The 115,343-nt window shown below is 72.3% G+C and carries 98 protein-coding genes, 1 tRNA gene, 2 rRNA genes, 9 pseudogenes and 1 riboswitch (1 of these 111 running past the window's edge); of the genes and pseudogenes, 25 read left to right on the top strand and 85 right to left on the bottom strand.

All coding sequences use genetic code 11. The features are described 5' to 3' along the window. Positions 1 to 944: the 5' portion of a GHMP family kinase ATP-binding protein gene (locus tag B277_RS11485; protein ID WP_007928402.1), read on the bottom strand. Its footprint begins 100 nt before the window's first position; 944 of the gene's 1,044 nt are visible here — the first part of the coding sequence; the start codon lies at positions 942 to 944; its stop codon lies off the left edge, out of view. A gap of 41 nt (positions 945 to 985) precedes the next feature. Here B277_RS11485 and B277_RS20355 point away from each other — a divergent pair, with 41 nt between their 5' ends. Then, positions 986 to 2,878, top strand: a complete 1,893-nt coding sequence (locus B277_RS20355; protein ID WP_420795272.1) for an acyltransferase family protein — start codon at positions 986 to 988, stop codon at positions 2,876 to 2,878. A 1,303-nt stretch (positions 2,879 to 4,181) separates the two neighbouring features. On the opposite strand, the pseudogene B277_RS20350 reads toward B277_RS20355, so the two are convergent. The 3 genes and pseudogenes from B277_RS20350 to B277_RS11465 form a co-directional block, all read right to left on the bottom strand. After that, positions 4,182 to 6,128, bottom strand: a pseudogene (locus B277_RS20350) (alpha-(1->3)-arabinofuranosyltransferase domain-containing protein); the annotation flags it as partial. Beyond that, complete coding sequence (locus B277_RS11470; protein WP_040881396.1) at positions 6,125 to 6,847, bottom strand: class I SAM-dependent methyltransferase; 723 nt, start codon at positions 6,845 to 6,847, stop codon at positions 6,125 to 6,127. The pseudogene B277_RS20350 and the gene B277_RS11470, both read right to left, overlap by 4 nt. Positions 6,848 to 6,861: 14 nt before the next feature. Then, positions 6,862 to 7,689: a class I SAM-dependent methyltransferase gene (locus tag B277_RS11465; protein ID WP_007928380.1), complete on the bottom strand. Its 828-nt coding sequence runs from the start codon at positions 7,687 to 7,689 to the stop codon at positions 6,862 to 6,864. A gap of 100 nt (positions 7,690 to 7,789) precedes the next feature. Between B277_RS11465 and B277_RS11460 the strand changes: the two genes are divergently transcribed. Beyond that, positions 7,790 to 9,028, top strand: coding sequence for a glycosyltransferase family 4 protein (locus tag B277_RS11460; protein ID WP_007928378.1), 1,239 nt, complete (start codon positions 7,790 to 7,792; stop codon positions 9,026 to 9,028). A gap of 74 nt (positions 9,029 to 9,102) precedes the next feature. Here B277_RS11460 and B277_RS17555 read toward each other — a convergent pair whose 3' ends face one another. The 5 genes from B277_RS17555 to B277_RS11440 form a co-directional block, all read right to left on the bottom strand. Further along, a complete protein-coding gene (locus B277_RS17555) occupies positions 9,103 to 9,255 on the bottom strand; it encodes a DUF2613 family protein (protein ID WP_157986938.1) in 153 nt (50 codons plus the stop codon). Positions 9,256 to 9,344: 89 nt separating this feature from the next. Then, entirely contained in the window at positions 9,345 to 11,024 is a 1,680-nt protein-coding gene (locus B277_RS11455; RefSeq protein ID WP_007928376.1) for an MmpA family trehalose lipid delivery protein, read from the bottom strand. Between the two features lies 1 nt (position 11,025). Further along, complete coding sequence (locus tag B277_RS11450; protein WP_007928374.1) at positions 11,026 to 12,135, bottom strand: glycosyltransferase family 4 protein; 1,110 nt, start codon at positions 12,133 to 12,135, stop codon at positions 11,026 to 11,028. After that, positions 12,132 to 12,959, bottom strand: coding sequence for a glycosyltransferase family 2 protein (locus B277_RS11445; RefSeq protein WP_007928372.1), 828 nt, complete (start codon positions 12,957 to 12,959; stop codon positions 12,132 to 12,134). The genes B277_RS11450 and B277_RS11445 overlap by 4 nt, the downstream gene beginning before the upstream one ends. After that, positions 12,946 to 17,205 carry an alpha-(1->3)-arabinofuranosyltransferase domain-containing protein gene (locus tag B277_RS11440; protein ID WP_007928370.1) on the bottom strand — a complete coding sequence of 1,420 codons (4,260 nt, stop codon included), beginning with the start codon at positions 17,203 to 17,205 and terminating at the stop codon, positions 12,946 to 12,948. The genes B277_RS11445 and B277_RS11440 overlap by 14 nt, the downstream gene beginning before the upstream one ends. A gap of 125 nt (positions 17,206 to 17,330) precedes the next feature. Here B277_RS11440 and B277_RS11435 point away from each other — a divergent pair, with 125 nt between their 5' ends. Then, positions 17,331 to 18,551, top strand: a complete 1,221-nt coding sequence (locus B277_RS11435; protein WP_128277477.1) for an MATE family efflux transporter — start codon at positions 17,331 to 17,333, stop codon at positions 18,549 to 18,551. Between the two features lie 27 nt (positions 18,552 to 18,578). Here B277_RS11435 and B277_RS11430 read toward each other — a convergent pair whose 3' ends face one another. After that, the gene (locus tag B277_RS11430) at positions 18,579 to 19,244 is read right to left on the bottom strand and encodes a hypothetical protein (protein ID WP_007928366.1); all 666 of its coding nucleotides are present in this window, start codon (positions 19,242 to 19,244) and stop codon (positions 18,579 to 18,581) included. A gap of 64 nt (positions 19,245 to 19,308) precedes the next feature. Here B277_RS11430 and B277_RS16110 point away from each other — a divergent pair, with 64 nt between their 5' ends. The 3 genes from B277_RS16110 to B277_RS16105 are packed head-to-tail and all read left to right on the top strand — an operon-like array spanning position 19,309 to position 23,233. Continuing rightward, positions 19,309 to 21,333, top strand: a complete 2,025-nt coding sequence (locus B277_RS16110) for an acyltransferase family protein (RefSeq protein ID WP_083853752.1) — start codon at positions 19,309 to 19,311, stop codon at positions 21,331 to 21,333. After that, a complete protein-coding gene (locus B277_RS11420) occupies positions 21,330 to 22,358 on the top strand; it encodes a nucleotidyltransferase family protein (RefSeq protein WP_007928362.1) in 1,029 nt (342 codons plus the stop codon). Before B277_RS16110 ends, B277_RS11420 begins: the two co-directional genes overlap by 4 nt. Next, positions 22,355 to 23,233, top strand: coding sequence for an FkbM family methyltransferase (locus B277_RS16105; RefSeq protein ID WP_007928360.1), 879 nt, complete (start codon positions 22,355 to 22,357; stop codon positions 23,231 to 23,233). Before B277_RS11420 ends, B277_RS16105 begins: the two co-directional genes overlap by 4 nt. A 36-nt stretch (positions 23,234 to 23,269) precedes the next feature. Here the strand turns inward: B277_RS16105 and polA are convergent, their stop codons facing one another. After that, entirely contained in the window at positions 23,270 to 25,936 is a 2,667-nt protein-coding gene (gene polA, locus B277_RS11410; RefSeq protein WP_007928358.1) for a DNA polymerase I, read from the bottom strand. 83 nt (positions 25,937 to 26,019) lie between these two features. Here polA and B277_RS11405 point away from each other — a divergent pair, with 83 nt between their 5' ends. Genes B277_RS11405 through B277_RS11395 form a run of 3 tightly spaced genes read left to right on the top strand, consistent with a single transcriptional unit; the run spans position 26,020 to position 28,914 of the window. Beyond that, positions 26,020 to 26,445, top strand: coding sequence for a PaaI family thioesterase (locus B277_RS11405; RefSeq protein ID WP_007928356.1), 426 nt, complete (start codon positions 26,020 to 26,022; stop codon positions 26,443 to 26,445). Beyond that, positions 26,446 to 28,146, top strand: a complete 1,701-nt coding sequence (locus tag B277_RS11400) for a hypothetical protein (RefSeq protein WP_007928354.1) — start codon at positions 26,446 to 26,448, stop codon at positions 28,144 to 28,146. It begins immediately after the preceding gene. A gap of 15 nt (positions 28,147 to 28,161) precedes the next feature. Further along, the gene (locus tag B277_RS11395; protein ID WP_007928352.1) at positions 28,162 to 28,914 is read left to right on the top strand and encodes a DUF554 domain-containing protein; all 753 of its coding nucleotides are present in this window, start codon (positions 28,162 to 28,164) and stop codon (positions 28,912 to 28,914) included. A gap of 9 nt (positions 28,915 to 28,923) precedes the next feature. Here B277_RS11395 and B277_RS11390 read toward each other — a convergent pair whose 3' ends face one another. The 15 genes and pseudogenes from B277_RS11390 to hisI form a co-directional block, all read right to left on the bottom strand. Beyond that, positions 28,924 to 29,523 (bottom strand): ANTAR domain-containing response regulator, encoded by a 600-nt coding sequence (locus tag B277_RS11390; protein ID WP_007928351.1) that lies wholly within the window; start codon positions 29,521 to 29,523, stop codon positions 28,924 to 28,926. A gap of 29 nt (positions 29,524 to 29,552) precedes the next feature. Continuing rightward, a tRNA-Leu gene (locus tag B277_RS11385) sits at positions 29,553 to 29,638 on the bottom strand. A gap of 45 nt (positions 29,639 to 29,683) precedes the next feature. After that, a pseudogene (pyk, locus tag B277_RS11380) lies at positions 29,684 to 31,181 on the bottom strand (pyruvate kinase). Between the two features lie 86 nt (positions 31,182 to 31,267). Next, entirely contained in the window at positions 31,268 to 32,725 is a 1,458-nt protein-coding gene (locus B277_RS11375) for a glutamate synthase subunit beta (protein WP_007928347.1), read from the bottom strand. Next, positions 32,718 to 37,283 carry a glutamate synthase large subunit gene (gene gltB / locus B277_RS11370; protein WP_007928345.1) on the bottom strand — a complete coding sequence of 1,522 codons (4,566 nt, stop codon included), beginning with the start codon at positions 37,281 to 37,283 and terminating at the stop codon, positions 32,718 to 32,720. Before gltB ends, B277_RS11375 begins: the two co-directional genes overlap by 8 nt. A gap of 124 nt (positions 37,284 to 37,407) precedes the next feature. Next, positions 37,408 to 38,283 (bottom strand): prolipoprotein diacylglyceryl transferase, encoded by an 876-nt coding sequence (gene lgt, locus B277_RS11365; protein WP_007928343.1) that lies wholly within the window; start codon positions 38,281 to 38,283, stop codon positions 37,408 to 37,410. Further along, the gene (locus B277_RS11360) at positions 38,280 to 38,798 is read right to left on the bottom strand and encodes a DsbA family protein (protein ID WP_007928341.1); all 519 of its coding nucleotides are present in this window, start codon (positions 38,796 to 38,798) and stop codon (positions 38,280 to 38,282) included. The genes lgt and B277_RS11360 overlap by 4 nt, the downstream gene beginning before the upstream one ends. Then, positions 38,683 to 39,078 carry a hypothetical protein gene (locus B277_RS17550; protein WP_156811782.1) on the bottom strand — a complete coding sequence of 132 codons (396 nt, stop codon included), beginning with the start codon at positions 39,076 to 39,078 and terminating at the stop codon, positions 38,683 to 38,685. Before B277_RS17550 ends, B277_RS11360 begins: the two co-directional genes overlap by 116 nt. After that, a complete protein-coding gene (locus B277_RS11355) occupies positions 39,075 to 39,554 on the bottom strand; it encodes a MauE/DoxX family redox-associated membrane protein (RefSeq protein ID WP_040881362.1) in 480 nt (159 codons plus the stop codon). Before B277_RS11355 ends, B277_RS17550 begins: the two co-directional genes overlap by 4 nt. Then, a pseudogene (gene trpA, locus B277_RS11350) lies at positions 39,551 to 40,361 on the bottom strand (tryptophan synthase subunit alpha). The gene B277_RS11355 and the pseudogene trpA overlap by 4 nt, the downstream one beginning before the upstream one ends. Continuing rightward, the gene (gene trpB, locus B277_RS11345; protein WP_007928337.1) at positions 40,358 to 41,581 is read right to left on the bottom strand and encodes a tryptophan synthase subunit beta; all 1,224 of its coding nucleotides are present in this window, start codon (positions 41,579 to 41,581) and stop codon (positions 40,358 to 40,360) included. Before trpB ends, trpA begins: the two are co-directional and overlap by 4 nt. A gap of 11 nt (positions 41,582 to 41,592) precedes the next feature. Beyond that, the gene (gene trpC, locus B277_RS11340; protein WP_040881383.1) at positions 41,593 to 42,384 is read right to left on the bottom strand and encodes an indole-3-glycerol phosphate synthase TrpC; all 792 of its coding nucleotides are present in this window, start codon (positions 42,382 to 42,384) and stop codon (positions 41,593 to 41,595) included. 9 nt (positions 42,385 to 42,393) lie between these two features. Then, positions 42,394 to 42,984: a Trp biosynthesis-associated membrane protein gene (locus B277_RS11335; protein WP_007928333.1), complete on the bottom strand. Its 591-nt coding sequence runs from the start codon at positions 42,982 to 42,984 to the stop codon at positions 42,394 to 42,396. Further along, positions 42,981 to 44,552 carry an anthranilate synthase component I gene (locus B277_RS11330; RefSeq protein WP_007928331.1) on the bottom strand — a complete coding sequence of 524 codons (1,572 nt, stop codon included), beginning with the start codon at positions 44,550 to 44,552 and terminating at the stop codon, positions 42,981 to 42,983. The genes B277_RS11335 and B277_RS11330 overlap by 4 nt, the downstream gene beginning before the upstream one ends. Beyond that, entirely contained in the window at positions 44,549 to 44,932 is a 384-nt protein-coding gene (gene hisI / locus B277_RS11325) for a phosphoribosyl-AMP cyclohydrolase (RefSeq protein ID WP_007928329.1), read from the bottom strand. Before hisI ends, B277_RS11330 begins: the two co-directional genes overlap by 4 nt. Positions 44,933 to 45,019: 87 nt before the next feature. Here hisI and B277_RS11320 point away from each other — a divergent pair, with 87 nt between their 5' ends. Then, positions 45,020 to 45,658, top strand: coding sequence for a TIGR03085 family metal-binding protein (locus B277_RS11320; protein ID WP_007928327.1), 639 nt, complete (start codon positions 45,020 to 45,022; stop codon positions 45,656 to 45,658). Here B277_RS11320 and hisF read toward each other — a convergent pair whose 3' ends face one another. Then, the gene (hisF, locus tag B277_RS11315; protein WP_007928326.1) at positions 45,659 to 46,447 is read right to left on the bottom strand and encodes an imidazole glycerol phosphate synthase subunit HisF; all 789 of its coding nucleotides are present in this window, start codon (positions 46,445 to 46,447) and stop codon (positions 45,659 to 45,661) included. A gap of 82 nt (positions 46,448 to 46,529) precedes the next feature. On the opposite strand from hisF, the gene B277_RS11310 reads away from it, so the two are divergent. Continuing rightward, positions 46,530 to 47,096 carry a nucleoside/nucleotide kinase family protein gene (locus B277_RS11310; protein WP_083853751.1) on the top strand — a complete coding sequence of 189 codons (567 nt, stop codon included), beginning with the start codon at positions 46,530 to 46,532 and terminating at the stop codon, positions 47,094 to 47,096. Here the strand turns inward: B277_RS11310 and B277_RS11305 are convergent. The 4 genes and pseudogenes from B277_RS11305 to B277_RS20505 all read right to left on the bottom strand — a co-directional run bounded on the left by B277_RS11305 (position 47,083) and on the right by B277_RS20505 (position 49,235). Next, positions 47,083 to 47,517, bottom strand: coding sequence for a PH domain-containing protein (locus B277_RS11305; protein WP_051988021.1), 435 nt, complete (start codon positions 47,515 to 47,517; stop codon positions 47,083 to 47,085). The genes B277_RS11310 and B277_RS11305 overlap by 14 nt on opposite strands. Then, the gene (hisG, locus tag B277_RS11300) at positions 47,505 to 48,344 is read right to left on the bottom strand and encodes an ATP phosphoribosyltransferase (RefSeq protein WP_007928315.1); all 840 of its coding nucleotides are present in this window, start codon (positions 48,342 to 48,344) and stop codon (positions 47,505 to 47,507) included. Before hisG ends, B277_RS11305 begins: the two co-directional genes overlap by 13 nt. Before the next feature lie 10 nt (positions 48,345 to 48,354). Continuing rightward, on the bottom strand, positions 48,355 to 48,618 hold the full coding sequence (locus B277_RS11295; protein ID WP_007928313.1) for a phosphoribosyl-ATP diphosphatase: 264 nt from the start codon (positions 48,616 to 48,618) through the stop codon (positions 48,355 to 48,357). Positions 48,619 to 48,650: 32 nt separating this feature from the next. After that, positions 48,651 to 49,235 (bottom strand): annotated as a pseudogene (locus B277_RS20505) (nicotinamide mononucleotide transporter family protein). Between the two features lie 126 nt (positions 49,236 to 49,361). Then, a riboswitch (FMN riboswitch) is annotated at positions 49,362 to 49,492 on the bottom strand. On the opposite strand from B277_RS20505, the gene B277_RS11285 reads away from it, so the two are divergent. Then, positions 49,490 to 49,753 (top strand): hypothetical protein, encoded by a 264-nt coding sequence (locus tag B277_RS11285; RefSeq protein ID WP_007928310.1) that lies wholly within the window; start codon positions 49,490 to 49,492, stop codon positions 49,751 to 49,753. Its footprint overlaps the riboswitch before it by 3 nt. A 250-nt stretch (positions 49,754 to 50,003) precedes the next feature. Here B277_RS11285 and rpe read toward each other — a convergent pair whose 3' ends face one another. The 18 genes and pseudogenes from rpe to pyrR form a co-directional block, all read right to left on the bottom strand. After that, positions 50,004 to 50,660, bottom strand: a complete 657-nt coding sequence (gene rpe / locus B277_RS11280; protein ID WP_007928309.1) for a ribulose-phosphate 3-epimerase — start codon at positions 50,658 to 50,660, stop codon at positions 50,004 to 50,006. Positions 50,661 to 50,681: 21 nt separating this feature from the next. Continuing rightward, positions 50,682 to 51,065, bottom strand: a complete 384-nt coding sequence (locus tag B277_RS11275) for a VOC family protein (RefSeq protein ID WP_007928308.1) — start codon at positions 51,063 to 51,065, stop codon at positions 50,682 to 50,684. A gap of 1 nt (position 51,066) precedes the next feature. After that, complete coding sequence (locus tag B277_RS11270; RefSeq protein WP_007928307.1) at positions 51,067 to 52,581, bottom strand: RsmB/NOP family class I SAM-dependent RNA methyltransferase; 1,515 nt, start codon at positions 52,579 to 52,581, stop codon at positions 51,067 to 51,069. Next, a pseudogene (gene fmt / locus B277_RS11265) lies at positions 52,578 to 53,511 on the bottom strand (methionyl-tRNA formyltransferase). Before fmt ends, B277_RS11270 begins: the two are co-directional and overlap by 4 nt. Before the next feature lie 46 nt (positions 53,512 to 53,557). Then, complete coding sequence (locus tag B277_RS11260; protein WP_007928304.1) at positions 53,558 to 55,531, bottom strand: primosomal protein N'; 1,974 nt, start codon at positions 55,529 to 55,531, stop codon at positions 53,558 to 53,560. 59 nt (positions 55,532 to 55,590) lie between these two features. Then, positions 55,591 to 56,814: a methionine adenosyltransferase gene (metK, locus tag B277_RS11255; RefSeq protein ID WP_007928302.1), complete on the bottom strand. Its 1,224-nt coding sequence runs from the start codon at positions 56,812 to 56,814 to the stop codon at positions 55,591 to 55,593. 74 nt (positions 56,815 to 56,888) lie between these two features. Further along, a complete protein-coding gene (gene coaBC, locus B277_RS11250; RefSeq protein WP_007928300.1) occupies positions 56,889 to 58,142 on the bottom strand; it encodes a bifunctional phosphopantothenoylcysteine decarboxylase/phosphopantothenate--cysteine ligase CoaBC in 1,254 nt (417 codons plus the stop codon). A gap of 12 nt (positions 58,143 to 58,154) precedes the next feature. After that, on the bottom strand, positions 58,155 to 58,466 hold the full coding sequence (gene rpoZ / locus B277_RS11245) for a DNA-directed RNA polymerase subunit omega (protein WP_007928298.1): 312 nt from the start codon (positions 58,464 to 58,466) through the stop codon (positions 58,155 to 58,157). 25 nt (positions 58,467 to 58,491) lie between these two features. Then, the gene (gene gmk, locus B277_RS11240; protein WP_007928297.1) at positions 58,492 to 59,052 is read right to left on the bottom strand and encodes a guanylate kinase; all 561 of its coding nucleotides are present in this window, start codon (positions 59,050 to 59,052) and stop codon (positions 58,492 to 58,494) included. Next, positions 59,049 to 59,366: an integration host factor, actinobacterial type gene (mihF, locus tag B277_RS11235; RefSeq protein WP_007928295.1), complete on the bottom strand. Its 318-nt coding sequence runs from the start codon at positions 59,364 to 59,366 to the stop codon at positions 59,049 to 59,051. Before mihF ends, gmk begins: the two co-directional genes overlap by 4 nt. A gap of 43 nt (positions 59,367 to 59,409) precedes the next feature. Then, a pseudogene (gene pyrF, locus B277_RS11230) lies at positions 59,410 to 60,271 on the bottom strand (orotidine-5'-phosphate decarboxylase). Further along, complete coding sequence (locus B277_RS11225; protein WP_007928292.1) at positions 60,268 to 61,224, bottom strand: dihydroorotate dehydrogenase; 957 nt, start codon at positions 61,222 to 61,224, stop codon at positions 60,268 to 60,270. The pseudogene pyrF and the gene B277_RS11225 overlap by 4 nt, the downstream one beginning before the upstream one ends. Then, positions 61,221 to 62,123 (bottom strand): dihydroorotate dehydrogenase electron transfer subunit, encoded by a 903-nt coding sequence (locus tag B277_RS11220; protein ID WP_007928291.1) that lies wholly within the window; start codon positions 62,121 to 62,123, stop codon positions 61,221 to 61,223. Before B277_RS11220 ends, B277_RS11225 begins: the two co-directional genes overlap by 4 nt. Next, positions 62,120 to 65,422, bottom strand: coding sequence for a carbamoyl-phosphate synthase large subunit (gene carB, locus B277_RS11215; RefSeq protein WP_007928290.1), 3,303 nt, complete (start codon positions 65,420 to 65,422; stop codon positions 62,120 to 62,122). Before carB ends, B277_RS11220 begins: the two co-directional genes overlap by 4 nt. Then, positions 65,422 to 66,588: a glutamine-hydrolyzing carbamoyl-phosphate synthase small subunit gene (gene carA, locus B277_RS11210; protein WP_007928289.1), complete on the bottom strand. Its 1,167-nt coding sequence runs from the start codon at positions 66,586 to 66,588 to the stop codon at positions 65,422 to 65,424. The genes carB and carA overlap by 1 nt, the downstream gene beginning before the upstream one ends. Next, on the bottom strand, positions 66,585 to 67,880 hold the full coding sequence (locus tag B277_RS11205) for a dihydroorotase (RefSeq protein ID WP_007928288.1): 1,296 nt from the start codon (positions 67,878 to 67,880) through the stop codon (positions 66,585 to 66,587). The genes carA and B277_RS11205 overlap by 4 nt, the downstream gene beginning before the upstream one ends. Continuing rightward, positions 67,877 to 68,851 (bottom strand): aspartate carbamoyltransferase catalytic subunit, encoded by a 975-nt coding sequence (locus B277_RS11200; RefSeq protein ID WP_007928286.1) that lies wholly within the window; start codon positions 68,849 to 68,851, stop codon positions 67,877 to 67,879. Before B277_RS11200 ends, B277_RS11205 begins: the two co-directional genes overlap by 4 nt. Continuing rightward, positions 68,848 to 69,423, bottom strand: a complete 576-nt coding sequence (gene pyrR, locus B277_RS11195) for a bifunctional pyr operon transcriptional regulator/uracil phosphoribosyltransferase PyrR (protein WP_051988019.1) — start codon at positions 69,421 to 69,423, stop codon at positions 68,848 to 68,850. The genes B277_RS11200 and pyrR overlap by 4 nt, the downstream gene beginning before the upstream one ends. Positions 69,424 to 69,587: 164 nt before the next feature. Here pyrR and B277_RS11190 point away from each other — a divergent pair, with 164 nt between their 5' ends. The 3 genes from B277_RS11190 (at position 69,588) to B277_RS11180 (ending at position 72,200) form a co-directional block, all read left to right on the top strand. Continuing rightward, on the top strand, positions 69,588 to 70,598 hold the full coding sequence (locus B277_RS11190) for a methionine ABC transporter ATP-binding protein (RefSeq protein ID WP_007928283.1): 1,011 nt from the start codon (positions 69,588 to 69,590) through the stop codon (positions 70,596 to 70,598). Next, positions 70,595 to 71,290 carry a methionine ABC transporter permease gene (locus B277_RS11185; RefSeq protein ID WP_007928282.1) on the top strand — a complete coding sequence of 232 codons (696 nt, stop codon included), beginning with the start codon at positions 70,595 to 70,597 and terminating at the stop codon, positions 71,288 to 71,290. The genes B277_RS11190 and B277_RS11185 overlap by 4 nt, the downstream gene beginning before the upstream one ends. Positions 71,291 to 71,351: 61 nt before the next feature. Beyond that, positions 71,352 to 72,200, top strand: a complete 849-nt coding sequence (locus B277_RS11180) for a MetQ/NlpA family ABC transporter substrate-binding protein (RefSeq protein ID WP_007928281.1) — start codon at positions 71,352 to 71,354, stop codon at positions 72,198 to 72,200. A gap of 76 nt (positions 72,201 to 72,276) precedes the next feature. On the opposite strand, the gene B277_RS11175 is transcribed toward B277_RS11180, so the two are convergent. From B277_RS11175 to B277_RS11155, 5 genes are all read right to left on the bottom strand, one after another. Beyond that, positions 72,277 to 72,927 carry an NUDIX hydrolase gene (locus B277_RS11175; RefSeq protein ID WP_007928280.1) on the bottom strand — a complete coding sequence of 217 codons (651 nt, stop codon included), beginning with the start codon at positions 72,925 to 72,927 and terminating at the stop codon, positions 72,277 to 72,279. After that, positions 72,924 to 74,126: an AI-2E family transporter gene (locus tag B277_RS11170; RefSeq protein WP_007928279.1), complete on the bottom strand. Its 1,203-nt coding sequence runs from the start codon at positions 74,124 to 74,126 to the stop codon at positions 72,924 to 72,926. Before B277_RS11170 ends, B277_RS11175 begins: the two co-directional genes overlap by 4 nt. A gap of 8 nt (positions 74,127 to 74,134) precedes the next feature. Continuing rightward, positions 74,135 to 74,548 carry a transcription antitermination factor NusB gene (nusB, locus tag B277_RS11165; RefSeq protein WP_007928278.1) on the bottom strand — a complete coding sequence of 138 codons (414 nt, stop codon included), beginning with the start codon at positions 74,546 to 74,548 and terminating at the stop codon, positions 74,135 to 74,137. Then, positions 74,549 to 75,109, bottom strand: a complete 561-nt coding sequence (efp, locus tag B277_RS11160; protein WP_007928277.1) for an elongation factor P — start codon at positions 75,107 to 75,109, stop codon at positions 74,549 to 74,551. Between the two features lie 76 nt (positions 75,110 to 75,185). Beyond that, positions 75,186 to 76,436, bottom strand: coding sequence for a secretory lipase (locus B277_RS11155; RefSeq protein ID WP_007928276.1), 1,251 nt, complete (start codon positions 76,434 to 76,436; stop codon positions 75,186 to 75,188). 38 nt (positions 76,437 to 76,474) lie between these two features. Here B277_RS11155 and B277_RS19970 point away from each other — a divergent pair. Both B277_RS19970 and B277_RS19120 read left to right on the top strand, forming a co-directional pair. Next, positions 76,475 to 77,410: pseudogene (locus B277_RS19970) on the top strand (glutamate synthase-related protein); the annotation flags it as partial. Continuing rightward, the gene (locus tag B277_RS19120) at positions 77,340 to 78,059 is read left to right on the top strand and encodes a glutamate synthase-related protein (protein ID WP_338009765.1); all 720 of its coding nucleotides are present in this window, start codon (positions 77,340 to 77,342) and stop codon (positions 78,057 to 78,059) included. The pseudogene B277_RS19970 and the gene B277_RS19120, both read left to right, overlap by 71 nt. On the opposite strand, the gene B277_RS11145 is transcribed toward B277_RS19120, so the two are convergent. Both B277_RS11145 and B277_RS11140 read right to left on the bottom strand, forming a co-directional pair. Next, entirely contained in the window at positions 78,040 to 78,831 is a 792-nt protein-coding gene (locus B277_RS11145; protein ID WP_007928275.1) for an ABC transporter permease, read from the bottom strand. The two genes, B277_RS19120 and B277_RS11145, sit on opposite strands and share 20 nt — an antisense overlap. Next, positions 78,828 to 79,724 carry an ABC transporter ATP-binding protein gene (locus B277_RS11140; RefSeq protein ID WP_007928267.1) on the bottom strand — a complete coding sequence of 299 codons (897 nt, stop codon included), beginning with the start codon at positions 79,722 to 79,724 and terminating at the stop codon, positions 78,828 to 78,830. The genes B277_RS11145 and B277_RS11140 overlap by 4 nt, the downstream gene beginning before the upstream one ends. Positions 79,725 to 79,867: 143 nt before the next feature. Between B277_RS11140 and B277_RS11135 the strand changes: the two genes are divergently transcribed. Together B277_RS11135 and B277_RS11130 are read left to right on the top strand one after the other, a co-directional pair. Beyond that, positions 79,868 to 81,073 (top strand): sensor histidine kinase, encoded by a 1,206-nt coding sequence (locus B277_RS11135; protein ID WP_169330612.1) that lies wholly within the window; start codon positions 79,868 to 79,870, stop codon positions 81,071 to 81,073. Then, a complete protein-coding gene (locus tag B277_RS11130; protein ID WP_040881374.1) occupies positions 81,070 to 81,747 on the top strand; it encodes a response regulator in 678 nt (225 codons plus the stop codon). The genes B277_RS11135 and B277_RS11130 overlap by 4 nt, the downstream gene beginning before the upstream one ends. Positions 81,748 to 81,855: 108 nt before the next feature. Here B277_RS11130 and aroB read toward each other — a convergent pair whose 3' ends face one another. The 9 genes and pseudogenes from aroB to B277_RS17545 all read right to left on the bottom strand — a co-directional run bounded on the left by aroB (position 81,856) and on the right by B277_RS17545 (position 91,595). After that, positions 81,856 to 82,926 (bottom strand): 3-dehydroquinate synthase, encoded by a 1,071-nt coding sequence (gene aroB, locus B277_RS11125; RefSeq protein ID WP_007928262.1) that lies wholly within the window; start codon positions 82,924 to 82,926, stop codon positions 81,856 to 81,858. Then, entirely contained in the window at positions 82,923 to 83,438 is a 516-nt protein-coding gene (locus tag B277_RS11120; protein WP_007928260.1) for a shikimate kinase, read from the bottom strand. The genes aroB and B277_RS11120 overlap by 4 nt, the downstream gene beginning before the upstream one ends. Further along, positions 83,435 to 84,664 carry a chorismate synthase gene (gene aroC / locus B277_RS11115; RefSeq protein ID WP_007928258.1) on the bottom strand — a complete coding sequence of 410 codons (1,230 nt, stop codon included), beginning with the start codon at positions 84,662 to 84,664 and terminating at the stop codon, positions 83,435 to 83,437. The genes B277_RS11120 and aroC overlap by 4 nt, the downstream gene beginning before the upstream one ends. 35 nt (positions 84,665 to 84,699) lie before the next feature. Continuing rightward, positions 84,700 to 85,536: a shikimate dehydrogenase gene (locus B277_RS11110; protein WP_007928256.1), complete on the bottom strand. Its 837-nt coding sequence runs from the start codon at positions 85,534 to 85,536 to the stop codon at positions 84,700 to 84,702. Beyond that, on the bottom strand, positions 85,530 to 86,681 hold the full coding sequence (gene mltG, locus B277_RS11105; protein WP_007928254.1) for an endolytic transglycosylase MltG: 1,152 nt from the start codon (positions 86,679 to 86,681) through the stop codon (positions 85,530 to 85,532). The genes B277_RS11110 and mltG overlap by 7 nt, the downstream gene beginning before the upstream one ends. Next, positions 86,678 to 87,190 carry a Holliday junction resolvase RuvX gene (gene ruvX / locus B277_RS11100; RefSeq protein WP_007928253.1) on the bottom strand — a complete coding sequence of 171 codons (513 nt, stop codon included), beginning with the start codon at positions 87,188 to 87,190 and terminating at the stop codon, positions 86,678 to 86,680. Before ruvX ends, mltG begins: the two co-directional genes overlap by 4 nt. Positions 87,191 to 87,197: 7 nt before the next feature. Next, a pseudogene (gene alaS / locus B277_RS11095) lies at positions 87,198 to 89,880 on the bottom strand (alanine--tRNA ligase). 239 nt (positions 89,881 to 90,119) lie between these two features. Beyond that, positions 90,120 to 91,355 carry an HNH endonuclease signature motif containing protein gene (locus B277_RS11090; protein WP_007928251.1) on the bottom strand — a complete coding sequence of 412 codons (1,236 nt, stop codon included), beginning with the start codon at positions 91,353 to 91,355 and terminating at the stop codon, positions 90,120 to 90,122. A 12-nt stretch (positions 91,356 to 91,367) separates the two neighbouring features. Next, complete coding sequence (locus B277_RS17545) at positions 91,368 to 91,595, bottom strand: hypothetical protein (protein WP_007928250.1); 228 nt, start codon at positions 91,593 to 91,595, stop codon at positions 91,368 to 91,370. 46 nt (positions 91,596 to 91,641) lie between these two features. On the opposite strand from B277_RS17545, the gene B277_RS11085 reads away from it, so the two are divergent. Next, the gene (locus B277_RS11085; RefSeq protein WP_007928249.1) at positions 91,642 to 91,881 is read left to right on the top strand and encodes a nuclear transport factor 2 family protein; all 240 of its coding nucleotides are present in this window, start codon (positions 91,642 to 91,644) and stop codon (positions 91,879 to 91,881) included. Positions 91,882 to 91,928: 47 nt separating this feature from the next. Continuing rightward, positions 91,929 to 92,963: an LLM class flavin-dependent oxidoreductase gene (locus B277_RS11080; protein ID WP_007928248.1), complete on the top strand. Its 1,035-nt coding sequence runs from the start codon at positions 91,929 to 91,931 to the stop codon at positions 92,961 to 92,963. A 4-nt stretch (positions 92,964 to 92,967) separates the two neighbouring features. Here the strand turns inward: B277_RS11080 and B277_RS11075 are convergent, their stop codons facing one another. After that, entirely contained in the window at positions 92,968 to 94,386 is a 1,419-nt protein-coding gene (locus tag B277_RS11075; protein WP_007928246.1) for a replication-associated recombination protein A, read from the bottom strand. 18 nt (positions 94,387 to 94,404) lie between these two features. On the opposite strand from B277_RS11075, the gene B277_RS17990 reads away from it, so the two are divergent. From B277_RS17990 to B277_RS11060, 4 genes are read left to right on the top strand one after another with little or no spacing between them, the layout of a single operon-like run. Next, positions 94,405 to 94,830 carry a hypothetical protein gene (locus B277_RS17990; RefSeq protein WP_169330611.1) on the top strand — a complete coding sequence of 142 codons (426 nt, stop codon included), beginning with the start codon at positions 94,405 to 94,407 and terminating at the stop codon, positions 94,828 to 94,830. A gap of 4 nt (positions 94,831 to 94,834) precedes the next feature. Then, the gene (locus B277_RS17985; protein WP_007928242.1) at positions 94,835 to 95,182 is read left to right on the top strand and encodes a GNAT family N-acetyltransferase; all 348 of its coding nucleotides are present in this window, start codon (positions 94,835 to 94,837) and stop codon (positions 95,180 to 95,182) included. Next, positions 95,182 to 96,894: an FUSC family protein gene (locus tag B277_RS11065; RefSeq protein WP_007928241.1), complete on the top strand. Its 1,713-nt coding sequence runs from the start codon at positions 95,182 to 95,184 to the stop codon at positions 96,892 to 96,894. Before B277_RS17985 ends, B277_RS11065 begins: the two co-directional genes overlap by 1 nt. A gap of 52 nt (positions 96,895 to 96,946) precedes the next feature. Next, entirely contained in the window at positions 96,947 to 97,360 is a 414-nt protein-coding gene (locus B277_RS11060) for an NUDIX domain-containing protein (RefSeq protein ID WP_274517181.1), read from the top strand. Here the strand turns inward: B277_RS11060 and B277_RS11055 are convergent. The 19 genes and pseudogenes from B277_RS11055 to B277_RS18165 all read right to left on the bottom strand — a co-directional run. After that, a complete protein-coding gene (locus B277_RS11055) occupies positions 97,357 to 97,995 on the bottom strand; it encodes an HAD family hydrolase (protein WP_007928239.1) in 639 nt (212 codons plus the stop codon). The two genes, B277_RS11060 and B277_RS11055, sit on opposite strands and share 4 nt — an antisense overlap. Before the next feature lie 4 nt (positions 97,996 to 97,999). Further along, positions 98,000 to 99,820: an aspartate--tRNA ligase gene (gene aspS / locus B277_RS11050; protein ID WP_007928238.1), complete on the bottom strand. Its 1,821-nt coding sequence runs from the start codon at positions 99,818 to 99,820 to the stop codon at positions 98,000 to 98,002. A 79-nt stretch (positions 99,821 to 99,899) separates the two neighbouring features. Continuing rightward, a complete protein-coding gene (locus B277_RS11045) occupies positions 99,900 to 100,556 on the bottom strand; it encodes an NUDIX domain-containing protein (RefSeq protein WP_007928237.1) in 657 nt (218 codons plus the stop codon). Beyond that, on the bottom strand, positions 100,556 to 102,301 hold the full coding sequence (locus B277_RS18430) for a CTP synthase (RefSeq protein WP_051988017.1): 1,746 nt from the start codon (positions 102,299 to 102,301) through the stop codon (positions 100,556 to 100,558). The genes B277_RS11045 and B277_RS18430 overlap by 1 nt, the downstream gene beginning before the upstream one ends. A gap of 11 nt (positions 102,302 to 102,312) precedes the next feature. After that, entirely contained in the window at positions 102,313 to 102,765 is a 453-nt protein-coding gene (locus B277_RS18425) for a glycosyltransferase family 4 protein (protein ID WP_007928234.1), read from the bottom strand. A gap of 208 nt (positions 102,766 to 102,973) precedes the next feature. Next, positions 102,974 to 103,351: pseudogene (locus tag B277_RS20345) on the bottom strand (glycosyltransferase); the annotation flags it as partial. Further along, positions 103,348 to 104,535 (bottom strand): lipid II flippase MurJ, encoded by a 1,188-nt coding sequence (locus B277_RS16085; protein ID WP_083853746.1) that lies wholly within the window; start codon positions 104,533 to 104,535, stop codon positions 103,348 to 103,350. The pseudogene B277_RS20345 and the gene B277_RS16085, both read right to left, overlap by 4 nt. 424 nt (positions 104,536 to 104,959) lie before the next feature. Then, positions 104,960 to 105,757 carry a hypothetical protein gene (locus B277_RS11025; protein ID WP_007928227.1) on the bottom strand — a complete coding sequence of 266 codons (798 nt, stop codon included), beginning with the start codon at positions 105,755 to 105,757 and terminating at the stop codon, positions 104,960 to 104,962. After that, complete coding sequence (locus B277_RS11020) at positions 105,754 to 106,731, bottom strand: copper transporter (RefSeq protein WP_007928226.1); 978 nt, start codon at positions 106,729 to 106,731, stop codon at positions 105,754 to 105,756. Before B277_RS11020 ends, B277_RS11025 begins: the two co-directional genes overlap by 4 nt. Then, on the bottom strand, positions 106,728 to 107,912 hold the full coding sequence (steA, locus tag B277_RS11015) for a putative cytokinetic ring protein SteA (protein ID WP_007928224.1): 1,185 nt from the start codon (positions 107,910 to 107,912) through the stop codon (positions 106,728 to 106,730). The genes B277_RS11020 and steA overlap by 4 nt, the downstream gene beginning before the upstream one ends. A gap of 31 nt (positions 107,913 to 107,943) precedes the next feature. Continuing rightward, on the bottom strand, positions 107,944 to 109,674 hold the full coding sequence (recN, locus tag B277_RS11010) for a DNA repair protein RecN (protein WP_007928222.1): 1,731 nt from the start codon (positions 109,672 to 109,674) through the stop codon (positions 107,944 to 107,946). Position 109,675: 1 nt separating this feature from the next. Further along, on the bottom strand, positions 109,676 to 110,590 hold the full coding sequence (locus B277_RS11005; protein WP_007928220.1) for an NAD kinase: 915 nt from the start codon (positions 110,588 to 110,590) through the stop codon (positions 109,676 to 109,678). Continuing rightward, on the bottom strand, positions 110,587 to 111,393 hold the full coding sequence (locus tag B277_RS11000; RefSeq protein ID WP_007928218.1) for a TlyA family RNA methyltransferase: 807 nt from the start codon (positions 111,391 to 111,393) through the stop codon (positions 110,587 to 110,589). Before B277_RS11000 ends, B277_RS11005 begins: the two co-directional genes overlap by 4 nt. 4 nt (positions 111,394 to 111,397) lie before the next feature. After that, complete coding sequence (locus B277_RS10995) at positions 111,398 to 111,583, bottom strand: hypothetical protein (RefSeq protein WP_007928216.1); 186 nt, start codon at positions 111,581 to 111,583, stop codon at positions 111,398 to 111,400. Next, the gene (locus B277_RS18170) at positions 111,576 to 112,022 is read right to left on the bottom strand and encodes a hypothetical protein (RefSeq protein ID WP_007928214.1); all 447 of its coding nucleotides are present in this window, start codon (positions 112,020 to 112,022) and stop codon (positions 111,576 to 111,578) included. Before B277_RS18170 ends, B277_RS10995 begins: the two co-directional genes overlap by 8 nt. A 29-nt stretch (positions 112,023 to 112,051) precedes the next feature. Further along, positions 112,052 to 113,035 (bottom strand): HAD-IIA family hydrolase, encoded by a 984-nt coding sequence (locus tag B277_RS10985; RefSeq protein WP_007928213.1) that lies wholly within the window; start codon positions 113,033 to 113,035, stop codon positions 112,052 to 112,054. After that, positions 113,032 to 113,772, bottom strand: coding sequence for a tetratricopeptide repeat protein (locus B277_RS17535; RefSeq protein ID WP_007928212.1), 741 nt, complete (start codon positions 113,770 to 113,772; stop codon positions 113,032 to 113,034). Before B277_RS17535 ends, B277_RS10985 begins: the two co-directional genes overlap by 4 nt. Positions 113,773 to 114,145: 373 nt before the next feature. Next, positions 114,146 to 114,262 (bottom strand): 5S ribosomal RNA (rrf, locus tag B277_RS10975). Positions 114,263 to 114,358: 96 nt separating this feature from the next. Continuing rightward, positions 114,359 to 115,343: ribosomal RNA gene (locus B277_RS18165) — 23S ribosomal RNA — on the bottom strand; the annotation flags it as partial.

Here is a 115,343-nt window from a genome sequence, read left to right as displayed (position 1 = left end):
TTCTCGAACTCGCAGATGAAGATCATGTGACCGCCGCCGCCGGCACCGGTCACCTTGCCCCCCAAAGCGCCCCGGGCGAGGGCCCGCTCGACGGCCTCGGAGATCAGAGGGGTCGTGATGCGCGAGGACATCCGCTGCTTCTCCTGCCAGGCCTGCCCGAGCAGGTGGCCGATCTCGTCGACCCGGCCGCGCAGCAGCGCGACGCGCATGGCATCGGCGAGGTCACGCTGGGCGCGCAGGCCCGCTACGGCGTCCTCGTTGCCCGTCTCGTAGCGGGAGACCTGGTCCTCGATGATGTGGTCGCTCACCCGGGTGCGCCCCGTGTACGCGAGCAGCATGTTGTGCTCGAGCTCGTGCACGGTGTCCTGGCGCACGCGCAGCGGGTTGACGACGACGTCGCCGTCCTGGCGGAACTCCATGAAGTTGAAGCCGCCGAAGGCCGCGGCGTACTGGTCCTGGTAACCACCGGGGATCTGCAGGTCCTCCCGCTCCAGGCGGTAGGCGAGCTCGGCGATCTCGTGCGGACCGAGGTCGAGCCCGCAGTGCCGGGCGACGAGGTCGATGACGGCCACCATGACCGCGCTCGAGCTGCCGAGGCCGGACCCAGGCGGTGCGTTGGTGTGCAGGAAGAGGTCGAAGCCGTCGGAGCGGATCGCGCCCTCGAGGGTCATGATGCGCGCGATCGCGGCCTTGGGCAGGTCGAGCGTGCCGTCGAGGACGAAGGGGGTCCCCACGTCGTACCCGATGGAGGTCCCGTAGTCGTGGGACTCGACGGTGATGTGCCCGTCGGTGCGCGGCCGGAGGGTGGCGTAGGCGTAGCTGCCGATGGTGGCACTGAGCACGGCCCCGCCCTCCCGCTGGGGGAAGGGGGCGACGTCGGTGCCGCCACCTGCGAAGCTCACCCGCAGGGGCGCGCGAGCACGCAAGACGGGACGCGCGGTCATGGAAGTCCTCTCCCCGAGTGGATCTCAGCAATTATTACTGCATGGTAGGTGACGAGATGGATGGCGCGAAGGCCCGACCGGGACGGATCCTCGGGCTCGACGCGCTGCGCGCCGTCGCGGCCTGGCTGGTGCTGCTCTCGCACGTCGCCTTCTGGACCGGCGCCGGCGCCGAGGGCATCATCGGTGGGCTGGCGGTGCGGGGCGAGCTCGGCGTCGCGATCTTCTTCGCCCTGTCCGCGTACCTGCTGTCGACCCCCTTCGTCCGGCGGGCACTGGGCGGCCACGTCGAGTGGTCGCTCCCCCGCTACCTCGTGCGGCGGGCGGCGCGGATCCTGCCCGGGTACCTGCTGGCCCTGGCCTTCGTCGTCGCGGTGGCTGCCCTGCTCGGCGGCGCCGCAGCGAGTGCGCTCGACGTGCCCACCGTCCTCGCGCACCTCGTCATCGGCCAGGGCCTGACCGGTGAGACCTTCCAGGCCTTCACCCAGACGTGGAGCCTCACGTCCGAGGTGACCTTCTACCTGCTGCTCCCCCTCGCGGCCCTCGTGGCCGCACCACTGGTCCGCGGGGTGCAGGCGGCCCCGAGCGCGCGCCGACTCCTCGGGCTGTGCGCGGTGGTGGCGCTCGTCGGGATCGGCCAGCAGGGGGTCGCGGCGCTCGTGCCGGACGCACGGTGGGGCGGTCTGCTCGCGACGAGCGCTGCGGGTCATGCCGCGTGGTTCGCCGTCGGTGTCGCCGTCGCCGTCCTCGTCGAGTCCGAGCGGGCCGGCTGCCGCCCCCGGTCGCCCCTCGTGGAGGTGCTGCGCACGAGCCCGGGGACGGCTGGCCCTGCTCGCCCTCGTGCTCTGGGTGGTGGCGTCCACCCCCGTGGCAGGACCACGTGGCCTGGAGGCCACGACCGGGTCCGAGGCCGTCGCCGCAGAGGTCCTCTACGGACTCGTCGCCGCGTGCCTGCTCCTGGCGGGCACCTCGCGCGGTCTGACGGAGTCGCTCGCCGCCTCCCCCGTCGCGGGGGTGCTGCGCTGGGCCGGGGACATCTCCTATGCCGTCTTCCTGTGGCACGTCCTTGTGCTCCAGGTCGTCTTCGCGGCCCTCGACCTGCGGCTCTTCTCCGCCCCCTTTGCCTCGGTGCTGCTGCTCGTCACGGTCGTCAGCGTGGGTCTGGGTCACCTGTCGTGGACGCTGCTGGAGCGTCCGGTCCTCGATCGGGCACACCGGACCACGGCCGCACGAGAGCAGCAGCCAGCACCCCGAGCGTGAGTGCGCCCAGGAGCTGGGAGGCGTGCGCGCCGGCCGACTGCCGCTCCGCGACCCCGAGGACGGTGAGCGCCACGCCGGCGCCGACGAGCACGACCGAGACGACCAGGGCGCGGCCGCGCACGGGCACGAGCGCGCCGACGGCTCCCGCCAGGCGCCCGCCACCCCCGCGACGAGCAGCCCGACGACGGCACCGCAGGCGACCCCGAGCACCCGGACCACCCAGACCGGCGAGGCGGACGCGCTCACGGTCTCGCCCGACCCGGGCTGGGCCACCACGGGCTCCGGCGCGCCCCCCGACACCTCGGGTGGCTCCTCGTCGGTGCCACGACGACGCAGCAGCAGCTCGACGAACCCCCAGAGGAGCAGGAAAACCACGAGTGCGGCGCCCACCGCCAGCGCGGCCCGGTGCTGCGCGTTGGGCACGAAGTCGACCTCGACCCGGGTCGCGGCCCCCTCGGGGAGGACGAAGCCCTGCCGCCAGCCGTCGACCGTCACCGGCTCGAGCTCACGACCGTCCGGGTCGGTGGCGCGCCAGCCGTCGTTGGCCCCCTGATGCAGCACGAGCACCGACTCGTCCCCCGCCCCGACGTCGAGCGTCCACGACCCCGTGTGCGCGCGCTGCGCGGAGACCGTGCGAGAGGGTGCTACCTCGGTCCGGGTCCACCCGACCGGGGTGAGGGTGACGCGCTCGGGCACGAGACCGCCGGCCGCCGCCGCGGTGATCGAGCCGTCACCGTCGGGCAGCTCGCCGCACGGCGTTGCAGGGACCGGCTCGCCCCGCACCAGCGAGCGCCGGGCCGCAGTGAGGGAGAGCCCGATCCGGCCGTCGTCACGCCCGACCTGGCCGGCCTCGTTGCACGCGAGCGTGACCTGCTCCGACAGGGCCGGCCCGCCCGCGAGCGACACCTCGGGCGCGGTCCAGTCCGCCCGACCTGGAGGTCGGCTGAAGGTCAACGACAGCGTCCGGGTCCGCTGCGTCGGGATCGTCAGGGTCCGGCCGGTGGGCAGGACGTACCGCCCGCCGTCGGTGGCCACGGTCACGGGGCCGGCCTCGCGGTCCAGCGTGATCGTCGAGATCTCGGCGGCGGCTCCCAGGTCGAGGGCGAGCACCGGTGCAGCGGCTCCCGCCGAAGGGCGCCAGCGTGTGGCGGGGTCACCGTCGAGCGCGGCGACCGGCCAGCTGGTGAGCCCCGCCGAGGACTCGCTCTCGTCGGGAGGGGTGCTGCCCGTGAGCGACCACGGTGCGGCGGCGGTCTCCTGACCGGAGGCATCGGGACGCACCCGCACCGATGCCGAGACGGTCGTCCGGGGCAGCGGACCGACGCGCCGGACGAGGTCCGCCGGGTCCTCACCGAGGGCGAGGTCGCTGCCTCCTCTGGGGTCGCGCGTCAGGAGGACCGGCCCCGGCCCCGACGGGACCTCCAGACCCGAGCCGGCCCGGGAGGCCCCTTCGAGCTCGACCTCGCGCACACCCACCGGGGACTGCGTCGTGGTCGCGGGGTCATGCGTCCCGGTGAGCTCGATGGTGATGCTGCGTCGCTCCCGCCCGTCGAGCGGGACCCGCCAGGTCATCGTGCCCTCGGGCTTGATGCCGTCACTGCCGTCGACCTCGACGGACGTGAGTGTCGCGAGGTCACCGCCCCATGCCTCGTGGACGACGACCGCATCGGGTCGGGACCCGGCTGGCAGGTCGAGCGTGATCGTCTGCGAGAGCTCGCCGTCGCCGCTGACCCAGGCGGTCCGCGGGTCGCCGTCGACCATCGCCGCCGGCCCGCTGCCGGCACTGCGCCACGCGGACGCGAAGGGGTCGGCAGCGCTCGACCCGACCGAGATCCCGTCGACGCCGCTCCAGAACCGCACCGTGCGGCCGGTCGTGGCACCGCCGGGCTCCAGGTCGCGGGTGCCCACGACGGAGGGCGACGGGTCGTCCCCCGCCACGGTGGGCCCGTGACCCCGGGCCGGGGGCCGGCCCGAGTTGAGCGGCTGCCAACGCAGGGTGTCGGTGCGCACCTCGGCGTCCGCGCCGTCGGCGAGCGTGGTGACGGCGTCGGGGTCGAGGAGCCCGGAGTCGACGAGCGCGAACCACGCCTCCGGTGAGGCGGCGACCGGGACGACCCCGGAGGTCGGAACGGTCGTCGCCGGCACCGCCGACTCGTCCAGCCGCCAGACGCTGATCCGGTCGGGTCCGTCACCCACCGAGGAGACGAGCGTGATGCCGGGGCTGGCTGCCAGGGTCTCGGCCACCTGCTCGGAGTCCACGGCGCCGACATCTGGGTCGAGGCCGCCGCGGACGACCACCCGGCTCACCCCCATGCGGCGCAGGCCGGCGGCGAGCTCGGGTTGACTGCGCCCCGTCGCCGTCATCTCGTCGAGGTGGTCGAGCACCCGGGTGGCGGCGGGGTGCCCCAGCGGGGCGGCCGCTCGGGAGAGCACGGGCGACTCGGCCAGTGCGGAGAGCGGCTCATCGGTGACCCGCCCCCAGGTGAAGTCCGCGGTGCGGGCACCCGGCAGCACGAGCGTCGTCCCGCCGTCGGCGGAGGCGAGGTCGTCGACCTCGGTCGCCACGTCCCGCCAGGCACGCGGCACCCCGTCGGTCGCCCAGGCATCGCCGACCCGGGAGGCCCAGAGCGGCGCCAGCGACCCGACGAGGGCCAGGACCGTCGTCGTCACGACGACCTGTCGGACCACGGGGCCGGCGCCGCGCTCCACACGCGTCGCCCAGTGCGCGACCAGCCCCACCCCGAGCGCGACCGGCAGGCGGACGAGCAGGTCCGCCTTGTGCACGTTGCGGAAGGGGGCCAGCGGCCCGTCAAGCAGGTCCTGCACGAGCGGCGCGAAGGGGCCCGACGAGGCCCCGCTGCGGCCGATCGCCATGGCGACGACCCCGAGGAGGACGAGGGTGATGCCCCAGCGGGTCAGGTGTCGGCCCTCGCCGTCCTCCTCCGCGCTGCCGGCAGCGCGACGCCGCACGAGCCCCGCGAGCCCGAGCCCCGCGATGGTCGTCGTCGCGAGGATGCCGGTGACGGACTGGGCCAGCAGCCACCCGCTCTGCCACGTCGGGTGGTCTCCCGAGGTGAGGATGTAGGCGATCCAGTGGTTGGCCCCGCGCAGGACGTTGGTCACCGAGGCGACCGCGGTGGTGGTCGAGGCCAGCTCGATGTGGTCGAGGAAGGGGTAGGCGTAGCGGCCGAGGACGACGAGCGGCCCGAGCCACCATGCCGACCCGAGTGCGGCCCCCGCGCACCACCACAGGAGGGCTCGTCCCTTGGCCCGACCGCGCGGCGCGAGCACGAGCCAGGCAGCGGCAGGCACCAGGGCGACGAGCGAGACCGTCGCGTTGACCCCACCGAGGCTCGCCGCGAGCAGACCGGTGACGACCGCGGCACGACGTCGGTGCGCTGGCCCGGCACCCGGTGCCACGGCGCGGGCTGCGGCGAGCAGCAGCCACGGCGCGAGGGCCTGCGGCCACACCTCGACCGAGATCTCCGACAGGACGGTGAGCACGCGCGGCGACAGCGCGAAGACCATGCCGACGAGCAGCGCAGGAACTGTCGTCAGCCCGGCCAGCCGCCGCGCCACCCGCTCGGCGCCGACGAAGGAGACGACGAGCAGGAGCATCCACCACACCCGCTGCGTCACCCACGCCGGCATGCCGACGGCGTCCCCGGCGAGGAAGAGCGAGCCCATCGGCCAGAGGTAGCCGTAGGCCTGGTTCTGCAGCTCACCGATCCCGGTGTGGTCGTTCCACGCCCACAGGGCCCGCCCGAGATAGCGCCCGGGCGAGATGATGAGGTCGCTCTTGGTGTCCGGCTGGATCATGCCCGGGGCGATGAGCCACGGCAGGACCGCGACGAGCAGGGTCGCCGTCCACCGCTGCACGCGCTCCCGGACCGCATCGACCCGTACCGGGTCCGGCGCCTGCGTCATCGGCGCCGCAGGATGAGCAGCAGGTTCCAGGTGACGACCTCGCGCAGGCCCGGCACGCGCAGGATGTGGGCCGCGGCGTCCGGCAGGTACCGCGGGCGGGCCGCGAGGACGTCGGCGTCCGCTCCCTTCGCCCACTCCAGCCCCTGGCGCACGCTGACGCGGTAGAGGGTCTCACCGACGCGGTTCTTGGGCGGGTGCCCGTGCTTGCGCTCGTAGCGCGCGATCGCCCGCTCGCCGCCGAGCCAGTGCCACGGCGAGGTCTCGTGACCGCCCCAGGGCGAGAGCCAGTTGGTGTACGACAGGAAGACCAGGCCGCCGGGCCGGGTCACCCGCAGCAGCTCGTCGGCGACCGCCTCCGGGTCGGGCACGTGCTCCCACATGTTGCTCGAGAAGACGACGTCGACGCTGCCGTCGGCCAGGGGCAGGCGAAGGGCGTCGCCCACCACTCCCCCGTCCCGCACCGACGGCACGCTGGCATCGTGGTCGACCGGCACGTACCGCGCGCCCGCCGCACGGAAGGCGTGGGCGAACTCGCTCGGGCCCGCACCGACGTCCAGGACCGTGCGCCCCCGGAGCTCGGTGTGCTCGCGCAGCAGCGCGATCGAGTCCTCCGCGAGCTCCGAGTAGAAGCGCTCGGGATCGCTCTGCTCGACGAGGAAGGCGGAGAAGAGCCGCGCCGACCGGCGCAGGCCACGGCGGGTCGGCAGGTCGGAGGTCATCGGCACGCCCCCCATCATGGACGACGGGCCAGCAGCTGCAGCGTCGGGCGGGAGCGCGGGCTCACCAGACGCTGGGCCACGACGAGCGGGAGGCTCGCGACGGCGCCGGCGAGGACGGGCCGCGCACCGAGCACCCCTCGGGGTCGCGAGCCCGGGCGCAGCGCCCGCGCGATGCTCGCGGCGTCCACGCTCAGGCTGTCGAGGAGCAGGCGACGGACCTCGACGTCGACGAAGCCCGCCTCCCGCGCCGCCCGGGCGAGGGAGGCGGCCGTGAAGAAGCGGATGTGGGTCGGGTCCTCGAGCATCCACCAGGCCGCGCCGTACCGCTCCACGCCGGAGCTGTCGCCCGCAGGCGTGATGAAGCTCGCCCGGCCGCCCGGCCGCAGCAGGTCGTACGAGGCCCGCAGCGCGATGTGCGGGTCCACGACGTGCTCGAGCACGTGGATGCCGTAGACGAGGTCCTGGTCGCCGGGCAGGCGGGAGACGTCCTCGATGCCGCCGGTGCGCAGGTCCCCCTCGGCCCGGACCCGCTCGTCGACGTCGATGCCGAGCTGATCGGGGTCGACGCCGGCCACGCTGGCCCCGTCGTCGAGGAAGCGCCGCAGCATCGAGCCGGCGCCGAAGCCCACCTCGAAGACGCGGTCGGGCACGCCGTCGCGCACGAGCTCGCGGTAGGTGAGGTCCAGCCTGATGCGGTCGAGCGTCGGCTCGCCGCCGTAGGCAAGGTCCCGGTGGTCCGCAGGGCAGCGCTCGAGGTCGCGCAGGAGGTGCCCGCAGGTCTGGCACTTCTCGAGCACGCACCCCCCGCGGATCGCCTGGCCGCGCACGTCGCTGCCGCACACCTCACACACGTTCCGGGGGCCGGCACCTACCGTTGGGTAACTCACAGCGTTAGCCTATCCGTCGGTGCCGCGGGTTCCACGCGGCCGACGAGGAGAGACGATGACGCGCAGCGTGGCCACCCCGAAGGACCGTCTTCGGGTGCTCTACCTGTCTTGGCGTGACCGGGAGAACCCGGAGGCCGGCGGGGCAGAGACCTTCACCGAGCGGACGTCCGAGGTCCTCACCGACCTCGGTCACCAGGTGACCATCTTCACAGCGTCCTTCCCGGGGGCCAGCCCCCGCACCCGGCACGGCGACGTCGACGTCGTGCGCCGCGGCTCGAAGTTCAGCGTCTACCTCCACGGCATGTGGCACGTCCTGCGACACGGCCGTGACTACGACGTCATCCTCGACGTGCAAAACGGCGTGCCCTTCTGGGCCCCCCTCGTCACCAGGGTGCCGGTCGTCAACATCGTCCACCACGTCCACCGCGACCAGTGGGACGCCGTCTTCGGTGCCAAGGTCGCGCGCCTCGGCTGGTTCCTCGAGTCGCGGGTGGCCCCCTTCGTCTACCGGCGCAGCCGCTACGTCACGGTCTCGAAGTCGACCCGCGACGAGCTCGCCACCCTCGGCGTGGACCCCGCGCGCGTCGACCTCGTCTACTCCGGCAACGACCGGCCACGCGACCTCGACACCTACGCGCGCCTCGAGCGCACCGAGGTGCCGACGATGCTCTTCCTCGGCCGGCTCGTGCCGCACAAGCACGTCGAGCAGGCCGTCGACATCCTCGCCTCCCGGGCCGAGACGCACCCCGACCTCGAGCTGCACGTCGTCGGCGGCGGCTACTGGGAGGCCGAGATCGCCGAGCACGCCCGCGCCCGCGGGGTGAGCGACCGCGTCCACCTGCACGGCTTCGTCGAGGAGTCGCGCAAGCACGAGCTCCTCGCCCGCGCTTGGGTCGTCGTCATGCCCTCGCACAAGGAGGGGTGGGGCCTGACGATCGTCGAGGCCGGCCTGCACGCGACACCGGCCGTGGCCTACAGCTTCGCCGGGGGCCCGAGCGAGTCGATCGTCCACGGTCGCACCGGGTTGCTCGCCGACTCCGTCGAGGACTTCGAGGAGCACGTCATCACCCTCGTCGACGACGCCCGGCTGCGGCGCACCCTGGGTCGCACGGCACGCCTGTACGCGAGCTCCTTCGACTGGGTCCGCGCCGGCCACCGGCTCGAGTCCGTCGTGCGCTCCGTGCTCGGTCTGACCGACCGCTACCGGGACGACGTCATCGACCTCGACGCCCTCATCGCCTCGCGCCCGGTCGACGAGCAGGCCACGCCCGAGCTGGAGGCCGTCGCGTCCTGACAGGCCCTGCCCGGGCACGACGAAGGGGGGCCCGCACCGGATCGGTGCGGGCCCCCCTTCGTGCGAGCGCTGGCTCAGCTGTTGTAGTTGATGACCTGCTGGTTTTCCTGCGGCATCGAGGCGCTGCTCTGGACCTGGACGATGCCAAAGATGGCAAGAGCCGCAAGGAGCGCGCCGAGGACGGTCCCGCCGACGTTGTAGGCGATCTTCTTCGAGCCGTTGTTCACTGGGTAGCCCTCCGTGAGCAGATGTCTTTCGCACCACTGTATACCGGCCGGTCACTTGAGGCGAGTCCGTGCGGGGTGTCGTCCACGTCTCACGTGCGGCGGTGGCGCACGACGAGGCCGAGAGCGAGCACGACGGCCAGACCGGTCCCGACGAGACCGAGGCCCCTCAGGCGATCCGGCTCGACGTCGACCTGCTGGGGCGCCCCCAGGTCGGCGACCCGCAGATCACCCACCCGCTGCACGGGGACACCGTCGAGGTCGGGCACGCTCCCGGCAGGGCTGGGCTGATCGGTCTGCACGACGACCCACCGCACCCCGAGGGCCCGGAGCACCGGCACGACGTCGGCCGGGTCCTGCGCAAGTGCCCGGGTGACCTCGTCGCTCGCCCGGTCCTCCCCCGCCACCGTGCGGTCGCGCAGCGGCAGCCGGTCGTCGGAGACGACGGTCTGCGGCAGCAGCCGGTTCCACGGGTCGAGGACCACGCGATCGTCGTTCCACGCGTACCGCCGGTAGGTGGACCACGGGAAGACCGCCACCGGCTCGCCGCTCGCGGCCAGACGTGTGCTCACGTCGCGCAGCTCGGCCGGGTACTCGACGCTCCCCCACGCCCCCGAGTGCCCCCAGGCGAGCGTAGGGAGCGTGGCCACCGGCCACGCGATCGCGACGAGGAGCAGGGGCACGGGCAACGAGACGCTGGCCATCCGGTCGACGAGGTGGGTGAGGGCCACGACGAGGAGCAGAGCCCACAGCGCGGCGAACTTCTGCCCGTCGCGCAGCAGGCCGCCACCGGGCACCCCGGTGACGACCGCCTCGAGCAGGGACCTCCCTCCGGGCAGCGCGGCGAGCGCGGCGAGCACGAGGCCGACCACCCCGGCGACGGTCGCGGCCCGCGTGCGAGGGTCCCGCCACCACTCGCGCCGGGACCACGAGAGCCCGAGGACCACGACAACGGCCACGAGCGCCGCTGCTGACGCGGGCCATGCCGAGCGCTCGACGAACCACGTCCGGTCGTTCCACAGGCCCCCGCCGAGCACGAGCGACCCCAGGATGCCGAAGGGGGTGTCCGCCGCTGCGGCGAAGGCGGTCGCCCCGCCGGGATCGGCGGCTCTGGACGCGGTGCGCAGGAAGGGCCACCACCAGGCTGCGTTGGCCAGCAGCGCGACCCCGACGACGAGGGCCAGGCTGTGCGCGCGCTCGCGGAGCGAGCCGTCGGCGACGAGCACCGCGACGGCGGCGAGCAGCGTGGCGATGACCCCGGGTGTCGAGCCACCGAGCGCGGCCACGGTCAGCGCGGCGACGAGCAGTGCTCGACGACGCGGAGATCTAGGGCCCGTGGCGGCGACGAGGACCCACGGCAGCACCGCGTAGCCGATGAGGTAACCCCAGTGCCCGATCCCCAGGCGCTCCCCCACCCACGGGTTCCAGGTGAGCAGCACCGCACCGGCGGCAGCGCCCGGCAGCGTCCGCGCGAGGGCACCCGCGCCGGCTCCGCCGACGACGAAGCACCCGAGCAGGACGAGCTTGTGCACGAGCCACCCCGGCAGCACCGTGCCGAGGAGGGCGACGACGAGGTCATTGGGGACCGCACGCGGCACGCTGCCGTCGGTCCCGAGGGTGCGGGCGGACAGCGGCAGATCCGGCACGAAGACGAGGTCGTAGTGGAGCGTGTAGCCGGGCGCGAGCGCCGGGCCGAGGACGACGAGGCCGACGAGGGTGCCCACGAGCGACCCGACGACGACCGTACGGCGGGCCCCCTTCGTCGCCGTCACGTCAGGCCCGGTGGAGGGACTCGACCTCGGCGAAGGCCTGCCCCATCGCGACGCACTGCGTCGGCAGGTCGTGGTGGGTCAGGGCGTGCTGCCGGTTGGCCCGGCCGACGTCGGCCCGCAACCCCGGGTCCCGCAGGAAGTGCAGGAGGGAGTCGGCCAGGGCCTCGGCCGAGTCCTCGACGAGCCGGTTGGGCGGCTGGACGGCCTCGTCGTTGGTCCCGCAGCGCGTCGTGACGACGGGCAGGCCGCAGGCGAGGGCCTCGAGGTAGGCCAGGCCGAGCTGCTCGGTCCACTTCCACGTGGGCCGCGGAGCCGTGGTGAAGACCGCTGCGCTGCGCATGAGGTCGGCGACGCCCGCCGTGTCGAGCGAGCCGACGAGCTCGACGCCCCGGGCCGGGTCGTGGGCGGCGGCGCGGACCATGGGCTCGAGCGGGCCACGCCCCGCCACCCGCAGGCGGGCCTCGGGGATCTCGCGGCGCACGAGGGTCATCGCCTCGAGGACCCGGTCGATCCCCTTGTTGTCGGCCAGCGGTGAGGCGAAGACGACGACGGGGTCGGTGACCGGCTCGGCGGCGGGGTGGAAGAGCTCGGTGTCGACGCCCGGCTTGACGACCCGGATCAGCTCGTCGTCGAAGCCATTGGCCAGCAGGTGGTCCCGCGCGGCGTCGACCATGCACAGCAGCAGGTCGGCGTCACGGCAGGAGTTCAGGGCCTGCCGGTAGGGCGGCACCTTGTACAAGGGCTGGTCCGGCAGGTTTTCCCAGGTGATGACCGCCTGCAGCGGCCGACGGGCACCGCCGGCCCGGGCGGCCCGCCGCCACCGCGAGGCCTGCCCCGTGACGAGGGAGCACAGCTCGAGCGAGGTCACCCAGTCGTACTCCGCCGGGTCCTGCTCGTCGAGGCCGCGGACCCACGCCAAGGCACCGGCCTCGATGAAGCGCTTGATCGGTCGCGCGTAGGTGCTCGGGATCCAGTCGAGGTCCCCCACCGGCTCCTGCTGGGCCATGGCGCGCACCCGGGTCCCGGGCATCCGGGACATCCAGTACAGCTCGCGCCGGGCCCGCTGGTCCGGGAGTGAGACCCACAGCATGCGGCGCAGGTCGTCGGTCACGACTGCGCCCGGTCCTTGCGTCCGCGACGAGCACCCAGGGCATATCCGCCGGCCTCGAGGGCGCGCAGGGCCACCATGCCGACGGCGTGGGCCGGGTCCTTGAGCAGGCGGCGGTGGTTGCGCGCGTAGGAGCGCAGGACCGCCTTGCCCTGGGCCCCGACGGCACCGTCGTGCTCGGCGGCGAAGGCGGGGATGCTGCGGCCGTAGTAGTAGCGCTTGCTCAGCACGTCACGGACGGTGAGCCGGCCCTCGTCGTGGTCGATGATGATCGGCGCCAGCTCGATGCCGGCGCCGGAGGCGCGCATCTTCATCCGCAGGTCCGCGTCCTCCGGGCCGGACATGTCGGTGTGGAAGGCCCCGTCACCGAGGAGGTAGTCGCGACGGACCAGACGCGGGTTGTGCAGCCACGGGTCGTCGAGGTAGCACTCGCGCTCGAGCGCCCGGCAGGCCGTCCAGAAGCCCTCACCGATCGTGCGCTCCGGCAGGGCGATCCCCGTGGCGCCGGTGGCCCGGGCCGTGTCGAGCGCCAGGGCCACGGCGCGGGGCGGCAGGATCATGTCGCTGTCGAGCCACAGCACCCACGTGCTCGTCGCCGCGTCGATGCCGGTGTTGCGCTGGGCCGAGCGCTCGGGACCTGCGGTGATCACCCGGTCGGCGAGCCGACGGGCCACGTCCGGGGTGCCGTCGGTGCTGTGGTTGTCCACGACGATGAGCTCGACCGGGTGGGTCTGCTCGGTCACCGAGCGCAGGCAGGCCTCGATCGTGCGGATGTTGTTGCGGGTCGGGACGACGACGGTCACCGAGTCGGGCTCAGGCTGGGCCATGACGCTCCTTGGTCGTGAGGGACTGCAGCTGCTGCTCGGACCTGAGCAGGCCACCGAGGACGGCGAGGACGAGCCCACCCCCGGCAAGTCGGTGCGGCCACATGCTCGCGGAGATGGCGTCGGCGCTGACCTCGCCGCCCGTGTTGCCGGGGCCGACGACGAACCATAGGGCCGCGGCGATGACGAGGACCACGCCGGCGTCGATGAGGCGCTCGGCCCGCACCCCGCGCAGCCGCACGAGGGCCACGGCGATCGCCGCGACGAGCAGGCCCGGCCAGCCGACGAGCAGGCCCGAGCCAAGGACGACGAGCGTCTCGACGAGGGCACGGCGGCGGGGGCGGCCGTGCCGGCCCCCGGTCGCGCTCCGGGCCAGCGGGTCGTTGACCGGGTCCTCCTCGGGCGCGACGACCTCCGTGGTCGTCGTCGCGCGGCGCGCCTCGAGGCCGTCGTCGTGACCGTCGGCGAAGTCCGTGCCCGCGCCCGTCTCGGGGGTCGGGGCCGCGGCCGCCTCCTCGCGACGTCGCTGCCGCAGGGACCACAGGTGGGCACCGACGAGGTAGAAGGCGAGGACGAGCACAGTCGTCGACACGAGCAGGGCGATGGTCGCCGAGCGCTGCGGGGCGAAGGAGATCTCGATCTCGTGCGCCTGCGACGGGTCGTCGATGATCCAGCCGACCGAGTAGCCGTCGAGCTGCACCGGCGTGCCGAGGTCCGTGCCGTCCATCGTCGCCGTCCACCGCGAGTCGTACCCCTGGCCGAGGACGACCGCATAGGACCCCTTGCCGGCACCCGTGCGCACCGTGGCTCCACCACCGGCGTGCTGGTCGATCTGGGAGGTCGGCGCGGATGCGGCAGCCGTGGTCTTCAGCCCGGACGTGTCGCGCATGGTGAGGCTGTCGAGGGTCACGTCGTCGACGGGACGCAGCCGGTGCTCGCCCCAGCTAAGGTCGAGTCGCTCGCAGCCGACCCATGCGGCACCGACCGAGTCGGAGACCGCGACGGCGGAGGCATCCGCGGGCCGCATGCGCACCGGCTTGCCGTCGAGGGTGGCCACCGTGAGGCACCCGCGGGCTGTGCCGGTACGCGCTGCCTGGCCGAGACCGGCGTCGATGGTCGTGAAGCGCGCGTTGGTCGCCTCGTCACCACCACGGGTGTCGGTGACCTCGACGCGGATGCGCTTGCCACGGACCGGACGGTCGAGGGCGACGGTGGAGGTGCCACGGCGCACCGTGCCGGTGCCGGCTGGCTTGCCGTCCACCGTCACCTCGACCTCGCTCGCGAAGCGGGTGTCGTCGGCCGTCGCGCCGAAGCCGTCCGCCTGCGTGATGCGCACCTCGTCGAAGGTCGTCGTGTCGGGGGCGGTGGCCTCCCACCACTCACCCTCCATCCCGCCCCCGGGGACCCACGCCGTCTCCGCGTCGTCGTCGGCAGCACGGGAGGCGCGCAGGTCGGCGTTGTTGAAGAAGACGCTGGCCGAGCGGAAGGTGGGCCCCGTGCTCACGCCACCCAGACGGTCGTAGACCTCCTCCCAGTCGTCGCCGAGGCGCACCTTGGCCGACAGCTGCATCAGCCGGTCGTCGGGGACGGTGAAGTCCCGACGCAGGTCCGACTCGCTGTCGTCGCGGCCGGTGGGGGTGTTGATCACCCGGTTGAGGTAGATGTCGAGGGGCACCTCGCCGAAGGACTGGCGCTCCCGCGGCGTGAGGCGGCTGTACTTCTGGTCGAGGCTGCGCGGCAGCCGGGCCGTGCGCTCGGCGACCTCGTCCGTGCCGAGGTCGATCTCCGAGATGCCGACGAGGTTGAAGCCATCGCCCTTGAGACTCTTGACCTCCAGCCGGGCGGTTCGGGCGTCAACGCCGTCGAGGTCGAGCTGCAGGTCCCCCTTCGCCGGGAAGCGACCCGTCACGGTCCGGCCGCCGGCCGTGAGCTCCACCTCGTCGATGCCCACCGGGCCGAGGTCGGCCTGGCTGATGGTCACGGTGTCGAGACGCTCGGACTGCGGCAGCGTCAGATCCAAGGACATGCCGGGGGCCCGGCGGAAGTCACCGAAGATCCACGACGTGCTCGGATTGCCGTCCACCGCGTTTTCGGCGACGGCACTGGGCATCTCGAAGAAGGTGGCACCCTCCTCGCTGGCCTTCGCGAGGATCCCCGAGCGTCGGAGGACCGTCTGGTCGTCCGGCGTGCCGAGGGCCCGGGTCAGCTCCGGTGTCTCGTCCTCGGTGAGGAGCGGTCCGTTGCCCGACGTCAGGCGGTTGGTGATGGATGCCCTGCGCCGGTTGGTGTCGGTGAGCACGATCCGCCCCGCGTCCTCCACCGCGGTGGCGAAGTCGTCGTCGTCGACATCACTCGTGTAGCGGAAGAGCGGGGTGTCGCGCAGCAGGCCCTCGTCGGTGAGCGGCGGGAGGGCCCATGCGTCCCCGGCGACGAGGAGCGAGCCCTTGGTGGGCGAGACCCGGACCGTCGACACCGGCTCGTCGACGTCGTAGAGCTGCACGGGGTGCAGCAGGCTCTCGCGGTAGTCCTCCGGCGCGATGCTCGGGGGCAGGATGTTGCGCCCTGACTCGCCGAAGTTGGCCTGGCCGAAGAGGCCGGGGTCACCGGCGAGGACCCGGGCCGTCGACCCGGGGCGGGCACCGCCGGCGTCCTCCCACACGATGTCGTGCCGCAGCAGGATCTGGTCGACACCCAGGTAGCGCGCGTAGGTCGACACCGCCGAGTTGACGCTGGTCTCCGACTGGACCGTGTCGTCGAGCGCGTTGAGGAAGTTGGCACCCCCTGCCGAGGTGCTCGACGTCGTCTCGGGGATGACGGTGTCGCGCGTGATGAGCGAGTTGCTCACGTCGTCGGGCCGCTCCTGGCTCCAGCGGTAGTAGGGACGCACCTGCCCCGGCAGCAGGAGCACCCGGTGGTCGCTCGAGGACTCGTTGACCCGGTCCGCCGCCTGGTGCCAGTAGTCCGGGACGTCGAACTCGGAGATGTAGAGGTTGCCGGTGAAGGCAGGGGCCGCCCAGGCGATGACGAGGACGAAGGCTCCCCCGACGGACAGCTGCCGCAGTCCAGGCACCGCGCGGACCCGGGAGGCGATGTGGTGGGCCCCCAGACCGATCGTCAGCGCGAAGGCGAGCGCGAGGACGGCACCGATCTTGTTGGACGTCCGAAAGGCGACTGCGCCCGGGACGTGCTCGAAGGCCCACTCCATGACGGCCCCAGCGGGCGCCGACGGGTCGCCGGGGAAGAGCCCGACCATGATGACCGCGGCGATCGCGACGCTCACGGCCGCGATGCGCGTCACGGTCGGCGGAGTCCACCTCAGCGACCAGAGGGCCAGCGCCGGCCACAGGACCGTGAGCACCACGACGAAGGCCGCGGTGATGTAGATCGCGTACTGGGGCACCCACGGCCCGGCGTCCGAGCGCCCGTAGAGGGTCCACATGCCCAGGCCGCGCAGGACCTCGAGGTAGGAGCTGACGCGGGCGATGCCGTCGAGGGTCTCCGAGCCCCGCACGACCTGGGCCCCGGTGCCCTGCGCGGCGAAGGAGGGGACGAGCCAGTAGAGCGACAGACCGAGGACGAAGGCACCGCACTTCGCCACGACGGAGGCGACCGCCGACCAACGCAGTGACCACGCCCGCCGCAGGACGAGGACCACCGGGATGGCCATGAGGAGCTGGTAGATCGGGACGACAGCGACGTTCATGCCGCTCATCGCGAAGAAGAGCAGGCCGACGCACGCCGGCCAGACCCATGACGTCGGGTCGCGCAGTGCCTTGATGAGCGCCACGAGCATCCACGGCAGGAGGCACATCGGCAGCGCGATCGCCAGGGTCGACCCCCCGGTCACCGCGTAGGGGTTGGCGAGGAAGACGACGCTCGTGACGAAGACCGACCACGGGGAGACCTTGGGCACGAGCTCGCGCAGCAGACGCCCGGCACCCCGGGCGCCGATGACCCAGAGCACGAAGTGGAAGATCTTGAAGGTCAGCTCGGGCGAGAAGCCGACGAGCCGCAGCAGGGCCGTCCACACGAGGACGGGGACGAGACCGACGTTGAAGTTGGCCGCGCCGAGGTAGGGGGTCGTGCTCCAGGAGGAGAGGTACTGCTGGAGCATCCGCCCGGGCGAGACGTAGACCTCGGGCTTGATGTCGGTGTGAAAGTGCCCATAGGCATTGCCGAAGACGACGAGTGCCAACACCGCCAGGGCTGCCAGATGGGCCGCGCGGAGCGCGGTCGATCGAGCGGGCACGGACTCTCCATCGGCAGGGGACATCGGCGGGACCCGGTGGTCCCGTGGCGAGCAGCGTAACGCGAGAGGGCCCCGACCGTACCCACAGGTAGGGTTGCCGCGTCCGCGGAGGAGAGGGGACGGATGTGAGCGCCTCGGCGGAGCCGAGGACGAAGACGGTGGGCTCGAGCGGCTGGCTGCTCGGGGTCTGCATGGGCCTGAGCAATGTCCTCGGCTATGCCTTCGTCCTCCTGGTGTCCCGATCCCTCGGGCCCGCCGACTTCGGCGCCTTCTCGGCGGTGAACAACACGGCGATCTTCCTCTCCCTGCCGGCGAGCGCCTTCCAGGTCGTCGTGGCCGCCCACCAGGCTCGTGGGCACGCCCACCGCTCCGGCATCGGGCTCTCGCTCGTCGTCGGCGGCACCCTCGCCCTCCTCACCGTGGCTCTGGCTCCCTTCGTCGCCCATGCCTTCCACCTCGGCTCCCCCGCCGCGATGGTGCTCGTCGCGCTGATGATGCCGGCGTACACCCTCACGGGGGCCGCCCAGGGGCTGCTCCTCGGGCACCGCCGGTTCGCCGCCCTCGCAGCGGTCTACGTGGCCATCTCGAGCGCGCGCGTGCTCTCGGCCATCGCCGCCGCGGCCACGGGCGCCGGCGTCGTCGGGGTCTTCGGGTGGCTCGTCCTCGCGGCATGGGCACCGGCCCTCATGTCGCTGTGGCTCGCCCGTCGACACGTGCAGCGATGGCGTCGTCTCGAGATGGGCCTCGTGCGCGAGCTGCTCACCTCGAACGGCACCCTTGCGGTCCTCCTCGCCATGACGAGCACCGACGTGCTGCTGGCCCGGCACCTGCTCACCGCGCACGATGCGGGGGCGTACGCCTTCGCCGGCCTCTTCGGCAAGGTCGTCTTCTGGGGCACCCAGTTCGTGGCGCTCACGCTCGTGCCGGTGGCCAGCCGCGGGGCCGGGCGCCGGCCGGTCTTCGCCGCCCTCGGCCTGGTCCTCGGGCTGGGCGCCGTCGGGATCCTGGTCGTCGGGGTCGTGCCCGAGCAGCTCGTCCGCGTCCTCGGCGGCACCGAGTACCTCGATGCGGCCGGGTTGCTGCCCGCCTTCACCGCCCTCGGGACGCTCTGGGCCCTGTGCCAGGTCCTGCTCTTCGCCGAGATGGCCCGCGGTCACCGCGGGTTGACCGTCGTGGCTCTCGCAGGGACCCTCGTGGGCGCCGGCGCCCTGCTGCTCGGCGACGTCACCACGGTCTCCCCGGTCGTCGGCACGTACGCCGGCGTCGCGGCACTCGTCGCCCTCATGGGCAGCGCCCGGCTCGTCCTTCGTGGAGGCGAGCCGGGCGCCGAGGTGGACCGCCCCTGAGAGGCCGGCGAACCCCGAAGGTGTCGGTCAGAAGTCGTCGTCCCGGCGACGGCGGGCGCGTCGCGGCGCCTCGTCCTGGATCTCGTCGTCGAGGAAGTCGTCCCCACGCCGCGTCGACCGCGAGGGCGCAGCCTCGCTGACCTGCTCCTCCCAGTCGTCCGTCGCGCTCGTCCGCGGCTCGTCGCGGGCGCTCGTCCGCGGCTCGTCGTCGACCTCGGCCGCACGGGGCCGGTCCTCGCGCCGGGCGCCTCGCAGCTCGCGCGACTCGGCGCGCTCGGAACGCTCGCTCCGCTCGGAGCGGGCAGCGCGCAGGTCACGTGCACCTCGGTCGCCCCGACGGGAGTCACCGTCGCGACCGAGGTTGATGTCGTCGTCCTCCCAGTCCGACCGGGGCGACCGGAAGACAAGGAAGGCCGCGAGAGCGGTCGCCGCGGCCCCGGCGAGGAGGGCGTAGGTGCGGAACTGGTTGATCACCGCAGTCTTCTGGCAGGCGCCGAACTGGAACCCGTCCTTGTCCGCGCTCGGCGGGTTGGAGGCGCTCCCGCACCCGAAGACGCCCTCCTTCGAGGCCACCTGCACCGGGACGAAGTAGTAGTAGATGGCTGCGATGAGCAGCAGCGCCGCGAGCAGGAGGACGAGACCTCGAGCGACCCGGAGCGGCGAGGGTCCCTGGGGGGTAGTGTCAGTCACCATGCGCCCATGCTACTCACGAGTTGTGTTGTGATTCGTCGAGTGCAGCAGAACGAGACCACCACCCATGAGACTCCCTGACCCCAGAGCGCTGCGGCGCCGGACCTCTCGTGCGCCCGCGCGCCTGCGGCCGACGACCCGGCAGGCGGAAGGACATCTCCGTCTGGCCTACCGACCCGCCATCGACGGCCTGCGGGCCATCGCCGTGGTCGCCGTCGTCGTGGGTCACGTCAACGAGAAGTGGCTGCCGGGCGGGTGGCTCGGCGTCGACATCTTCTTCGTCATCTCGGGCTTCCTCATCACGAGCCTGCTCCTGCGCGAGCGCACGAGCACCGGGCGGGTCGACCTGCTCGGCTTCTGGCTCGCCCGGGCTCGTCGCCTGCTGCCCGCGCTCTTCGTCGTCCTCGCCGCCGTCCTCCTGGCCGCCCGGTTCATCGGTCTGCCGGCGCGCCGTGATGCCGTCGCCGACGACGTGCTCAGCACGATCTTCTACGTGGCCAACTGGCGCATGTACGCCAGCGACGAGGCCTATTTCGCGACCCTCGCGACGCCCTCGCCCCTGCGCCATGCCTGGTCGCTGTCGGTGGAGGAGCAGTTCTACATCCTCTACCCGCTCCTGCTGCTGCTCCTGCTGCGTCTCGTCGGCAAGCGCACCCGGGTGGCGATGGTGCTCGGCGGGCTCGCCCTGGTGTCCGCGGCCCTCATGGCCCTGCTCTACACCCCCGGGCTGGAGCCGTCGCGCGTCTACTACGGCACCGACACCCGCGCCTTCGAGCTGCTCGTCGGAGCGGTCGCCGGCGTGCTCGCGCTCCGCAGCGGCACGGCACGCGCCCCGTCGGCCGTGACGGCCCGCACCGACCGCATCGCGCGCCTGCTCGCTCCCGCCGCGCTGGCGCTCGTGGTCGTCGCCCTCGTCGCCCGCACCCAGGCACCCGCCGTGCTCTTCCGCGGCGGCCTGCTCGTGCTGTGCGTGCTCGTCGCCGTCGTCGTCGTCGCCGCGGCCAGCTGGGAGACCAACCCCGTCCAGAAGCTGCTGTCCTGGGAGCCCCTGCGCCGGGTCGGTCTCATCAGCTACGGCCTCTACCTGTGGCACTGGCCGATCCTCGTCTACTCCAACCAGCTGCTCGTCGACGTCGACCCCCTCGTGCGGGCCTACGTGCAGATCGTGCTCTCCTTCGTCGTCGCCACGCTGTCCTACCTGCTCGTCGAGCAGCCGATCCGCCGGCACGGCCTCAAGGTCCTCGTGCCGCGCTTCCCACGCGTCGGTGCGGCAGCGGGCGCGACAGCTGCGGTGGCGGTCGTCGCAGGCGCCGTGGCGCTGCCGGTCGGCGCCAGCCAGGCGGTCGTCTCGGGCGACGTGACGTCCAACATCGCCTACACCGCTCCCCCGTACATCGCGGGCGACACCACCCAGCGAGCCCTGCTCATCGGCAACTCCATCCCGGCGAGCTACGCGAAGTTCTACCCCAAGGGGACCTACCCGGACCTCACCGTCGGGGACTACACCAACCCCGGCTGCGACCTCTTCCCCGAGGCCCGCTACCGCGGTGACGCCCCCGACCCGATCAACCCCGACTGCGCGGACTGGCGCGAGCAGCTCACCCAGGCCGTCACCGACGACGACCCCGACGTCGTCGTGATCTTCGTCAGCCAGAGCCTGGTCGCGGACCGGGACATCGACGGCTCCCGCCTCGACTTCCGCTCCAGCGCCTACGAGGACTACGTCGAGCGCGGGTACGACCGGCTCCTGCAGGCCATCGACAAGGCCCCGGGCGACCGCCGCGTCGTCATGGTCAACCTCGCCTGCCACCGGGTCCCGGACTTCGGCGTCGACGCGGAGGTCACGCGCTTCAACGACGACATCGCCGTCGAGCGGGTCAACGACCTCTCCCGGGCGTGGGCCGACGACAACGACATCCAGACGATCGACCAGAACTCCTTCCTCTGCGGTGACGGCTACCACGACGGCATCAACGGCACCCCCCTCTACGAGGACTACCTCCACGTCACGCGCGAGTCCGGGCCCCAGGTCTGGTCCTGGCTCGCCCCCCGGGTGCGGGACGCCGCCAACGGCGACCCGCTACCCGAATGACCCCGCCGCGGGCCGCCGTCCTCCTCGTCGGAGGCCTCGGCACCCGCATGCACCCGCTGACCCTGACCCGCCCCAAGCACCTGCTGCCCGTCGCAGGCGTCCCCGTCATCGACCTCCAGCTCCGGCGGCTCGCCGACGCGGGCGTCCGGCACGTCGTCCTCGCGACGGCCACCCACGCCGACCTCGTCCGGGACCACGTCGTGAGCCACCCGGTGGACGGGCTCGACGTGCACACGCACGACGAGGGCACCCCCCTCGGCACCGGCGGCGCCCTGCTCGCCGCCCTCGAGGCGCTCGCCCCCGACCGGGACGAGCAGGTCGTCGTCGCCAACGGCGACCTCCTCACCGGCCACGACCTGGCGCTCCAGTGCGCTGCGGGGCACGACGGAACCGACGTGGTGCTCCACGTGCGCGCGGCCGACGACCCCGCTCCCTTCGGCACGGTCGACGTCGCTGACGACGGCCGGCGGGTCGTCGGCTTCCGCGAAAAGGTCCCGGGACCGCCCGGGACCCTGGTCAACGCCGGGACCTACGTCGTGCGGCCGCGGGTGCTCGAAGGACTCGCCACCGGGGGCGTGCAGTCGTGGGAGCGCGACCTGCTCCCCGCGCTCATCGGGGACGGTGCCCTGGTCGTCGCCCACCGGGCCGAGGCGTGGTTCGCCGACATCGGCTCCCCCACGGCGCTGCTCGGCGCCCACCTCGCCCTGCTCGACGGGACCGCGGCCGGCGTGGTGCCCTCCGGGACGAGCATCGACCCGGTCTCACCCGGGACGCTGATCGCCGACGGCGCCGAGGTCGTCCGGTCGTCGACCGGAGCCGGCGTGCGGGTGGGAGCCGGGGCCAGGGTCGTCGACAGCATCCTTCTCGACGACGTCGTGGTCGGGGACGGAGCGCTGGTGCGCGACAGCGTCGTCGGCGCCGGGGTCGTCGTGGCTGACCGGAGGAGCCTGCGGGGCCGTGCCGTCGCCGACGGCACCCATGTCACCACCGACGACACACCTGATGACGAAGGGAGCGCCCTATGACCGCGTCCACCCCCCGGACACGCTGGGGCAAGGCGGCCCTGTGGGTCCGCTTCTACGTGGGCCGCTCCGTCGCCCTCGACCGCGAGACCCTGCATCTCCACCGGTGGGGGGCGCGAGAGCGGGCGGCCTTCCTCGCGAGCAAGGCCGCAGCGCTGCCCGCACTCCAGGCCGGGCGCACCGCGACGGTCCGGGCCGGCGACGTGCACTTCCGCGCGACGAGTCCTCTCGACCTCGGCACCTTCCAGACCTGCCTGCTCGACGTCCACGATGTCGTCGTCGTGCCGGCCGTCCTCGACGGGACCCCTGCCCCCGTCGTCGTCGACGTGGGAGCCAACGTCGGGCAGTTCGCCGCGGCGACCCGCGCCTTCGTCCCCGACGCGCAGATCGTCTCCGTCGAGCCGGACCCGGACACGCACGCCAAGCTCCGGCACAACCTTGCCGGTTTCCCCGTCGCGCGCTCCCACCAGGTGGCCGTCGGGGAGGAGCGGGCGGTGATGACCCTGCACCGCCACCACGTCAGCGTCATGGCGACCCTGCGACCCGGTGAGGTGGAGGACTACGACCCGGAGCTGACCGTCGATGTGGACGTCCTGACGCTCGACGAGATCACCGCCGACCTCCCCCGCATCGACCTGCTCAAGATCGACGTGGAGGGCTTCGAGGTCGAGGCCCTGCGCGGCGCCCGCGAGACGCTCGCGCGCAGCCGGTACCTGCTCCTCGAGGTCGGGCTCGGCCGCGAGTCCTCGGGCGCCAACCTCGAGGCCCTCGCGCTCGTCCGCTCGATCGTGCCGGGCGCCCGCATCGTGCGCTTCGGCCGCCCGCTCGGTGGAGCCGATGCCCCCATCTGCCAGGACGTGCTCATCGCCCTCGGCTGAGCGGACGGCGACCACGACGGCCGCACCGGGGTCAGGTCAGTGGGCGGCGTCGTGCCAGCTGCGTCCCCGACCGACCGACACGTCCAGCGGGACGTCCATGTCGACGGCGCGCCCCATCTCCTCGCGCACGAGTGCCTCGACCGCCGCGTCCTCGCCGGCGGCCACCTCGATGACGAGCTCGTCGTGCACCTGCAGGAGCACGCGTGAGCTGAGCTCTCCCTCGCCGAGGGCCCGGTCGACCCGGAGCATCGCCAGCTTCATGATGTCGGCCGCCGAGCCCTGGATCGGTGCGTTGAGCGCCATCCGCTCGGCCATCTGACGTCGCTGCCGGTTGTCGCTGGTCAGGTCGGGCAGGTAGCGGCGACGACCGAGCATCGTCTCGGTGTAGCCGGTCGCCCGAGCCCGGTCGACGACCTCCTCGAGGTAGTCGCGCACGCCTCCGAAGCGCTCGAAGTACTCGTCCATGAGGTCGGTCGCCTCGCCCGTGGAGATGCCCAGCTGCTTGGACAGGCCGAAGGCGCTCAGCCCGTAGGCCAGGCCGTAGGACATGGCCTTGACCTTGCTGCGCATCTCGGCCGTCACGCCATCGGGCTCCACGCCGAAGACCCGCGCGCCGACGAAGCGGTGGAGGTCCTCACCGGTGCGGAAGGCCTCGATGAGCCCCTCGTCGCCGGACAGGTGGGCCATGACCCGCATCTCGATCTGGCTGTAGTCGGCCGACATCAGCGACTCGTGGCCGGGTCCGACGACGAAGACCTCGCGGATGCGCCGGCCCTCCTCGGTCCGGATCGGGATGTTTTGCAGGTTGGGGTCGGTCGACGACAGCCGGCCGGTCGCGGCGATCGTCTGCTGGTACGTCGTGTGGATGCGCCCGTCGTCGGCGACCGACTTGATGAGCCCCTCGACGGTCACCCGCAGCCGCGTCGCATCGCGGTGGCGCAGGAGCGCCTCGAGGAAGGGGTGCTCGGTCTTGGCGTGGAGATCTGCCAGCGCGTCCGCGTCGGTCGTGTACCCCGTCTTGGTCTTGCGGGTCTTGGGCAGGCCGAGGGTGTCGAAGAGGACGGCCTGCAGCTGCTTGGGCGAGCCGAGGTTGATCTGCTCGTCCCCGATGGCCGCCCACGCGTCCGCCTGGGCCGTCGCGACCTTGTCGGCGAACTGCGCCTCGAGGTCGGTCAGCGCCTCGGAGTCGACCGCGATGCCCGCCGTCTCCATGGCGGCGAGCACCCCCACGACGGGCAGCTCCACCTCGCGCATGAGCCGGCTGCCGCCGGTCTCCTCCACCTGGGCCTCGAGGAGCGGCGCGAGCTCGACCGCGGCCGCCGCGCGCACCATGGCCTCACGACCGGCCGAGGAGTCGTCGGTCGCGAAGTCGAGCATCCCCTGGTCGACCTCCGCGTCGTCTCCCCCGAGATCGCGACCGAGGTGTCGCACCGCGAGGTCGGCGAGGTCGTAGGAGCGCTGGTCCGGCCGGACGAGGTAGGCCGCGATCGCGGTGTCGACCGCGAGGCCCGCCAGCGGCAGACCGGCCGTGGCCAGTGCGAGCATCGGGCCCTTGGCGTCGTGCAGGACCTTGGGCCGGTCGGCGTCGGCGAGCCAGTCGCGCAGCGCAGCCTCGTCCTGGCCGCTGATCTCGACGACGTCGACGTAGGCGGCCTCCCCTTCGGCCGTGGCCAGGGCCAGACCGCGGACGTCACCCCGGCCGCGCCCCCAGTCACCGACGACGTCGAGCCCGAGCCGCTCACCCGCGTGCTCGTCGAGCCACGTGCGCACCTCGCCGGCAGCGAGCGCCCGCCCGTCGACCTCGACGCCGCCACTGACCTCGGACTCGGCGGTGTCGAAGGTCGTGAAGAGCCGGTCGCGCAGCACCCGGAACTCGAGGCTGTCGAAGAGCGTGTGGACCTGCTCGCGGTCCCACCCGCGTCGGACGACGTCGTCCACGCCGACCGGCAGGTCGACGTCGCGCAGCAGGGCGTTGAGCCGGCGGTTGCGCAGGACCTGGTCGAGGTGGTCGCGCAGCGACTGGCCGGCCTTGCCGCCGATCTGGTCGACCGAGGCGACGATGCCCTGCAGGTCGCCGTGGGCGTTGATCCACTTTGCCGCCGTCTTGGGGCCGACGCCGGGGACACCGGGCAGGTTGTCGCTCGTCTCGCCGACGAGCGCGGCGAGATCGCTGTAGCGATCGGGGCCGACCCCGTACTTGTCGGTGACCGCCTCGGGCGTCATCCGCACGAGGTCGGAGACACCCTTGCGCGGGTAGAGGACCGTCGTGCGCTCGTCGACGAGCTGGAGCGTGTCGCGGTCACCGGAGCAGATGAGCACGTCCATGCCGGCCTCGCGCCCCTGGGTGGCCAGCGTCGCGATGATGTCGTCCGCCTCGAAGCCCTCGAGCTCGACGTACGTGATGTTGAGCGCGTCGAGCACCTCCTTGAGCAGCGGGATCTGCCCGGAGAAGGCGTCGGGGGTCGCGCTGCGGCCGGCCTTGTACTCCGCGTACTCCTCGCTGCGGAAGGTCGCCCGGGAGACGTCGAAGGCCACCGCGACGTGGGTGGGGTCCTCGTCCCGCAGCACATTGATGAGCATCGCGACGAAGCCGTACACACCGTTGGTGTGCTGCCCCGTGCTCGTCGAGAAGTTTTCGGCAGGGAGCGCGAAGAAGGCGCGGTAGGCCAGGGAGTGTCCGTCTAGCAGCAGTAGTCGACTCACGCGCCCAGACTAGGTGCTTGGCCCGACACCCCGTCGCCGTGGCAGGCTGGGCCGACACCCCTTCGACATCTGCAGGAGAGTTGATGACCGACCGACAGTCCCCCTCTGCCGAGGAGCTCAACGCCCACCGGGGAGCGCTGGCCGAGCGCATGGGGATCGAGATCCTCGAGGCGACGACGGACCGGATCGTGGCCCGGATGCCCGTCGAGGGCAACACCCAGCCCTACGGGCTCCTCCACGGCGGCGCGAGCGTCGTCCTCGCCGAGACCCTCGGCTCGATCGGTTCCGCCGTGCACGCGCACTCCCTCGGCAAGATCGCCGTCGGCCTCGACATCAACGCCACGCACCACCGGGCGGCCCGATCCGGCTGGGTGACCGGCACCGCCATACCGGTCACCCTCGGTGGCAGCGTCGCCTGCTACGAGGTGACGATCACCGACGACGAGGGCCGGCGCACCTGCACCTCGCGCATCACCTGCATCCTGCGCGACCTGCCGCCCGGCGCCTGAGTGGCCCCCCGCTCCTCCGGTCGGCGCGGTCCCGCCCTGCGCGCACGCGTCCGCCGCATCGACCCCCACCGGCTCGACCCCCGCCGCTGGACGACGACCGACCGCCTCGTCGCCCTGGCCGTCGTCGCCGTGCTGCTCGCGCCCACCTTCGCCGTCGTCGAGGCGCTGACCCACGGCTGGCAGCCCAACGGAGACGACGCGACGATCGCGCTGCGCACGGCCGGCATCCTCGACGGGCAGCTGCCGGTCACCGGCATGCGCAGCACGTCCGGTGACGGGATCGACGTCAACCTGTCGACGCACCACCTCGGACCGCTGCAGTTCTACCTCCTGGCCCTCCCGCTGGCCCTCGCCGGCGGCTCCGCGGCCGGCATCGCCGTGGGTGGTGGGCTCATCGCCGCCACGGCATCGGTCCTCACCGTCACCTGGGCCCGTCGACTCGGCGGCGCGCTCGGTGTGGCCGTCTTCACCTGCGGGGTCCTGCTCACCCAGTGGGCCATCGGCACGGACGCCCTCTTCCGGCCCTTCAACCCCTTCGCCCCTCTCCTGCCGACCTTCCTCGCCCTGGTCCTCCTGTGGGCACTGGCTCGCGACGACCGGCGGGCCCTGCCTCCCTTCGTCGTGGCGGTCTCGCTCATCGCCCAGTCCAACCTCGCCTTCCTGCCCCTCGCCGGCGTGCTCGCCGTCGTCGCGGCGGCGCTGCTGCTGTGGCCCCGACTCACCCACACCCGCCGCGTCCGCGCGGCCACCGACGGCCGCAACCACCGGTGGGCGCTCGGCCTGGGCGTCGTCGTGTGGCTGCCGAGCATCGCCGAGCTCTTCGTGCACCACCCCAACAACCTCACCCAGATCGTGCGCTGGGCCACCTCGGGCACCGGTGATCCGATCGGCTTCACCGAGGGCGCGACATACCTCAACCTCATCGCCCCGGCACCCGGAGGCTTCCGGCGGTCGACGGAGGACCTCCTCGTCGACGGCACCGGGCCGGCCACCGTGCTCGGCATCGGCCTGGTCCTGCTGCTCGCGGTCATCGCCACCGGCTACCGCGTGCCCAAGGGGCGCGCGAGCAGCGCCTGGCCCGCCCGCGTGGCGCTCGCTGCCAACATCGGGATGCTCCTCACCGCGTCCCGGCTGCCTGAGTGGCCGCTCGCGCCCTACTGGGTCATCACCTGGCTGCCCGTGGCCGCCTTCACGTGGTGCGCACTCGTCTGGCGTGGCCTGGCCTACCTCGACAACGCGACACCGCACCTGCGCCCCCGGGTCGCCCTCCCCCTCGGAGGTGGGCTGGTCGCCGGCGGCGTCGCGGCAACCGCCCTGGCCCTGCCGCCCGCCTGGGCGGAGATCGACTCGATGACCGCCGTGGCGCAGGCGGCCGGGGACGACCTCGGTGACGGGCAGGGGCGGCACGTGCAGATCAACGGGCTGGGTTTCACGCCCACGCTCGGGGCGTCACCCGCGATCGCCTGGCAGGTCCACCGGCAGGGCTGGCAGCCGCACTTCCTCACGTCGTGGCCCTTCCCGGAGGACGCGGACCACCTGTGGATCGAGAGCGCGCCCGAGGGGTCCGACCGGCTCTACGTCACCGACAGCACGCAGCCTGAGCTCATCAAGGACATCTCCGCCTCGGCACAGCGCGTCGCGATGGTCCCGATGCAGCACCGCGAGGGCGAACTGGGCATCTACCGCGACCGCGGCGACTGACGGGAGCCCGCACCCATGGACTTCATCGGGGCCGGGACGGCGCTCAACGTCCTGACCGTCGTGGCCGGGGCCCTCCTCGGCATGGCCGTGGGCGGCCGCCTCCCGGAGCACACACGTGACGTCGTCACCGACTGCCTGGGGCTCGTCACGCTGCTCATGGCCGGCCTGTCGGCGATCGACGTGACCTCCCCGGCCCTCGCCGACGCCCTCGGCTCCGGCGCGCCGGTGCTCATCGTCCTCGGCTCACTGCTCATCGGCAGCGTGGCCGGCTCACTCCTGGGGATCGAGCGTCGGCTCGGGACCCTCGCCGGCCGCGTCCAGTCCCTCGCCGGCCGCCGCCGCGCCGACGCCGCCGGCCGGCAGCGCTTCGTCGAAGGCTGGCTGACGGCCAGCCTGCTCTTCTGCGTGGGGCCGCTCACCATCCTCGGGTCACTCGACGACGGGCTCGGGCGCGGCATCGACAAGCTGGCGCTCAAGTCCGTGCTCGACGGCTTCGCCGCGCTGGCCTTCGCCTCGACCTTCGGCGTCGGGGTGCTCTTCTCTGCCGTGAGCGTCGCCGTCGTCCAGGGCTCGCTGACCCTCGTCGGCATGGCGCTCGGAGCGATCCTGCCGGAGGCCCCCATCGCAGCACTCACCGCCACGGGTGGTCTGATCCTCGTCGGGATCTCGCTGCGGCTGCTGCAGATCCGTCAGGTGCCCGTCGGCGACATGCTGCCGGCGCTCGTCGTGGCGCCGCTGCTCACCCAGCTCGTCGTCGCCCTGAGCTGAGCCCGGGGCTTAGGCCTTGTCCATCCCGGCGACGACGGCGTCGGCGACCTCGCGCATGCCGAGGCGACGGTCCATAGCCGTCTTCTGGATCCAGCGGAAGGCCTCCGCCTCGCTGATCTTCAGCTTCTTCATCAGCACGCCCTTGGCCTTCTCGACGGCCTTGCGGGTCTCCAGCCGCTCGCCGAGGTCCGCGACCTCCGACTCGAGCGCCTTGAGCTCGGCCCAGCGCGACGTCGCGACCTCGATCGCCGGGGTGACGTCGGAGACGGTGAAGGGCTTGACGATGTAGGCCATGACCCCCGCGTCGCGGGCCCGCTCGACGAGCTCCTTCTGCGAAAAGGCGGTGAGCATGATGACGGGGCAGATCCGCTTCTCACCGATCGTCTCGGCCGCCGTCAAGCCGTCCATGACGGGCATCTTGACGTCCATGATGATCAGGTCCGGCTGGAGCGAGTCCGCGAGCGAGACGGCCTCCTCGCCGTTGCTCGCCTGTCCGACGACCTCGTAGCCGGCATCGGTGAGCATCTCGGCCAGGTCGAGCCGGATGAGCGCCTCGTCCTCCGCGAGCAGTACCCGCAGGCCCTGCTGGCTCTCGGTGTCCACCGTCATGGTTGATCCTCCGTGGGTTGGTCTCGAACTGGTGCCGAGGGCGGGACTTGAACCCGCACGCCCTTGCGGGCAAAGCATTTTGAGTGCTCCGTGTCTGCCATTCCACCACCCCGGCCGGAGTGCGCCGCAAGCATACCGACCGCAGGGGGTCCCTCCCGACTCAGCCCATCCCGCCGGGGAGTGCGCCGGCGCTCCCTTCGGGCACGCCGTCCTCGCCGGCCCGGTAGGCCACCGTCGTCTTGTTGCGGGCGTCGCCGATGCGGTGCACCCGCAGCGCATTGGTCGAGCCCGGCACCCCGGGCGGCGAGCCGGCCACGATGACGACCCGGTCGCCCTCCTCGACCCAGCCGAGGTCGAGCAGCTGCTCGTCGACCATCAGCGCGTACTGGTCGGTGTGCGTGACCGGAGGGGTGAGGAAGGTCTGCATGCCCCACACGAGCGAGAGCTGCGAGCGGGTGTCCTGCACCGGGGAGAAGGCCAACATGGGCAGACCCGAGCGCACCTGTGCCAGGCGTCGCGCCGACCCGCCGAGCTGGGTGAAGGCGATGAGGTACTTCACCCCCAGGGCCTCCCCCGTCTCGGCTGCTGCGGCGGCGATGACGCCCCCCCTGGGAGGTCGGCGGCGCCATGAGGTCCCGCATGCGGCTCAGGCCCTGCTCCTCCGTCGTCTCGATGATCTTGGACATCGTCTTGACGACCTCGATGGGGAACTTCCCGACGGCGGTCTCCCCCGAGAGCATCAGGGCGTCGGCGCCGTCGAGGACCGCGTTGGCGGCATCGGAGGCCTCCGCCCGGGTCGGGCGCGAGTTGTCGATCATCGACTCGAGGACCTGGGTGGCGACGATGACCGGCTTGGCCTTCTGCCGGCACAGCTCGACGGCCCGCTTCTGCACGAGGGGCACCTGCTCCAGAGGCAGCTCGACGCCGAGGTCACCGCGGGCGACCATGATCCCGTCGAAGGCGTCGATGATCTCCTCGAGAGCCTCGACCGCCTGCGGCTTCTCGATCTTCGCGATGACGGGCAGCCGCACGCCCACCTCGTCCATGATCTCGTGGACGCGGGTGATGTCCGCCGACGAGCGGACGAAGCTCAGCGCGATGTAGTCGGCGCGCAGCCCCAGGGCCCAGCGCAGGTCGTCCTCGTCCTTGTCCGACAGGGCCGGAGCGCTCACCGCGGCGCCGGGCAGATTGATCCCCTTGTTGTCCGACAGCGGGCCCCCGTAGACGACGACGCAGCGCACGTCGGTCTCGTCGACGTCGTGGACGGCGAGGGTGATCTTGCCGTCGTCGACGAGGATCGTGTCACCCGCGCGCACGTCCCCGGCCAGACCGGGATAGGTCGTGCCGACGACCTGCTGGTCGCCCGGCACGTCTCGCGTGGTGATGGTGAAGTGGTCGCCGGCCGCGAGGACGATCGGGCCGTCGGCGAAGCGCCCGGTGCGGATCTTGGGGCCCTGCAGGTCGACGAGCACACCGACGGCGCGACCGACGTCGTCGCTCGCCTCGCGCACGCTGCGGTAGTTGGCCTCGTGGACGGCGTGCTCACCGTGCGAGAGGTTGAGCCGGGCGACGTCCATGCCAGCCGAGACCAGCTCACGGATGCGCTCGGGGGTGGATGTCGAGGGACCGAGGGTGGACACGATCTTGGCGCGACGCATGTCACCACCCTATGACCGTGACGCCACCACGGACGAAGGGGGATGACCGCCGACACGGTCATCCCCCTTCGTCGGGCCGTGCCGGCTCAGACGACGAGCGGACGGTCCGTGGGGTTGATCGGGCGCGGCAGCTGCGAGCGGCCCATGAGATAGGTGTCCACACCGTTGGCCGCGGCGCGGCCCTCGGCGATCGCCCACACGATGAGCGACTGCCCGCGGCCGGCGTCACCGGCGACGAAGACGCCCGGGACACCGGTCTGGTAGTCCTTGCCGCGCACGATGTTGGAGCGCTCGTCGGTCTCGAGCCCGAGCTGCGCCACCACACCCTCGGGGTCCGGGCCGAGGAAGCCCATGGCGAGCAGGACGAGCTGGGCCGGCAGGACCCGCTCGGTGCCCTCGACCGGCTCGAAGCCCTGGTCCGTGCGCTCGACCTCGGTCAGGCGCAGGCCGGAGACCTTGCCCTCGTCGTCGCCGATGATCTCCGTCGTCGAGACGGCGTACACGCGGTCGCCACCCTCCTCGTGCGCCGAGGCGACGCGGAAGAGCATCGGGTAGGTCGGCCAGGGCTGGTTGGCGGGACGGTCCTCGCCGGGCTGCGGCATGATCTCGAGGCTCGTCACGGACCTGGCGCCCTGACGGATCGAGGTGCCGATGCAGTCGGCGCCGGTGTCGCCGCCGCCGATGATGATGACGTCCTTGCCCTCGGCCGTCACCTGGCCCTCGACCTCCTCGCCGACCGCGACGCGGTTGGCGGGGGGCAGGAAGTCCATGGCCTGCATGACGCCGTCGAGTTCGCTACCGGGGACCGGCAGGGCGCGCGGGACCGTGGCGCCGATCGCGAGGACGACCGCGTCGTAGCGGTCACGCAGCTGCTGGCCGGTGATCTCGTCACCGATGGCGACACCGGAGCGGAAGCGCGTGCCCTCGGACTTCATCTGCTGGATGCGGCGGTCAAGGATCCGCTTCTCCATCTTGAACTCCGGGATGCCGTAGCGCAGGAGCCCGCCCGGTGCGTCGGCGCGCTCGTAGACGGCGACGGTGTGCCCGGCGCGGGTCAGCTGCTGCGCAGCGGCCAGGCCCGCCGGGCCGGATCCGACGACGGCGACGGTCTTGCCGGTGAGCCGGTCCGGGATCTGCGGCGGGACGTCACCACGACCGAAGGCCTCCTCGATCGTCGTCACCTCGATCTGCTTGATCGTCACGGCCGGCTGGTTGATGCCGAGGACGCAGGCGGTCTCGCAGGGGGCCGGGCAGAGCCGACCGGTGAACTCCGGGAAGTTGTTCGTCGCGTGCAGCCGCTCGATGGCGTCGTGCCAGTCGCCGCGCCACGCGAGGTCGTTCCACTCGGGGATGAGGTTGCCGAGCGGGCAGCCGGAGTGGCAGAAGGGGATGCCGCAGTCCATGCAGCGTCCGGCCTGCCGCTGGAGCTGACCGGCCTGCTGCTCCTCGTAGACCTCCTTCCAGTCACGGATGCGCACGTCTACCGGTCGGCGGACGGGCAGCTCGCGCTCGCGGGTGTTCAGGAATCCATGCGGGTCAGCCACGGGAAGCCTCCATGATCCGGTCCCAGACCTCGGCACCGTCGACGTCGAGGCCCTCGGCCTCGGCCTCGGCGCGGACGTCCAGGACACGCTGGTAGTCGCGGGGCAGGACGAGCGAGAAGCGGTCGAGACCGGCCTCCCCCTCGTCGAGCAGTCGTTGGGCCACGGCCGAGCCGGTGTGCTCGAGGTGCTCGGCGAGCAGTCGGCTCACCACCTCGCGGTCCCCGTGGCGAAGGGGGGTGATGTCGACGAGCTCGGGGTTGACGAGCGACTCGTCGAGATCGAGCACGAAGGCATTGCCCCCGGACATGCCGGCCGCGAAGTTGCGGCCGGTCGGCCCGAGGACGAGGACCGTGCCACCGGTCATGTACTCGCAGCCGTGGTCGCCGACGCCCTCGACGACGGCGGTGGCGCCGGAGTTGCGGACGCAGAAGCGCTCGCCGACGACACCACGCAGGAAGATCTCACCCGAGGTGGCGCCGTAGCCGATGACGTTGCCGGCGATGACGTTGTCCTCGGCGACGTACTTCGCGTCCTCCGGGGGCCGCACGATGATGCGACCACCGGACAGGCCCTTGCCGACGTAGTCGTTGGCATCGCCGACCATCGTCACGGTGATGCCTGCGGGCAGGAAGGCGCCGAGGCTCTGACCGGCCGAGCCGGTGAGGGTCAGCTCGATCGTGCCGTTGGGCAGGCCCTCCGGGTGCCGCTTGGTCACCTCGTGGCCGAGCATCGTCCCGAGCGTGCGGTTGACGTTGCGCACCGCGAACTCCGCCGCGACGTGCTCGCCACCCTCGAGTGCCGGCTGCGCCACCGCGATGAACCGGTGGTCCAGGGCGGCCTCGAGTCCGTGCTCCTGCGCCTTGGCGTGCCGGACACCCGAACCGTCGAAGGAGCTGACCTTGGCGAAGATCGGACCGAGGTCCAGGCCAGAGGCCTTCCAGTGGTCGACCGCCTTGCGCGTGTCGAGCAGGTCGACGCGACCGATCGCCTCGTCGAGGGTGCGGAAGCCGAGCTCGGCGAGCAGCTCGCGCACCTCCTCGGCGATGTACTCGAAGAAGGTCTCGACGAACTCCGGCTGGCCGGAGTAGCGCGAACGCAGCTCGGGGTTCTGGGTCGCGATGCCCACCGGGCAGGTGTCGAGGTGGCACACCCTCATGAGGATGCAGCCACTGACGACGAGCGGGGCGGTGGCGAAGCCGAACTCCTCCGCGCCGAGCAGGGCACCGATGATGACATCGCGGCCGGTCTTGATCTGGCCGTCGACCTGGACGACGATCCGGTCTCGCAGACCGTTGAGCACGAGAGTCTGCTGGGTAGAGGCCAGACCGAGCTCCCAGGGGCCACCCGCGTGCTTGAGCGAGGTGAGCGGGGAGGCACCCGTTCCGCCGTCGTGGCCGGAGATCAGCACGACATCGGCGTGCGCCTTGCTGACGCCGGCCGCCACGGTGCCGACGCCGATCTCGCTCACGAGCTTGACGTGCACCCGCGCCGAGGGGTTGGCGTTCTTCAGGTCGTGGATCAGCTGCGCCAGGTCCTCGATCGAGTAGATGTCGTGGTGCGGCGGCGGGCTGATCAGGCCGACGCCGGGCGTCGAGTGACGGGTGCTCGCGACCCACGGGTAGACCTTGTGGCCCGGGAGCTGCCCCCCTTCGCCGGGCTTGGCTCCCTGCGCCATCTTGATCTGGATGTCGTCGCTGTTGGTCAGGTAGGTCGACGTGACGCCGAAGCGTCCCGAGGCGACCTGCTTGATCGAGCTGCGGCGCTCGGGGTCCATCAGGCGGTCGAGGTCCTCGCCGCCCTCCCCCGTGTTGGAGCGGGCGCCGAGACGGTTCATCGCGATGGCGAGCGTCTCGTGCGCCTCCTTGCTGATCGAGCCATAGCTCATGGCACCCGTGGAGAAGCGCTTGACGATCTCGCTCACCGGCTCGACCTCGTCGATCGGGATCGACGCCCGGTCCTCGTCGAGGGCGAAGAGGCCACGCAGGGTCATCAGCCGCTCGGACTGCTCGTTGACCCGGTCGGTGTACTGCTTGAAGATGTCGTAGCGCCGCGCCCGCGTCGAGTGCTGGAGACGGAAGACGGTCTCCGGGTCGAAGAGGTGCGGCTCGCCCTCACGACGCCACTTGTACTCGCCACCGACCTCGAGGACCCGGTGCGGCGGGCGCATGCCCTCCGGCGGGTAGGCCCGCGCGTGCCGGGCCGCGGTCTCGGCTGCGATGACGTCGAGGCCGATGCCGCCGAGCTGGCTCACCGTGCCGGTGAAGTACTCGTCGACGAGCTCCTGGCTCAGGCCGAGCGCCTCGAAGACCTGTGCGCCGCGGTAGGAGGCCACGGTGGAGATGCCCATCTTCGACATCACCTTCAGCACGCCCTTGCCGAGCGCCTTGATGAGGTTGCCGACCGCGGTCTCCTCGTCGACCGCGGTGATGACCCCGCGACGGACCATGTCCTCGACGGACTCCATGGCCAGGTAGGGGTTGACCGCGGCGGCGCCGTAGCCGATGAGCAGCGCGACGTGGTGCACCTCGCGGACGTCACCCGTCTCGACGATCAGACCGACCTGGGTGCGCGTGCGCTCCCGGATGAGGTGGTGGTGCACGGCCGAGGTGAGCAGCAGCGACGGGATCGGCGCGAGGTCACGACCGGAGTCGCGGTCGGACAGCACGATGAACCGGGCGCCCTCGGCGATCGCGTCGGAGACCTCGGTGCAGATGCGGGTCAGGGTGGCGCGCAGCGCCTCCTCTCCCCCGGTCACGTCGTAGAGACCGCGCACGACGTGCGTCACCTTGCCGGGCAGCTCGCCGTCGGCGTCGATGTGGACGATCTTGGCCAGCTCGTCGTTGTCGATGACGGGGAAGGGCAGGACGAGCTGGCGGGCGTGGTCGGGGTCGGCGTCCAGGACATTGCCCTCCGGGCCGATCGCCGTGCCGAGCGCCGTGACGAGCTCCTCGCGGATCGCGTCGAGCGGCGGGTTGGTCACCTGGGCGAACATCTGGGTGAAGTAGTCGAAGATCAGCCGTGGCCTCTCCGACAGGACCGCCACCGGGGTGTCGGTGCCCATCGAGCCGAGCGCCTCCATGGCCTTCTCCGCCATGGGCATGAGCAGGATCTTCAGCTCCTCCTGCGTGTAGCCGAAGGTCTGCTGGCGGCGGGCGACGGACGCCGGCGTGTGCATGATGTGCTCGCGCGGCGGCAGGTCGCCGAGCATGATCCGGCCCTCGTCCAGCCACTGCCCGTAGGGGCGCTCGGCGGCGAGCTGGCCCTTGATCTCCTCGTCCTCGATGATCCGCCCGGCGGCGGTGTCGACGAGGAACATGCGGCCCGGCGTCAGGCGCCCCTTCTGCACGACGTGCTCGGGCTCGAGGTCGAGCACTCCCGACTCGGAGGCGAGGACGACCAGGCCGTCGTCGGTGACCCAGTAACGACCGGGACGCAGGCCGTTGCGGTCGAGGACGGCACCGACGAGCGTGCCGTCGGTGAAGGTCACGCAGGCGGGGCCGTCCCACGGCTCCATGAACATCGAGTGGAACTCGTAGAAGTCCTTGAGCTCCTGCGGCATGGTCGCGTGGTTCTCCCACGCCTCGGGGATCATCATCAGCACGGCGTGCGGCAGCGAGCGGCCACCGAGATGGAGCAGCTCGAGCACCTCGTCGAAGGACGCCGAGTCCGACGCCTCCGGAGCGCAGATCGGCATGATCCGCTGCAGGTCACCGGGGATGATGTCGCTGCTCAGCAGGGACTCGCGCGCCCGCATCCAGTTGCGGTTGCCCTTGACCGTGTTGATCTCGCCGTTGTGCGCGATGAACCGGAAGGGGTGGCTGAGCGGCCAGCTGGGGAAGGTGTTGGTCGAGAAGCGCTGGTGGACGAGCGCGAGCTCGCTCTCGAAACGCTCGTCGGACAGGTCGGGGTAGAAGGGCTCGAGCTGCGCAGTGGTCAGCATCCCCTTGTAGGCGATCGTGCGGGCCGACAGCGAGGAGAAGTAGACGCCGGTCTCGCGCTCGGCGCGCTTGCGGGCGACGAAGGCCAGTCGCTCGAGGGTCAGGCCGGAGACCTCGCCGCCGGGTGCGGCGACGAAGAGCTGCCAGAAGTCGGGCATGCAGTCGCGAGCCATCTGGCCGACGATGTCGCGCTGGACGGGCACATGGCGCCAGCCGAGGACCGTCAGGCCCTCCTCGCGGACGATCTCGTCGATGCGCTGGGTCATCGTCTCGCGCTCGCTCGCGTCCGTCGGGACGTAGGCGATGCCGACGGCGTAGTGGCCGGCCTCTGGCAGCTCGAAGTCGACGACCTCACGGAGGAACCGGTCGGGGACCTGGCTGAGGATGCCGGCGCCGTCCCCGACGAGCGGGTCGGCACCGGTGGCGCCGCGGTGGTCGAGGTTGGCCAGGGCGAGCAGGGCGTGGTCGATGATGTCGTGACCGGCGTGACCACGCATCGTGGCGACCATGGCGACGCCGCAGGCGTCCTTCTCCAGGTCGCGGCGGTAGAGACCGTCGTCAGGAGGGAGTGCCGACCAGCGCTCGTAAGGGGAGAAGGACACAGGGGTCACGTCGGTCACCGTCCTCGGTGGTGGTCGGGGACGTCCCCGGCGCTCGCTCGGGCGCAGCGTCGGGCACGTCTGGGATCAGGGGGCGTGCGGACGTCGGCGGCCGCGGTGAGTTGAAGTGTAACAGCGGATTGTCTTACCTAGTGAGAGATGATTTCTCACTATCTGAGACCTTGGTCTCGCTGCCAGGGTCGTCGCGTCGACCGCAGACGACGTAGATGACCACACCCAGGACGAAGACGACGATGCTCGTCCAGATGTTGACCCGCAGCCCGAGGATCGTGTTGGCCGCGTCGGTGCGCATCATCTCGATGATGATGCGGCCCACGGGGTACCCGGCCACGTAGAGGCCGAGCACCTGACCGGGGGCGAGACGCCGCCGACGGTCCACGACGAGCAGGAGGATCGCCAGGGCGAGGAGGAAGAGCGACTCGTAGAGGAAGGTCGGGTGGAAGGTCCCGAGGACGACCGGCTCCCCCGCCGCATCGACGACGGCCCGACCCGCCGAGCTGTCCCAGCGGTGGATCTCCAGCGCCCACGGCAGGTCGGTCTCCTGGCCGTGGATCTCGTTGTTGAACCAGTTGCCCCATCGGCCGATGGCCTGCGCGACGACGACACCCGGCGCGACGGCGTCGGCGAAGGTGAGGAACCCCACGCCCTCCTTGCGCAGCCCGAGCCAGGCGCCGAGCGCACCGAGGGCGATCGCGCCCCAGATCCCGAGACCCCCCTGCCAGATCTTCAGCGCGTCGACGGGGTGGCCCCCGTCGCCGAAGTACGGCTGGGGCGTGGTGATGACGTGGTAGAGGCGGCCACCGACGATGCCGAAGGGGACGGCCCACATGGCGACGTCGAGGACGAGACCGGGCTCGCCGCCGCGGTCACGCATGCGACGGTCACCGATCCAGATCGCCGCGGCGATCCCGGCGAGGATGCACAGGGCGTAGGCGTGCAGGGTGAGCGGGCCGAGCTCGATGACCCCGACCGTCGGCGAAGGGAGTGTCGCCGGGATCACGGGGTCTCCTCCAGCTCGGACGGGACCTCGCCGCTGGTGAGGATCTCCTCGAGCCGCGCGGTGTCCATCCGCCCGGTGGCCTCGTCGACCAGGCCGCCCCACTGCAGACGGGTGCCGTCGACGGTGAGCGCCGGGGTGCCCTTGAAGCCGGCCTTGAACGAGGCCTCGTCGACGCTGCGCACGTAGTCGACATAGGTCCCGTCGTCGGTGCACTGCTGCCACGCGTCGAGGGCGTCCCCCTCGAGCCCGGCCTCCTTGGCTGCCTCGGTGTAGGCGTCGGTCGGGAAGCCCTCGGCGGTCTCCTGCTGCGGCTGCCGGGCGAAGAGCGCCTCGTGGTAGGGCTCCCAGGCGCCCTCGTCGGCGGCGCACACCGCGCTCGACCCGGCGACCGCGGACGAGTCACCACCCGTGTTGCTGTCGATGACCGTCTTGAGGTGCACGCGCAGCCGGATCTTGCCGTCCTTGGCCAGGTCGGTGATCGTCGCGCCCGCAGCCTGCTCGAAGACCGCGCACACCGGGCAGCGGAAGTCCTCGTAGAGGTCGACGACGGGGGGCGTCCTTCGGCGGCTTGGCGGCGGCGAAGGGCTCGATGGGCTCCCCCTTCGTCACGCCGTCGGGCAGCTGGCTCGTGCCGGTGGTCGACGCACCGTCGTCACGGCTGGCCCAGATCACGCCGCCGACGACGAGGGCCATCGCGAGGACGATGACGATCCCCGCCACGACGATGACATTGGCCCCGCGACCGGTGGTGCCGGCGGCCGCCTGGGCCTTGGCCTTGCGGTCCTGGGTGCTCATGCGTGCTCCTTGGTGGGCCCGAAGAGAGCCCGGTCGAGGCTGAGGGTCGAGGCCGGTCGCAGGACGAGCCAGACGCCGCACAGGGCGAGGGCGAGGTCGCGGGCGATCTCGCGGCCGTACCGCGTCTCGTCGGTCGCGACCTGACCGCCACCGCCGAAGCAACCGCAGTCGATGGTCAGGCCCCGTGCCCACGCCTGGCCGATCCCGATGACGAAGGCGAGCATGAGCACCGCGCCGAGGACGGCACTCACGCGGGTGAAGAGGCCCAGGACGAGCAGCAGCCCGACGACGACCTCGACCCAGGGCAGGGCGTAGCCGACCCAACGGGCCAGCTCGAAGGGGAGGACCTCGTAGGCCTGCACGGCGCGGGCCGCGCCGAGCGGGTTGCCGACCTTGAGGCCGCCGGCGAGGAGCAGGACCGCCCCGAGCACGAGGCGGAGGAGCAGACCGAGGTGGTCGCGCAGGCGGGCCGTCACGCCCGGCCCCGCACGCCCTCGGCGAGCTCGGCCGTGAGGGTGCGCAGCGCGTCGAGGCCGGCCTCGCGCTCGCGGTCGAGGAGGGTCGCGACGAGGGCCGACCCGACGATGACGCCGTCGGCGAAGGAGGCCACCTCGGCGGCCTGGGCACCGTTGCTCACGCCCAGGCCCACGCACAGGGGCAGGTCCGTGGCCTGGCGAACCCGGGCCACGAGCTCGGGGGGCGCTGCTGCCGACGCTGCCGCGGGTGCCGGTGACGCCCATGGTCGAGGCGGTGTAGACGAAGCCGGAGCAGGCCGCGGTCACGGTCGCGATGCGCTCGGGCGTCGAGCTGGGGGCGACGAGGAAGATCCGGTCGAGGCCGTGGCGCTCGCTGGCCTCCCGCCACTCCCCCGCTTCGTCGGGGATGAGGTCGGGGGTGATCATGCCGGCGCCACCGGCGGCGGCGAGGTCGGCCGCGTAGCGGTCGACACCGCGACGGAGCACGAGGTTCCAGTAGGACATGACGACCGGGACCGCACCCGCGTCACGTGCGGCGGCCGTCGCCCGGAAGACGTCGTCGACGTGCACCCCTCCCGCGAGGGCCTCGGTCGCGGCCCGCTGGATCACGGGGCCGTCCATCACCGGGTCGCTGTAGGGCATGCCGACCTCGATGATGTCGGCACCGGCCTCGGCGAGGGCCGTGACGGCGGCCAGCGAGCCCTCGACGTCCGGGTAGCCGACGGGCAGGTAGCCGATGAGCGCTGCCCGGCCCTCGGCCCGGCAACGGGCGAAGACGTCGGTCAGTGCACTCGTCGCGCCGCTCATGACTGGGTCCCTTCGTCGACCAGGCCGAACCACTGGGCGGCGGTGTGCATGTCCTTGTCGCCCCGGCCGGAAAGGTTGACGAGGATCAACGCGTCCGGCCCGAGCTCCCGGCCGACCTCGAGGGTCGTCGCGAGCGCATGCGCGGACTCGAGCGCGGGGATGATGCCCTCGGTGCGGCAGAGGAGCTGGAAGGCGTGCATGACCTGCTCGTCCGTGGCGTAGCGGTACTCGGCCCGCCCGGTATCACGCAGGTGCGAGTGCTCGGGTCCGACGCTCGGGTAGTCCAGCCCCGCCGAGACGGAGTGGGTCTCGAGCGTCTGCCCCTCGTCGTCCTGCATGAGGTAGCTCATCGCCCCGTGGAGGACCCCTGGCTCGGCGGTCGCGAAGCGGGCCGCGTGACGGCCGCTCTCGATGCCCTCGCCGCCGGCCTCGACGCCGATGAGCCGGACCCCGTCGTCGGTGACGAAGCGGTGGAAGATGCCCATGGCGTTGGACCCGCCGCCGACGCAGGCGATGACGGCGTCGGGCAGGCGCCCGGTGAGCTCGAGCACCTGCTCGCGGGCCTCCTCGCCGATGATCCTGTGGAAGTCGCGGACCATCTCCGGGAAGGGGTGGGGGCCGGTCACGGTGCCGAGGACGTAGTGGGTGTGGTCGACGTGGGTCACCCAGTCGCGCATGGCCTCGTTGATGGCGTCCTTGAGAGTCGCGCTGCCGTGCTCGACCGCGACGACGGTGGCACCGAGGATCTTCATCCGGGCGACGTTGAGCGCCTGGCGCTCGGTGTCGACCTTGCCCATGTAGATCGTGCACTCGAGCCCCATGAGGGCGGCCGCGGTCGCGGTCGCGACGCCGTGCTGGCCCGCGCCGGTCTCAGCGATGACCCGCCGCTTGCCCATTCGCTTGGTGAGCAGGGCCTGGGCGAGGACGTTGTTGATCTTGTGGCTGCCGGTGTGGTTGAGGTCCTCGCGCTTGAGGACGATGCGCGCTCCACCGGCGTGCTCGGCGAAGCGGGGCACCTCGGTGATGATGCTCGGCCGGCCGGTGTACGTGCGGTGCAGCGCCGCGAGCTCCTCGATGAAGTCGGGGTCGACGGCCGCCTTGCGGCGGGCCTCGTCGAGCTCCTCGAGGGCGGGCACCAGCGCCTCGGGCACGTACCGGCCCCCGAAGGCACCGAACCTCCCCGGCGTCGACCCTGCCGGCTCGTGCTGCACGTCGTCCATCCCGTCCTCCGTCATCGTCGGGCCGCCGCGTCGATCATCGACCGGACACCGTCCACGGGGTCGCCCCCGACCACGAGGGCCTCGCCGACGAGGATCGCGTCGGCGCCGGCCCGCGCGAAGAGCGCAGCCTCCTCGGGTCCGCGGACGCCGGACTCGGCCACCCGGACGCACGAAGGGGGGATGAGCGGCGCGAGCCGGGCGAAGGTGTCGATGTCGACGTCGAGCGTCTTGAGGTTGCGGTTGTTGACGCCGATGACCGTGGCGCCCAGGTCGACGGCGCGCGTCGCCTCGGCCTCGTCGTGGACCTCGACGAGGCAGGTCATGCCGAGGGTGCCGGCCAGGGCCATGAGCTCGGCCAGTCGGCGGTCGTCGAGCGCTGCGACGATGAGCAGGATGATGTCGGCACCGTGGGCCCGGGCCTCCCAGATCTGGTACTCGCTCACCATGAAGTCCTTGCGCAGGACGGGCACGTCGACGGCGGCGCGGACCGCGTCGAGGTCGGCGAGGCTGCCGCCGAAGCGCCGCTCCTCGGTGAGTACCGAGATCGCGGTGGCGCCGCCCTCGGCGTACGCGGAGGCTAGCGCCGCGGGGTCGGGGATGTCCGACAGGGCGCCCTTGCTCGGGCTGGCCCGCTTGACCTCGGCGATGACCGAGAGGCCCGGGCGCCGCAGCAGGGCCTCGGCGTCCCGTGGTGCCGGCATGCCGTCGCACTGGCGCTGCAGCCGCTCGAGCGAGGTGACCGCCTCGCGTCCGGAGAGGTCGTCGCGGACCCCGTCGATGATCTGGTCGAGGACGCTGGGCATGTCCACAGGCTAGTCGACGCTCGGGTCGTCCCCGAGGGTGACCCGGTCCCAGTCGGAGTCGACCCGCTCACCTCGAGCGCCGCTGACGGAGTGCGCCTCCGTCTCGGCGCCGGGGCGCTCGTACTTGCTCCCGAGGCCGCCCCACCGACGACCGCCCGAGATGCCTCCGACGAGGGCGACGAGCAGGAGGCCTGCGGCAACCATCGCCACCCAGGGCCAGGCCGTGGCCGACCCGGTGGCCTCGAGGGTGCCGGTACCCCCGGAGTGGGTCGCGGCCACCGAGCCGAGGACGTCGGGAGCCGCGACGACGCAGCGCACCGACAGGGCCACGACGCCGGCGGCGACGAGGCCGAGGACCCCGAGGCAGATCCACCGGGCGACCCGGCCCGACGTCGTCGCGGCGATGGCTGCGGCCATGGCGACGAGCGCGATGCCGGCCAGGCCCGGCGCGGCCTCGGTCCCGACGGCGGCCGTGCGCACCGGGCCCGCGACGCCGTCGACGGTGCCGGTCACCCAGTCGGCACGCCCAGCGGCGAGCAGGACGATGCCGGCCGCGACCGAGAGCAGGACGACGACGAGCTTGCGGCCGAGGAAGGTCATGACGGGCCCCCTGCCGGGCGCAGGGCACGGGCGGCCGCGACGGCCGCGAGGGCGGCGCCCGCCTTGTGCACCGTCTCCTCCTGCTCGAGGCTCGGGACGGAGTCGGCGACGATCCCTGCGCCGGCCTGCACGTGCGCGACGCCGTCCTTGACGAGGGCGGTGCGGATCGCGATCGCCATGTCCATGTCGCCGTGGAAGTCGAGGTAGCCCACGACCCCACCGTAGACACCGCGGCGGGAGCGCTCGTAGCGCTCGACGAGCTCCAGCGCCCGGGGCTTCGGCGCGCCGGAGAGCGTGCCGGCCGGGAAGGTGGCGACGAGGACGTCGAAGGCATTGACCCCCTTCGCCATCTCGCCCACGACCGTGGACTCGAGGTGGATCACGTGGCTGTAGCGCCGCAGGTTCATGAACTCGACGCAGTCGACGGTGCCGGCGTCGCAGACCCGCTGCAGGTCGTTGCGCCCGAGGTCGACGAGCATGACGTGCTCGGACCGCTCCTTGGGGTCGGCGAGGAGGTCCTCCTCCAGCGCGAGGTCGTGCTCGGGCGTCTTGCCACGAGGGCGCGTCCCGGCGATGGGGTGGGTGATGGCGCGCCGACCGGTGACCTTGACGAGCGCCTCCGGCGAGGAGCCGACGACCTCGTAGACGGACCCGTCCGGGTGCGGCAGGCGCACGAAGTACATGTACGGGCTCGGGTTGCTCCGCCGCAGCGCACGATAGACCTCGAGGGCGTCGACCGGGCAGGGCGTCGAAAACCGCTGCGACAGCACGACCTGGAAGACCTCACCGGCGCGGATGTCCTCCTTGGCCAGCTCGACGATCTCCTCGAAGCGCTTGGCGGTGACATCGCTCGTGACGTCACCGCGGGCCGCCTCGGCCACCTCCGGGTCGACGGTGGCCACAGTGCTCGGCGCCGGGGCGGCCAAGCGCTCGGTCATGGCGTCGAGACGCTCGACGGCGTCCCGCCAAGCCTCCTCGACCCGCTCGTCGGTCGCGTCGTAGTTGATGGCATTGGCCACGAGCAGCAGCGTGCCGTCGCTGTGGTCGAGGACGGCGACGTCGGTCGCGAGCACCATGCCGAGCTCGGGGACGCCGAGGACGTCCGGCAGCTCGGCGGGCACCTTTTCCCAGCGCCGGACGGCGTCGTAGGTGATCGCCCCGACCATCCCGCCGGTGAGGGGCGGCAGGCCCTCGATCGGGTCGGTCGACAGGGCCTCGAGCGTCGCCCGCAGGGCGGCCGTGGGGTCTCCGTCCGTGGGGACGCCGGTCGGCGGCTCGCCGATCCAGTGCGCCTGGCCGTCCCGCTCGGTGAGCGTGGCCCGGCTCTGGGCACCGATGATCGACCACCGGGACCACACCCCGCCGTGCTCGGCGGACTCGAGCAGGAAGGTGCCGGGGGCGTCGCCGGCGAGCTTGCGGTAGACGCCCACCGGTGTCTCGCCGTCGGCGACGAGGCGCCGGACGACCGGCACGACCCGACGGTCGCGGGCCAGGACGGTGAAGGTGTCCAGCTCGGGCCACGTCCGGCCGGGCGTCAGATCGGGGACCTCGGCTCCGGGGGCCGTCATGCCCGCTCCCCCACGACCGCGCCGAGGTCACCGGCGTCAAAGCAGGTCCGGTCGCCGGTGTGGCACGCGGCGCCCACCTGGTCGACCTGCACGAGGAGGGCGTCACCGTCGCAGTCCAGGGCCACCGACTGCACGTGCTGCACGTGCCCGGAGGTGTCGCCCTTGCGCCAGTACTCCTGCCGGCTCCTCGACCAGAAGGTCACCCGTCCGCTCGTGAGCGTCCGGTGCAGGGCCTCGTCGTCCATCCAGCCGAGCATGAGCACCTCGCCGGTGTCGTGCTGCTGGACGATCGCCGCGACGAGGCCGGCGGGGTCGCGTCGTAGCCGGGTCGCGATGGGCTCGGGCAGGGGCGTGGTCGAAGGGAGGGACACGCTCGTCATTGTGCACCGCGTCGACATCGCAGCACGCGGCCGCCCGGGGTTACCCTCGAACCTGCCCCTGACGCCGACACCCACCCCGGAGGCACGATGACCCGCCACGCACTCGCCGAGCGCGCAGCCCTGTGCGACACCCTCGAGCGCGTGGGCCCCGATGCCGCGACTCTCTGCGGCACGTGGACGACGGCGGAGCTGCTGGCCCACCTCATCGTGCGCGAGGGTCGCCCCGACCAGGCGGCGGGGATCCTCGCCCCGCCCCTGGCCGGGCGGACCGAGAAGGCCATGGCGCGGCTGCTCGCCGACCACGACTACCCCACGCTCGTCGAGCGGCTGCGGCAGGGACCGCCGCGCTGGCACCCGACGAGCGTGCCGGCCGTCGACGAGAAGGCCAACCTCGTCGAGATGTTCGTCCACCACGAGGACGTCCTGCGGGCCGGTCTGGGCGCGCCCCGGCGCTCGCTCTCACCCGAGATGATCTCCGCGCTCGGTGACCGGCTCAACCTGATGGCCAAGGTCCTCTTCCGCCGCACCCGCGGTGCCGACATCGAGCTCGTCACGGCCAAGCGCCGCACCCGGGTGGGCTCCGGATCGGGGCCGCTCGTCGAGATCCACGGCCGCCCGGGCGAGATCCTGCTCTTCGGCTTCGGCCGTCAGGCAGTCGCCGAGGTCGAGCTCACCGGTCCCCCGGAGGCCGTCGAGATCGTCCGGACCACCCGCTACGGCCTCTGATCAGTCCGCGCGACCCCGCCGCACCGGGTGGCCGGCGGCGTCCAGCGCGTCCTTGACCTCGCCGATCGTCACCTCACCGAAGTGGAAGATGCTCGCGGCGAGCACCGCGTCCGCTCCGGCCGCCACGGCCGGTGGCATGTGCTCGGCCGCTCCCGCTCCCCCGCTCGCGATGACCGGGACCGCCACCTCCGCCCGCACGGCGGAGATGAGCTCGAGGTCGAAGCCGGCCTTGGTCCCGTCGGCGTCCATGGAGTTGAGGAGGATCTCGCCGGCTCCGAGCTCGGCGGCCCGCGCGCACCACTCGATCGCGTCGATCCCCGTGCGCCGGCGCCCGCCGTGCGTGGTCACCTCGAAGCCCCCGACCGGTGAGCCGTCCTCACCCGTGCGGCGCCGCACGTCCGCCGACAGCACGAGCACCTGCGCGCCGAAGCGGTCGGCCACCTCGCTGATGAGCTCGGGACGGGCGATCGCCGCCGTGTTGACCCCCACCTTGTCCGCGCCGCAGCGCAGGAGCCGGTCGACGTCCTCGACCGCACGCACGCCGCCGCCGACGGTCAGGGGGATGAAGACCTCCTCGGCGGTGCGGGTCACGACGTCGTAGGTCGTCGCCCGGTCGGCGCTGCTCGCCGTGACGTCGAGGAAGGTCAGCTCGTCGGCGCCCTGCTGCCCGTACCTGCGGGCGAGCTCGACCGGGTCGCCGGCATCACGCAGGTTGGCGAAGTTGACGCCCTTGACGACCCGTCCGGCGTCGACGTCGAGGCACGGGATGACACGCACGGCGAGAGACACGCGGGGCAGCCTACCCAGCAGGGCGAAGGGAGGACCGCCGCCGGCCACGTGGTGGGCCCGGCCGGCCGCTACGCTCCGTGCGGTGTCCGCCCTTCGCCAGGTCCTCGACCATGCCGCCACCGCACCACCGTCGTGCGGCCGGGTGCACGTCGTGGCCATCGACGGCCGCAGCGGCTCGGGCAAAACCTCGCTCGGGCGCCGGGTCGCCACCGCGTGGGGCGCCCCGCTGGTGTCGATGGACTCGATCTACCCCGGCTGGTCGGGGCTCGCGGCCGGCACCGACCTGCTCGTCGAGCACGTCCTCGAGCCACTCTCCCGCGGCGCCGGGCCCGTCGTCCCGACATGGGACTGGCTCGCCGAGCGGCCCGGACCGGTGCTGCCCCTGACCGTAGACGACCGACTCGTCGTCGAGGGCTGCGGCGCGAGCGTGGGGGCGGCTGCCCCCTTCGCCGGGACGCGGGTGTGGCTCGACGCGCCCGCCGGGCTGCGTCGGGAGCGGGCCATCGCCCGGGATGGTGCGCTCTTCGCGGACCACTGGGACATGTGGGCCGCCCAGGAGGAGGCCGTCTTCGGGGCCGACGGGACCGCGTCGCGGGCACACCTGGTCCTGGGCGGAGCGGACCCGTCCGACGAGGTCAGCGACCGATGAGGTCGGCCAGCCGCTGGGCCTCGTCGACGGACTGCGGCCCGTCGGAGCGTTGGATCGCCATGACGGCGACGTCGAGATCGTCACCGAGGTCGATGCGCGGCCACGGCATCCCCTGCGAGAAGCGGACCGCGGTCATGGACTCCCAGGGGACGAGCTCCCCCGGGCCGAGGTTGCGGACGTACAGACCCTCGGCGGTCGGGCGGGCGTGGATCGTCGCGAAGCGACTCATGAAGACCGCCACCGCGACCCCGATGCCCGCGCAGGTCAGCCGGTCCATGATCCCGAAGCGCTCCGGCAGCGACGCCGCCAGGGCGATGGCCCCGACGAGTGTCACGACGCCGATGACGGCCGAGACGACCCGCCCACGGCTGGGCCTGAAGGCGGCGGCGGTGGCGCGGTCGGGCGCGGTCACAGCCGGCACGCGCTGATCTCGGTGACGAGGATGGCGCGGGCGCCGAGGTCGTAGAGCTCGTCCATGATCCGGTTGGTCCGCCCGCGCGGGACCATCGAGCGCACGGCGCACCACCGCTCGTCGTGCAGGGTGCTGACCGTCGGCGACTCGAGACCGGGGGTCAGCTGGACCGCCTGCTCGACGAGCTCGGCCGGGCAGTCGTAGTCGAGGAGCACGTACTCACGGGCGGTGACGACTCCGGTCAGGCGGCGGTGGAGGACGTCGATGCCCGACTCGCTGGCGTCGCTGCGGCGGATGAGCACGGCCTCGCTGCGCAGGATCGGTTCGCCGAAGACCTCCAGGCCCTGCTGCCGCAGGGTCGTCCCGGTCTCGACGACGTCGGCGATGGCATCGGCGACCCCGAGGGTGATCGCGGTCTCGACGGCGCCGTCCAGGCGCACGACGTCCGCGGTGATCCCCTGCGCCGCGAGGTGGTCACGCACGAGGCCGGCATAGGACGTGGCGACCCGACGGCCGCCGAGGTCGGCGGCTCCGCTCGCCTCGCCGGGGCGCCCGGCGAAACGGAAGGTCGAGCCACCGAAGCCCAGACCCATGACCTCGGTCGCGGTCGAGCCGGAGTCGAGCAGCAGGTCGCGGCCGGTGATGCCGGCGTCGACCTGGCCCTTGCCGACGTAGAGCGCGACGTCGCGGGGGCGCAGGTAGAAGAACTCGACGTCGTTGTCCGGGTCGGCGACGATGAGCTCCTTGATGTCGCGGCGGACCCGGTAGCCCGCCTCGCGGAGCATCTCGACGGCAGGTTCGGACAGGGAGCCCTTGTTGGGCACGGCGATGCGCACAGCGGTCCTCTCAGAGGTGGGTGTAGACGTCGTCGACGGTGAGCCCGCCGTCGATCATGAGCACCTGCAGGTGGTAGAGCAGCTGACTGATCTCCTCGGCCAGCTCCTCCTTGCTCTCGTACTCGGCGGCCATCCACACCTCGGCGGCCTCCTCGACGATCTTCTTGCCGATCGCATGGGTCCCGGCATCGAGCTGCGCCACGGTGCCCGAGCCCGCGGGCCGCTCGGCGGCCTTGCGGGAGAGTTCGTCGAAGAGGGTCTCGAAGGTCTTCACGGGAGACCAGCCTAGTTCGCCGCAGGCCGCAGCTAGGTCGCGGGTTCAGCGTCCGGACGCTCGCTGCGCGAGGCGCGCAGCCACACGACGAAGCCGTAGAGGACGAAGGCGGCGTACACGGCGTAGAGCACCGCCGTCGGCAGGTAGCCGCTGTGCCACAGCAGGGGCACGCCGACGAGGTCGACCCCGATCCAGATGAGCCAGAACTCGTTCCAGCCGCGCGCCATGGCGTAGGTCGCGAGCAGGGAGCCCATGAAGATCCAGGCGTCCGCGACGTGGTACCAGCGCGGGGCGGGCCAACCGGCACCGAGCATCGTGAAGACCTGCTGGGCGACGGCCACGCCGAGCACCATGGTGACCACGAGCCCCGCGCGCTCGCCCCAGGTGGCCCCAGCGGGGGGGTGATCGCGTGGGCGTCACCCGTGTGCTGCTCGCGCTTGACCTGCCGCCAGCGCCACCACCCGTAGAGCGAGGTGATGATGAAGAAGATCTGCCGGGCCGACTGCCCGAAGAGGGGGCGCCTTGTCGTCGACTCCCATCGTGATGCCGATGTAGACGAAGAAGAGGATGACGTTGCCGACGATCCCGATGGGCCAGGCCCACACCTTGCGGAGCATCCCCCCGACGGCGGAGGCCAGGCCGAAGCCGATGCCGATGACCTCCATGAGGGAGAGCCGGTAGTCGGCGATGTCGACGCCGGCCGCGTAGATCCATTCGATGATGGACATGGGTGATCCGATCCGCACGCGCCGCTCTCGTCCGGACTGTCACCGTCGGCCCCGGGGTTCTTGACCGGAGTTCACCGCCTGCCGGAGCAGTCGGGTCGCGGGCTCTCACCGCCGGTGCGGATTTTCACCGCGTCACGTGGCACGTGCACGACCATTGTGCGAAGGGAGCCCACCGCTCGGCAATTCGGTGGCCGCGTGAGTCGGGCCACGGATCCGCCGGCCGCACCTCATGCGGGCGGTCGCGGACGCGGTGCAGCTGCTGTGCGCTGCTCGACAACGAGGTCGCCGACCGGCTGGAGTACGACGAGGAGGGGTCCTCCTTCGTCCCGGAGCGCGGGTACCCGCAGGCTCACGACGTCGCGCTCGACGTGGCCACGGGCATCTGCGTCGAGATCCACGCCGTATAGCGACGAGCTCTTCGCCGAGCGCGGCCGCTGGCAATCTCGCGCCGCAGGGCTTCGGAGGCGCTGACTCGCCCGCGGCCACAGCGTCTCGACGGGAGGTGGTGGCGTTGATGTCACCCGACGGCAGTGGTGCCGCCTGGTTGCCCGGAGGAGGGGGACCAGGTGGCACCGACGCTCCCAACTGCGCAGAGCCCTGCCCGTCCACCGCCGTCCGCTCCACCACCCGAGTGACGGTTGCGGGCCGGACACCAGGTCAGTGCTGGTGCCCCCGGGCGAGCTCGCGCAGCTCGTCGACGGCGGCGGCGGCCGACTCGGCGCCGTAGACGGCCGACCCCGCGACGAAGACGTCGGCACCCGCCTCGGCGCACTGCTCGATGGTCTTCGCCGAGACGCCCCCGTCGACCTGCACCCAGATGTCGCCGCCGTGCCTGCGCACGGCCTCACGCACCTGCGCGACCTTGGGCATCTGGTCGGCCATGAAGGACTGCCCGCCGAAACCCGGCTCGACGGTCATGACGAGCACCATGTCGAGCTCGGGCAGCAGTTCCTCGTAGGGCGCGAAGGGGGTCCCCGGCTTGATCGCCATCGACGCACGCGCCCCCTGGGCTCGGATGTCGCGGGCGAGCGTCACCGGGTCCGCGGCGGCCTCGATGTGGAAGGTGACGCTCTGGGCACCGGCCTCGGCGTACGGCGGGGCCCACCGGTCGGGGTCCTCGATCATCAGGTGGCAGTCGATCGGGATCGGGCTCACCTTGAGCAGCGACTCGACGATCGGCAGGCCGAGGGTGAGGTTGGGGACGAAGTGGGCGTCCATGACGTCGACGTGCGCCCAGTCGGCGTTGCCGATCGCGCCCAGCTCGGACTCGAGGTTGGCGAAGTCTGCGGACAGGATGCTCGGGGAGATCTGCACGGGGGTCCTCGTGGTGGTGGGTCAGGCCTGGTGGATGGACAGGATGTTGCCGACGCCGTCCTCGATCTGGAAGTGCAGTCCGATGACGTCCTGGGTCAGCTCTTCGCGGACGACGACGTCGCCACGGTCACGCAGCCGGTGGTACTCGCGCTCGACGTCGTCGACGGCGAGCATGAGCGCGGCGAGCCCGGCGCGCAGCTGGTGCTCGGACCAGGCCCGGGTCGCGTCGTCCTCGATCGGCTCGAGGTTGATCTGCGCACCCATCTCCCACCCGCTGCTCGGGCCGAGGATGCACAGGTCGTGCGCGGGCACGACGAGGACCTCGCGCAGCCCGAGCACCTGCGTGTAGAAGGCGTGGGCCCGCCGGACGTCGGTGACGTGGAGACCGGTGACGAGGACGCGCACGTCAGGCCCGCTTGCGCAGCATCGCGAGGAACATGCCGTCGGTGCCGTGCACGTGCGGCCACAGCTGCGCGTGCGGGCCGTCGCCGAGGCCGGTCAGCTCGGCACGCGCCGTGCCGGCGAGCAGCTCCCGGGCGTCGAGCACCTCGACGTCGTCGCGCTTCTTGAGCACGTCGCGGACGACGAAGGTCGTCTCCGACAGGTGCGGGCTGCACGTCGCGTAGGCGATGACGCCGCCGGGACGGGTCGCCTCGATGCCGGCACGCAGGAGGTCCCTCTGGAGCGGACCCAGCCCGGCGAGGTCACCGGGCTGACGGCGCCACCTGGCCTCGGGCCGGCGGCGCAGCGCCCCCAGGCCGGTGCACGGGGCGTCGACGAGCACCCGGTCGTAGGTCTCGGGCTCGTCGGTGCCGACCTCACGCCCGTCACCGGTCCGCACGACGATCTCGCGGCCGGCCCCACCGGCAGCGGCGAGCGCCGGGCGCAGGCTCTGCCGCACCAGCTCGGTGCGGTGCTCGCTCACCTCGTTGGCGACGAGGTCGGCTCCCTGACGCAGCGCGAGGGCGGCGAGCAGGCCGGCCTTGCCGCCGGGGCCGGCGCACAGGTCGAGCCACCGCTCCGGTGCGCCGTCGTCGCGCGGGGTGACCGGCGCGGCAGCCAGGGCCAGGGCGAGCAGCTGGCTCCCTTCGTCCTGGACGGCCGCGCGGCCCTCGCGGACGGCGTCGAGATCACCGGGCGCGCCGGACTCCAGCTCTGCGGCGAAGGGGGACCACCGCGCGGGCTGCGCACCTGCGGCGAGCAGCTCGTCGACCTCGGCGAGTCCGGGGCGGGCGACGAGCGACACGTCGGCCGGCACGTTGTGCGCGGCGAGCAGCTCCTCGACCTCGGCGTCCGCGCCGTCGGGCGTCGTCACCCCGTGACCGATGAGGGCCTGCCGCAGCGCCTTGACGACCCACACGGGGTGCGACTGGGCGATGGCCAACCGCTCGGCGACCGGCTCGGCCGGGACGACGACCTCGAGCCACTCGTCGCGGCTGCGCTCGCCGATGCGCCGCATGACGGCGTTGACGAGACCGGCGGCCCCCTGACCGGCGACCGATCGGGCCAGCGCCACCGACTGGTCGGCAGCGGCGTGCTCGGGCACCCGCATGCCGAGCACCTGGTGGGCGCCCATGCGCAGCACGTCGAGGACTCCCCCGTCGAGCTTGTCGACCGGGCGCTGCGCCGCCTCGGCGATGATCGCGTCGTAGAGCCCCTGCATCCGCAGGGTGCCGTACGTGAGCTCGGTGGCGAAGCCGGCGTCGCGACCACTCAGGCGCGCTCGCCGCAGCGCCCGGGGCAGCTCGAGGTTGGCGTAGGCACCGTCGTGGGAGACGGCCCGCAGGACACCCAGGGCGGTGCTGCGCGGCAGGTCGCCCTGACGGGAGCGTGCCGAGGGTGCGGTCCGGGACTTCTGGCGGGGCCCGCGGTGGCCACCTTGGCCGCGCTGCTCGCGCCCGCCGTCTCGTCGCTCGCTCATGCCGACTCCTCCCCGAGGCGCTCGCCGTCGTCGATCCGTACCCCGCGGGCCCAGTCGGCCGCCGGCATGGGCTTCTTGCCCAGGGGTGTCACCTCGCCGAGCCGGACCGCCCGGTCGGCGGTCCCCACGAGGACCTCGCGCTTGCGTGCCTCGATGGTGCCGGCGGGCAGGCTCTCGTCGGTGACCGTCACGGGTCCGACCTTGAGCCGCTCCCCGCGGAAGGTCGTCCAGGCCCCCGGTGCCGGCGTGCAGCCGCGCACGAGCCGGTCGACGGCCAGAGCCGGGTGGGTGAAGTCGATCCGGGCGTCGTCCACGGTGAGCTTCGCCGCGTGGCTGATGCCGTCGCCCGACTGCGTCTGCGGCTCGAGGTCGCCGGAGGCGATGCCGTCCATCGTCGCGACGAGCAGGGCTGCGCCGGCGTCGGCGAGCCGGTCGAGGAGGGTCCCGGAGGTGTCGTCGGGGCGGATCCGCTCGGTCATCGTGCCGAAGACCGGGCCGGTGTCGAGGCCGGCCTCGATGAGGAAGGTGCTGGCCCCGGTGATCTCGTCGCCGGCGATGAGGGCGCGCTGCGCGGGGGCCGCGCCACGCCATGCGGGCAGCAGCGAGAAGTGGAGGTTGACCCAGCCGTGCCTCGGGATGTCGAGGACCTCGGCGGGCAGCAGCGCACCGTAGGCGACGACCGGGCAGCAGTCGGGCGCGAGCTCGGTGAGCCGGGCGACGAAGTCCTCGTCGGTCGGCCTGGTCGGCGTGAGCACCTCGAGGCCGGCCTCCTCGGCGACGACTCGGACCGGGGAGGGCTCGAGGCGCCGGCCCCGTCCGACCCGGGCATCGGGCCGGGTGACGACGGCGACGACCTCGTGGTCGGAGTCGAGCAGGGCACGGAGAGAGGGGACGGCGACCTCGGGGGGTCCCGGCAAAGATCAGTCGCACCCGGGGCAGTCTAGATGCCCGGTCGCGCCCGTCCACGTCGCCCGGCTCACCCTGTGGTGAGGTGCCCGACCTTGACCGACGTCAGCTCGTCCGCCTTGCGGGCGCTCTCCCCCGCGCGCACGTCCTTGAGGGCCGCAGCGACGAGCGGCCCGTCGGCGAAGGGCGCGGTGATAACGAGCCGGCGCCGGTCCTCGGAGCCGGTGACCGGCAGCGGGCCGAGCAGCTGGGCGGCAGGCGCTGCGGCACGCACCGCGTGCTCGATCGGCTCGATGCGGCGGCGGTCGGTCACCACCTCGGCGGTCCACGTCGTCGGCGGCAGCGACAGCTCCACCCGCTCGGCGATCTCGCGGGCCGCAAACCACTCGGGGTCCCAGCGCACGAGGGCCTCGACGGCTGGGATCGTCGCGTGCGTCGGCGCCCCGCAGAGCACGACGACCCCGCCGTCGGTCCACGGGCGGGCCAGTGCCGCGGCCGTGATCCAGCGGCGCACCGCCTCCTCCCCCGCCCGCAGGTCGGGTCGGTCGAGGCTCGCCCAGGCGTCGAGCAGCAGCACCGCGGTGTAGCCCCCGTCGGCGACGGGCTCCGCGCCCGGCGTGGCGACGACGATGGCGGGCTCGGCGCCGACCCCCTCCTGCACCTCCCCCGCGCCCGAGGTGATGACCCGGGTACCGGGGAAGGACCGTCCGATCTCCTCCGCCGTCCGCCGGGCACCGATGATCCCGGCGCGCAGCCGGTCGCCGTCGCAGTGCGGGCACTCGAATCCGCGTGCACTCTTGCCGCACCACCCGCACCGGGGCGCCTGGTCGGGGGCGGGCAGGGCGAGCGGTCCACGGCACTCGGGGCACCGTGCGGGTGCCCGGCAGGTCGCGCACGACATCGCGGGCAGGTAGCCGCGGCGCGGCACCTGCAGGAGCACCGGCCCGTGCTGCAGCCCGGCCGAGGCGGCGCGGTGGGCCGACGATGGGATGTGGGCCCGGGCTCCCGGCCCGTCGCGTTCCTCGTCGAGGCCCTCTCCCGCGACGACGACGCGTGGCGCCTCGCGTCGCGGGGTCGACCCACCGACGAGGTGCACCCGCCCGGCGTCGACGAGCGCCGCCACGTCGGTGGACATGGCGAGGCCACCACCGAGCACGGCGCAGCCCTCGACGTCGGCCCGGGTGAGCAGGACGTCGCGGACGTGGGCGTACGGGGCCCGGGGCTCCTCGTGGAGGTCGTCACCGTCGTCCCACCACGCGACGAGCCCGAGGTCGCGCACGGGGGCGTAGGCAGCGGCACGGGTGCCGACGACGACCCGGACGTGCCCGCGCAGCACCTTGAGCCACGAGGTGTAGCGCGCCTGCGGCCCCTGGTCGGCGGTCAGCCGGACGTGCTGGTCGCGTCCGAGCACCTCCGTCAGGGCCGCGTCGACGCGCGCGACGTCCCGCTGGTCGGGAACGACCAGGACCGCGCCCCGGTCGGACAGGAGGGCGGCACGGGCGGCCTCGGCGAGGGCCCGGGGCCAGTCGGTCTCCGTGGGCCGCGAGGGCGCGGCGAGCCAGGCCGCCCGCGGTGACTCCCCCGTCGCGACGCGTGACCACCACGCCGCACCGGCGCGGTAGCCGGCCCACACCCCGGGCACCTCTGCGGGCGAAGGGGGGATGCCCCCTTCGTCGCGCGGGTCCGCCAGCGGCTCGAGGGGCAGCGCCTTTTCGGCTCGGGCGTGCCGCGGCGGGATGGCCAGCCGCAGCACGTCCATCACCGTGCCGGCCTGGTGGCGGGAGACCCGCCGGGCCAGCTCGAGGACCTCGGGGGTGAGGACCTGCTCCGGCGAGACGACGGTGCGGATCGGGGCGAGTCGCCCCGTGTGCTCGGCGACGTCGCTGCGCTCGACGACGTAGCCGGCCAGATCGCGACCGGCGAAGCGGACCTTGACCCGCACGCCGGGCTGGGCGGTCTCGTCGAGGTCCTCGGGCACGAGGTACTCGAAGGGCCGGTCGAGATGGACCAGCCCCGAGTCGACGAGGACCTGGGCGACGCGCACGCGGACAAACCTAACCGGGCGGGGTGTCAGCGACACCCCGCCCGGCCGGTGGCCGTGGATCAGGCTCGAGCAGCGGCCTGCAGGGCCTCGACCTTGGTCGTCTGCTCCCACGGGAAGGGGTTGTCGTAGCCGGCGGCCTCGGTGCGACCGAAGTGGCCGTAGGCGGCGGTCGGCGCGTAGATCGGGCGAAGCAGGTCGAGCTCCTCGACGATCGCGAGCGGACGCAGGTCGAAGACGGAGTTGACCGCGGCCTGGATCTTGTCGACCGGCACCGTCTCCGTGCCGAAGGTCTCGATGTAGAGGCCGACCGGCTGGGCCGCACCGATCGCGTAGGCGACCTGGACCTCGCAGCGACCGGCGAGGCCGGCGGCGACGACGTTCTTGGCGACCCAGCGCATGGCGTAGGCGGCCGAGCGGTCGACCTTCGACGGGTCCTTGCCGGAGAAGGCGCCGCCACCGTGGCGGGCCATGCCGCCGTAGGTGTCGACGATGATCTTGCGACCGGTCAGACCGGCGTCGCCCATGGGGCCGCCGATGACGAACTTGCCCGTGGGGTTGATCAGCGTCCGGTAGCTGCTCGTGTCGAGCTCGACGCCGGAGTCCTTGAGCGCGGCCATGACCGGCTCGAAGACGTGCGCCTTGATGTCGGCCGGCAGCTGCGTCTCGTGGTCGATCTCGGCGGAGTGCTGGGTCGACAGGACGACGGTGTCGAGGCGCACGGCCCGGTCGCCGTCGTAGTCGATGGTCACCTGGGTCTTGCCGTCGGGGCGCAGGTAGTCGAGCTCGCCCGACTTGCGCACCTCGGTGAGCCGCTGCGAGAGCCGGTGCGCGAGGAAGATCGGCAGCGGCATGAGTTCGGGGGTGTCCTGGCAGGCGTAGCCGAACATCAGGCCCTGGTCGCCGGCGCCCTGCTTGTCCTTGGGGTCGACGCCGCCCGTGCGGTTTTCGTACGCCGTGTCGACGCCCTGGGCGATGTCGGGGCTCTGCGCGCCGATGGAGATGGAGACGCCGCAGGAGCGGCCGTCGAAGCCCTTGTCGGAGGAGTCGTAGCCGACGCCCTCGGCGATGACCTTGCGCACGAGCTGCGGGATCTCGACGTAGGACTCGGTCGAGACCTCACCGGCGATGTGCACGAGACCGGTGGTCACCATGGTCTCGACGGCGACCCGGCTGCGCGGATCCTGCTCGAGCATCGCGTCGAGGATCGAGTCGGAGATCTGGTCGCAGATCTTGTCGGGGTGACCCTCGGTCACCGACTCGGAGGTGAAGAGACGTCCGGACACGCAGAACTCCCAAGTTCGTCGAGGGACGGCCACATGACCGTCCGGTAGGGCCCGGCCAGTCTAAGCACCCGGGCTCAGTCGGCGACGACGGATCCCACGATGACGTCCCAGATGCCGTGCGACACCTCGGTCTTGCTCGCCGGACCGATGTCGACGACGTCGTCGCTGCCCCGGCGGAGCACATGGACCGTCGTGTCGTCGGCACCGAAGGTCTTGTCGACCCCCACCTCGTTGACGACGAGCAGGTCGCACCCCTTGCGGGCGAGCTTGGCGCGGCCCAGCTCGAGCACCGACCCGGTGGCGTCGCCGGTCTCGGCGGCGAAGCCGACGATGACGGGCGAGGTCGCGCAGCCGCGCGCCTCGACGAGCCCGGCGAGGACGTCCGGGTTGCGGACGAGCTGGATCGTCGGTGCCGCGTCGGGGTCGGCCGGGTCGTGCGTCTTCTTGATCTTGCTCGCGGCGTACTCGGCGGGGCGGAAGTCGGCGACGGCGGCCACCATGACGACGACGTCGTGGTCGGGGGCCCGGCGGGTCATCTCGCCCTGGAGGTGGAGCGCGGTCTCGACGGGCACGACCTCGATGCCCGCGGGCACGGGGAGCACGAGGTTGGCCGCGACGAGCGTGACGTGAGCCCCCCGGTCGGCCGCGGCCTGCGCGAGGGCCAGGCCCTGCTTGCCGGAGGACCGGTTGCCGAGGTAGCGCACGGGGTCGAGCGGCTCGCGGGTCCCGCCGGTGCTGATGAGCACCCGACGGCCGGCGAGATCGCCCTGCCCCGCGACGGGGACGTCACCGGTGCGGCGATCGCCCTCGAGGGCTGCCAGTGCGGCGTCGTGGATCGCCTCCGGCTCGGGCAGCCGCCCGGGGCCGGTGTCGGACCCGGTGAGCCGCCCGGAGGCCGGCTCGACGACGGTGACCCCGCGCTCGCGCAGGATCGCGACATTGGCCCGCGTCGCGGCGTGCTCCCACATCTCGGTGTGCATGGCGGGAGCCAGCACGACGGGGCAACGGGCCGTGAGCAGGACATTGGTCAGCAGGTCACCGGCCAGCCCGTGGGCCGCCTTGGCGAGCAGGTCCGCCGTCGTCGGCGCGACGACGACGAGATCGGCCTCCTGACCGATCCGCACGTGCGGGACGTCGGTGATGTTGCTCCAGACATCGGTCTGGACGGGGCGACCCGACAGGGCCTCCCACGTCGGCGCCCCGACGAAGCGCAGCGCCGCATCGGTCGGGACGACCGTGACCTCGTGGCCGTCCTCGGTGAAGAGGCGGAGCAGCAGGGCAGCCTTGTAGGCGGCGATGCCGCCACCGACACCGAGGACGATGCGCACGGAGGGAGTCCGTCAGGCCTCGTCGGCGACGGGCGCGTCGGAGACGGGCGCCGGGGTCTCGCCCTCGGCGCTGGCCTCCTTGGTGAGCAGGCCCTCGTTGATCTCGCGCAGCGCGATCGACAGCGGCTTGTCGTGGACCTGCGCGTCGACCAGCGGGCCGATGTACTCGAGCAGACCCTCCTGGAGCTGCGAGTAGTACGCGTTGATCTGACGGGCACGCTTGGCGCCGTAGATGACCAGGGCGTACTTGCTGTCCGCCTTGGTCAGGAGGTCGTCGATCGGCGGGTTGGTGATGCCGATGGGGTTTGCCGTGGTGCCGGACACGTCGAGGTGGTCCTTGTCGTCGGGGTCAGTCGGATCTCATCAATGATACGAGTTCCTCCGCCGCACGACGAATGTCGTCGTTGACGATGATGTGGTCGAACTCGTTCTGCGCCGCCAGCTCGACCTTTGCGGTCTCCAGCCGGACGGCCCGCTCCTCGGCCGTCTCGGTCCCCCGCCCCTCCAGACGACCCACAAGCTCGTCCCAGGACGGCGGGGCCAGGAAGACGAACCGGGCCTCCGGCATCGACGCCCGCACCTGGCGCGCACCCTGCAGGTCGATCTCGAGCAGCGGCAGCCGCCCGTCGTCCAGTGCCGCCGCTGGACCGGCCCCCCTCGGGGTGCCGTACGAGGCCCGGCCGTGGACGACGGCCCACTCGAGCATCTCGCCGCGGGTGACCATGTCGGCGAAGTCGTCGCCCGACATGAAGTGGTAGTGGACGCCGTCGACCTCGCCGGGTCGTGCCGGCCGGGTCGTCGCCGACACCGAGAGCCAGACCTCGGGGTGGTGCTCGCGGATCCAGGCCGCCACGGTGCCCTTGCCGACGGCGGTGGGGCCGGCGAGGACGGTCAGTCGGGGGGAGCTCATACCCGGGTGAACCTCTCGAGGAGTGCGGTGCGCTGACGTGGTCCGAGGCCGCGGACGCGGCGGGAGGACGCGATGCCCAACTCTTCCATGACCAGGGCAGCGGTCGCGGGCCCCACCCCCGGGAGCGACTCGACGAGAGTCACGACACGCATCCGCGCCACCGCGGGGTCGTCGCCGCCGGCGCGCAGCACCTCGTCGAGGCCGACGCTGCCGTGCTTGAGTCGCTGCTGCAGATCGGCCCGCGAACGGCGCGCGGCCGCGGCGCGGGCGAGGGCCTCGGCACGCTGCCGTGGGGTGAGCGGCGGCACGGGCACGGGGGTCCTCCGCAGGTGGTCCGGACGGGTACCGGTCAGCCTCTCACGCCGTGGTGATCGCGGCCACCTGCTCGGCGACCTCACGGGCACGGGCACGCAGCAACGCGACGTCGGGTCCAGCGCGCAGGACGTCGCGGCTGCTGCTCGCGAGCACCTGCGGCAGGGCGCCGGCGAAGACCGCACGCACGTCGTCGGCCGTGGCCCCCTGGGCACCGAGCCCCGGGGCGAGGACCGGCCCGGCCATCGCGGGCAGGTCGACGCCGAGGTCGCGCACCGCGGACCCCACGGTCGCGCCGACGACCAGACCGACGCTGCCGAGCTCGCCGCGCGAGCGGGCGTCCGCGTTGTCGGCAGCCGCGTCGTCGGCGATCGCGCCGGCGACGGAGCGGCCGTCGGCGAGCCGCGCGTGCTGGACCTGCGCCCCCTCGGGGTTGGAGGTGAGGGCGAGGACGAAGACGCCACGACCGGTCTGCGCGGCGAGGTCGAGCGCGGGTCGCAGCGACCCGTACCCGAGGTAGGGGCTGAGCGTGATCGCGTCGGTCGGGGCCGGGGCGTCCTTGCCGACGAAGGCCTCGCCGTAGGCGTCGACGGTCGTGCCGATGTCACCGCGCTTGACGTCGAGGACCGTGAGGGTGCCGGCCTGCCGCAGGTCGGCGAGGGCGCGCTCGAGGAGGGCCACGCCCTGGGCACCGAAGACCTCGAAGAAGGCGGACTGCGGCTTGACCGCGGCCACCGCCCCCCCCGAAGGCCTCGACGCAGGTCATCGTGAAGCGCTCGACCCCGGCGAGGTCGTAGGTCAGACCCCACGACTCGACGAGGGTCCGGTGCGGGTCGATCCCTGCGCAGAGGGGGCCGTGGTGCACCATCGCTGCCTGCAGGCGGGTGCCGAAGGCCTGCTCGGTCATGGGGTGAACCTCTCGTGGGCGATGCCGACGACGTCGGACAGGCGGTCGAAGCCGCGCTCGGCGATGAGCTGCTCGAGCTCGCGCCCGACGCGCTCGGGCGCCGTCGGGTCGTTGAAGGCGGCGGTGCCGACCTGGATCGCCGTGGCTCCCGCCGCGACGAGCTCGAGGGCGTCGCGGCCGTGCCGCACTCCCCCGACCCCGACGATCGGCGCGGTCCTGATCCGGCCGGCACGCATGGCACCGGCCACCTGCCAGACCGCGCGCACCGCCATGGGCCGCACGGCCGGGCCGGAGAGCCCACCCGTCGCGGCGATGAGGTGCGGTCGCAGGCGGTCGATGTCGATGGCCACGCCCAGCGTCGTGTTGATCATCGTCAGCCCGTGGGCGCCGGCCTTGAGGACGGTGTCGGCGATCTCGACGATGTCGGTGACGTCGGGGCTGAGCTTGGCGAGCATCGGCAGGCCCCTCGGGACCTCCTCGCGCACGAGGGTCATCACCTTGTGCGAGCTCGCCGGGTCGCAGGCGAAGACCAGCCCGCGGTTGGCGACGTTGGGGCAGGAGATGTTGACCTCGATGGCCGCCACCGCGCGGGCATACCGACTGCGGACGACGGTGCGCGCGACGCTGGCGAACTCCGAGGCGGTGTTGCCGGCGATCGAGACGACGACCCGGGCACCGATCGAGTCGAGCCAGGCGAGGTCCTCCTCGACGAAGGCCTGCACGCCGGGGCCCTGCAGGCCGATGGAGTTGAGCATCCCCGACGGCGTCTCGGCCATGCGCGGCGTACCGCGCCCCGAGACCGGCTGGGCCTTGACCGACTTGGTGACGAAGGCCCCGAGCTGGGCGACGTCGATGAAGCGGTGCATCTCGCGACCGTTGGCGGCGCACCCGCTCGCGGTCATCATCGGGTTGGGCAGCCGCACCCCGGCGAGGTCGACGGACATGTCGGTCATCGGCGGGCCTCCTGCGGCGCTCCGACGGCGTCGGCCGGTACCCGGCACAGGCCGTCCTCGAAGGCCTCCCAGCGCACCCGGTCACCGCGGAAGACGGGGCCCTCGAGGCAGCTGCGGACCATCTTCGTCGTGCCGTGGGCGTCGGCCACGGGCATGACGCAGGTCATGCAGATGCCGACACCGCAGGCCATGGCCTCCTCGACCGCGACCTGGGCGACGATGCCGTGGTCGGCCGCGATGGCGCTCATCGAGCGCAGCATGCCCATCGGGCCGCAGCCGTAGAGCACGCCGGCGCCGGTGCGGGCGATGAGGTCGGGCAGCACGTCGGAGACCCAGCCCCGGGTCCCGGCGGAGCCGTCATCGGTCGTGATGGTCACCCCGTCGGCAACCCTCCGGGCCTCGACGACCCCGTAGAGCCGATCGGCCGACGCCGCGCCGAGGACGATCTCGACGGAGCAGCCGCGCTCGCGCAGCTGCTCGGCGAGCCAGAAGAGCGGCGCGGAGCCGTAGCCACCACCGACGAGGATGCACGGCACCGGCTGCGAAGGGAGCGGGAAGCCGCGCCCGAGCGGGCCGACGACGCTCACCGTCTCCCCCGGCTGCAGCGCGGTGATGGCCTGCGTGCCGGGCCCGTGAGCCGCCACGACGATCTCCGTCGTCGCCCCGTAGGTGCCGGCGGGGCTCACCCGGTGGATCGAGAAGCTGCGGCGCAGGAGCATCGAGCTCGTGCCGTCACCGACGGAGAGGGCGACGAACTGCCCCGGCCGGGCGATCTCGGGCAGGCCCGGGGTGACGAGGGTCAGGTGCCGGTAGGCTCCCGCAGCGGAGTTGCCGAGGACCTCGGCGTCGATCTGGACGACGCCGGCCCCCTCACGGGCGGCGACGGCCCGCGCTGTCACCGGCCGACCCCGTAGAGGTCGAGGTCGCGGGCGTGCTCCTGGAGCGGCTTGACGCGCAGCTCGCCATGGAGGCGCGCCTCGATCGCCTGCACCGCGGCACCGAGCTGCTGCACGGTCGTGACGATGGGCTTGTCCATGGCCGTCGTCGCCGCGCGGATGGCATAGCCATCGGCACGAGCGTGCTGACCGGACGGGGTGTTGAAGACGACGTCGACCTCCCCGGCGAGGATCATGTCGACGACGCTGCGCTCCCCTTCGGCCTTCTCGGAGTGCTTGGTGACGACCTCGCACTCGACGGCATTGCGCCGCAGCACGTCGGCGGTGCCCTGGGTCGCGAGGATCGTGAAGCCGAGGTCGGCGAGGCGCTTGATCGGGAAGATCATCGCCCGCTTGTCCCGGTTGGCGACCGACACGAAGACGTTGCCGCTCGTCGGCAGACCGCTGGAGAGGGAGCCGAGCTGACTCTTGGCGAAGGCGGCGCCGAAGTCGGCGTCGATGCCCATGACCTCACCGGTGGAGCGCATCTCCGGGCCGAGCAGGGAGTCGACGACGTCGCCCTCCGTCGTGCGGAAGCGCTTGAAGGGCAGGACCGCCTCCTTGACCGACATCGGCGCGTGGGCCGGCATCGAGCCGCCGTCGGCCTCCCGCGGCAGCATGCCCTCGTCCTTGAGCTCGGCGATGGTCGCACCGAGCATGACGCGCGCCGCGGCCTTGGCGAGCGGGACGCCCGTGGCCTTGGCGACGAAGGGGACGGTCCGCGAGGCGCGCGGGTTGGCCTCGAGGACGTAGAGGACGTCCTGGGCGAGGGCGAACTGGACGTTCATCAGGCCCCGCACGCCGATGCCCTGCGCGAGGGCGAGTGTCGCCTCGCGCACGCGCTGCAGCTCCGAGGTGCCGAGCGTGGCCGGGGGCAGGGTGCAGCTGGAGTCGCCGGAGTGGATGCCGGCCTCCTCGATGTGCTCCATGATCCCGCCGAGGTACATCTCGGTGCCGTCGTAGAGCGCGTCGACGTCGATCTCGATGGCGTCGTCGAGGAAGCGGTCGACGAGGATCGGGTGCTCCGGGCTCGCGATCGCCGCCCGGGTCACGTACTCCGAGAGCGTCGCGTCGTCGTAGACGATCTCCATGCCGCGGCCGCCGAGGACGTACGACGGGCGGACGAGGACCGGGTAGCCGATCTCGCGGGCGATCTCGACGGCCTCGTCCGCGCTGAAGGCGGTGCCGTGCTTGGGCGCGTTGAGCCCCGCCTCGTGGAGGACCCGACCGAAGTGGCCGCGGTCCTCGGCGAGGTCGATGGCCTCGGGCGAGGTGCCGACGATCGGCACTCCGGCTGCCTTGAGCTGGTCGGCGAGGCCGAGCGGCGTCTGCCCGCCGAGCTGCACGATGACGCCGGCAACCGGGCCCGCCTGGGTCTCGGCGTGGATGACCTCGAGGGCGTCCTCGAGGGTCAGCGGCTCGAAGTAGAGCCGGCTGCTCGTGTCGTAGTCGGTCGAGACCGTCTCGGGGTTGCAGTTGACCATGACGGTGTCGTAGCCGGCGTCGCGCAGGGCGAAGCTCGCGTGCACGCACGAGTAGTCGAACTCGACGCCCTGGCCGATGCGGTTGGGCCCGGAGCCGAGGATGATGACGGCCTCCCGCTCACGCGGCTCGACCTCGGTCTCCTCGTCGTAGGAGCTGTAGTGGTAGGGCGTGCGGGCGGCGAACTCGGCCGCGCAGGTGTCGACCGTCTTGTAGACCGGGCGCACCCCGAGGGCGTGCCGCACCCCGCGCACGACGGCCTCGTCCATGCGCCGCAGCCGGGCGATCTGGGCGTCCGAGAAGCCGTGCCGCTTGGCCAGGCGCAGCACCTGCGGGCCCAGCTCCTCCGCATCGTGGACCTGCTGGGCCACGTCGTTGATCAGCTCCATCTGGTCGAGGTACCAAGGGTCGATCTTCGTCGCCTCGAAGACCTCCTCGACCGACAGCCCCGCGCGCATCGCCTGCTGCACCTGGACGATGCGACCGTCCGTGGGCGTGCGGGCGGCGTCGAGCAGGGCGCGCCCCTCCTCGAGGGTGGGCTGGTCGCCGTCCCAGTGGAAGGCGGCGCCACTGCGCTCGGCGGAGCGCAGCGCCTTCTGCAGCGCCTCGGTGAAGTTGCGGCCGATGGCCATCGCCTCGCCGACGGACTTCATCGTCGTCGTGAGGGTCGGGTCGGCGGCCGGGAACTTCTCGAAGGCGAAGCGCGGCACCTTGACGACGACGTAGTCGAGCGTGGGCTCGAAGGCCGCCGGAGTCTCCTCGGTGATGTCGTTGGGGACCTCGTCGAGGGTGTAGCCGATGGCCATCTTGGCGGCGATCTTGGCGATCGGGAAGCCAGTGGCCTTGGAGGCCAGGGCCGACGAGCGCGAGACGCGCGGGTTCATCTCGATGACGATCATCCGACCGTCGTCCGGGTTGATGGCGAACTGGATGTTGCAGCCGCCGGTCTCGACGCCGACCTCGCGGATGACGGCGATGCCGACGTCACGCATCCGCTGGTACTCGCGGTCGGTGAGGGTCAGCGCGGGGGCGACGGTGATCGAGTCACCGGTGTGCACGCCGACGGGGTCGAAGTTTTCGATCGAGCAGACGACGACGACATTGTCGGCGTTGTCGCGCATGACCTCGAGCTCGTACTCCTTCCAGCCGAGGATCGACTCCTCGAGGAGCACCTCGGTCGTCGGGCTGTACTGGAGCCCCGCGCCGGCGATGCGCCGCAGGTCGGTCTCGTCGTAGGCGAAGCCCGAGCCGAGCCCACCCATGGTGAAGGAGGGGCGCACGACCACCGGGTAGCTGAGGTCCTCTGCCGCGGCGAGGCACTCGTCCATCGTGTGGCAGATGACCGACCGGGCGGACTCGGCGCCGCAGCGCTCGACGACGCCCTTGAAGCGCTCGCGGTCCTCGCCGAGCTCGATGGCCTCGACGCTCGCGCCGATGAGGGGGCAGCCGTACCTGTCGAGCACGCCGGCCTCGTGGAGCGAGATCGCGGTGTTGAGTGCGGTCTGGCCACCGAGGGTGGCGAGCACGGCGTCGGGGCGCTCGCGCTCGATGATCTTTTCGACCACCTCGGGGGTGATCGGCTCGATGTACGTCGCGTCGGCGAACTCCGGGTCGGTCATGATCGTCGCCGGGTTGGAGTTGACGAGGATGACGCGCACGCCCTCCTCGCGCAGGACGCGGCAGGCCTGGGTGCCGGAGTAGTCGAACTCGCAGGCCTGACCGATGACGATCGGGCCGGAGCCGATGACGAGAACGCTCTTGATGTCGTCGCGCTTGGGCATCAGGCCCGGGCCTCCTTGGTGCCGGCGGTGGCCAGCAGGTCGGTGAAACGGTCGAAGAGGTAGGCGGCGTCGTGCGGTCCGGCCGCGGCCTCGGGGTGGTACTGGACGGAGAAGCCGAGCAGGCGGGCGTCGTCACCGTCGCCGTCGCGCAGCTCCAGACCCTCGACGACGTCGTCGTTGAGGCAGACGTGGCTGACGGAGGCCGTGCCGAAGGGGGTCTGCGTCGCCTCGTCGAGGGGGGCGTCCACGGCGAAGCCGTGGTTGTGCGCCGTGACCTCGACCTTGCCGGTCGAGCGGTCGAGCACCGGCTGGTTGATGCCGCGGTGGCCGTACTTGAGCTTGTACGTGCCGAAGCCGAGGGCCCGGCCGAAGAGCTGGTTGCCGAAGCAGATGCCGAAGTACGGCAGCCCGGCCCGCAGCGCCTCCTGCAGCAGGGCGACCTGGTCGCCGGCCGTGGCGGGGTCGCCGGGGCCGTTGGAGAAGAAGAGCCCGTCGGGCGAGACGGCCTGCACCTGCTCCCACGTGGCGGTGGCCGGCAGGACGTGCACCTCGATGCCGCGCTCGGCCAGGCGGGTCGGGGTCATCGTCTTGATGCCGAGGTCGATGGCGGCGACGGTGAAGCGCTGCTCCCCCTGCGCCGGCACGACGTAGGGCTCGCTCGTGCTCACCGAGGCGGCGAGGGCGGAGCCGGCCATCTCGGGGGCGGAGCGCACCCGCTCGAGTCGGCTGGCCTCGTCACCGAGGGCGTCGCCGGAGAAGATGCCGACGCGCATGGCGCCGCGCTCGCGCAGGTGGCGCGTCAGCGCCCGGGTGTCGATGCCGGCGATGCTGACGATGCCCTGGGCGACGAGTTCCTCCTCGAGCGAGCGCTGCGAGCGCCAGTTGCTCGGGCGCAGCGCGGGGTCGCGCAGGACGAAGCCGGCGACGTGGATGCGTGTGGACTCGTCGTCCTCGTCGTTCCACCCGGTGTTGCCGATGTGCGGGGCCGTCATGGCGACGACCTGCCCGCGGTAGCTCGGGTCGGTGAGGGTCTCCTGGTAGCCGGTCATGCCGGTGGAGAAGACGGCCTCGCCGACCGTCTCGCCGGTCGCGCCGTAGGCGGTACCGGTGAAGGTGCGACCGTCCTCGAGGACGAGGACCGCTGGACTGGTGCTGCTGGTGCTCACAGGTTGACCTCTCCGTCGGCGGCCGTGACGCGGCCGCGCAGGATCGTCGTGCGGACACGCCCGGTGAGGGTGTGCCCGGCGAAGGGGGTGTTGCGGGACAGGGAGTGCGAGGTGGCCGGGTCGACGGTGACCCGCTCGCTGGTGTCGACGAGGACGAGGTTGGCCGGGGCGCCCACCTCGATCGCGCGACCGTGGTCGGCGAGCCCGGCGATGCGGGCCGGCGCGTGGGACATCCGCTCGGCGAGCGTCGCCAGGTCGATCCGGCCGCTCGTCACCATGACGTCGTGGACGACGGCGAAGGCGGTCTCGAGCCCGAGCATGCCGAAGGCCGCGTCGGGGAAGGCGTGCTCCTTGTCGTGCCGGGCGTGCGGTGCGTGGTCGGTCGCGACCGCGTCGATCGTGCCGTCGGCCAAGGCCTCGCGCAGCGCCTCGACGTCCTCGGCGGGGCGCAGCGGCGGGTTGACCTTGTAGACCGGGTCGTACCCGCGGAGCAGGTCCGTCGTCAGGACGAGGTGGTGCGGCGTGACCTCGGCGGTGATGCGCGCGCCGCGTCGCTTGGCCCAGCGCACGGCCTCGACGCCCTCGGCGGTCGAGACGTGGGCGACGTGGACGCGCGAGCCGGTGTGCAGCGCCAGCTCCGCGTCGCGGGCAATGATGCTCGACTCGGCGACGGCCGGCCACCCGGTGAGGCCGAGGCGGCCACTCAGCTCGCCCTCGTGGCAGCAGGCGGCCGGCCCGGCCAGGGCGGGGTCCTGCGCGTGCTGGGACACGACGCCGTCGAAGGCCCGCACGTACTCGAGCGCGCGCCGCATGACGCGGGCGTCGTGGACGCAGCGGCCGTCGTCGGAGAAGACGCGGACCCGGGCACGCGAGCGGTGCATGAGCCCCAGCTCGGCGAGCTCGGCCCCGTCGAGACCCTTGGTCACGGACCCGATCGGCTGGACGTCGCAGTGCCCGGCGGCGACCCCGAGGTCGAGCACGCGCTCGGCGGCCTCGGCGGTGTCGGTGACCGGGCTGGTGTTGGCCATGGCGAGGACGGCGGTGAAGCCGCCGGCCGCGGCGGCCGCGGACCCGGTCCGCACCGTCTCCGCGTCCTCGCGACCGGGCTCGCGCAGGTGCGTGTGCAGGTCGACGAGCCCCGGCAGGAGGGCCAGCCCGTCGGCGTCGATGCGCTGGGTGCTCTCCCCCGCGGTGGCCTCTGCCCCGACGGCGGCGATGACGCCGTCCCGGACGAGGACGTCGGTGGACTCGCCACCGAGCAGGGATGCGCCGGTGATCAGCAGGTCGCTCATGCCTGCCCCCCTTCGTCGGGCAGGCCGGAGGCCAGCAGGTGGTAGAGGACGCTCATCCGCACGGCGACACCGGCGCTCACCTGGTCGAGGACGAGGCTGCTCGCCGCGTCGGCGGCGTCGGCGGCGATCTCCAGGCCGCGGTTCATCGGCCCGGGGTGGCAGATGACGGCCTCGGGGTTGGCCGCGGTGAGCGCGGCGAGGCGGTCGCGGGTCAGGCCGTAGCCGACGGTGTACTCACGAGCCGTGGGGAAGTAGCCACCCGCCATGCGCTCGCGCTGCACGCGCAGCATCATCAGCGCGTCGACACCCGAGTCGATGACCTCGTCGAGGTCGTCGCCCAGGGTGAAGCCGTCGGCGCTCGCCCAGGCGCTCGCGCCGCTCGGCATGAGCGTCGGCGGCGCGACGACGGTGACCTCGGCGCCCAGGCGCGGCAGCGAGAGGACGTTGGAGCGGAAGACCCGGCTGTGGGTCACGTCCCCGACGATCGCGACCCGCTTGCCCTCGAGCGAACCGAGGCGGCGCTCGAGGGTGTAGGCGTCGAGCAGGGCCTGCGTCGGGTGCTCGTGCGTGCCGTCACCGGCGTTGACCACGCTCGTGCGCACGCCCGACTCGTCGAACCAGCCGGCGACCTGGTGGGCCGCACCAGAGGCCTGGTGGCGCATGACGATGGCGTCGACCCCCATGGCCGCGATGGTGCGCACGGTGTCTCGGAGGGACTCGCCCTTCGACGTCGACGACCCCTTGCCGGTGATGTTGATCGTGTCGGCGCTCATCCACTTGCCCGCGATCTCGAAGGAGCTGCGGGTGCGGGTGGAGTCCTCGAAGAAGAGGTTGATGACCGTCCGGCCCCGCAGGGTCGGGATCTTCTTGACCTCGCGGCGCTGCACGTCGTGCATCTCGGCGGCCGTGTCGAGCACGGTGCGCAGGGCGGTGTCGTCGAGGTCGGCGACGGAGAGCAGGTGGCGGGTCATCGCTGCTCACCCCCGGAGATCGTGACGGAGTCCGCGACATCGTCGTGGCCGGACAGGCGCACGGTGACCCGCTCGGTCTGCGACGTCGGCAGATTCTTGCCGACGTGGTCGGCGCGGATCGGGAGTTCGCGGTGCCCACGGTCGACGAGGACCGCCAGGCGCACGGAGCGCGGCCGGCCGTAGTCGGAGAGGGCGTCGAGGGCGGCCCGGACGGTGCGGCCCGAGTACAGGACGTCGTCGACGAGCACGACGATCTTGTCGTCGACGCCGGAGGCGGGGAACTGCGTCTGCTGCGGGGCCCGGGTGGGGCGACCCCGCAGGTCGTCGCGGTACATCGTCACGTCGAGGGACCCGACGGGGACGGCTCCCCCTTCGATCTCACTGATCTGGGCGGCGAGGCGCTGGGCGAGCTCGACGCCGCGACTGGGGATGCCGAGCAGGACGACGTCCCGGGCCCCCTTGTTGCGCTCGACGATCTCGTGGGCGATGCGGCGCAGGCCGCGCGCGACGTCGGCGGCGCTCATCACCTCGCGGGCGGGGGGGCTGGCCTCTGGGGGCGTGTCCGGACACATGAGTGTCTCAAGACCTCCTTCTCTGCCTCACTGGACAGCGGTTAAAGGATGTCGATCGGGGCCGAGCCTACCGTCTGGGCCGCGCCCTCCCGAACCCGTCTCACCTCGACGCTCGCCGGAAGGCGACATCTCGGTTTTGGTTATGTGAAACATAACTTCCTATTATGTTCCTCGTGACCGAGACACCCCTGCTCCAGCTCACGGGCCTGCGCAAGGAGTTCAGCACTCCCCGCGGACCGGTGGTCGCGCTTGACGACATCACCCTGTCGATCGCGCGCGGCTCGATCCACGGCATCGTCGGCCGCTCCGGCGCCGGCAAGTCGACGCTCATCCGGTGCCTCACCGGCCTCGAGCACCCGACCGCCGGCGTCGTCGACCTCGACGGCACCGACATCCCTGCGCTCGTCGGGGACGAGCTGCGCGCCGTGCGGCGTCGCTTCGGCATGGTCTTCCAGCACGCCAATCTGCTCGACTCGCGGTCGGCCGCAGCCAACATCGCCCTGCCGCTCGAGATCGCCGGCTGGTCCGAGGCCGACCGGCAGGCCAGGGTCGCCGAGCTGCTCGAGCTCGTCGGCCTCACCGACCGTGCCGACAACCACCCGGCGCAGCTCTCCGGCGGACAGCAGCAGCGGGTCGGCATCGCTCGCGCCCTGGCGACCCGCCCCGACATCCTCCTGTGCGACGAGCCGACCTCCGCCCTGGATGCCGGCACGACTCGCCAGATCCTCGGCCTCCTGCGTGATCTGCGCGACCGCCTCGGGATCACCGTCGTCATCATCACCCACGAGCCGTCGGTGGTCCGTGAGGTCTGCGACACCGTGAGCCTGCTCGCCGACGGCCGCGTCGTCGAGACCGGCCCCATCGGCACCGTCGTCACCGACGCCCGTGGGCAGCTGCACCGCGACCTCATCCCCCTGCCCCCGCTGCCCCTCGACCACGACGGCGGCTACGTCGAGGTCGCCCTCGGCGACGTCCGCTCCGGCACGACGAGCGTCGACGGGGTCCTCGCCCTGCTGCGTGACGGGGGCGTCTCCGCCGAGGTCGCGGCCGCCACCCTCGAGACGATCGGCGGGCGGCGCGTCGGCCGGATCCAGCTCGAGGTCGACCCGGCCCGTACCGACGAGGCCGTGCGCCTCCTCGAGGCCGCCCACCTCTCGCCGGAGGTGGCCGCATGAGCGCCCTCACCAGCCTCGTCGGCGAGGGACGCTACCTCGACAACGAGATCATCCGGCAGGCCGTGCCCACCGCCATCTGGGAGACCCTGGCGATGACCGGCGTCGCGAGCGCGCTCACCGCGCTCATCGGGATCCCGCTCGGGGTGCTGCTCTTCACGAGTTCCCCCGGCGGCACCGCGCCCAACGCCGTGGTCCACCGCGTCGTCGGTGCTGTCGTCAACCTCGGGCGCTCGCTGCCCTTCCTCATCCTGATGATCGCCATCATTCCCTTCACCCGGCTCGTCGTCGGGACATCGATCGGCTGGCAGGCGGCCGTCGTCCCGCTCACCGTCGGCGCGATCCCCTTCTATGCCCGGCTCGTCGAGACCTCGCTGCGCGAGGTCCCCGGCGGCAAGGTCGAGGCCGTGACGATGATGGGCGCCACCCGCTCCGAGATCACCCGCAAGGTGCTGCTGCCCGAGGCCCGCTCCGGACTCGTCGCCGGCCTGACGACCACCGTCATCGCGCTCATCGGCTACACCGCGATGGCCGGTGCCGTCGGCGGCGGCGGCCTCGGTGCCGTCGCCATGAGCTACGGCTACAACCGCTTCGAGTCCGACGTGATGATCGTCTGCGTGGCGCTGCTCGTCGTCATCGTCACCGTCGTCCAGGTCGTCGGCGACCTCGTCGCCCGCCGCCTCGACCGACGCTGACTCCACCCCCTTCGCCCTCCCCTGCAGACCCCGGCCCACCGGCCACCACCGAGAGGAACTCATGTCCACCGCCCGCACCACGGCCCGCGCCGTCGCCCTCATCACCGTCTCCGCCCTGGGCCTCACGGCCTGCGGTCTGACGAAGGGCGACGCGGAGGGCCCCGCCCCCGACGACTCCGGCGTCACCAAGATCACCGTCGGCGCCTCGCCGACCCCGCACGCCAAGATCCTCGAGTACGTCGACAAGGAGCTGGCGCCAGACGCCAAGCTCGACCTCGAGATCAAGACCTTCGACGACTACGTCCAGCCCAACGTCCAGCTCTCCGAGGGCACCCTCGACGCGAACTACTACCAGCACCTCCCCTACTACGAGGAGCAGGTGGAGGACCGCGGCTACGACTTCGCGCACTACGAGGGCATCCACATCGAGCCCTTCGCGCTGTACTCCGACAAGGTCAAGGACCTCAAGGACCTGCCCCAGGGCGGCACCATTGGGATCAACAACGACCCGTCCAACCAGGGCCGGGCGCTGCAGCTGCTCGCCGACAACGACGTCATCACGCTCAAGGAGGGCAAGGACGCCACCAACGCGACGATCTTCGACGTCGACGACAACCCCAAGAAGCTGAAGTTCAAGGAGACCGACGCGGCCCAGCTGGCGCGCTCCCTCCAGGACCTCGACGCCGCCGTCATCAACGGCAACTACGCGATCGAGGCCGACCTGTCGACCAAGGACGCGCTCGCGGTCGAGGACGGCAAGGACAGCCCCTACGCCAACTTCCTCGCCGTGCAGGCGTCCAACAAGGACAACGCCGGGCTGGAGAAGCTCGACGAGCTGCTCCACTCCCCGGAGGTCAAGAAGTACATCGAGGAGACCTGGCCCAACGGCGAGGTGCTCCCCGCCTTCTGAGACATCGCTCTCGACGCGACGGGCCGGTCCACGCACCACGTGTGGGCCGGCCCGTCGTCCAGTTCGTGCCAGTGGGTCACACCGGGTCGGATGCTCGCGGCCGCGCGGACGGGCGGTCGTCGCGGACACCGGTGATGACCGGGCGCCGTCGGACCACCTCGGCGACCGTCCCGAGGTCGAGCAGCTCGCGCAGGATGACCCGCGTGGGCGTCATCAGCCAGAGGTCGCCGGACTCTCCGGCGTCGAGCAGGGAGTGGACCGCGGTCCACTCGGAGCCGACGGCCTCGGTCGTCAGGTGCGCGGGCTGTCGCGCGTGCTCACGCGGCACGGGGAGGACGAAGAAGGAGACGTCGAACCTCTTGGGCGAGCCCTCCGGGGTGACCCAGCGGTCCCACGGCAGCAGCAGCTCCGGGTCGGCGACCAGCCCGGTCTCCTCGGCCAGCTCACGCAGCCCGGTGGCCAGGAGCGTGCGGGCATCGGCCTGCCGGTCCTGCGCGACGGGCAGGTGCCGCCACCGGTGGACGTGGTCGACGAGGATCGCGTCCGACACGGCGAGGGCCGCTCCCTTCGCCACGTCGCCGGGATCGCACCGCCCGCCGGGGAAGACGACGGCGCCGGCGGCGAAGTCCATCGTCGGCTGGCGGTGCTGGACGAAGACCTCAGGACCGGCCGGCCCATCACGCAGCGGGATGACGCTGACGGCCGGTCGGACGGGCACGGCGGTCACGACGTCGCCGGCGCCTCGTCCTCCGCCTCCGTGGCGACCCGCTCACCGTCGGCCGACTCGCTCTCGACCTCGTCGGCGGAGACGATGCCCGCTCGGAGGTTGATCTGCTCGCTGACGTAGCGCAGGACGACCGCGGCGACCGCGGCCACCGGCACCGCGAGGAAGGCACCGACGATGCCGAAGAGCGTGCTGCCCACCGCGACGGCGAGCAGGATGACGCCCGCGTGCAGCTGCATCGAGCGGCCCTGGAGGAAGGGCTGGAGGAAGTTGCCCTCGAGCTGCTGCACCGCGACGATGAGGATGAGGACGAAGAGGGCCGTCATCGGCCCCTGGGCCACGAGTGCGACGAGCACGGACAGGAAGCCCACGGCGAAGGCACCGACGATCGGGATGAACCCGCCGAAGAAGGTGAGGATCGCCAGCGCGAAGGCGAGCGGCACCCCGAGGAAGGCCAGACCGATGCCGATGATCACGGCGTCCACCGCGGAGACGAGGGCCTGGGTCCGGATGAACCCGCCGAGCGCGTTCCACGAGCGCGTGGCCACCTCGGTGAGGTGGCCGCCGGCCCGCTCCCCGGCGACCCGCCGGACGAAGGGGAGGAACTGCGGCCCGTCCTTGATGAAGAAGAAGACGAGGATGAGCACGAGCACGAGCGTCACCAGGCCCGAGCCGACGGCCGAGGCACCGGCGAGAGCGCCGGTGGCGATCTGCCCGCTCTGCTCCTGCAGCCAGGTCGTCGCCTTGCCGACCGCGTCGTCGATCGTCGCGTTGTCGATGTTGAAGGGCGGCTCGGCCGCCCGCTCCTGCAGCTCGGTCAGACCCTCGCTGGCCTGCTGCGCGAGGTCACCCGACTGGCTGACGAGCGAGGGGGCGATCGCGCCGAGCACCCCGAAGACGAGGGCGAGCGAGCCGACGATCACCAGGGCCGCAGCCAAGGCGTCGGGCACGCCCTTCGAGCGCAGCCAGCGGGTCGGGGGCCACAGGACCGTGGCGACGATGAGCGCGAGGAGGATCGGGAAGACCCCCACCCACAGCTTGGCCAGCAGCCACCACAGGACGACGCTCGCACCAGCGACGAGGAGCAGGCGCCAGGACCAGCGGGCGAGGGTCGTGAGCCCCTCGCCGATGACGACACCGCGGTCGAGCGGTCCGTCCGGGGTGGCGCCGGTCGTCGACTCGGTCTCGTGCTCGGTGCTCATGTGACTCCTCAGACGAGGGTGGGCTTGACCTCGACGAGGCGCGCGAGCAGTCCGTTGACGAACTTCGGCGACTCGTCCGTGCTGAGCTCGGTCGCCAGGACGACGGCCTCGCTGACCGCGACCTCGTCGGGGACGTCCTCGCTGTAGAGGATCTCCCACGCACCGAGGCGCAGGATCGCCCGGTCGACGTCGGGCATGCGGTCCAGGCTCCAGCCCTGGCTGTACGTCGTCAACGCGTCGTTGATGTCGGTCCAGTGGGCCACGACGCCGCGGACCGCGGTGATCGTGTACTCGTTGAGCGGTGCCGGGGTGACCGGTCGCTCGGCCCGCTCGCTCGCGAGGTCACCCGCGTTGAGACCACGGGACTCGGCCTCGAAGAGCAGGTCGACGGCGCGGCGGCGGGCCTTGGTGCGTGCCCCCACTCAGCTCACTCGACCGAGGTAGGAGCCGTCACGGGTGTCGACCTTGACCTTCGTGCCCTGCTCGAGGAAGAGCGGGACGGAGATCTCGGCACCGGTCTCGAGGGTGGCCGGCTTGGTGCCACCGGTCGAACGGTCCCCCTGCAGGCCGGGCTCGGTGTAGGTGATCTCGAGGACCACGGATGCCGGGAGCTCGACGTAGAGGACATTGCCCTCGTTGCGGGCGATGACCGCCTCCTGGTTCTCGAGCATGTACTTCGCGGCGTCGCCGACCACCTCCGGGGTGACCGGGATCTGGTCGTAGGTCTCGGGGTCCATGAAGACGAAGTCGGTGCCGTCGTTGTACAGGTACTGCATCGTGCGCTTGTCGACGTTGGACACCTCGACCTTGGTGCCGGCGTTGAAGGTCTTGTCGACGGTCTTGCCGCTCGTGACGTTCTTGAGCTTGGTCCGCACGAAGGCCGGGCCCTTGCCGGGCTTGACGTGCTGGAACTCCACGACGCTCCAGAGCTGGCCGTCGATGTTGAGGACCATGCCGTTCTTGAGGTCATTCGTCGTTGCCACGGGTGTGCTCGCCTTCGCGTCGTCGTCAGGTGTGTCTGCCACTGCTGCGCCGAGGGCGCGCGGGCCGCCCAGCATCCTAACCGGCGAAGGCCCGATCCACCCACGCGCGCACCCGCGCCTCCCCCTCGGTGAGGACCGAGATGTGGTCGGCCCCGGTGACCCGCTCGTACTCGAGGTCGGCCCCCTGCTCCTCGTACTGCTCGGCGAGCCGGTCGCTCAGGAGCACCGGGACGGTCGTGTCCCGGTCGCCGTGGACGAGGAGGACCGGCACCTGCGGCCGCACCTCGGCCGCGTCGTTGGTCCCGACGGTCCGCCGGATCCGGGAGAGGTCGGCGTCCTCCCGGAGGAAGTCGCTCAGCTGTATGCCGCCGAAGGAGTCGTCGCGGAAGAGCTCGGCGATGCACCGCTGCTCCAGCTGGGGCAGCAGCCGCCGCCCCTGCGGGCTCACGACCTGCTCGATCGGGACGTCGGCGGTGCGTGCTGCGGCCACGAGGAGCGGTCCGAGGAAGCCCGCGTCCTGCCCTTCGGCTGCTGCGACCTCATCGGCCGACGTCCCTGCCGGTGCCCCGCCGTCGGCCATCTCGACGACGACGCCGAGCTGGCTCGGCGGGGCGATGGCGACGATGCCGACGAGGTCGAGACCGGGCGTGTAGGCATCGGTGAAGCGCGCGGTGAAGATCGCCGCCTGCGCGCCCTGCGAGTGCCCCATCGCGACCCAGCGGGAGGACAGGTCGGGCGTGAGCTCGTGCGCCGCGAGCACGATGTCGCTCATCGCCGCCCCGGCGGACTGTCCCATGAGGTAGGGGTGCGGACCGGGCGTACCCAGCCCTTCGTAGTCGGTGCGCACCACGGCGAAGCCGTCGTCGACGAGGTCGGCCGTCGCCTGGTCCATCGAGGCCGCGTAGACGCCGGTCTGCTCGTCGACGAGGGACCGGGAGGGCGCGCACCGGTCTGCGGTGCCGGTCGTCCCGTGACCCCAGCTGATGACCGGCCACCCGCCCGCCGGGGGCTCACCCTCGGGGACGGAGACCACGCCGGACACGGCGACGGGCTCTCCCTTCGCGCTGGTGGAGCGGTACATGACCAGGTGGGTCGTCCCGCCGATCGTCGGCCCGTCGACCACGCGACGTGACCAGATGAGCGTGCCGTGCCGGCCGGCGGCCAGCTGCTCGGCGGTCGTCTCGTAGAAGGCCTCCCCCGACGGCCCGGTCACCAGCTCGTCGCCGTCGCCCCGGGACCGCCAGAGCAGCGCCGTGGCCACCACTGCCACGACGAGCAGCGCGGCGAGCCCCACGATCCCACGTCGTCGCCGTCCCTCGATCGCCATGCCGCGCATCCTCGCAGACCGGTGCCGGAGGAGGCAGGATGGCGGACATGAAGTCCACCGCCCTGCTCGCCGCCGTCGCTGCCGGGACCGCTGGTCTCGCCGCCCGGGACCTCCTGCAGAAGCAGCACTCCCTCAAGCGCAACTTCCCCGTCGTGGCCAATGCCCGCTACCTGCTCGAGCGGATCGGGCCGGAGCTGCGCCAGTACATCGTCACGAGCAACGACGAGGAGCGGCCCTTCAGCCGCGACCAGCGGGCCTGGGTGTACGCGTCGTCGAAGATGGAGAACAACTACGTCGGCTTCGGCACCGACAACGACGTCGAGCGGGTCGAGGGCTACCCGATCCTCAAGCACCGCACCTTTTCCGACGTCGCCGCACCGACGAGCACCCACCACGGCGAGGAGACCCCGCTGCCGAGTGCCAAGGTGCTCGGCGGGCCCCGCGGCCGTCGGCACGCCTTCCGCCCGCAGTCGGTCGTCAACATCTCGGGGATGAGCTTCGGCTCGTTGTCCGCCAACGCGATCCACGCGCTCAACGAGGGCGCCCGCCTGGCCGGCGCGATGCACTGCACGGGCGAGGGCTCGCTCTCCCCCCACCACCGGCAGGGTGGCGACCTGATCTTCCAGATCGGCACCGCGTACTTCGGCTGCCGTGACGAGGACGGCAACTTCGACCTCGAGATCCTCAAGGAGGTCGTGGCGTCGGCACCCGTGCGCGCGATCGAGATCAAGCTGAGCCAGGGCGCCAAGCCGGGGCTCGGTGGCATGCTCCCGGCGGCGAAGATCTCCGACGAGATCGCCGCGACCCGCGGCATCCCCCAGGGCGTGGACTGCGCCAGCCCGTCACGTCACACCGAGTTCCACGACGTCGACTCCATGCTCGACTTCGTCGAGATGGTGGCCGATGCCACCGGGCTGCCGGTCGGCATCAAGTCGGCCGTCGGCGACATGGACTTCTGGGAGGACCTCGCCGCCGCCATGGCCGACGGCGAGCGCGGGGTGGACTTCATCGTCATCGACGGCGGCGAAGGGGGGGACCGGCGCGGCTCCCCTCGTCTTCAGCGATGCCGTCGCGATGCCCTTCCGACTGGCCTTCACCCGCGTCTACGCGGTCTTCGCCCGGGCCGGGCTGACCGACCGCGTGACGTGGGTCGGCTCGGGCAAGCTCGGCCTGCCCGAAAACGCGCTCGTCGCCTTCGCCCTGGGGTGCGACATGGTGCACGTCGCCCGGGAGGCGATGCTCGCGGTGGGCTGCATCCAGGCGCAGAAGTGCCACACCGACCACTGCCCCACGGGCGTGGCGACGCAGAACCCCTGGCTCTCGCGCGGCCTGGACCCGACGCTCAAGGCCTCCCGGGTCGACAACTACATCCGCACCCTGCGCCGTGACCTGCTCAAGGTCTCGGAGGCCTGCGGGGTCTGGCACCCCGGCCTGCTGACCGTCGACGACGTCGAGCTCCTGCTCGGCAACCGCAAGGCCACTCCCCTCGGCGAGATCTACGAGTACGAGCCCGGGTGGGGCGCGCTCTCCGACGAGGACGCGGCCGCGATCATCGAGATCATGTCGCAGACCGCGCCCACGGAGGACGACGAGGACCTCCCCGTCACTTCACCTCACGCGTGAGGATCCGGTAGGTCCCGATCGCCATCGGGAGACCGACCCAGACGGCGGTCGCGGTGGCGAGCTGGCCCCAGTTCTCCCCGGTCATGGTCCCATCGGTCAGGGGGGCAGTGACGAGCTGGAGGTCGAGCCAAGCGGCGACGTCCTGCATCCGCTGGATCATCGCCGTGAGGATCGTCCAGACCGTCGGCAGCGCCAGGCTGGCGACGATCGCCATCGGCGTGCTGAGCAGGGCCGCGCCGAAGGCGACGCCCTGCAGGGTGTAGATCACGGCCGCGAGCACGAGGCCCGCCAGGGAGAGGCCGGTGAGGGTGAACTCCCCGCCGGCGACGAGCGTGGCCAGAGATGCAGCGAGCGCGCCGGCGAGGAGCAGCACGAGGCAGAGGGCGACGGCGGCGGTGACCTTGGCGCCCACGACCCGGCCGCGCCGGGGCACGAGGGTGAAGGTCGCCAGGCCCGTCCGCTGGCTCCACTCCTGGGTCGCCGACATGATGCCCATGATCGGCAGGAGCATGACCATGGGCATGAAGATGAAGCCGAGGAAGGTCGAGAAGGCGTGATCCTCGCCGCCCTGGCCCCAGATGACCAGACCGCCGGCGATGAGGAAGCCGATGGTCGCCATGACGACGAGCATCCACATCCCTGCCCGGGTGTCGACCATCTTGCGCAGCTCGATGCCGACGAGCCGGGTGAAGGGCACCCGGTCACCGGTGACGTCGACGGGCGCTGGGGTCGGGGCCTGCGTGGACTCGGTGGGTGCGGTGGCGGTGCTCATGCGGCAATCCCCTCTCGGGACTCGGATGCGGTCAGGGTGAGGAAGAGCTCCTCGAGGCCGCCGGCGGAGCCGGAGGCGAGGTCGGTGAGGACGATCCGGGCCTCGAGCGCGATGCGGCCGACGGCCTCGCTGCTCGCCTGGGCGAGCAGGCCGGCCGGGGTGATGGTGACGTCGATGCCCGCCCGGCTCAGGGCGGCCAGCAGGGCCTCGTCGTCGACCGACCGCACGCGGGTGCCCTGCTGCTGCAGCAGCTGCTCGACCGTGCCCTCGGCGACGATGCGGCCGTTGCCGATGATGACGAGCTCGTCGGCGACGATCTGCACCTCGGAGAGCAGGTGGGAGGAGAGCAGGACCGTACCGCCGCGGTCGGCGAAGCCGCGCAGCAGGCCCCGCATCCAGTGGATGCCTTGCGGGTCGAGGCCGTTGGCCGGCTCGTCGAGGACGAGCACCTCGGGGTCTCCGATGAGCGCAGCCGCCAGTCCGAGCCGCTGCCGCATGCCGAGCGAGTAGTCGCGCACCCGCCGGCTGGCCTCCTTGTCGGTGAGGCCGACGGCCGCGAGGCCCCCGTCGACGGCCGATGGGCCCACCCCGATCGTCCGGGCGGCCAGGGTCAGCACCTCGCGCCCCGTCCGACCGGGGTGCTGGGCGGAGGCGTCGAGCATGACGCCGACGTGTCGACCCGGGTTGGGCAGGTCGACGTATCGACGGCCGAGGACGTGGGCCTCGCCGGAGGTCGGAGGCGTCAGACCGGTCATCATCCGCATCGCCGTCGACTTGCCCGCACCGTTGGGGCCGAGGAAGCCGGTGACGCTGCCCGGGCGGGCCGTGAAGGAGATGTCGTCGACGGCGGTGAAGTCGCCGTAGCGCTTGGTCAGGTGGGTCACGGTGATCATGACTCCCACGATGCTGCGGGGGGCGCGAAGGGGGCATCGGCCGCGGGTCTCGACCGTGCCTCCTCCTTTGGTCGGGGGTGGCGGCGACGACGTCAGCCCGAGGACGGATGCCGCCGGGTCACCCGTGCGCCTACCGTGGCCCGGTGACTGGTGGACGACCCCGCGACGAACGCCTCCCCGACCGGCTCACGTGGTGGGACACCACGTGGCGGATGGGGGCGGCGCTGCTGCTCGGCGTCACCTTCTGGATCTTCACGGTGGCCGTGATGTTCCCTGACGCGGACGAGGACCTGCCCGAGGGGCTGCGCACCGCGTGGTTGGTCCTCGTCGACCCGGCCATCGGTCTTGTCGCGACCGCCCTGCTGCCGCTCCGACGTCGGTGGCCGGTGCTCACCACGGCCCTGACGACGATCATGTCGGCGGGCTCCACGGTCGCGGCCGGCGCCCAGACGATCGCGATGGTCTCCCTGGCGACCCGCCAGCGCTGGCGCGAGATCGGCCCGCTCGTCGCCCTGACCGTGCTCGCCGGGGTCGTCAGCACCCGGGTCGTCTACCCGGACCCCGAGGCGCTGCCGCTGTGGGGCGAGGCCCTGGTCAACGCGCTCGTCATCGCCGTGGTCGTCGCCGTCGGCTACTCGATCGGCTCCCGTCGGGCCCTGGTGCGCTCCTGGGTGGACCGCGCCCGCGCCGCCGAGTCGGAGCAGAGCGCACGGGTCGCCCAGGCGCAGACCGCGGAGCGCGCCCGGATCGCCCGCGAGATGCACGACGTGCTCGCGCACCGCATCTCGCTCATCACCATGCACTCGGGCCTGCTCACCTACCGCGAGGACCTGCCCGAGGCGCAGCGGCGCGAGGCCGTCACTGCCATCGACACCAATGCCCGGGCCGCACTCACCGACCTGCGCGAGGTGCTCGGGGTCCTGCGCGACGAGGAGACGGGCGGCTCCCTTCGTCCGCAGCACACCCTGCTCGACCTGCCGGAGCTGCTCGACGACGCCCGGTCCGCCGGTGCGCGGGTCGTCCTCGACGACGGCGGCCTCGACCTGGCCGCCGTGCCCGAGACCCTGGGGCGGACCGTCTACCGCGTCGTGCAGGAGGGTCTGACCAATGCCCGCAAGCACGCGCCGGGGGCCGCGGTGACGGTGAAGCTCTCCGGGCGGCCCGGCGAGCAGCTCGCCGTCACCGTCGACAACCCGCGGGCCGTGGGGCACCGCTCGTCCGCGCCGACCTCCGGCCTCGGCCTGCTCGGCCTCACCGAGCGTGTCGAGCTCGCCGGGGGACGTCTGACGCACGGCTGGCAGGGCGACGGGACCCACCGCCTCGCCGTGTCGCTACCGTGGCCGGCATGAGCGCCCCGATCTCCGTCGTCCTCGTCGACGACGACGCGATGGTCCGCACGGCGTTGTCGATGATCCTCGGGGCGGCCCCGGAGATCACGGTCGTCGGGCAGGCCGAGGACGGTCGACAGGCCCTGTCGGTCATCGCGGAGCACTCCCCCGACGTCGTCCTCATGGACATCCGGATGCCCCGCCTGGACGGTCTGGCCGCGACCGACGCGCTGGTCCGCAGCGGGTCGCCGAGCAAGGTCGTGGTCCTCACGACCTTCGACGCTGACGACGACGTCATGCGTGCCCTGCAGCACGGGGCCGACGGCTTCCTCCTCAAGGACACGCCTCCGGACCGCATCGTCGAGGCGGTGCGTCTCGTGGCCGCCGGCCAGTCGATCCTCTCGCCGAGCGTCACCGCCGGGGTGCTGGCCTCCGTGCGTGACGCCCGTCGGGCCGGCGACGACTCCGCCCGTCAGGCCGCTCGCGACCGACTCGCTGCGCTCACCGATCGGGAGCTCGAGGTCGCGCAGGCCGTGGGGGCGGGGATGTCCAATGCCGATATCTCGCGCGAGCTCTACCTGAGCGTCGCGACCGTCAAGGCGCACGTCGGTCGGATCCTCGACAAGCTCGGGGCGGACAACCGTGTCCAGGTCGCGATCACCGTCCACGACGCCGAGCTCGACACCCGCCCCTGATCTCCCCCTTCGCATCTCCCTAGGGAAATGCGCACTCCCGACCGCATTTCCCTAGGGAAATGCGTACTCCCCTCGGCATCTCCCTAGGGAAATGTCAGCCGAAGGGGGTCAGGCCAGGGCTGCGTACGCCTCCCGCAGCAGGCCCTCGTCGGGCCCCTCGAGCCGGGTCGGCTCGGCGAGCCCGCCGAGCACGACGAAGCGCAGGGTGCTGCCGCGGGTCTTCTTGTCGCGGCGCAGGGCGACGAGCAGCTCGTCGAAGCTCGCGCCGGAGTACGTCGTCGGCAGCCCGAGCAGCCCGAGCACGTAGCGGTGGCGCTCGAGCAGCGCGGCGTCGATGCGTCCGGTGCGGTGGGCCACCTCGGCGGCGAAGACCATGCCGATCGCCACGGCCTCGCCGTGCCGCATCCGGTAGCCCTCGTGGTGCTCGATGGCGTGGCCGAGCGTGTGCCCGTAGTTGAGGATCTCGCGCAGGTGCGACTCCTTGAGGTCCGCGGCGACGACCTGCGCCTTGACGGCGATCTTGCGCTCGATAGCCTCACGCAGTGCGGCCGAGCCCGGCTCCTGCACCCCGGACTCGTCGGCCTCGACGATCTCGAGGATCCGCGGGTCGGCGATGAAGCCACCCTTGACGACCTCGGCCAGCCCCGCGGACAGGTCCGCCGGGGGCAGCGTGGCCAGGTGGTCGAGGTCGCAGAGCACCGCGTGGGGCGTGTGGAAGGCCCCGACGAGGTTCTTGCCCTCGGCGGTGTTGATGCCGGTCTTGCCACCGACGGCGGCGTCGACCATGCCCAGGACCGTCGTCGGCACGTGGACGACCGCCACGCCACGCAGCCAGGCCGCGGCCGCCCACCCACCGAGGTCGGTGACGCTGCCGCCGCCGACGGCGACGACGGCGTCGCTGCGCGTGAAGCCCGCGACGCCCATGGTCGACCACAGTCCGGCTGCGACCTCGACGGTCTTGGCCGCCTCGGCGTCCGGCACGGCGGCGACGTGGACCTCGAGTCCCGACGCCCGCAGGGAGCTGATCACCGGCTCGGCCAGCGCAGCCAGCGGTGCGCCGTGCACCACGAGCACGCGGGCGACACCCTCTGGGAGCTGCTCGGCCACCCGGCTGGAGACCCCGTGGCCGACGAGGACGTCGTAGTCCTCACCGACGCTGATCGTCGTCACGTCACTCATGCGCTCTCCTCGAGCAGGGTCAGTGCCTCGGCGACGACGGCCTCGACGTCGCGTCCGGCGGTGTCGACGCGGTGGTCGGCCAGCGACTCGTAGGTCGGGCGGCGCGCCTCCATCGTCGTGATCCAGCTCTGGCGGGGGTTGACCGACAGCAGCGGTCGGCTCTTGTCGAAGCCGATGCGCTTGGCGGCATCGGCTATGCCGACGTCGAGGAAGAGCACGCGGTGCCCCTCGAGCGCAGCGGTCACGTCGGGGATCATCGGCGCTCCGCCGCCGAGCGCGAGCACGACACCGTCCTCGCGCAGGGCGTCGAGCACCGCGCGGCGCTCTGCGGCGCGGAAGTAGTCCTCCCCCTCCTCGACGAAGAGGTCGGAGATGGTCCGCCCCTCACGCTCCTCGACGAGCGCGTCGGTGTCGACGAGCCGTCGCCCCAGCCGGGCGGCGACCTCGGCAGCCACGGTCGACTTGCCGACCCCGGGCGGTCCGATGACGACGACGAAGGGAACCCCGCTCACCCCTGCCACGTCCGCATGAGCTCCGGGATCGAGTCGAGGTAGGCCCGGTGGTTGCGCGCGGTCTCGGCGACCGAGTCGCCGCCGAACTTCTCGACGCAGGCCTCGGCGAGCACGAGCGCGACCATCGCCTGGGCGACGACGCCCGCAGCCGGCACGGCGCACACGTCGGAGCGCTGGTGGATCGCGGTCGCCGGGTCGCTGCCGGTGACGTCGACGGTCTCCAGGGCACGCGGGACGGTGCTGATCGGCTTCATCGCCGCGCGGACGCGGAGTACGTCGCCGGTGCTCATCCCCCCTTCGGTACCGCCGGCCCGACCGGTGCGGCGGTGGATCACGCCGTCGCCGTCACGCTCCATCTCGTCGTGCGCGGCGGAGCCGCGACGGCGGGCCGTCGTGAAGCCGTCGCCGACCTCGACGCCCTTGATCGCCTGGATGCCCATGAGGACACCGGCCAGGCGCGCATCGAGGCGGCGGTCCCAGTGGACGTGGCTGCCCAGGCCCGGCGGCAGGCCGTAGGCGAGGACCTCGACGACACCGCCGAGCGTGTCGCCATCCTTCTTGGCCGCCTCGATCTCGGCGACCATCGCATCGGTGCCCTCGCGGGTCATCGCCCGTACGGGGTTGGCGTCGAGGGTGGCGGTGTCGTCGGGCGTCGGCAGCGGACCGTCGGCGGGGGCCTCCCCTTCGCCGATCGCGACGGTGTGCGCGACGAGCCGGATCCCGTAGGCCTGCTCGAGGAATCGCTCAGCCACCTCGCCGAGGGCCACGCGGGCGGCGGTCTCACGGGCCGAGGCGCGCTCGAGCACCGGACGGGCCTCGTCGAAGCCGTACTTCTGCATGCCGACGAGGTCGGCGTGGCCGGGGCGGGGGCGGGTCAGCGGCCGGTTGCGGGCGATCTCCTTCTCCGCGTTGACGTCGTCGGAGGCGGCGAAGGCGGCGGCATCGACGGGGTCGGCGCTCATGACCGTCTCCCACTTGGGCCACTCGGTGTTGCCGATCATCACGGCGAGCGGGGAGCCGAGGGTGCTGCCGTGGCGCACTCCGCCGAGGAAGGTCACCTGGTCCTGCTCGAACTTCATCCGGGCACCGCGCCCGTAGCCGAGACGGCGACGGGCAAGCGCACCCGCGACGTCCGAGGTCGTCACCTCGACCCCGGCGGGCAGCCCTTCGAGGGTCGCCACGAGGGCCTGGCCGTGCGACTCACCAGCAGTCAACCAACGCAACATGTCTGGCATCTTCCCATCCTGCCCGAGCCAGGCCGTCACGCGTCCGGGGTGTGACCGCTCTCCCCCAGCGCCGCCCGACCCGCGGCCTGCATCTGCGCCACCGGTGCCGGCTCACCGGTGAAGAGCTCGAACTGGCGCGCCGCCTGGTGGACGAGCATCTCCAGGCCCGAGACCACGTGCGCCCCGTGCGTGGCCGCGGCGCGGCCGAGGGGGGTCGGCCAGTCGGCGTAGACGACGTCGAGCAGGACCGTCCCGGTGAGGTCACGCCCGGCGTGCTCGCCGGCGCCAGCATTGGCCGCACCCGCCGGCACGGTCGAGACGACCGCCCGGTCCCCCGTGCTCGCCCACTCCTGCAGCGGCACGACCCGCAGCTCGATGTCGGCGACGTCGGCGAGTGCGGCGGCCCGCTCCGGGGTCCGCGCCGCGACGGTCACCTGACGGGCCCCCAGCGCCACGAGTCCGAGCACGGCCGACCGCGCGGTCGCCCCCGACCCGATGACGGTCGCGGACTCGAGGTCGGCCACCCCGGCCTCGGCCAGCGCCGCCGTGACGCCGTGCACGTCGGTGTTGTCGCCAGCCCACCCCGAGTCGGTGCGCACCAACGTGTTGATGGCACCGGCCCGGCGGGCCGTGTCGGTCACCGACTCGGCCACGTCGAAGGCGGCAACCTTGAGCGGCATCGTCAGGCTGAGCCCGCGCCACATGACGTCGAGGGCGGTGACGAAGGGGGCCAGCCCCCCTTCGTCGACCTCGTGGGCCGTGTACCGCCAGTCGGCGAGCCCGGTCGCCTCGTACCCGGCCCGGTGGAGGGTCGGGGACAGCGAGTGGTCGATCGGGCTGCCGAGGACACCCGCGTGCAGCGGCGTCAGCACCGGTCCTGGTTGTCCGAGCACCACTGCTGGAACTCCTTGACGTTGTTGTCGTGCTCGCGCTGGGTCTCGGCGAACTTCGTCTCGCCCGTGTCGGGGTTGACGGTGACGAAGAAGAGCCAGTCGCCCTCGTCCGGGTCACCGGCTGCCTTGATGGCCTCCGCGCCCGGGTTGTTGATCGGCCCCGGCGGCAGCCCGGTGTGCTTGTACGTGTTGTACGGGCTGTCACTCGCGCGCATCTCGTCGGTCGTCCCGGCCTTGCCGCGCTCTTGGAAGACGTAGTGGACGGTGCTGTCCATGTTGAGCATGCCGACGGTCGGGCCGTCCACGTCCTCGAGGCGGTTTTCGATGACCCGGGCGACCTTGCCGCGGTCAGCAGCACCGGACTCGCCCTCGACGATGGAGGCGACGGTCAGGGTGCGCTCCCAGTCCTTGCGGGCGACGCCGGCCTCGGTAAGCTGGTCGGTCGTCATCGTGATCATCTGGTTGAGTTGCTGGACGGCGCTCGTGCCCTTCTCGAACTCGTAGGTCGAGGGGAAGAGCCAGCCCTCGAGGTCACCCTCGGCCTCGTCGGGCAGCTTGAGGTCGCTCGACTTCTCGGCCTTCTCGTAGTCCGCGACGGGGACACCGGTGCCCTCGGAGAGCTTCGTGTAGATCTCCGAGCGCCACAGCCCCTCGCTCAGGGTGATCCCCCGGGCGACCCGCGCCTTGGGGTCGAGGAGCCGGTCGAAGGCACTCGACGCGGACATCTCCTTGCGCATGGAGTACGTGCCCGGCTGGATCGCCGAGGCCTTGTCGGGCTGCGACTGGGCGACGGAGGTGAAGCTGCTCGTCGACTTGACGACGCCGGCCTCGACGAGCGTCTCGCCGATCTGGGACCCCGCCATGCCGGAGGTGATCTCGACCTCGACGCTGCCGTGCCCCGTGCCCTCGTAGTCGGTGCTCTCCCCCGCGCCGGGGATCAGCGATCGTAGCGACCCGAAGGCGAAGAACATCGCGGCCACGACGACCGCGGCGGCGAGCACCATCGCCACGCACCCCGCACCTCGCCGTCGGTCGGTACGGGTGTCCCGTGCCCGGCGCTGTCGTCGGGTGTGGCCCCGGTGAGACCGGCCCTGGTCGAAGATGTCCTCGTCCAGCTCACTCATGCTGTCGTGCCCTTCCGCGGTGTGCGTCGGCGCGGCCGACCGACCCGTTCCCCGGGGGGTCCACCGGTTGCGCGCTCCGTGTCCAGCGCAGTCTGCAGGATCAGGACTGCTGCCGCTTGGTCAACCACGCCCCGATGGCGCCGACCGGCCACACCGCTGTCCCGCAGGCCCCGATGAGCATCCACCGTCGTGAGCCGCTCGTCCACGAGGCGGACCGGCGTGTTGTCGATCGGCGCGTCCTGGAGCGCCGAACGCAGGCGGGTGGCCCATTCCCGGGCCTTGGCGGCCGCCGGCCCCTCGCTCCCGTCGAGGGAGCGAGGCAGCCCGACGACCACCTCGATCGCGGCGAGGTCGGTCACGATCTCGACGACCCGGTCGATGTCGGCATCGTGCTCGAGATCACGTGGCACCGTCTCGACGGGCGTCGCGAGCAACCCCTCAGGGTCGCTCGAGGCGACGCCGACCCGGGCGTCGCCGACGTCGACGCCGACCCGGGCCCCGCGGCGCATGCCGGGGTCAGCCACCGATCTCCCGCTCGACGGCTGCGAGTGCGTCCTCGACCTTCGTGGCGTCCTGGCCGCCTCCCTGCGCGAGGTCGTCCTTGCCACCGCCACCGCCGCCGAGGACCTGGGCCGCGACCCGCACGAGAGCGCCGGCCTTGACCCCCCTTCGCCCGGGCGGCCTCGTTGGTCGCGATGACGATGACCGGCTTGCCGGGGCCGTCGCCGGTGAGTGCGACGACGGTCGGCCGCTCCTCGCCGAGCTGGGCCCGGGTGTCGGTGACCATCTGCCGCAGGTCGTCGGGCGCGCCACCGGCGACGTGCACGCCGACGTAGGTCACGCCGGCGACGTCGCTCGCGGCGTCGGTGAGGGAGCCCGCGGAGGCCGCGACCTGCTCGCGGCGCACCTTGTCCAGCTCCTTCTCGACCTCACGCAGGCGGGCGACGAGCTCACCGACGCGCTCGGGCAGGTCGGCGGCCGGAGCCTTGACGATGCTCGACAGCTCGGCGACGAGCGCGCGCTCGGTCGCCAGGTGCTGCAGGGCGTTCATGCCGACGAAGGCCTCGAGGCGGCGCACGCCGGAGCCGACGGAGGACTCACCGGTGAGGGTGAGCGCGCCGATCTGGCTCGAGTGGCGCACGTGGGTGCCACCGCAGAGCTCGCGCGACCACTCGCCGCCGATCTCGATGACGCGCACCTGCTCGTCGTAGGTCTCGCCGAAGAGCGCCAGCGCACCGCGCTCGCGCGCCTCGGGCAGCGTCATCCAGTCCGCGGAGACGGGCAGGTCGTCGCGGACCGCGAGGTTGGCGACGTGCTCGATCTCGGCACGGGCGTCGGCGGACAGCGACTGGTTCCACGCGAAGTCCAGGCGCAGGTAGCCGGGCTTGTTGTAGGAGCCGGACTGCAGGGCCGACGGGCCGAGCACCTGGCGCAGCGCCGCGTGGACGACGTGGGTGCCCGAGTGCGCCTGGCAGGCGTCGATGCGCCACTGCGGGTCGACCTGCGCGGAGGACTCCTGGCCCACGCGCACGGAGCCGTCGGCGACCTCGACCGTGTGGACGACCAGGCCCTTGACCGGGCGCTGGACGTCGCGCACGAGCAGCCGCGCCCCGTCGACGACGATGATGCCGGAGTCAGCGATCTGGCCGCCGGACTCGGCGTAGAAGCTCGTGCGGTCGAGCACGACCTGACCGGTCTGGCCCGGCTCGAGCTCCTCGACCCGGGAGCCGTCCCGGACGAGACCGACGACCGATCCGCTGGTCGTCAGCTCCTCGTAGGCGCGCCAGTCGGTCGCGCCGAGCGCACGCAGGTCCTTCCACACCTCGGTGTTGGCGTGTCCGCCCTTCTTCGCCTTGGCGTCGGCCTTGGCACGCTGGCGCTGCTCGTCCATGAGGCGGACGAAGCCGTCGCGGTCGACCTTGAGGCCCTGCTCGGCCGCCATCTCGAACGTGAGGTCGATGGGGAAACCGTAGGTGTCGTGCAGGGCGAAAGCCTGCTCCCCGGCGAGGGTGTCGCCGCCACTCTCCTTGGTCCGGCCCACCGCGGTGTCGAGGATCGTCGTGCCCTGCGCGAGGGTACGGCGGAAGGCCTGCTCCTCGGCGTACGCGATCTGCGCGATCCGGTCGAAGCCGGTGCGCAGCTCGGGGTAGGACGCGCTCATCCGCTCCATCGACACGGGAAGCAGGTGCGGCAGGGCCGGGTCCTCGTATCCGAGCAGGCGCATCGCGCGCACCGCACGGCGCAGCATGCGGCGCAGGACGTAGCCGCGACCCTCGTTGCCCGGGGTGACGCCGTCACCGATGAGCATGAGCGAGGAGCGCACGTGGTCGGCGACGACGCGCAGGTGGACGTCGTCGGGGTGCGAGTCGCCAGCGGTCTGACCGGACTGGGTGCCGTAGGTGCGGCCGGTCATCTCGGCGGCCTTCTCCAGCACCGGGTAGACCTCGTCGATCTCGTACATGTTGTCGACGCCCTGGAGGATGCTCGCGATCCGCTCCAGGCCCATGCCGGTGTCGACGTTCTGCGCCGGCAGCGGGCCGGCGACGTCGAAGTCCGCCTTGGAGCGGACGGCCGAGAGCTCGTACTGCATGAAGACGAGGTTCCAGATCTCCATGTAGCGGTCCTCGTCGACCTCCGGCCCGCCCTCGCGGCCGTACTCCTCGCCGCGGTCGTAGAAGATCTCGCTGCACGGGCCACCGGGGCCGGGCACGCCCATCGACCAGTAGTTGTCGGCCTCGGCGCGACGCACGATCCGCTCCTTGGGGATCGAGGTCAACTCGAGCCACAGCTGCTCGGCCTCGTCGTCGTCGGTGTAGACCGTCGCCCACAGGCGCTCGGGGTCCAGCCCGTAGCCGCCCTCTGGCTGGGGGGTGGTGAGCAGCTCCCACGCGAAGGCGATGGCGTCACGCTTGAAGTAGTCGCCGAAGGAGAAGTTGCCGTTCATCTGGAAGAAGGTGCCGTGCCGCGAGGTCTTGCCGACCTCGTCGATGTCACCGGTGCGCACGCACTTCTGCACGCTCGTGGCGCGGGTCCAGGCGGGCGTCTCCTGGCCGAGGAAGTAGGGCTTGAAGGGGACCATGCCGGCGTTGACGAAGAGGAGGTTGGGGTCCTCGTGGATCAGCGGGGCGGAGGGGACGACCGCGTGTCCCTTGCCCTCGAAGAAGGTGAGCCAACGTCGCCGGATCTCGGCAGTTTCCATGGGTGTTCGCGTCCAATCAGTGGTGCAGTGGGGTTCTCGGGGCAGGAGCGGAAGGGGGCGACCGGCGCGTCAGGCGCGGGCCGACCCCGAGGTAGCTCGCCGCGCGGTGGTCCGGCGCGGGCATCCGAGAGGCACGGTCATGGCCCCCACCTTACCCACCGGTCGGTGCCCGGCCTCAGCACAGCGCGGTGTCGACGGGGCCCACTTGGCCCGAGGGCACCCGGCCCGCCTGACGCCGGTCACCCGGTGTCGAGCAGCTCGATGGTTGCGTCGGGTCTGAGCACATCGACACGGCGTCGTCGCCGGGCCGTCCTGTCGCGGCACGGGAGCATCGACAGCAACCTGGCCTCCGCGGTGGAAGGGTCCGGCAGGGAAGGCTTCGGCAGGCGCTCGAGGACCGGCGGCACGGGACTGCCGTAGCGGTGCCCCGTCGGGGTCAGGGTGACGACCTCGGGCGCGTTGCACGCGGCCGAGCTCGCGCCGCCTGCGCGCGCTTCGACGGTTGCGGAACGCCACCCGGGTCGCGCCTTGGTGAGGTTGTGGCGCGCGCACAGCCCCTGGCCGTTGTGCGCGGTCGTCGCACCTCCGAGGGCCACCGCCACGACGTGGTCGTCGTGCCGGATCGGGGCATCGCAGAAGGGGAAGCGGCACACCCCGTCGCGCACGCGCAGCAGCCGCCGCAGCGAGGCCGGGAAGGAACGCCGATGCGGGTCGGTGGCGACGACGCGGTCCACGTCGTCGGTGAAGATGCGCCGCAGCCAGGCGCGACCCGACACCTCGCCGTCACCCGCGCCGCCGTCACCCGCACCGCCATCTCCCGCGCCGTCGACCCCGAGGACGAGGTCACGGGCCAGCCCGGCCGGGAGTGGACCGTGCCCGGGCAGCGCGGCCGGCAGGTCGTCGAGGCCGAGCAGGCTGCCGGGCGACATGACGAGCTGCACCTCGACCGGCACCGCATCGGCGGCCGCCTGCCCGGTCAGGCGCTCGACGAAGAGGTCGGCCATGAGCTGCCCGAGGCCACGGTCGTCCCCGGCAGCCTTGGCCGCCTCGGCATCGCACCTCAGGGCGGCCCACGCCGCCACCCCCTGCTCGACGGGCAGCAGCCCGGAGACCGCGGCCATCGTGTCGGGCTGCGGACGGATCGTCACCCGCCGGTCCACCGTGGCCCGCGCGCGACGACGGGCCGTGGCTCGGGAGTCGATCGCCAGGGCCATCGCCCGGGCTGCCCGCTCGATCTGCCGCGGTGTCATGGTCGCCAGCCGGTCGGCGAGCTCGGCGTCGACTCGCCGTCGGTCGTCGGGATCCAGGACCGCCGTCTCCTTGGCCAGGAGGGTCGCGCCCCACTCGCACACCGTCCCCACGGTGAGGTGCGCCAAGGTGCAGGGCAGCTCGTCGACGAGCGCGCGGGCCAGACCGAGATGTCGGGAGCCGAGGGTCGCGCTCTCACGGCGCGCCAGGCCGATCTCGTCCCCCAACCCGCGGGCCCGCTACGCGGCGGGCATCCCGGCATCCATCTCGCGCGCCAAACGACCCTCACGCAGGGCTGCGGTGACCCTGGCCTGGGCGGCCGCGGCGGCGGACTTCAGCCGCTCCAGCGCTGCGATCTCGTCGATCGCCTCCGCCTCGTCGACCGGACCGCCGAGCTCCCGCAGACGCTCGATCATCCCCGTGACGCCGGTGGCGTCGAGGGTGTCGAGGGGTGCGGTGAGGTCCATGACGGAACACTACGGGCGAGCACCGACAACGTTCCTTCGCTGATCCGTGGCCGACCCGGGGTTCGACCGGATGTTCGTCGAGGACCTCGTCGGGTCAGCCGACCGGGCCGTGGCTCGCTGCCACGTCACGGGCACCGCGAAGGGAGCGCCCGTCCCCTTCGAGGTGGCCGGCTTCATCACCGCTCGGGACGGTCTGGTCGGGAAGCTCACCGAGGTCTGGGCGGACGTCGGGGCCACCGGCCAGAGGGGACGCGCCCGGACTGACGAAGAAGGTCACGGGGGTTGAGAAGATGCATCGACATCACCCGGGCCATGACGTGCTGGGATGGAGTCATGGATCTCCAGCTCGGTCTCGACACCTTCGGCGACATCGCCCTCGGCCCCGACGGGCAGCCACTGCCCGCCGCCACCGTCATCCGCGAGGTCCTCGCGGAGGGTCAGCTCGCCGACTCCCTCGGCATCGACGTCTTCGGGGTCGGCGAGCACCACCGCCCCGACTACGCCGTCTCCGCACCCGACACCCTCCTCGCCGGCCTGGCGACGACGACCGAGAGGATCCGCCTGGGCACGTCGGTCACCGTGCTGAGCTCCGACGACCCGATCCGGGTCTTCGAGCGCTTCTCGACCGTCGACGCCCTCTCCCACGGGCGCGCCGAGATCACCGTCGGGCGCGGCTCCTTCGTCGAGTCCTTCCCGCTCTTCGGCCTCGACCTGCAGGACTACGAGGTCCTCTTCTCCGACAAGCTCGACCTCCTCGCGCACGTGCTGCGCGAGGGGCCGGTCCGCTGGCAGGGCAGCACCCGCCCGCCGGTCGAGGTCGACCGGATCATGCCGCCGACCGCGTCCGGTCACCTGCCGACGTGGGTGGGGGTGGGCGGCACGCCCGCGTCGGTCGTGCGCGCGGCCCGCTACGGCATGCCGATCGTCATCGCGATCATCGGTGGGGCGACGGCTCAGTTCGCCCCGCTCGCCGACCTCTACCGTCGCGCCTGCGAGGAGGCCGGCCACCCGGGCCTTCCGGTCGCAGTCCACTCCCCCGGCCACGTCGGCGAGACGGACGAGCAGGCGGCGCAGGAGTACCTGCCGTACTTCGTCGAGCAGATGCACAAGCTCGGCGCCGAGCGCGGCTGGCCGCCCATGACCGAGGCGCAGGCCCGTCAGCAGCTCACCCCGGAGGGTGCGGTCTACTGCGGCTCCCCCGAGACCGTGGCGCGCAAGATCGCGACGACGCTGCGCACGCTGGGCGCGACCCGCTTCCAGCTCAAGTACAGCAACGGCCGCCTGCCCCACAACCTGCGGATGTCCTCGATCCGACTCTACGGCGAGCAGGTCGTCCCGCGGGTCCGTGAGCTCATGGGCGAGGCCTGACTCCTCAGCCCTTGCCGCGCAGCCGCCCCCGCAACCACGCCCACCTCTCCTGCAGCCGCGCCTCGAAGCCGCGATCGGTCGGCCGGTAGTACGACCGGTCGGCCAGTTCGGCGTGCAGATCGTCGGGCAGGTACTGCTGGGCGGCGACCCCATCGGGCTGGTCGTGCGCGTAGACGTAGCCCTCGACCTTCGCACCGCCGACGGCCCCCTTCGCCCGGTCGGACGCCTGCGTGTAGCCGGACCCGCGCAGGTGCGGCGGGACCGCCTGGACCTTGCCGGCGCGCACGTCGGCCACCGCCTCGTTGATCCCGGTGTAGGCCGCATTGGACTTCGGCGCGAGCGTGTTGTGGACGACCGCCTGGGCGAGGATGATCCGCGCCTCCGGCATGCCGATCTGGGCGACGGCGTGCATCGCCGCGACCGCGGTCTGCAGCGCGGTCGGGTCGCCCATGCCGACGTCCTCCGAGGCCGAGATGACGATCCGTCGGGCGATGAAGCGCGGGTCCTCCCCCGCCTCGAGCTGGCGGGCGAGGTAGTGCAGAGCGGCGTCGACGTCCGACCCGCGCATCGACTTGATGAAGGCCGAGGCGACGTCGTAGTGCTGGTCACCGGTGCGGTCGTAGCGCACCGCCGCCCGCGCCACCGCCTGCTCGACGTGCGCGAGGGTGAGCGGGATCCCCTCCTCCGGCACCTCACGACCGAAGGGGACGTCATCGCTCGCCACCCCCGCCGCCGCCTCGAGCGAGGTGAGGGCACGACGCGCGTCACCGCCGGCGATCGCGACCAGGTGCTCCCGGGCGTCGTCGGCGAGGTCGTAGCCGTCGGCCAGCCCGCGCTCGTCGACCAGGGCTGCATCGAGCACCTCGCCGACCTGCTCGCGGGTGAGCGACTCGAGCGTCACGAGGATCGAGCGGGAGAGCAGCGGCGCGATGACCGAAAAGCTCGGGTTCTCCGTCGTCGCCGCGACGAGCACGACCTCACGATTTTCGACGCCGGGGAGCAGTGCGTCCTGCTGCGCCTTGCTGAAGCGGTGGATCTCGTCGAGGAAGAGGACCGTCTGCCGGCCGTACATCGACCGGTTGGTCGCGGCCCGCTCCATCACCGCCCGGACGTCCTTGACCCCTGCGGTCACCGCCGACAGCTGGACGAAGTCCCGGTCCGCGGCCGTCGCGACGAGGTGCGCCAAGGTCGTCTTGCCGGTGCCGGGCGGGCCCCAGATGATCGCCGACATGGGCCCGGCGACGGCATTGGCGCTGCCCTCCACGAGCCGTCGCAGCGGCGACCCGGGGCGCAGCACCTCGCCCTGGCCGCGCACCTCGTCGAGGGTGCGCGGGCGCATCCGCACGGCCAGCGGCGCGTTGAGGTCGGCGCCGGTGGGTTCCGTGTCGTCCTGGGCGGAGGCGAAGAGATCGTCGGGAACCACAGGTGGCACGCTATCCCGGTGAGCAGACACCCCGCCCTGACGACCCCCACCGAGGTCCCGATGGACCGGCTGCTCCCCTTCACCGCCGACGACCCGGCCGTGCGGGCCGAGGCCACCCCGAGCGTGGAGCAGGCCGCCCTCGGGCTGCGCCGTGACGGCCGCTGGGCCGTCGCCTTCGTGCGCCCCACCCACACGCACGGCATCTCCCTCATGCTCCGCGGGGACGATGCCCTCCTCCGCGAGCTGGTGGGCTCCGCCCCCTTCGTCGCGTGGTCGGGGCAGGCGCGGGCGAAGGGAGCACGGGCCGTCACCCTGCCGCGAACGGCCGAGGACCTCGGCCTCATCGTCGCCACGCCCTCGCGATGGGAGTTCATGTCGACGACCGAGGTCATCCCCGTGGTCGCGCCCCCGCGGCCTCGTCGAGCTGCCCCTCGCCGACCGTGACGAGGTGCAGGCCCTGCTCGACGAGCACAACCCCGGCACCGACGGGCAGCCCTTCGCCCGCCCGGGGCAGCGGTGGGTCGGGGTGCGCGACGACGCCGGCGCGCTGCTGGCGGTCGGCTGCTGCGAGCCGGAGTCCTCAGGTGCACCCGTCCTGGCCGGCATCACCGTCGTCCCGGCCGCGCGCGGGCTCGGTCTCGGCCGGGCCGTGACCGCCGACCTGACGCGGGTCGCGGTGGCCGAGCACGGGTGGTGCACGCTCGGCATGTACTCGCACAACGCCCGGGCGCGCGGGGTCTACCGTTCTCTGGGATACGTCGTGCAGGCAGAGTGGAGCAGCGGGAGGTTGGCCTGATGTCCGGTGTGGTCAGCGAGTACCTGCATCCGCTCGTCCGCTGGAACCCAGGACCGCAGCGCCGCTGGATCGCCGGGCGTGCGGCGGTGGCCGTCGCCCTGCCGCTCATCGGTTTCACCGTGGCCGGTCACCCGCAGCAGGCCTTCCTCGCCGGCATGGGCGTCTTCGCCGTGCTCTACGGCGCCTCGGCCCCGGTCCGCCGTCGCTTCGTCATCACGCCCCTCGCGGGGCTGGGACTGCTGGCCTCGATGGCCCTGGGGATCGCTCTCGCCGGTCACGCCTCCCTCGCGATCATCGCGATGGCGCTCGCCGCCACGGTCGCCGCGATGCTCACCTACACGCTCCAGATCGGCCCACCCGGGGGCTTCTTCTTCGCCCTCGTGTGCGGCATCGGCAACCTCGCGGCCACCGGTGGCACCCCGGCCACGACCCTCCTCGGCATCGCGGGCATCGGTGTCCTGTCCGCGATCCTCGTGGGCACCTCCGACTTCTGGCTCCGGGCCCACGGCGTCGAGGACGCCGCGGTGACCCACGCCGAGCACGTCGTCGGCACCTACCTCGACGAAGGCGACCCGGCCAGGGTCCCCGCTGCTCGCCGCGCCGCGGCCCGGGCACTCAACGACGCCTGGACCGCGGTGACCGACGGCGGCTCCGACGACCGCTTCGGGGGCCGGCTGCAGCGCGTGCACAGTCGCTACGCCAGCGCCGTCTCCCGAGCCGTCGACGGCCCCGACGCCGAGGTGACCGCCGAGCTCGCCCTGCACGAGGCGGCCAGGGTCCGCCAGGTCTCCCTCGGTCGCCCCCGCGCCGCGTGGTCGATGCGGCAGGCCCTGCGCTGGCCCAGCGAGGACCTCCTCGTCGCCGCTCGGGTCGCCGCCGCGACCCTCGTCGCCGGCGGCGTCGCCCTGGCCCTGGACAACGCCCACGCCTACTGGGCGGCGGCTTTCGCGGTGCTCATCGTCCACACCGGCGGCACCCGATCGGTGCAGTTCCACCGAGCCTTCCAGCGCACGGTCGGCACCGCGGCGGGGCTCGTCGTCTTCGCCCTCCTGCTGCGGATCGACCCCACGCACTGGTGGATCATCGCGATCATCATCGGCTTCCAGTTCGTCGTCGAGCTGCTCATCACGCGCAACTACGCGCTCGCCGTCATCTTCCTCACCCCGCTGGCCCTGCTCATCTCGGAGTCGGTGACCGGCATGGACCCCGACACGATCGTCTTCGACCGAGCCGTCGACACCCTCATCGGCGTCGGTGCGGCCGTTGTCGTGCTCGTCGTCTCCAGCCGTCTCGGCCGGCCGGAGCTGCTGCTGCGCGCCCACGCCCGCCGCGTGGTGCTCGCCCTCGACGACGTGCTCGCCGACCTCGCGGAGCGTCGCACCCGCACCGACGAGGGCATGGCCGCGCACCTGGACCACTGCAGGCAGCTCTACGTCGAGCTCCTCGAGTCCGACCGGGTGGCTGCCCGGGCCCACGCCGACGCGCCCGTGGCCGTCGCCCCGTACCGGCGGATGGAGCAGTCGCTCGCGGCGATCGGGTACCAGGTGCTCGGCGCGACGTGGAACCCCCGCGTCCGGGGCCAGAGCGAGCTCATGGCGCGCGCCCGCGAGGAGCTCTCCGGCCTCACGGTCCACCCGGTGACGCGCCACCGCTCTGCCGACGAGATCACCGCCGACCTGCGCCGGGTCCAGACGATCCTCGACGAGGCCTGACGTGCCGCGCACGAGCGCTGGGCTGCTCCCGTTCGTCCGTGGGGAGTCGGGCGTGCGCGTGTGGCTGGGCCACATGGGCGGCCCGCTGTGGGCCCGCCGGCCCCGCGGCTGGACGATCGTCAAGGGTGAGGTCGAGCCCGACGAGGACCTGCTCGCTGCGGCGGAGCGCGAGTTCGCCGAGGAGACCGGCGCTCCCGCGCCCACCGGTCCGCGGCTGCCGCTCGGGCAGGTCCGCCAGTCCGGTGGCAAGGTCGTCCACGCATGGGCGATCGAGGTGACGAAGGGGGCCGACGTGACCCTCGTCGAGAGCAACAGCTTCGAGATGGAGTGGCCACCGAGGTCCGGTCGGCGCCAGTCCTTCCCGGAGCTCGACCGTGCCGAGTGGCACGACGTCGACGCCGCCCGCGAGCTCGTCGTCGCCGCACAGACGGCCTTCCTCGACCGCCTCCCCGCCCCCGCGCCCTAAGGGGACAGGGACAGGTCGGCCAGCCCCGGGACGAGCGGCGTCAGGTCGGCGACGAGGCCCGCCGCACCGGACGCCGGGTCATGGAGCACCGCCCGGATCCCCACAGAGCGCGCCGACTCGACATTGGCCGGCACGTCGTCGACGAACCCGACCCGATCCCCCGACAACCCGAGGTCGTCGAGGACCCGCTCGAAGAAGATCCGGTCCGGCTTCATCGCGCCGATCTCGCTCGAGTAGTACGAGCCGTCGACGAGGTCGTCGTAGCCGCGGACCTCACGCATGTGCTGCACACGGTGGTCCTGCTGGTTGGTCGCGAGCATGCAGGGCACGCCGAGGTCGCGCACGGCCGTGAGCACAGCGATCGCCTCGGGGTCGAGGTCGAACTGCTCCCAGATCGCGAGCAGGTCCTCGACCGAGATCGGCACGTGGTCGGACTGCTCCTGCTCCAACCGCAGCAGCTCCTCGAGCACCTCACGCAGCGGCCGCTCGCCCCGCAGGGCCGGCAGCTCGGCCTCGAAGACCCGCCGGGCGAAGCCCGGCCGGACCGCACCGTCGAGCCGGGACCGCCAGTCGAAGCGCCCGTGCTGCAGGACGCCGTCGCAGTCCCACAGGAGCACCTCGACCGGCCGGCTCATCGGATCAGGCTCCTGCCCGGTCGCCGGCCGCGGCCTCGGCGTCCTCGTCACGCTTGGGCGTGGCGTCGATCCCCGCCTCCTTGCGCTGCTCCGGGGTGATCGGCGCGGGCGCGTCGGTCAGCGGGTCGTAGCCGCCGCCTGACTTGGGGAAGGCGATGACGTCGCGGATGGAGTCGGCACCGAGCAGGAGCATGCAGATGCGGTCCCAGCCGAAGGCGATGCCGCCGTGCGGCGGGGCGCCGTACTTGAAGGCCTCGAGGAGGAAGCCGAACTTCTCCTGCGCGGACTCCTCGTCCAGGCCCATGACCTTGAAGACGCGCTCCTGCACGTCCTTGCGGTGGATACGGATCGACCCGCCGCCGATCTCGTTGCCGTTGCAGACCATGTCGTAGGCATAGGCGAGGGCCGGCCCCGGGTCGGTGTCGAAGGAGTCAAGGAACTCCTCCTTCGGGCTGGTGAAGGCGTGGTGGACCGCGGTCCACGCCCCGGCACCGACTGCGACGTCACCGGCGGCGACAGCGTCGCCGGCCGGCTCGAAGAGCGGCGCGTCGACGACCCAGACGAAGGACCAGGCGCTCTCGTCGATGAGGTCGCAGCGCTGCGCGATCTCCTGCCGGGCGGCACCGAGCAGGGCGCGAGCGGCCTTGGGCTTGTCGGCCGCGAAGAAGATGCAGTCGCCGGGGGCCGCTCCGACGTGGGCGGCCAGGCCGACCTTCTCCTCGTCGGAGATGTTCTTGGCGACCGGGCCACCGAGCTCGCCCTCCTCACCGACGGTGACATAGGCCAAGCCCTTGGCGCCGCGCTGCTTGGCCCACTCCTGCCAGGCATCGAACTGGCGACGCGGCTGCGACGCGCCACCGGGCATGACGACCGCGCCGACGTAGTCGTTCTTGAAGACGCGGAAGGGCGTGTTGGCGAAGTACTCGGTGCAGTCGACGAGCTCGACCCCGAAGCGCAGGTCCGGCTTGTCCGAGCCGTAGCGCTCCATGGCCTCGGCATAGGTCATCCGCGGGAAGGGAGTGGGCAGGTCGACACCGATCGTCGCCCAGACCGCCTTGGCAATCGCCTCGCCGAGCTCGATGACGTCGTCCTGCTCGACGAAGGACATCTCGATGTCGAGCTGGGTGAACTCCGGCTGCCGGTCGGCGCGGAAGTCCTCGTCGCGGTAGCACCGGGCGATCTGGTAATAGCGCTCCATGCCGGCGACCATGAGCAGCTGCTTGAACAGCTGCGGGCTCTGCGGCAGGGCGTACCACTCCCCCGGCGCCAGCCGCGCGGGCACGAGGAAGTCACGGGCGCCCTCGGGCGTGGAGCGGGTGAGCGTCGGCGTCTCGATCTCGACGAAGTCGCGCTCGGCGAGGACCGAGCGGGCCGCGGCGTTGACCTTGCTGCGCAGGCGCAGACCGGCACCGGCACTCGTGGCGCCCGGGCGGCGCAGGTCGAGGTAGCGGTGCTTGAGGCGGGCCTCCTCGCCGACGCTCACGCGCTCGTCGATCTGGAAGGGCAGCGGCGCGGCCTCGGAGAGCACCTCGATGGAGCTGGCGACGACGTCGATCTCACCGGTGGCGACGTTGGGGTTGACGTCCTTGGGGTCGCGCGGGGTCACCTCGCCGACGACCTTGATGACGTACTCGTTGCGCAGGTCGTGCGCGGCACCGGTCAGCACCTCGTCGCGGGCGACGACCTGGGCGACGCCCGACGCGTCCCGCAGGTCGAGGAAGGCCACGCCACCGTGATCGCGCCGACGACCCACCCATCCGGTGAGGGTGACGGTCTGGCCGGAGTGCTCGGCACGCAGGGTGCCGGCTTCGTGGGTGCGGAGCACGGGGTGTTCTTCCTTCGTCCATCGGGGCGCCCGACGATCTGCGGGCGGCTCCATCCTACGAAGACGTGTCGGCTCACCGCTAACGGGTTGTGTGGCCTGCCCGGTGTGCCGGGTGCTCGGGCCAGGCAGAGTCCGACGGACGAAGGGAGACCCACTCGCCCTCTCGTGCGGCCCGCGCGGCGAGCGCCGCGATGATGAGCGTCGAGTTGTGCAGGTCGCCGGCGAGGACGGCGGCGGCGATCTCGTCGAGGGGCACCCGTCGGTACTCGATGTGCGCCTCCTCGCCGTCCCGCTCGTGCCGCTCGGCCTCGGGCACGGGGTGGAGCCCGCGGGCGAGGTAGATGCGGATCGCCTCGTTCATCCCGCCGGGCGAGGTGAAGTAGTCGGTGAGCACCCACCAGTCGTCGGCGGTGAGGTCGGCCTCCTCGAGGAGCTCCCGCTGGGCGCCGACGAGGGGGTCCTCACCCTCGACGTCGAGCAGCCCGGCCGGGATCTCCCACTCGTGGGCCCCCACGGGGTGGCGGTACTGCCGGATGAGCAGCGCGCGGTCCTCGTCGTCGAGGGCGAGGACGGCGACGGCGCCCGGGTGGTCGACGACCTCGCGCACGAGGGTCTCCCCCTCGAGCTCGAAGATGTCGCGACGCACGTCCCACACCGCGCCCTCGAAGACCACCTCGCTGGAGGTCACCGAGCGGATGAGCAGCTCGTCGCGCAGCGGCGCCGCCTCGTCGGACATCAGGCCTCGACGTCCGCGGTCGCCGGCTCGGCCGCCTGACCGGTGGTCGGCTCGACCGACTGCTGCGGCGGGTCGACCTCGACGAGGCGCGAGTCGCGCTGCGCCTGGACCGCGGCACCGATGAGCCCGGCGAAGAGCGGGTGGGCCTTGTCCGGGCGCGACTTGAACTCGGGGTGCGCCTGGGTCGAGACGTAGTAGGGGTGCACCTCGCGCGGGAGCTCGACGAACTCGACGAGCCCGAGCTGCGGGTGCGTCCCGCTCACGACGAGGCCGGCCTGCTCGAGCTGGTCGCGGTAGGTGTTGTTGACCTCGTAGCGGTGGCGGTGCCGCTCGGTGACCTGGGTGGAGCCGTAGGCGGTCGCGGCGACCGAGCCCTCACGCAGGTCGGCCGGGTAGGAGCCCAGGCGCATCGTCCCGCCGAGGTCACCGGCACCGTCGACGAAGGACTTCTGCTCCTCCATCGTGGCGATGACCGGCGCGCTCGACGCCGGGTCGAACTCCGTGGAGCTGGCCCCCTCGATGCCGGCGACATTGCGCGCGTACTCGATGACCATGCACTGCAGGCCCAGGCAGATGCCGAGCGTGGGCACCTGCTGCTCGCGCGCCCAGCGCAGCGCACCGAGCTTGCCCTCGATGCCCCGCACGCCGAAGCCGCCCGGCACGAGCACCGCGTCGACCCCGCCGAGCGCCTTGCTCGCCCCGGCCGGCGTCTCGCAGTCGTCGGAGGGCACCCAGCGGATGCGCACCTTAGCGTCGTTGTGGAAGCCACCCGCGCGCAGGGCCTCGGTGACCGAGAGGTAGGCGTCGGGCAGGTCGATGTACTTGCCGACGAGCGCGACCTCGATCTCGTGGCGCGGCTGGTGGACCCGGCGCAGCAGGGTGTCCCAGCTCCCCCAGTCGACGTCGGTGAAGTTGAGGCCGAGACGGCGGATGACGAAGGTGTCGAGGTGCTCGCGGTGCAGCACCTTGGGGATGTCGTAGATGCTCGGGGCGTCGACGCACGCGGCCACGCCGTCCTTGTCGACGTCGCACGACATCGAGATCTTGCGCTTGATGTCGGCGGGGATCTCGCGGTCGGCGCGCAGCACGAGCGCGTCCGGCTGGATGCCGACCTGACGCAGCGCGGCGACGGAGTGCTGGGTCGGCTTGGTCTTCATCTCGCCGCTCGGCGCGATGTAGGGCACGAGCGAGACGTGCAGGAAGAAGCAGTTGTCGCGACCGAGCTCGTGACGCACCTGCCGGGCGGCCTCGAGGAAGGGCAGGGACTCGATGTCGCCGACGGTGCCACCGATCTCGGTGATGATCACGTCGGGCGCGGCGGCGTCGTCGACGCCGGGGCTGCCGGCGGCGGGTGCACGCATCCGCGAGGTGATCTCGTTGGTGATGTGCGGGATGACCTGGACGGTGTCGCCGAGGTACTCGCCCTTGCGCTCTCGCGCGATGACCCGGCTGTAGACCTGCCCGGTCGTGACATTGGCGGAGCCGTCGTGGTTGGTGTCGAGGAAGCGCTCGTAGTGCCCGATGTCGAGGTCGGTCTCGGCGCCGTCCTCGGTGACGAAGACCTCACCGTGCTGGAAGGGGTTCATCGTCCCCGGGTCCACGTTGAGGTAGGGGTCCAGCTTTTGCATCGTGACCTTCAGGCCACGTGCCCGCAGGAGATGTCCGAGGCTCGACGCCGTCAGGCCCTTGCCGAGTGAGGAGACGACTCCTCCGGTCACGAAGATGTGTTTCGTCAGTGCCACCACGGGGTTCCAATCTACGTCACGTCGGACAGTGCTCGGTACCTGAGGGTCCACCGAGTTGCGCTCTCCTCGAGCCCGTCCCACGTCGCAGCCCGTTGCCGGGCCCGCGCGGCCGCCGCCGCTGCCCGGTCCGGGTGCTCGAGCGTGGCGGTGACGGCCCGCGCGAGGGGCCCGACGACGAGGTCGTCGTCGCCTTCGACGAGCAGGCCGACACCGTCGACGAGATCGGGCAGGCCCCCGACGCGTCGGGCGACGACGGGTGTCCCGGCGGCCATCGCCTCCTGGACGACGAGCGCTCGGGCCTCCCACTCGCTCGGCACGACGAGGGCGTCTGCGGCGAGCAGCCAGGGTGAGACGTCGCGGACCTCCCCGAGCCGGTGCAGCTCTCCTCCGGCTGGCAGCGCCTCCTGCCCCGGGCCGAGCAGCGCCCACTGGCCGGGGGCTCCCTCCGCGGCCGCCTGCAGCACGGCGATGCCCTTCTGCGGGGGCGACGCGGGCGATGGTGAGGACCAGGGGCACGTCCGGCTCGAGACCGTGGTGGCGCATCAGGTCGGTCCGGTGGTCGGCGCGCCAGCCTTCACGGTCCGTGGCGAGCAGCGCCGGCACCCGTGGCGAGGGCACCTCGGCCAGCTCGGCCCGGCGGGCACCCATGGCCAGGGCGTCGGAGACGAGGTCGCTGCTCGCACCCGTGACGAGGTCGGCTCGGCGCATCACTGCCTGCGCGACCGTCTGCCCGACGAGGCGTCGCGGCGAGGCCCCGGAGCCGCGCACGGGGTTGTGGAGGCTGATCACGGTGGGTGGACCACCCAGCACCGTCGCGGCGACGAGGCCGGCACGGAAGCCGTGGGCGTGGACGACGTCGGCGCCGCGCGCGTGTCGGCGCACCTCTCCCACGGTCAGTGGGGCCGTGCCCGGCAGGTCGAACCGGGCCCGGGTCCCGGGGTCGGTCGCCACGTGCACGTCGTGGCCGACCGCCGCGAGGGAGCGGGCGAGGTCGGCGACGTGGGTGCCGATGCCGCCGGCGGCGGTGGCCAGGCAGAGCAGGACCCTCATCGGCTCCTCCGTCCCGCGAGGCGGGCCATCCCGGGCGCCCGTCGACGAAGGGAGGGATCGCCTGCCGCACCGACGGCGAGGGTGGCACCCGCGAGGCCCACGGCGGCCAGGGCACCGCTGAGTGCGGCCGCCGGGGTGGAGGTCGGCCAGTGGTCGGCCGCGAGCACGTGCCCCGCAGCCGCGACGACGAGGACACCGATGGCGAGCACGAGCGAGGTCGTGAGCCGCTGGAGGGCCTGGCGCCCCCAGTCGTGCCGCACCCGCACGACCAGTCCCGCGCCTGCTGCCCACATGCCGAGGCTCGAGGCCGCGCCGAGGACGACGAGGGTCCGCTCTGGGCCGGCGCCGGGCTCGAGCAGGAGCACCGGCAGGCCGGCGGCGACGAGCCAGCCGACGGCCATGACGGCACCGGCGGTCAGGGCCCGCCCGCGGGCGTAGAGCGCTCGCAGGGCCACCGCGGAGAGTCCGAAGCCCACGAGTCCCGGGGCCATGGCGACCACCGCGGCCGGCATGCTCGTCAGCGCCGTCGAGCCGCCGTCACGATCGATGGCGGAGAAGACCGTGCCGATGGGCTCGGCCGCGAGGACGAGCGCCCCGGCTGCCGCGCCCGAGAGGACGACGACGGCGCGCAGCGCAGCGGCCAGGGTGCCGGTCGCCCCGTCGGAAGGGTCCCCGTCGGCCGCCGCGGCCAGCACGGGGAAGACTGCGGTCGCCACGGGCACGGCGAGCACGGCGTAGGGCAGCAGGTACAGGGCCTGGACGTAGTTCTGCACCACGAGCGTGCCGTCCCCTCCGATGCGGTTGGCCACGGCGAGCGTGACGAGCACGGCGACCTGCTGGGCCACGAGGGCGACGACGCCGGCCCCGGCGAGCTGACGCGCCCGGTGGGCGCTCTCCGGGGTGAGCTGCCACCGCGGGCGCAGTCGGATGCCGGCACGCAGCGCCACGACGAGGAGCGGCAGCGACAGTGCCACCACGCCGAGGGTCGTCCCACCGCCGAGGAGCAGCAGCTCGCCGGTCGTCACCTCCGCGGGTGAGGTGCCGGGCGGTACGAGCAGCGCCCACGCGAGATAGGTCGCGATGACGACGATGCTGGAGAGCAGCGGGGCGAGCGCCGCCGCGAGGAAGCGCCGGTGCGCCTGCAGGATCCCCGAGACGACGATGCCGAGACCGTAGAGGAGCACGTTGGGGGGCGAAGGAGCAGCAGCAGCCGCGTGCCGAGGTCGACGGCCCCGTCGACCTCGAGGTCCCCAAGCAGCGCCCGGCTGATGAGTGGCGCGCCGAGCCCGATGACGAGGGTGAGCGGGAGGAGCACGGCGAGTGCCCGGGTCAGCAGCGCGGAGGCCACGTCGTCGGCGCTCTCGCGATCAGCGCCCGCTCCCTCGACCGTCGCGATCCGGTGGGCGACGAGCGGCACGACGACGGCCGCGAGGATCCCTCCGGCAGCGATCTCGTAGACGATGTTGGGCACGGTGTTGACCGTCTGGTAGACGGTCCCGACCCCGGTGGCCCCGACCGCCCAGGCGAAGACGAGCCACCTGAGGAAGCCGACGACGCGGGCCGCCGCGGTCACGACGGCGACGGTGCCGGCGTCCCGGGCGACCCGGCTCACCGCGGCCTCCCCCAGGCGTCGAGCTCGCGCAGGCCGGGGGTCGACTCGATGACCCGGGTGAAGCTGACCCGCTCCGACGCGAGGGTCAGCCCCGTGACGGTCGCGGCGGCCACGAGCCGCCCTCGCGGGCCGAGACCGCGCACCGCGGCCAGGCCGAGGAGCCCGCCGAGGGCGTTGGCACCGCAGTCTCCGAGCATCGACTCGCCGGCGAGGTCCTCCGGCAGCACGGCGGCCGCCCCCACGAGGGCCGAGGCCATGGATCGGGAGCGCCCGGGCGCGAGCAGGGCGAGTCCGGCCGCGGTCGTGACCTTGAGGGCACGACCGGGGCGCAGGTCGAGCAGGTTGACGAGGTTGGCACTCCCCGCGACGAGTACCGCGTCGACGGCCGGCATCGTCCACGCGTCCGCTGGCCGCCGCTCCAGCAGGGCCGCGGCGACGCCGGTGGCCCCGATCCCGCCGATCTTGAGCGCACCGGTCGTCACCCGGCCGCGCCGCAGGGCGGTCAGGTGTCCGCGCAGCCCCTTGGTGCCGGTGTCACCGACGAGGTCGTCGAGCGCACCGAGCAGGCCCGGGACGACCAGGACCAGCACCGCGGAGGGAGTGGGCCGGGGTCCGACGAGCACTCCGGCGACAGCGGCCGAGACGGCCGTGGGTCCCTCGAGCAGGGTGACCTCACGGCCCGCGTGGTTGGTGCGCGCCCAGCGTGCCCGGGTGCGTCGCCCCAGCAGCTGCCACCCGCTCGTGAGCGCCCGTGCGGCGACCACCGTGGTCGTCGCGGCCGCGATGTGCCTCACGACGTGGCCGGGAGCGGCCCGTCGACGCTCTGGCCGAGCCCGTAGTGCCCCGAGGCGCCCTCGCGCTGCTCGACGAGGGCGAGCACGATGGCCGCCCGGCCCATGGGGACGGCGGGGACGTCCACGGTCGAGACGCCCTCGGCCATGGAGCCGCGGGTCCTGGCCATGGTGACCGGGGAGGCGTCACCGGTGCCGGTGGATGCCTCTGCGGAGGCGAGCACGGTGCCGTCCGCACGGACCTCGATGAGGTGGGCGAGGGCGACCCAGGCACCTGCGGTCCGCTCGGCGGCCCGGTCGACGGTGTCCCCCTCAGCGGCGTCGGTCGCGGGGACCGGTCCGCCGATGACGACGACGAGGTCCGCTGCCCGCGGCGTGTCGTCTGGTCCGTCCACGAGGTCCGCCTCGGTGAGCCGCGTCCACGCCTTGTCGCGGGCCGCGTCCGTCACGGTCCCACTCCCCCGCTGGTCCGTGGCCGTGAGCACGGTGGCGAGCGCTTGGTCGATCTGCTGGGCGCCGTCGGGCACCGCGGGCTCGACCCCGAGGTCGTCCAGCGCGGCCTCGCCGACCTCGGTGCGTTCGCTCGTCGCCGCGTCGTCGTCACGCGCCCAGTCGGCCGAGACCTCGACGCTCGGGCCGACGCTCGCGCCGGCCTGCTCGAGCGTGGTGCGCACCGCGTCGACGTCGTCGTCGACGGCCTCGGGCAGGGAGACCACGGTGACGCGGCGGTCGGTCAGCTCGCCGGAGACGACCGCCTGCAGGGTCTGCTCGTCGTAGGCGTCGCGGCCCTCGATCTGGCGCCGCTGGTCGGCGTTCTCGGCCCGCAGCTGCTCCTTGTCCTGGCGCAGCTTGGTGACCTCTCCGGACAGGGTGCTGCCGATGTTGTCGTTGAGGGGCCCGGCACCGAGAACGATCCCGATCGACAGCGCGATGAGCACAGCCGCCAGGGAGACGAGGTGGTACCTGAAGTCGATCACGTGAGGAGTCCTTCGACGAAGGCCCAGAGGTCGTCCCAACGAGCCCCGAGCAGTTGCAGTGTGGCCTGTCCGGTCGGCGTCGCCCAGAGGGCGACGAAGAGCGAGAGCAGGCAGACGATGCCGAGGCCGACGAGGGACCACGACGAGATCCGGGTGCGGTAGAGGCGGCTGACCCCCTTCGCGTCGATGAGCTTGCTCCCCACCCGCAGCCGGGTGAGGAAGGTGCTCGACATGCCGGCCCGCCCCTTGTCGAGGAACTCGACGAGCGTCGCGTGGGTCCCGACGGCGACGATGAGCGTGGCTCCCTTGTCGTCGGCGAGCAGCATCGCGATGTCCTCGCTCGTGCCCATGGCGGGGAAGAGCACCGGCGTCACGCCGAGCGACTCCACCCGGGTGACCCCGGGCGATTTGCCGTCACGGTAGGCGTGCACGACGACCTCCGCACCGCTGTTGAGGACGGCGTCGGAGACGGAGTCCATGTCGCCGACGATGAGGTCGGGCCGGTGCCCGGCCTCGACGAGCGCGTCGGCCCCGCCGTCGACGCCGATGAGGACCGGCTTGTACTCGCGGATGTAGTGGCGAAGGGCGGCCAGGTCCTCCTTGTAGTGGTACCCCCGCACGACGATGAGCACGTGACGCTCGTAGAGGTCGGTCGCGATCTTCGGGACACCGACACCGTCGAAGAGCAGGTCCCGCTCCTGGTTGATGTACTCCATCGTGTTGGCCGCGAAGGCCTCGAGCTGGTCGCTCAGCCCGGCCCGGGCGGCCTCCATGGCCGGCGTGAGGCTGGCGTCCTCCCAGAGCCGGCCGGTGATGCTCTCCCCGCGCTCGAGGTGCAGGGTGTCCCCGTCGAGACCGGCGCGGGCCCCGTCCTTGAGCCGGGACATGATCGTCTCGTCCTCGATGTCGAGCAGCGGGATCCCGGCGTCGATGAGGATCCTCGGGCCGACGTTGGGGTAGCGACCGCTGATGGACCGGCCCGCGTTGACGACGGCGAGCGGGCGGCACGCGACGAGCGCCTCGCCGCTCACCCGGTCGATGTCCGTGTGGTCGATGACGGCGATGTCGCCGGGCCGCAGACGCTTCGTGAGGTCCTTCGTGCGTCGGTCGACCTTCACGGGACCGTGGAGTCCGGGGAGTACCGGCTCACGGGACGCGTCGCGGGTCAGTCGAAGGGCCATCCGGTGCATCGTCCCATGAAGCGCCGCGGATTCATCGCCGACACTGCTCGAGCAGCTCTTCAGCGTGCCGCAGACCGACGCTCGAGTCGTCTCCACCCATCATCCGGGAGAGCTCGGAGAGGCGCTCCCGGCCCTCGACGACCCGCACCCCGCTCGACGTCACCTGGTCACCGTGGGCCTTGTGGACGACGAGGTGACGGTCGGCGTGCGCCGCCACCTGGGCCAGGTGGGTCACGACGATGACCTGGCTCGTCCGAGCCAGCGCGGCCAGCCGCGCACCCACGTCCAGCGCGGCCCGTCCGCCGACCCCGGCGTCGACCTCGTCGAAGACGAAGGTGGGGACCTGGCTGCGTCCCGACCCCGCCGTCGCCACCTCGATGGCGAGCATGATCCGGCTGAGCTCTCCCCCGGAGGCCGCCTTGGCGACCGAGCGCGCGGGCGTACCCCGGTTAGCGGCCACCCGCACCTCGACGGTGTCGGCGCCCTCGGGGGACACGCGCAGGGTCTCGCCGCTGGGACCGGGCATCTCGAGCCCGCCCTCGGCGCGGGGCTCGACGACGATCTCGACCCGGGCCTTGGCCATGCCGAGGTGGCCGAGCTCCTGCTCGACCGCTGCGGACAGCCGCTCAGCGGCTTCGGTCCGCGCGTGGGTGAGCGCGACGACCCGCTCGGCCAGCAGCGCGGCCGAGGCAGCGACCTGCTCGGTCAGCTCCTCGATGCGCTCGTCGGCTCCCTGCAGGCGCAGCAGCCGCTGGCGGGACTCGTCGCGGTGGGCGAGCACGGCGCTGATGTCGTCCCCGTAGCGTCGGGTCAGCTCCCGCAGGGCTGCGATGCGGGACTGGACCCCGGCCAGGCGCGTCGGGTCCGCCTCGACGTCGGCCGCGTAGGCCGACAGGTCGGTGGCCAGGTCGGCGGCGAGCACCCCGACCTCCCCGAGACGCCGCTGGACGTCGGCGAGCTCCGGATCGTGCTCGGCGATCCGGCCGATCTCGTCCGCGGCCCGGGCGATCCGGCCGACGACGTCGTCACCGGCGAAGCTGTCCGGGTCGGACAGCAGTCGGTGCGCGGAGTCCGCGCCGGTGCGCAGCTCCTCCGCGTGGCCCAGGCGCTGCGCCTCGGCGGCCAGCTCGACGTCCTCGCCCGCGGCCGGGTCGACCTCGTCGATCTGCTCGAGCTGGTGGGTGAGCAGCTCGACCTCGCGCAGGCGGGTGCGCTCGCCCTCGACGAGCTCGTCGAGCTCCCCCTTCGCGTCCTGCCATGCCGCGAAGGCCTCCCGCACCTGCTCGGCGGGGCCGGCCACGGCATCACCGCCGAAGACGTCGAGCAGGGCCCGGTGCTGCGCCGGGCGCCGCAGGCGCCACTGGTCCGCCTGTCCGTGGACGGCGACGAGGCCCTCGCCGAGGTCGGTCAGCACGCCGACGGGGGCCCGGCGGCCGCCGACGTGGGCGCGGGAACGCCCGACGGCAGAGACCGTGCGGCTGAGCAGCAGCTCGGGCTCGTCGGCGACGCCCCCGGCCTCCTCGGCGGTCCGTCGCGCGGGGTGGTCCGCGTCGAGCTCGAGCTCGGCCTCGACGACGGCCTCGTCGCTCCCCGAGCGCACGAGACCGGCGTCGGCCCGCCCTCCGAGCACGAGACCGAGCCCCGTGACGACCATCGTCTTGCCCGCTCCCGTCTCACCGGTGACGACCGTCAGGCCGGGGTCGAGCGTCAGCGTCGCGTCCTCGATGACGCCGAGGTCGCGGATGTGCAGCTCGCGCAGCATGTCAGCCGCCCTGGCGGGAGCGGCCGCGCCACCCGTGGACGGAGAGGTCGAACTTCGCGACGAGTCGGTCGGTGAAGGGTGAACGGCTGAGCCGGGCGAGCCGGACCGGCTGGGCCGAGCGGCTCACCTCGATCCGCGCGCCGGGGGGCAGGTCGACCGCGCGGCGCCCGTCGCACCACAGGACCCCGTAACCCTCGGTACCGGGCACGAGGTCGACCGCGAGGTCCGAGGTCGGCGCGACGACCAGCGGCCGGGCGAAGAGCGCGTGGGCGCTGATCGGGACGACGAGCATCGCCTCGACCCCGGGCCAGACGACCGGTCCGCCGGCCGAGAAGGCATAGGCCGTCGAGCCGGTCGGGGTGGCCATGACGACCCCGTCGCAGCCCCACGTCGACAGGGGGCGGCCGTCGATCTCGACCGTGAGCACGAGCATCCGCTCGCGCGAGGCCTTTTCGACCGTGACCTCGTTGAGCGCCCAGCTGCGAGCGATCTCCCGCCCGTCGAGGGTCGCGACGACGTCGAGCGCCATCCGCTCCTCGACGTCGTAGGCCCGCTCGACGATGTGGTCGACCGTGGCCTCGACGTCCTCGCGCTCGGCCTCGGCCAGGAAGCCGACGTGCCCGAGGTTGACCCCGAGCACCGGCACGTTGGCGCTGCGGGCCGTCTCGGCCCCGCGCAGGATGGTGCCGTCACCGCCGAGCACGACGACGAGCTCGACGTCGGCGGCCGGGTCGTCGCCGTCGTGGACGACGACGACGGGGTGGCGGCCCAGCGTGGTGTCCGCGAGCTCGCCCGCCGGCAGGCGCACCTCGATCCCGGCCTCGGTCAGGCGGTCGGCCACGCCGATCGCGACCTCCAGCGCTTCGGGTCGTCCGGGGTGCGCGAGCAGCAGCACCCGACGTCGGGTCGCGCTCATCGTGCCTCCTCCTGGGCCAGGTCCTCGGCGATCACCTGCTGAGCCTGCCACGTCAGCCCGACACCGCTCCGGCGGGTCAGGTGCACCAGGTACTCGTGGTTGCCCTCTCCCCCGCGCAGGGGGCTACGAGCCAGTCCCAGCACAGCGAAGCCGGCCTCGGCGGCCCCGGCAAGCACCCCTTCGATCGCCTCTCGTCGCGCTGTGGGGTCGGTGACGACCCCGCGACGGCCGAGCCCGTGCCGGCCCACCTCGAACTGCGGCTTGATGAGCAGCACCGCCTCTCCCTCGTCCGTGAGCAGCCCGTGGATCTCCGGCAGCACGAGTCGAAGGGAGATGAAGCTCAGGTCCCCGACGGCCAGCTCGACGCGCCCGCCGATGTCCTCGCTCGTCAGCCCGCGGATCGAGGTGCCGCTCAGGTCCCGCACCCGCGGGTCGGCCGCCAGCTGCGGGGCGAGCTGGTCGTGGCCGACGTCGAGCGCGATGACGTGCGCCGCCCCGTGCTCGAGCAGCACCTGGGTGAAGCCCCCGGTGCACGCGCCGATGTCGATGCAGCGGCGCCCGGCCACGACCGCGTCGAAGCTCTCCAGCGCGCCGAGGAGCTTGGCGGCGGCTCGACCGACCCAGTGGTCGCCGTCGGAGGTGACGCGCAGGTCCGCACCGACGCAGATGCGCGCCGAGACCTTCGTCGCGGGCACGCCGTCGACCGTGACCTCCCCGGCCTCCACGAGTTGACGTGCCCGGCTGCGGCTGCGCGCCAGACCTCGCTCCACCAGGGCCTGGTCGAGCCTCGACGTCTCGGTCACGCGATCAGGACCCGAGGTCCGACAGCCGTGAGGTCAAGGTCGCGTGGACGGCCTCGCCCGCCGCCAGCACGGCATCGAGGTCTGCGGTGTCGACGGCGTCGAGGTCGGTGAGTGCGGAGTCGACGACCAGGTCCCCCGTCTCCGGGGCCGGCGTCACCTCAGAGGTCGTGTCGGTCTGGTCCTCAGGCACCGGGGTCCACCTCCGGGGTCGCCGCGGTCTTCTTCACCGGCGCCTTCTTGGCCGAGGCCTTCTTGGCCGGAGTCTTCCGGGTGACAGTCTTCTTCGTCGCCGTCTTCGTGGGCGCCTTCTTCGTCGCGGTCTTCACGGGCGCCTTCTTCGCCACGATCTTCTTCGCCGGCACCTTCTTGGCTGCAGCCTTCTTCGACGGTGCCTTCGTGGCGGCGCCGGCGCCCCCTTCGTCTCGTGCTCGCAGCGTCGAGCTGAGCGCGTCGAGATCGGCTTGCTCCTCCTCGGGCCAGACCGACTCGACCGTCTCCCGGTCACTCGTCGGCGTCGTAGCCGTGGTGACGAGCAGGGTGTCGGCGAGGCGCACGACGTCCAGCGCACGGTCCAGGGTGGTCTCGGTGACCTTCAGTCCCAGGTGGATGAGTCCGCGTAGGGGGTCCACGTCACTCCTCGGGGTCGGGTGGCACCACGCTACCCGCTGCCGAGGAGCGTTCCCGCGGTGTCAGCACTGATGCGGCCGGCGTCGACCTCCTGCCAGAGCACGTCGAGTGCTGCTCGCACCGCGTCGAGGCCCTCCCCCTCGACGACGAGACCGCCGTCCCACGTCGCTCGCCCGGTGCCACGGATGCACCACGAACCGTCGCGCCGCGCCTCCGGGTACTCCTCGAGCAGACCCCGCAGGTCGGCGATGACGTGGGTGGGCCGCCTCTCCGGCGGAGCCGATGCGGCATCTCGCACCGAGTGCACTCCGGTCAGCACGAGGGCTGCGTCCATCCCCGTGGCGTGCGCACCCGCGATGTCGGTCTCGAGCCGGTCTCCCACGGCGAGCAGTCCGGCCGGCTCGACGCCCAGGCATCGCGCCGCCATGGAGTACATCGGCGGGTGGGGCTTGCCGATCACCTCGGGGTCGACCTCCACGGCGCGACGCACTGCAGCCACGAGCGCTCCGTTGCCCGGAGCCGGCCCACGCTCGGTGGGCAGGGTGGCGTCCTCGTTCGTCACGACCCACCGTGCGCCCGCGCGCACGGCGTGGGCGGCCTCGCCGAGGTCCGCAGCGGTCACCCCGGCTCCGTATCCCTGGAGCACGGCGACGACGGCGGTGCCGTCAGCGGGAACGGTCGGGAGCAGCCCGACCTCGTCCAGGGACTCCGCCACCCCAGGGCCGCCCACGGCCATGACAGCGCTCCCCGGCGGGAGCTGCTCGCCGAGCACCTGCGCGGCCGCCCGCGACGAGGTCAGCACGAGCTGGTCACGGACCTGCACCCCGAGAGACCGCAGTACCTCGCCCACCGCATGCGGACTGCGCGAGGCATTGTTCGTGGCAAAGACCACGGGCACGGGCAGGGCGTTGATCGCCTCGACCGCGTGCTCGATCACCGTGGGCCCGGCGACGACGACGCCGTCGAGATCACAGACCAGACCGTCGTAGCCGGAGATCAGGCCGAAGGGGGTCACGCCGACCCCGGCGCCTCGCCCTCACCCTCGGCGATGGCGACTTCTTCGAGGCGGACACCGTCGAGCTCCTCGACCCGCTCGATCGCGTCCGTCTCGCCGTCCTGGTCGGCCACTGCTGCCTTGGCAAACCAAGCCCGGGCATCGTCGTCGCGGCCGACCTCGAGGAGCGCGTCAGCGTACGCATACCAGACGCGGGCCGCCCAGGGCTTGTTGCCGACCTTGTCGACCTGACCCTGCAGTGCCAGCACGGCGGCCTGCGGCTGACCCATGTCACGACGGATCCCGGACCCGACGATGAGCAGCTCGACCTGCTCCTCCTGGCCCAGCTGGCGCGCCTCCGGCGACCCGAGGAGCTCGAGCGCCCGCGCCGGACGGCCCAGGCCACGCTCGCAGTCGACCATGAGGGGCAGCAGGTGCGACGAGCCGCTCAGGCGACGCACGGTCCGAAACTCGGTGAGAGCGCGCGCGAAGTCGCCCATCCGATAGGCCACGAAGCCCAAGGCCTCGCGAGCCGCCGGGACACGGCCCGCCCGTCGCACTGCGGTCTCGGCGTGCGCCAGGGCACCGTCCAGGTCCTCCGCCTCGAGGAGTGCAGCGACCATGACGAGGTGCTGGGCCACGCCCTCGGCGTTTTCCTTGCTCAGGGTTCGCAGCTGCTGACGGACGCTGCGGTCGATCTCGGCCCCGGTGACGTCCGGCGCGATCGCCGGCTCGGGCTTGCGCCCCTCCTTGGGCACCAGCCGAGAGCCTCCGCGGGTGTTGTCGTCACCGTTGCGGTTCGTCCCGCCGCGCTCCGGTCGAGGGGACCGGTCGTCACGGCCGCCCGCTGGCCGGCCGCCGCTGGGGCGACCACCCTGTGGGCGTCCGCCGGACGGTCGGCCACCACCGGAGGGGCGTCCACCGGGCCGACCGGGGCGTCCGCCGCCTCCGGGTCCACCACGACCACGATCCGGTCGGTTCGACCTCTCGTCCACGACCAACAACCTCTCTCGACCTGGGCCCCTGACAGGGCAACACTCCCCTGATGGGGCGTGGATTGCAAACATGTGATGCCCGCGGAATGTGCGAGAGCCCCCAACGACTCGTTGGGGGCTCTCGACTTCAATGTTTGTCCGGCTGCGTCCTACTCTCCCACACCGTTCCCAGTGCAGTACCATCGGCGCTGAAGGGCTTAGCTTCCGGGTTCGGAATGGGACCGGGCGTTTCCCCTTCGCTATGACAGCCGAAACTCTATGGAAATACGTGGACAGTGTCCCGACCGTATCTCGGGAACTGCACAGTGGACGCGAGTCAATCTTTTGTTACGCAACACAAGGTTGAGTGTGTATCAAGTCATCGGCTTATTAGTACCAGTCAGCTCCATGCATTGCTGCACTTCCACATCTGGCCTATCAACCCAGTAGTCTACTGGGAGCCTCTCGAACCGAAGTTCATGGAAACCTCATCTTGAGACATGCTTCCCGCTTAGATGCTTTCAGCGGTTATCACTTCCGAACGTAGCTAATGAGCGGTGCCCTTGGCAGAACAACTCACACACCAGAGGTTCGTCCAACCCGGTCCTCTCGTACTAGGGTCAGCCTCTCTCAAGTTTCCTACGCGCACAGCGGATAGGGACCGAACTGTCTCACGACGTTCTAAACCCAGCTCGCGTGCCGCTTTAATGGGCGAACAGCCCAACCCTTGGGAGATACTCCACCCCCAGGATGCGACGAGCCGACATCGAGGTGCCAAACCATCCGTCGATATGGACTCTTGGGGAAGATCAGCCTGTTATCCCCGGGGTACCTTTTATCCGTTGAGCGACGGCGCTTCCACAAGCCACCGTCGGGTCACTAGTTCCGACTTTCGTCCCTGCTCGACATGTCTGTCTCGCAGTCAAGCTCCCTTGTACACTTGCACTCGCCACCTGATTGCCAACCAGGCTGAGGGAACCTTTGAGCGCCTCCGTTACATTTTAGGAGGCAACCGCCCCAGTTAAACTACCCACCAGGCAATGTCCCTGATCCGGATCACGGACCGAGGTTAGATAACCAGAACGACCAGAGTGGTATTTCAACGATGACTCCACACACACTGGCGTGCATGCTTCACAGTCTCCCACCTATCCTACACAAGCCGTCCCGATCACCAATACCAAGCTATAGTGAAGGTCCCGGGGTCTTTCCGTCCTGCTGCGCGTAACGAGCATCTTTACTCGTAGTGCAATTTCGCCGAGTTCGCGGTTGAGACAGTGGAGAAGTCGTTACGCCATTCGTGCAGGTCGGAACTTACCCGACAAGGAATTTCGCTACCTTAGGATGTTTATAGG

The sequence above is a fragment of the Janibacter hoylei PVAS-1 genome (genome assembly GCF_000297495.1).
GTDB lineage: Bacteria > Actinomycetota > Actinomycetes > Actinomycetales > Dermatophilaceae > Janibacter > Janibacter hoylei.
The sequence above is the reverse complement of the archived record's forward strand: the minus strand, read 5'-3'. Positions and strand labels throughout refer to the sequence as shown.

Coding starts and splice junctions, on each gene's coding strand:
- B277_RS20355 (WP_420795272.1), top strand. CDS start 986: ATGGTAGGTGACGAGATGGATGGCGCGAAGGCCCGACCGGGACGGATC.
- B277_RS11470 (WP_040881396.1), bottom strand. CDS start 6,847: ATGACCTCCGACCTGCCGACCCGCCGTGGCCTGCGCCGGTCGGCGCGG.
- B277_RS11460 (WP_007928378.1), top strand. CDS start 7,790: ATGACGCGCAGCGTGGCCACCCCGAAGGACCGTCTTCGGGTGCTCTAC.
- B277_RS11445 (WP_007928372.1), bottom strand. CDS start 12,959: ATGGCCCAGCCTGAGCCCGACTCGGTGACCGTCGTCGTCCCGACCCGC.
- B277_RS11430 (WP_007928366.1), bottom strand. CDS start 19,244: ATGGTGACTGACACTACCCCCCAGGGACCCTCGCCGCTCCGGGTCGCT.
- B277_RS16110 (WP_083853752.1), top strand. CDS start 19,309: ATGAGACTCCCTGACCCCAGAGCGCTGCGGCGCCGGACCTCTCGTGCG.
- B277_RS11420 (WP_007928362.1), top strand. CDS start 21,330: ATGACCCCGCCGCGGGCCGCCGTCCTCCTCGTCGGAGGCCTCGGCACC.
- B277_RS16105 (WP_007928360.1), top strand. CDS start 22,355: ATGACCGCGTCCACCCCCCGGACACGCTGGGGCAAGGCGGCCCTGTGG.
- B277_RS11405 (WP_007928356.1), top strand. CDS start 26,020: ATGACCGACCGACAGTCCCCCTCTGCCGAGGAGCTCAACGCCCACCGG.
- B277_RS11395 (WP_007928352.1), top strand. CDS start 28,162: ATGGACTTCATCGGGGCCGGGACGGCGCTCAACGTCCTGACCGTCGTG.
- B277_RS11390 (WP_007928351.1), bottom strand. CDS start 29,523: ATGACGGTGGACACCGAGAGCCAGCAGGGCCTGCGGGTACTGCTCGCG.
- B277_RS17550 (WP_156811782.1), bottom strand. CDS start 39,078: ATGAGCACCCAGGACCGCAAGGCCAAGGCCCAGGCGGCCGCCGGCACC.
- trpB (WP_007928337.1), bottom strand. CDS start 41,581: ATGGACGACGTGCAGCACGAGCCGGCAGGGTCGACGCCGGGGAGGTTC.
- trpC (WP_040881383.1), bottom strand. CDS start 42,384: ATGCCCAGCGTCCTCGACCAGATCATCGACGGGGTCCGCGACGACCTC.
- B277_RS11335 (WP_007928333.1), bottom strand. CDS start 42,984: ATGACCTTCCTCGGCCGCAAGCTCGTCGTCGTCCTGCTCTCGGTCGCG.
- B277_RS11330 (WP_007928331.1), bottom strand. CDS start 44,552: ATGACGGCCCCCGGAGCCGAGGTCCCCGATCTGACGCCCGGCCGGACG.
- hisI (WP_007928329.1), bottom strand. CDS start 44,932: ATGACGAGCGTGTCCCTCCCTTCGACCACGCCCCTGCCCGAGCCCATC.
- B277_RS11320 (WP_007928327.1), top strand. CDS start 45,020: ATGACCCGCCACGCACTCGCCGAGCGCGCAGCCCTGTGCGACACCCTC.
- B277_RS11270 (WP_007928307.1), bottom strand. CDS start 52,581: ATGAGCGAGCGACGAGACGGCGGGCGCGAGCAGCGCGGCCAAGGTGGC.
- gmk (WP_007928297.1), bottom strand. CDS start 59,052: ATGAGCTCCCCCCGACTGACCGTCCTCGCCGGCCCCACCGCCGTCGGC.
- B277_RS11225 (WP_007928292.1), bottom strand. CDS start 61,224: ATGACCGACATGTCCGTCGACCTCGCCGGGGTGCGGCTGCCCAACCCG.
- carB (WP_007928290.1), bottom strand. CDS start 65,422: ATGCCCAAGCGCGACGACATCAAGAGCGTTCTCGTCATCGGCTCCGGC.
- B277_RS11205 (WP_007928288.1), bottom strand. CDS start 67,880: ATGAGCGACCTGCTGATCACCGGCGCATCCCTGCTCGGTGGCGAGTCC.
- B277_RS11200 (WP_007928286.1), bottom strand. CDS start 68,851: ATGACCCGCCACCTGCTCTCCGTCGCCGACCTCGACGACACCGCCCTG.
- pyrR (WP_051988019.1), bottom strand. CDS start 69,423: ATGTGTCCGGACACGCCCCCAGAGGCCAGCCCCCCCGCCCGCGAGGTG.
- B277_RS11190 (WP_007928283.1), top strand. CDS start 69,588: ATGTTCCTCGTGACCGAGACACCCCTGCTCCAGCTCACGGGCCTGCGC.
- B277_RS11185 (WP_007928282.1), top strand. CDS start 70,595: ATGAGCGCCCTCACCAGCCTCGTCGGCGAGGGACGCTACCTCGACAAC.
- B277_RS11180 (WP_007928281.1), top strand. CDS start 71,352: ATGTCCACCGCCCGCACCACGGCCCGCGCCGTCGCCCTCATCACCGTC.
- B277_RS11170 (WP_007928279.1), bottom strand. CDS start 74,126: ATGAGCACCGAGCACGAGACCGAGTCGACGACCGGCGCCACCCCGGAC.
- B277_RS11155 (WP_007928276.1), bottom strand. CDS start 76,436: ATGGCGATCGAGGGACGGCGACGACGTGGGATCGTGGGGCTCGCCGCG.
- B277_RS19120 (WP_338009765.1), top strand. CDS start 77,340: ATGCCACCGGGCTGCCGGTCGGCATCAAGTCGGCCGTCGGCGACATGG.
- B277_RS11145 (WP_007928275.1), bottom strand. CDS start 78,831: ATGAGCACCGCCACCGCACCCACCGAGTCCACGCAGGCCCCGACCCCA.
- B277_RS11140 (WP_007928267.1), bottom strand. CDS start 79,724: ATGATCACCGTGACCCACCTGACCAAGCGCTACGGCGACTTCACCGCC.
- B277_RS11130 (WP_040881374.1), top strand. CDS start 81,070: ATGAGCGCCCCGATCTCCGTCGTCCTCGTCGACGACGACGCGATGGTC.
- aroB (WP_007928262.1), bottom strand. CDS start 82,926: ATGAGTGACGTGACGACGATCAGCGTCGGTGAGGACTACGACGTCCTC.
- aroC (WP_007928258.1), bottom strand. CDS start 84,664: ATGTTGCGTTGGTTGACTGCTGGTGAGTCGCACGGCCAGGCCCTCGTG.
- mltG (WP_007928254.1), bottom strand. CDS start 86,681: ATGAGTGAGCTGGACGAGGACATCTTCGACCAGGGCCGGTCTCACCGG.
- ruvX (WP_007928253.1), bottom strand. CDS start 87,190: ATGCGCCGCGGGGCCCGGGTCGGCGTCGACGTCGGCGACGCCCGGGTC.
- B277_RS17545 (WP_007928250.1), bottom strand. CDS start 91,595: ATGGACCTCACCGCACCCCTCGACACCCTCGACGCCACCGGCGTCACG.
- B277_RS11080 (WP_007928248.1), top strand. CDS start 91,929: ATGGATCTCCAGCTCGGTCTCGACACCTTCGGCGACATCGCCCTCGGC.
- B277_RS11065 (WP_007928241.1), top strand. CDS start 95,182: ATGTCCGGTGTGGTCAGCGAGTACCTGCATCCGCTCGTCCGCTGGAAC.
- B277_RS11055 (WP_007928239.1), bottom strand. CDS start 97,995: ATGAGCCGGCCGGTCGAGGTGCTCCTGTGGGACTGCGACGGCGTCCTG.
- B277_RS11045 (WP_007928237.1), bottom strand. CDS start 100,556: ATGTCCGACGAGGCGGCGCCGCTGCGCGACGAGCTGCTCATCCGCTCG.
- steA (WP_007928224.1), bottom strand. CDS start 107,912: ATGGCCCTTCGACTGACCCGCGACGCGTCCCGTGAGCCGGTACTCCCC.
- recN (WP_007928222.1), bottom strand. CDS start 109,674: ATGCTGCGCGAGCTGCACATCCGCGACCTCGGCGTCATCGAGGACGCG.
- B277_RS11005 (WP_007928220.1), bottom strand. CDS start 110,590: ATGAGCGCGACCCGACGTCGGGTGCTGCTGCTCGCGCACCCCGGACGA.